At 63.5% G+C, this 112,480-nt stretch carries 110 protein-coding genes, 1 pseudogene and 1 riboswitch (2 of these 112 running past the window's edge); of the genes and pseudogenes, 51 read left to right on the top strand and 60 right to left on the bottom strand.

Features of this window, described 5'->3' with window-relative positions; all coding sequences use genetic code 11:
- From rodA to GEV37_RS14340, 6 genes are all read right to left on the bottom strand, one after another.
- Nucleotides 1–994, bottom strand: the 5' portion of a protein-coding gene (gene rodA / locus GEV37_RS14365; protein ID WP_227390958.1) for a rod shape-determining protein RodA. The gene continues 170 nt to the left of window position 1, outside the view; 994 of the gene's 1,164 nt are visible here — the first part of the coding sequence; it begins with the start codon at nt 992–994; its stop codon lies beyond the left edge, outside the window.
- Nucleotides 994–2,901 (bottom strand): penicillin-binding protein 2, encoded by a 1,908-nt coding sequence (mrdA, locus tag GEV37_RS14360; protein ID WP_227390957.1) that lies wholly within the window; start codon nt 2,899–2,901, stop codon nt 994–996. Before mrdA ends, rodA begins: the two co-directional genes overlap by 1 nt.
- Before the next feature lie 62 nt (nt 2,902–2,963).
- The gene (rlmH, locus tag GEV37_RS14355; protein WP_227390956.1) at nt 2,964–3,431 is read right to left on the bottom strand and encodes a 23S rRNA (pseudouridine(1915)-N(3))-methyltransferase RlmH; all 468 of its coding nucleotides are present in this window, start codon (nt 3,429–3,431) and stop codon (nt 2,964–2,966) included.
- 61 nt (nt 3,432–3,492) lie between these two features.
- Nucleotides 3,493–3,888 (bottom strand): ribosome silencing factor, encoded by a 396-nt coding sequence (gene rsfS / locus GEV37_RS14350; protein WP_227390955.1) that lies wholly within the window; start codon nt 3,886–3,888, stop codon nt 3,493–3,495.
- A gap of 75 nt (nt 3,889–3,963) precedes the next feature.
- A complete protein-coding gene (nadD, locus tag GEV37_RS14345; protein WP_264477819.1) occupies nt 3,964–4,596 on the bottom strand; it encodes a nicotinate-nucleotide adenylyltransferase in 633 nt (210 codons plus the stop codon).
- A 23-nt stretch (nt 4,597–4,619) separates the two neighbouring features.
- Nucleotides 4,620–5,927 (bottom strand): glutamate-5-semialdehyde dehydrogenase, encoded by a 1,308-nt coding sequence (locus tag GEV37_RS14340; protein ID WP_227390953.1) that lies wholly within the window; start codon nt 5,925–5,927, stop codon nt 4,620–4,622.
- Nucleotides 5,928–6,171: 244 nt separating this feature from the next.
- Between GEV37_RS14340 and GEV37_RS14335 the strand changes: the two genes are divergently transcribed.
- From GEV37_RS14335 to GEV37_RS14325, 3 genes are read left to right on the top strand one after another with little or no spacing between them, the layout of a single operon-like run.
- Complete coding sequence (locus tag GEV37_RS14335; RefSeq protein WP_227390952.1) at nt 6,172–7,026, top strand: hypothetical protein; 855 nt, start codon at nt 6,172–6,174, stop codon at nt 7,024–7,026.
- Entirely contained in the window at nt 7,023–7,955 is a 933-nt protein-coding gene (locus tag GEV37_RS14330; RefSeq protein WP_227390951.1) for a diguanylate cyclase domain-containing protein, read from the top strand. Before GEV37_RS14335 ends, GEV37_RS14330 begins: the two co-directional genes overlap by 4 nt.
- Nucleotides 7,956–7,987: 32 nt before the next feature.
- Nucleotides 7,988–9,385 (top strand): bifunctional DedA family/phosphatase PAP2 family protein, encoded by a 1,398-nt coding sequence (locus GEV37_RS14325; RefSeq protein ID WP_227390950.1) that lies wholly within the window; start codon nt 7,988–7,990, stop codon nt 9,383–9,385.
- A 7-nt stretch (nt 9,386–9,392) separates the two neighbouring features.
- On the opposite strand, the gene GEV37_RS14320 is transcribed toward GEV37_RS14325, so the two are convergent.
- From GEV37_RS14320 to GEV37_RS14305, 4 genes are all read right to left on the bottom strand, one after another.
- Nucleotides 9,393–10,016, bottom strand: a complete 624-nt coding sequence (locus GEV37_RS14320; RefSeq protein ID WP_227390949.1) for a LysE family translocator — start codon at nt 10,014–10,016, stop codon at nt 9,393–9,395.
- A gap of 28 nt (nt 10,017–10,044) precedes the next feature.
- On the bottom strand, nt 10,045–10,680 hold the full coding sequence (locus GEV37_RS14315) for a flavin prenyltransferase UbiX (protein ID WP_227390948.1): 636 nt from the start codon (nt 10,678–10,680) through the stop codon (nt 10,045–10,047).
- On the bottom strand, nt 10,681–12,054 hold the full coding sequence (gene mpl / locus GEV37_RS14310; RefSeq protein ID WP_227390947.1) for a UDP-N-acetylmuramate:L-alanyl-gamma-D-glutamyl-meso-diaminopimelate ligase: 1,374 nt from the start codon (nt 12,052–12,054) through the stop codon (nt 10,681–10,683).
- Between the two features lie 65 nt (nt 12,055–12,119).
- Nucleotides 12,120–12,275, bottom strand: coding sequence for a hypothetical protein (locus GEV37_RS14305; protein ID WP_227390946.1), 156 nt, complete (start codon nt 12,273–12,275; stop codon nt 12,120–12,122).
- Between GEV37_RS14305 and GEV37_RS14300 the strand changes: the two genes are divergently transcribed.
- From GEV37_RS14300 to pepQ, 8 genes are all read left to right on the top strand, one after another.
- On the top strand, nt 12,265–12,657 hold the full coding sequence (locus tag GEV37_RS14300; protein ID WP_227390945.1) for a glutaredoxin family protein: 393 nt from the start codon (nt 12,265–12,267) through the stop codon (nt 12,655–12,657). The two genes, GEV37_RS14305 and GEV37_RS14300, sit on opposite strands and share 11 nt — an antisense overlap.
- A gap of 244 nt (nt 12,658–12,901) precedes the next feature.
- Nucleotides 12,902–14,473, top strand: a complete 1,572-nt coding sequence (locus tag GEV37_RS14295; RefSeq protein WP_227390944.1) for an ABC transporter substrate-binding protein — start codon at nt 12,902–12,904, stop codon at nt 14,471–14,473.
- A gap of 130 nt (nt 14,474–14,603) precedes the next feature.
- Nucleotides 14,604–15,653, top strand: coding sequence for an ABC transporter permease (locus GEV37_RS14290; RefSeq protein ID WP_227390943.1), 1,050 nt, complete (start codon nt 14,604–14,606; stop codon nt 15,651–15,653).
- Nucleotides 15,650–16,597, top strand: a complete 948-nt coding sequence (locus GEV37_RS14285) for an ABC transporter permease (protein ID WP_227390942.1) — start codon at nt 15,650–15,652, stop codon at nt 16,595–16,597. Before GEV37_RS14290 ends, GEV37_RS14285 begins: the two co-directional genes overlap by 4 nt.
- Before the next feature lie 7 nt (nt 16,598–16,604).
- On the top strand, nt 16,605–17,621 hold the full coding sequence (locus GEV37_RS14280) for an ABC transporter ATP-binding protein (RefSeq protein WP_227390941.1): 1,017 nt from the start codon (nt 16,605–16,607) through the stop codon (nt 17,619–17,621).
- Nucleotides 17,618–18,673 carry an ABC transporter ATP-binding protein gene (locus tag GEV37_RS14275; RefSeq protein WP_227390940.1) on the top strand — a complete coding sequence of 352 codons (1,056 nt, stop codon included), beginning with the start codon at nt 17,618–17,620 and terminating at the stop codon, nt 18,671–18,673. Before GEV37_RS14280 ends, GEV37_RS14275 begins: the two co-directional genes overlap by 4 nt.
- A 46-nt stretch (nt 18,674–18,719) precedes the next feature.
- Nucleotides 18,720–19,631, top strand: coding sequence for a LysR family transcriptional regulator (locus GEV37_RS14270; RefSeq protein WP_227390939.1), 912 nt, complete (start codon nt 18,720–18,722; stop codon nt 19,629–19,631).
- 9 nt (nt 19,632–19,640) lie between these two features.
- Entirely contained in the window at nt 19,641–20,939 is a 1,299-nt protein-coding gene (gene pepQ, locus GEV37_RS14265) for a Xaa-Pro dipeptidase (protein ID WP_227390938.1), read from the top strand.
- Nucleotides 20,940–20,962: 23 nt separating this feature from the next.
- Here pepQ and GEV37_RS14260 read toward each other — a convergent pair whose 3' ends face one another.
- Nucleotides 20,963–21,739 (bottom strand): TatD family hydrolase, encoded by a 777-nt coding sequence (locus GEV37_RS14260; RefSeq protein ID WP_227390937.1) that lies wholly within the window; start codon nt 21,737–21,739, stop codon nt 20,963–20,965.
- 119 nt (nt 21,740–21,858) lie between these two features.
- Nucleotides 21,859–22,467, bottom strand: coding sequence for an OmpW/AlkL family protein (locus GEV37_RS14255; protein ID WP_227390936.1), 609 nt, complete (start codon nt 22,465–22,467; stop codon nt 21,859–21,861).
- Nucleotides 22,468–23,018: 551 nt separating this feature from the next.
- Here GEV37_RS14255 and GEV37_RS14250 point away from each other — a divergent pair.
- Together GEV37_RS14250 and GEV37_RS14245 are read left to right on the top strand one after the other, a co-directional pair.
- On the top strand, nt 23,019–23,864 hold the full coding sequence (locus GEV37_RS14250) for an AAA family ATPase (protein ID WP_227390935.1): 846 nt from the start codon (nt 23,019–23,021) through the stop codon (nt 23,862–23,864).
- Between the two features lie 3 nt (nt 23,865–23,867).
- Nucleotides 23,868–25,046 (top strand): vWA domain-containing protein, encoded by a 1,179-nt coding sequence (locus tag GEV37_RS14245; RefSeq protein ID WP_227390934.1) that lies wholly within the window; start codon nt 23,868–23,870, stop codon nt 25,044–25,046.
- A gap of 1 nt (nt 25,047) precedes the next feature.
- Here GEV37_RS14245 and GEV37_RS14240 read toward each other — a convergent pair whose 3' ends face one another.
- The gene (locus GEV37_RS14240) at nt 25,048–25,596 is read right to left on the bottom strand and encodes a hypothetical protein (RefSeq protein ID WP_227390933.1); all 549 of its coding nucleotides are present in this window, start codon (nt 25,594–25,596) and stop codon (nt 25,048–25,050) included.
- A 160-nt stretch (nt 25,597–25,756) separates the two neighbouring features.
- On the opposite strand from GEV37_RS14240, the gene GEV37_RS14235 reads away from it, so the two are divergent.
- Nucleotides 25,757–26,197: a RidA family protein gene (locus GEV37_RS14235; RefSeq protein WP_227390932.1), complete on the top strand. Its 441-nt coding sequence runs from the start codon at nt 25,757–25,759 to the stop codon at nt 26,195–26,197.
- Nucleotides 26,198–26,208: 11 nt separating this feature from the next.
- Here the strand turns inward: GEV37_RS14235 and GEV37_RS14230 are convergent, their stop codons facing one another.
- The gene (locus GEV37_RS14230) at nt 26,209–27,663 is read right to left on the bottom strand and encodes a cobyric acid synthase (RefSeq protein WP_227390931.1); all 1,455 of its coding nucleotides are present in this window, start codon (nt 27,661–27,663) and stop codon (nt 26,209–26,211) included.
- 97 nt (nt 27,664–27,760) lie between these two features.
- A complete protein-coding gene (locus GEV37_RS14225) occupies nt 27,761–29,848 on the bottom strand; it encodes a S8 family serine peptidase (RefSeq protein ID WP_227390930.1) in 2,088 nt (695 codons plus the stop codon).
- A 704-nt stretch (nt 29,849–30,552) separates the two neighbouring features.
- Between GEV37_RS14225 and GEV37_RS14220 the strand changes: the two genes are divergently transcribed.
- The 7 genes from GEV37_RS14220 to GEV37_RS14190 all read left to right on the top strand — a co-directional run bounded on the left by GEV37_RS14220 (nt 30,553) and on the right by GEV37_RS14190 (nt 37,238).
- Nucleotides 30,553–31,473: a glutaminase gene (locus GEV37_RS14220; RefSeq protein WP_227390929.1), complete on the top strand. Its 921-nt coding sequence runs from the start codon at nt 30,553–30,555 to the stop codon at nt 31,471–31,473.
- Between the two features lie 120 nt (nt 31,474–31,593).
- Nucleotides 31,594–32,634, top strand: a complete 1,041-nt coding sequence (locus GEV37_RS14215) for a LacI family DNA-binding transcriptional regulator (RefSeq protein ID WP_227390928.1) — start codon at nt 31,594–31,596, stop codon at nt 32,632–32,634.
- Nucleotides 32,627–33,640 carry an ABC transporter substrate-binding protein gene (locus tag GEV37_RS14210; protein ID WP_227390927.1) on the top strand — a complete coding sequence of 338 codons (1,014 nt, stop codon included), beginning with the start codon at nt 32,627–32,629 and terminating at the stop codon, nt 33,638–33,640. Before GEV37_RS14215 ends, GEV37_RS14210 begins: the two co-directional genes overlap by 8 nt.
- Nucleotides 33,641–33,642: 2 nt before the next feature.
- Nucleotides 33,643–34,527, top strand: coding sequence for an ABC transporter permease (locus GEV37_RS14205; RefSeq protein ID WP_227390926.1), 885 nt, complete (start codon nt 33,643–33,645; stop codon nt 34,525–34,527).
- Nucleotides 34,524–35,312, top strand: a complete 789-nt coding sequence (locus tag GEV37_RS14200; protein WP_227390925.1) for an ABC transporter permease — start codon at nt 34,524–34,526, stop codon at nt 35,310–35,312. Before GEV37_RS14205 ends, GEV37_RS14200 begins: the two co-directional genes overlap by 4 nt.
- Nucleotides 35,313–35,350: 38 nt before the next feature.
- Entirely contained in the window at nt 35,351–36,415 is a 1,065-nt protein-coding gene (locus GEV37_RS14195; protein ID WP_227390924.1) for an ABC transporter ATP-binding protein, read from the top strand.
- Nucleotides 36,408–37,238 (top strand): phosphodiesterase, encoded by an 831-nt coding sequence (locus GEV37_RS14190; RefSeq protein ID WP_227390923.1) that lies wholly within the window; start codon nt 36,408–36,410, stop codon nt 37,236–37,238. The genes GEV37_RS14195 and GEV37_RS14190 overlap by 8 nt, the downstream gene beginning before the upstream one ends.
- Here GEV37_RS14190 and GEV37_RS14185 read toward each other — a convergent pair.
- Nucleotides 37,219–37,728, bottom strand: a complete 510-nt coding sequence (locus tag GEV37_RS14185; RefSeq protein WP_227390922.1) for an O-acetyl-ADP-ribose deacetylase — start codon at nt 37,726–37,728, stop codon at nt 37,219–37,221. The genes GEV37_RS14190 and GEV37_RS14185 overlap by 20 nt on opposite strands.
- 22 nt (nt 37,729–37,750) lie before the next feature.
- A complete protein-coding gene (locus GEV37_RS14180) occupies nt 37,751–38,620 on the bottom strand; it encodes a methylated-DNA--[protein]-cysteine S-methyltransferase (protein WP_227390921.1) in 870 nt (289 codons plus the stop codon).
- 304 nt (nt 38,621–38,924) lie between these two features.
- Here GEV37_RS14180 and GEV37_RS14175 point away from each other — a divergent pair, with 304 nt between their 5' ends.
- Nucleotides 38,925–39,731, top strand: coding sequence for a DUF1206 domain-containing protein (locus GEV37_RS14175; protein WP_227390920.1), 807 nt, complete (start codon nt 38,925–38,927; stop codon nt 39,729–39,731).
- A gap of 1 nt (nt 39,732) precedes the next feature.
- Complete coding sequence (locus GEV37_RS14170; RefSeq protein ID WP_227390919.1) at nt 39,733–40,335, top strand: YqaA family protein; 603 nt, start codon at nt 39,733–39,735, stop codon at nt 40,333–40,335.
- A 68-nt stretch (nt 40,336–40,403) separates the two neighbouring features.
- Here GEV37_RS14170 and GEV37_RS14165 read toward each other — a convergent pair whose 3' ends face one another.
- Nucleotides 40,404–40,724, bottom strand: a complete 321-nt coding sequence (locus GEV37_RS14165; RefSeq protein WP_227390918.1) for an antibiotic biosynthesis monooxygenase family protein — start codon at nt 40,722–40,724, stop codon at nt 40,404–40,406.
- A gap of 204 nt (nt 40,725–40,928) precedes the next feature.
- Between GEV37_RS14165 and GEV37_RS14160 the strand changes: the two genes are divergently transcribed.
- The 3 genes and pseudogenes from GEV37_RS14160 (at nt 40,929) to GEV37_RS14150 (ending at nt 42,487) form a co-directional block, all read left to right on the top strand.
- Nucleotides 40,929–41,495: an isochorismatase family protein gene (locus GEV37_RS14160; protein WP_227390917.1), complete on the top strand. Its 567-nt coding sequence runs from the start codon at nt 40,929–40,931 to the stop codon at nt 41,493–41,495.
- Between the two features lie 55 nt (nt 41,496–41,550).
- Nucleotides 41,551–41,976: pseudogene (locus GEV37_RS14155) on the top strand (DJ-1/PfpI family protein); the annotation flags it as partial.
- 205 nt (nt 41,977–42,181) lie between these two features.
- Nucleotides 42,182–42,487 carry a helix-turn-helix domain-containing protein gene (locus GEV37_RS14150; RefSeq protein WP_227390916.1) on the top strand — a complete coding sequence of 102 codons (306 nt, stop codon included), beginning with the start codon at nt 42,182–42,184 and terminating at the stop codon, nt 42,485–42,487.
- On the opposite strand, the gene GEV37_RS14145 is transcribed toward GEV37_RS14150, so the two are convergent.
- Complete coding sequence (locus GEV37_RS14145) at nt 42,484–42,906, bottom strand: MAPEG family protein (RefSeq protein WP_227390915.1); 423 nt, start codon at nt 42,904–42,906, stop codon at nt 42,484–42,486. The two genes, GEV37_RS14150 and GEV37_RS14145, sit on opposite strands and share 4 nt — an antisense overlap.
- Before the next feature lie 152 nt (nt 42,907–43,058).
- On the opposite strand from GEV37_RS14145, the gene GEV37_RS14140 reads away from it, so the two are divergent.
- Nucleotides 43,059–43,802: a class I SAM-dependent DNA methyltransferase gene (locus GEV37_RS14140; RefSeq protein ID WP_227390914.1), complete on the top strand. Its 744-nt coding sequence runs from the start codon at nt 43,059–43,061 to the stop codon at nt 43,800–43,802.
- 24 nt (nt 43,803–43,826) lie between these two features.
- On the opposite strand, the gene GEV37_RS14135 is transcribed toward GEV37_RS14140, so the two are convergent.
- The 5 genes from GEV37_RS14135 to GEV37_RS14115 form a co-directional block, all read right to left on the bottom strand.
- A complete protein-coding gene (locus GEV37_RS14135) occupies nt 43,827–44,231 on the bottom strand; it encodes a DUF4019 domain-containing protein (RefSeq protein WP_227390913.1) in 405 nt (134 codons plus the stop codon).
- Between the two features lie 86 nt (nt 44,232–44,317).
- Nucleotides 44,318–44,785, bottom strand: coding sequence for a YehS family protein (locus GEV37_RS14130; RefSeq protein ID WP_227390912.1), 468 nt, complete (start codon nt 44,783–44,785; stop codon nt 44,318–44,320).
- Nucleotides 44,775–45,215: a tetratricopeptide repeat protein gene (locus GEV37_RS14125; protein WP_227390911.1), complete on the bottom strand. Its 441-nt coding sequence runs from the start codon at nt 45,213–45,215 to the stop codon at nt 44,775–44,777. The genes GEV37_RS14130 and GEV37_RS14125 overlap by 11 nt, the downstream gene beginning before the upstream one ends.
- Before the next feature lie 155 nt (nt 45,216–45,370).
- Nucleotides 45,371–46,102 carry a glucose 1-dehydrogenase gene (locus tag GEV37_RS14120; protein ID WP_227390910.1) on the bottom strand — a complete coding sequence of 244 codons (732 nt, stop codon included), beginning with the start codon at nt 46,100–46,102 and terminating at the stop codon, nt 45,371–45,373.
- A 31-nt stretch (nt 46,103–46,133) separates the two neighbouring features.
- Nucleotides 46,134–46,730, bottom strand: a complete 597-nt coding sequence (locus GEV37_RS14115) for a DNA-3-methyladenine glycosylase I (RefSeq protein WP_227390909.1) — start codon at nt 46,728–46,730, stop codon at nt 46,134–46,136.
- Nucleotides 46,731–47,160: 430 nt separating this feature from the next.
- Between GEV37_RS14115 and GEV37_RS14110 the strand changes: the two genes are divergently transcribed.
- On the top strand, nt 47,161–47,661 hold the full coding sequence (locus GEV37_RS14110) for a type VI secretion system-associated protein TagO (protein WP_227390908.1): 501 nt from the start codon (nt 47,161–47,163) through the stop codon (nt 47,659–47,661).
- A 15-nt stretch (nt 47,662–47,676) separates the two neighbouring features.
- Here GEV37_RS14110 and GEV37_RS14105 read toward each other — a convergent pair whose 3' ends face one another.
- The 3 genes from GEV37_RS14105 to GEV37_RS14095 form a co-directional block, all read right to left on the bottom strand.
- Nucleotides 47,677–47,997: a hypothetical protein gene (locus tag GEV37_RS14105; RefSeq protein ID WP_227390907.1), complete on the bottom strand. Its 321-nt coding sequence runs from the start codon at nt 47,995–47,997 to the stop codon at nt 47,677–47,679.
- A gap of 60 nt (nt 47,998–48,057) precedes the next feature.
- Nucleotides 48,058–48,375, bottom strand: a complete 318-nt coding sequence (gene sugE / locus GEV37_RS14100; protein ID WP_227390906.1) for a quaternary ammonium compound efflux SMR transporter SugE — start codon at nt 48,373–48,375, stop codon at nt 48,058–48,060.
- 274 nt (nt 48,376–48,649) lie between these two features.
- On the bottom strand, nt 48,650–49,288 hold the full coding sequence (locus GEV37_RS14095; protein WP_227390905.1) for a Vat family streptogramin A O-acetyltransferase: 639 nt from the start codon (nt 49,286–49,288) through the stop codon (nt 48,650–48,652).
- Nucleotides 49,289–49,430: 142 nt separating this feature from the next.
- Between GEV37_RS14095 and GEV37_RS14090 the strand changes: the two genes are divergently transcribed.
- Nucleotides 49,431–50,627 (top strand): DEAD/DEAH box helicase, encoded by a 1,197-nt coding sequence (locus GEV37_RS14090; protein WP_227390904.1) that lies wholly within the window; start codon nt 49,431–49,433, stop codon nt 50,625–50,627.
- 69 nt (nt 50,628–50,696) lie between these two features.
- On the opposite strand, the gene rho is transcribed toward GEV37_RS14090, so the two are convergent.
- Complete coding sequence (gene rho, locus GEV37_RS14085) at nt 50,697–51,650, bottom strand: transcription termination factor Rho (RefSeq protein WP_227390903.1); 954 nt, start codon at nt 51,648–51,650, stop codon at nt 50,697–50,699.
- Nucleotides 51,651–51,783: 133 nt separating this feature from the next.
- Here rho and GEV37_RS14080 point away from each other — a divergent pair, with 133 nt between their 5' ends.
- Together GEV37_RS14080 and GEV37_RS14075 are read left to right on the top strand one after the other, a co-directional pair.
- Nucleotides 51,784–52,056 (top strand): type II toxin-antitoxin system Phd/YefM family antitoxin, encoded by a 273-nt coding sequence (locus GEV37_RS14080; RefSeq protein ID WP_227390902.1) that lies wholly within the window; start codon nt 51,784–51,786, stop codon nt 52,054–52,056.
- Entirely contained in the window at nt 52,037–52,309 is a 273-nt protein-coding gene (locus GEV37_RS14075) for a Txe/YoeB family addiction module toxin (RefSeq protein ID WP_227390901.1), read from the top strand. The genes GEV37_RS14080 and GEV37_RS14075 overlap by 20 nt, the downstream gene beginning before the upstream one ends.
- Nucleotides 52,310–52,402: 93 nt before the next feature.
- Here GEV37_RS14075 and GEV37_RS14070 read toward each other — a convergent pair whose 3' ends face one another.
- From GEV37_RS14070 to GEV37_RS13975, 20 genes are all read right to left on the bottom strand, one after another.
- Nucleotides 52,403–53,200 (bottom strand): S1 family peptidase, encoded by a 798-nt coding sequence (locus tag GEV37_RS14070; protein WP_227390900.1) that lies wholly within the window; start codon nt 53,198–53,200, stop codon nt 52,403–52,405.
- 540 nt (nt 53,201–53,740) lie between these two features.
- On the bottom strand, nt 53,741–54,478 hold the full coding sequence (qatD, locus tag GEV37_RS14065; protein WP_227390899.1) for a Qat anti-phage system TatD family nuclease QatD: 738 nt from the start codon (nt 54,476–54,478) through the stop codon (nt 53,741–53,743).
- Nucleotides 54,478–55,809: a Qat anti-phage system QueC-like protein QatC gene (gene qatC / locus GEV37_RS14060; protein WP_227390898.1), complete on the bottom strand. Its 1,332-nt coding sequence runs from the start codon at nt 55,807–55,809 to the stop codon at nt 54,478–54,480. Before qatC ends, qatD begins: the two co-directional genes overlap by 1 nt.
- Nucleotides 55,802–56,686 (bottom strand): hypothetical protein, encoded by an 885-nt coding sequence (locus GEV37_RS14055; RefSeq protein WP_227390897.1) that lies wholly within the window; start codon nt 56,684–56,686, stop codon nt 55,802–55,804. Before GEV37_RS14055 ends, qatC begins: the two co-directional genes overlap by 8 nt.
- Nucleotides 56,686–58,458, bottom strand: a complete 1,773-nt coding sequence (locus GEV37_RS14050; protein WP_227390896.1) for a KAP family P-loop NTPase fold protein — start codon at nt 58,456–58,458, stop codon at nt 56,686–56,688. The genes GEV37_RS14055 and GEV37_RS14050 overlap by 1 nt, the downstream gene beginning before the upstream one ends.
- A gap of 572 nt (nt 58,459–59,030) precedes the next feature.
- Nucleotides 59,031–59,471: a YtoQ family protein gene (locus tag GEV37_RS14045; protein ID WP_227390895.1), complete on the bottom strand. Its 441-nt coding sequence runs from the start codon at nt 59,469–59,471 to the stop codon at nt 59,031–59,033.
- A gap of 157 nt (nt 59,472–59,628) precedes the next feature.
- Nucleotides 59,629–60,669 (bottom strand): cobalamin biosynthesis protein CobW, encoded by a 1,041-nt coding sequence (gene cobW, locus GEV37_RS14040; RefSeq protein ID WP_227390894.1) that lies wholly within the window; start codon nt 60,667–60,669, stop codon nt 59,629–59,631.
- Complete coding sequence (locus GEV37_RS14035) at nt 60,656–62,005, bottom strand: cobyrinic acid a,c-diamide synthase CobB (protein ID WP_227390893.1); 1,350 nt, start codon at nt 62,003–62,005, stop codon at nt 60,656–60,658. The genes cobW and GEV37_RS14035 overlap by 14 nt, the downstream gene beginning before the upstream one ends.
- Nucleotides 62,005–62,598, bottom strand: coding sequence for a cob(I)yrinic acid a,c-diamide adenosyltransferase (gene cobO / locus GEV37_RS14030; RefSeq protein WP_227390892.1), 594 nt, complete (start codon nt 62,596–62,598; stop codon nt 62,005–62,007). The genes GEV37_RS14035 and cobO overlap by 1 nt, the downstream gene beginning before the upstream one ends.
- Nucleotides 62,588–63,409 carry an ABC transporter ATP-binding protein gene (locus GEV37_RS14025; protein ID WP_227390891.1) on the bottom strand — a complete coding sequence of 274 codons (822 nt, stop codon included), beginning with the start codon at nt 63,407–63,409 and terminating at the stop codon, nt 62,588–62,590. The genes cobO and GEV37_RS14025 overlap by 11 nt, the downstream gene beginning before the upstream one ends.
- The gene (locus GEV37_RS14020) at nt 63,406–64,353 is read right to left on the bottom strand and encodes a FecCD family ABC transporter permease (protein WP_227390890.1); all 948 of its coding nucleotides are present in this window, start codon (nt 64,351–64,353) and stop codon (nt 63,406–63,408) included. Before GEV37_RS14020 ends, GEV37_RS14025 begins: the two co-directional genes overlap by 4 nt.
- A 38-nt stretch (nt 64,354–64,391) precedes the next feature.
- On the bottom strand, nt 64,392–65,276 hold the full coding sequence (locus tag GEV37_RS14015; protein WP_227390889.1) for a cobalamin-binding protein: 885 nt from the start codon (nt 65,274–65,276) through the stop codon (nt 64,392–64,394).
- Nucleotides 65,266–67,083, bottom strand: a complete 1,818-nt coding sequence (locus GEV37_RS14010) for a TonB-dependent receptor domain-containing protein (protein WP_227390888.1) — start codon at nt 67,081–67,083, stop codon at nt 65,266–65,268. Before GEV37_RS14010 ends, GEV37_RS14015 begins: the two co-directional genes overlap by 11 nt.
- Nucleotides 67,084–67,226: 143 nt before the next feature.
- Nucleotides 67,227–67,431: riboswitch (cobalamin riboswitch) on the bottom strand.
- 20 nt (nt 67,432–67,451) lie between these two features.
- Nucleotides 67,452–67,889 (bottom strand): bifunctional adenosylcobinamide kinase/adenosylcobinamide-phosphate guanylyltransferase, encoded by a 438-nt coding sequence (locus GEV37_RS14005; RefSeq protein WP_227390887.1) that lies wholly within the window; start codon nt 67,887–67,889, stop codon nt 67,452–67,454.
- Nucleotides 67,841–68,482, bottom strand: a complete 642-nt coding sequence (locus GEV37_RS14000; RefSeq protein ID WP_227390886.1) for a histidine phosphatase family protein — start codon at nt 68,480–68,482, stop codon at nt 67,841–67,843. Before GEV37_RS14000 ends, GEV37_RS14005 begins: the two co-directional genes overlap by 49 nt.
- Complete coding sequence (cobS, locus tag GEV37_RS13995) at nt 68,434–69,195, bottom strand: adenosylcobinamide-GDP ribazoletransferase (RefSeq protein WP_227390885.1); 762 nt, start codon at nt 69,193–69,195, stop codon at nt 68,434–68,436. The genes GEV37_RS14000 and cobS overlap by 49 nt, the downstream gene beginning before the upstream one ends.
- Nucleotides 69,192–69,737, bottom strand: a complete 546-nt coding sequence (locus GEV37_RS13990) for a bifunctional adenosylcobinamide kinase/adenosylcobinamide-phosphate guanylyltransferase (RefSeq protein WP_227390884.1) — start codon at nt 69,735–69,737, stop codon at nt 69,192–69,194. The genes cobS and GEV37_RS13990 overlap by 4 nt, the downstream gene beginning before the upstream one ends.
- Before the next feature lie 55 nt (nt 69,738–69,792).
- Nucleotides 69,793–70,755 (bottom strand): adenosylcobinamide-phosphate synthase CbiB, encoded by a 963-nt coding sequence (gene cbiB, locus GEV37_RS13985; protein WP_227391072.1) that lies wholly within the window; start codon nt 70,753–70,755, stop codon nt 69,793–69,795.
- 5 nt (nt 70,756–70,760) lie between these two features.
- Nucleotides 70,761–71,795 (bottom strand): nicotinate-nucleotide--dimethylbenzimidazole phosphoribosyltransferase, encoded by a 1,035-nt coding sequence (gene cobT / locus GEV37_RS13980; protein ID WP_227390883.1) that lies wholly within the window; start codon nt 71,793–71,795, stop codon nt 70,761–70,763.
- A gap of 107 nt (nt 71,796–71,902) precedes the next feature.
- Nucleotides 71,903–73,360: an efflux transporter outer membrane subunit gene (locus GEV37_RS13975; RefSeq protein WP_227390882.1), complete on the bottom strand. Its 1,458-nt coding sequence runs from the start codon at nt 73,358–73,360 to the stop codon at nt 71,903–71,905.
- A 181-nt stretch (nt 73,361–73,541) separates the two neighbouring features.
- Between GEV37_RS13975 and GEV37_RS13970 the strand changes: the two genes are divergently transcribed.
- The 10 genes from GEV37_RS13970 (at nt 73,542) to GEV37_RS13925 (ending at nt 86,233) form a co-directional block, all read left to right on the top strand.
- Nucleotides 73,542–74,600, top strand: a complete 1,059-nt coding sequence (locus tag GEV37_RS13970; protein ID WP_227390881.1) for an efflux RND transporter periplasmic adaptor subunit — start codon at nt 73,542–73,544, stop codon at nt 74,598–74,600.
- An 8-nt stretch (nt 74,601–74,608) separates the two neighbouring features.
- The gene (locus GEV37_RS13965) at nt 74,609–77,749 is read left to right on the top strand and encodes an efflux RND transporter permease subunit (RefSeq protein ID WP_227390880.1); all 3,141 of its coding nucleotides are present in this window, start codon (nt 74,609–74,611) and stop codon (nt 77,747–77,749) included.
- Nucleotides 77,750–77,910: 161 nt separating this feature from the next.
- On the top strand, nt 77,911–79,800 hold the full coding sequence (edd, locus tag GEV37_RS13960) for a phosphogluconate dehydratase (RefSeq protein WP_227390879.1): 1,890 nt from the start codon (nt 77,911–77,913) through the stop codon (nt 79,798–79,800).
- The gene (gene glk, locus GEV37_RS13955) at nt 79,800–80,765 is read left to right on the top strand and encodes a glucokinase (RefSeq protein ID WP_227390878.1); all 966 of its coding nucleotides are present in this window, start codon (nt 79,800–79,802) and stop codon (nt 80,763–80,765) included. The genes edd and glk overlap by 1 nt, the downstream gene beginning before the upstream one ends.
- A gap of 39 nt (nt 80,766–80,804) precedes the next feature.
- The gene (locus GEV37_RS13950) at nt 80,805–81,770 is read left to right on the top strand and encodes a carbohydrate kinase family protein (RefSeq protein WP_227390877.1); all 966 of its coding nucleotides are present in this window, start codon (nt 80,805–80,807) and stop codon (nt 81,768–81,770) included.
- An 88-nt stretch (nt 81,771–81,858) separates the two neighbouring features.
- Nucleotides 81,859–82,575, top strand: a complete 717-nt coding sequence (locus tag GEV37_RS13945) for a FadR/GntR family transcriptional regulator (protein ID WP_227390876.1) — start codon at nt 81,859–81,861, stop codon at nt 82,573–82,575.
- Nucleotides 82,576–82,606: 31 nt separating this feature from the next.
- A complete protein-coding gene (gene dgoD, locus GEV37_RS13940) occupies nt 82,607–83,755 on the top strand; it encodes a galactonate dehydratase (protein ID WP_227390875.1) in 1,149 nt (382 codons plus the stop codon).
- 10 nt (nt 83,756–83,765) lie between these two features.
- Nucleotides 83,766–84,734: a 2-dehydro-3-deoxygalactonokinase gene (locus GEV37_RS13935; RefSeq protein WP_227390874.1), complete on the top strand. Its 969-nt coding sequence runs from the start codon at nt 83,766–83,768 to the stop codon at nt 84,732–84,734.
- Nucleotides 84,735–84,744: 10 nt separating this feature from the next.
- Nucleotides 84,745–85,359, top strand: a complete 615-nt coding sequence (locus tag GEV37_RS13930; RefSeq protein ID WP_227390873.1) for a 2-dehydro-3-deoxy-6-phosphogalactonate aldolase — start codon at nt 84,745–84,747, stop codon at nt 85,357–85,359.
- A complete protein-coding gene (locus GEV37_RS13925; protein WP_227390872.1) occupies nt 85,352–86,233 on the top strand; it encodes an SMP-30/gluconolactonase/LRE family protein in 882 nt (293 codons plus the stop codon). Before GEV37_RS13930 ends, GEV37_RS13925 begins: the two co-directional genes overlap by 8 nt.
- Before the next feature lie 55 nt (nt 86,234–86,288).
- Here GEV37_RS13925 and GEV37_RS13920 read toward each other — a convergent pair whose 3' ends face one another.
- The 4 genes from GEV37_RS13920 to zwf form a co-directional block, all read right to left on the bottom strand.
- Entirely contained in the window at nt 86,289–87,887 is a 1,599-nt protein-coding gene (locus tag GEV37_RS13920; protein ID WP_227390871.1) for a solute:sodium symporter family transporter, read from the bottom strand.
- Nucleotides 87,888–88,081: 194 nt separating this feature from the next.
- A complete protein-coding gene (locus GEV37_RS13915; protein ID WP_227390870.1) occupies nt 88,082–88,744 on the bottom strand; it encodes a bifunctional 4-hydroxy-2-oxoglutarate aldolase/2-dehydro-3-deoxy-phosphogluconate aldolase in 663 nt (220 codons plus the stop codon).
- A gap of 42 nt (nt 88,745–88,786) precedes the next feature.
- Nucleotides 88,787–89,452: a 6-phosphogluconolactonase gene (gene pgl / locus GEV37_RS13910; RefSeq protein WP_227390869.1), complete on the bottom strand. Its 666-nt coding sequence runs from the start codon at nt 89,450–89,452 to the stop codon at nt 88,787–88,789.
- A gap of 1 nt (nt 89,453) precedes the next feature.
- Nucleotides 89,454–90,947 (bottom strand): glucose-6-phosphate dehydrogenase, encoded by a 1,494-nt coding sequence (zwf, locus tag GEV37_RS13905; protein WP_227390868.1) that lies wholly within the window; start codon nt 90,945–90,947, stop codon nt 89,454–89,456.
- 246 nt (nt 90,948–91,193) lie between these two features.
- On the opposite strand from zwf, the gene GEV37_RS13900 reads away from it, so the two are divergent.
- The 4 genes from GEV37_RS13900 to trkA are packed head-to-tail and all read left to right on the top strand — an operon-like array spanning nt 91,194 to nt 95,876.
- Nucleotides 91,194–92,684: a TrkH family potassium uptake protein gene (locus GEV37_RS13900; RefSeq protein ID WP_227390867.1), complete on the top strand. Its 1,491-nt coding sequence runs from the start codon at nt 91,194–91,196 to the stop codon at nt 92,682–92,684.
- Between the two features lie 14 nt (nt 92,685–92,698).
- Nucleotides 92,699–93,790, top strand: coding sequence for a sensor histidine kinase (locus GEV37_RS13895; protein ID WP_227390866.1), 1,092 nt, complete (start codon nt 92,699–92,701; stop codon nt 93,788–93,790).
- The gene (locus GEV37_RS13890) at nt 93,787–94,506 is read left to right on the top strand and encodes a response regulator transcription factor (RefSeq protein ID WP_227390865.1); all 720 of its coding nucleotides are present in this window, start codon (nt 93,787–93,789) and stop codon (nt 94,504–94,506) included. The genes GEV37_RS13895 and GEV37_RS13890 overlap by 4 nt, the downstream gene beginning before the upstream one ends.
- On the top strand, nt 94,503–95,876 hold the full coding sequence (trkA, locus tag GEV37_RS13885; protein WP_227389686.1) for a Trk system potassium transporter TrkA: 1,374 nt from the start codon (nt 94,503–94,505) through the stop codon (nt 95,874–95,876). Before GEV37_RS13890 ends, trkA begins: the two co-directional genes overlap by 4 nt.
- Nucleotides 95,877–95,886: 10 nt before the next feature.
- Here trkA and GEV37_RS13880 read toward each other — a convergent pair whose 3' ends face one another.
- From GEV37_RS13880 to gap, 4 genes are all read right to left on the bottom strand, one after another.
- The gene (locus tag GEV37_RS13880) at nt 95,887–96,585 is read right to left on the bottom strand and encodes an anti-sigma factor (RefSeq protein ID WP_227390864.1); all 699 of its coding nucleotides are present in this window, start codon (nt 96,583–96,585) and stop codon (nt 95,887–95,889) included.
- Nucleotides 96,582–97,148 carry a sigma-70 family RNA polymerase sigma factor gene (locus tag GEV37_RS13875; protein ID WP_227390863.1) on the bottom strand — a complete coding sequence of 189 codons (567 nt, stop codon included), beginning with the start codon at nt 97,146–97,148 and terminating at the stop codon, nt 96,582–96,584. The genes GEV37_RS13880 and GEV37_RS13875 overlap by 4 nt, the downstream gene beginning before the upstream one ends.
- Before the next feature lie 139 nt (nt 97,149–97,287).
- Entirely contained in the window at nt 97,288–97,809 is a 522-nt protein-coding gene (locus GEV37_RS13870) for a DUF3455 domain-containing protein (RefSeq protein WP_227390862.1), read from the bottom strand.
- A gap of 213 nt (nt 97,810–98,022) precedes the next feature.
- Complete coding sequence (gene gap / locus GEV37_RS13865; protein ID WP_227390861.1) at nt 98,023–99,027, bottom strand: type I glyceraldehyde-3-phosphate dehydrogenase; 1,005 nt, start codon at nt 99,025–99,027, stop codon at nt 98,023–98,025.
- Nucleotides 99,028–99,296: 269 nt separating this feature from the next.
- Between gap and pyk the strand changes: the two genes are divergently transcribed.
- Entirely contained in the window at nt 99,297–100,760 is a 1,464-nt protein-coding gene (pyk, locus tag GEV37_RS13860; protein WP_227390860.1) for a pyruvate kinase, read from the top strand.
- A 35-nt stretch (nt 100,761–100,795) separates the two neighbouring features.
- Nucleotides 100,796–101,275, top strand: a complete 480-nt coding sequence (locus GEV37_RS13855) for a methylglyoxal synthase (protein WP_227390859.1) — start codon at nt 100,796–100,798, stop codon at nt 101,273–101,275.
- Here the strand turns inward: GEV37_RS13855 and cra are convergent.
- Nucleotides 101,272–102,249, bottom strand: a complete 978-nt coding sequence (cra, locus tag GEV37_RS13850; protein ID WP_227390858.1) for a catabolite repressor/activator — start codon at nt 102,247–102,249, stop codon at nt 101,272–101,274. The two genes, GEV37_RS13855 and cra, sit on opposite strands and share 4 nt — an antisense overlap.
- Before the next feature lie 197 nt (nt 102,250–102,446).
- Between cra and ptsP the strand changes: the two genes are divergently transcribed.
- From ptsP to pgi, 4 genes are all read left to right on the top strand, one after another.
- A complete protein-coding gene (gene ptsP / locus GEV37_RS13845; RefSeq protein ID WP_227390857.1) occupies nt 102,447–105,332 on the top strand; it encodes a phosphoenolpyruvate--protein phosphotransferase in 2,886 nt (961 codons plus the stop codon).
- On the top strand, nt 105,332–106,300 hold the full coding sequence (gene pfkB, locus GEV37_RS13840; RefSeq protein ID WP_227390856.1) for a 1-phosphofructokinase: 969 nt from the start codon (nt 105,332–105,334) through the stop codon (nt 106,298–106,300). The genes ptsP and pfkB overlap by 1 nt, the downstream gene beginning before the upstream one ends.
- Nucleotides 106,297–108,036: a PTS fructose-like transporter subunit IIB gene (locus tag GEV37_RS13835; RefSeq protein ID WP_227390855.1), complete on the top strand. Its 1,740-nt coding sequence runs from the start codon at nt 106,297–106,299 to the stop codon at nt 108,034–108,036. The genes pfkB and GEV37_RS13835 overlap by 4 nt, the downstream gene beginning before the upstream one ends.
- Before the next feature lie 171 nt (nt 108,037–108,207).
- Complete coding sequence (pgi, locus tag GEV37_RS13830; RefSeq protein WP_227390854.1) at nt 108,208–109,869, top strand: glucose-6-phosphate isomerase; 1,662 nt, start codon at nt 108,208–108,210, stop codon at nt 109,867–109,869.
- 395 nt (nt 109,870–110,264) lie between these two features.
- On the opposite strand, the gene GEV37_RS13825 is transcribed toward pgi, so the two are convergent.
- The 3 genes from GEV37_RS13825 to GEV37_RS13815 form a co-directional block, all read right to left on the bottom strand.
- Entirely contained in the window at nt 110,265–111,371 is a 1,107-nt protein-coding gene (locus tag GEV37_RS13825) for an LPO_1073/Vpar_1526 family protein (RefSeq protein WP_227390853.1), read from the bottom strand.
- Nucleotides 111,361–111,546 (bottom strand): hypothetical protein, encoded by a 186-nt coding sequence (locus GEV37_RS13820; RefSeq protein WP_227390852.1) that lies wholly within the window; start codon nt 111,544–111,546, stop codon nt 111,361–111,363. The genes GEV37_RS13825 and GEV37_RS13820 overlap by 11 nt, the downstream gene beginning before the upstream one ends.
- Before the next feature lie 521 nt (nt 111,547–112,067).
- Nucleotides 112,068–112,480, bottom strand: partial view of a hypothetical protein gene (locus GEV37_RS13815; RefSeq protein WP_227390851.1) — the 3' portion only. It continues 46 nt past the right edge of the window; only the last 413 of its 459 coding nucleotides appear in the window; the start codon falls outside the window, past its right edge — the gene reads right to left on this strand; it ends in the stop codon at nt 112,068–112,070.

Below are 112,480 nucleotides of genomic sequence, written 5' to 3'. Positions count from 1 at the left end.
TCAGGATGATGCTGCCGGCGAACAGCCGCCCGAAGGTATCCTGGGAGCCGGCCGCAAGCCATAGCCCGCGGCTGACGATCAGGGTATAGAGCACCAGCAGCACGAGCATGCCGACCAGTCCGAACTCCTCGCCCAGCACCGCGATGATGAAGTCGGTATGGCGCTCGGGCAGGAACTCGAGCTGCGACTGAGTACCCTCGAGCCACCCCTTGCCCCACACGCCGCCGCTGCCGATCGCGGTGGTCGACTGGATGATGTTCCAGCCCGAGCCCAGCGGGTCGCTGTCCGGATCGAGGAAGGTCAATACCCGTTGGCGCTGGTAATTGTGCATGTTCATCCACAGGATCGGCATGCCCGCCGCCACCAGCGCGGCGACGAAGGCGATCAAGCGCCAGGAGAGCCCGGCCAGCAGCACCACCAGCGTGGCGGCGGCGGCCATCAAGAGCGACGTGCCCAGATCCGGCTGAATGGCGGTCAACACCACCGGCACGCCGATGATTACCGCGCACACGGCGATGTCACGAAACCTGGGCGGCAGCTGACAGCGGTTGAGATAGGCCGCCACCATCAAGGGCACGCCAAGTTTCATCATTTCCGAGGGCTGAAAACGAATGACGCCAGGAATTTCCAGCCAGCGCTTGGCGCCCATCCCGATATCCCCCGCGATCTCCACCGCCAGCAGCATGGCAAGGCCGACCCCGTAAGCCAATGGTGCCCAACGCAGGAACGTGCTCGGATTCAGCTGGGCGAGCACGAACATACCTGCCAAGGCGATACCGAAACGCGACGCCTGGGCGATGACCGACTCGATACGCTGGCCCGACGCACTGTAGAGCACCAAAAGGCCTCCGGCCATCAATACCAGCAGCATCAGCAAGAGCCACGGGTCGAGATGCAAACGCTCCCAGATGCTCTTGCGCCGGGCGATACCGCTGTCCGGCGGGCGTACCGGGTGGCGACGAAAACTGCGTGGAATACTTTGCCATGGGCTCATCAGTTGCCCTCCACGGTGGCGCTGCCGTTCTCGAGCTCGTTGAGCACTTCGTCGGCCTCGGGGGCATCGTCACGCAGCAGCCAGGCATCGGTCATGGCGCGGGCGAGCTGGGCGGCGTGAGTACTGCCGCCGCCGGCGTTCTCGACGATCACCGACACCGCAATCTGCGGATCGTCGATCGGCGCGAAAGCCATGAACAGGGCGTGATCGCGCAAGCGCTCCTCCAGCTCGTCGGCGTTGTAGCGCTGGTCCTGGCCCAGCGAGAACACCTGGGCGGTACCGGATTTGCCACCCATGCGATATTCAAGCCCCACGCCGGTACGCCGAGCGGTGCCTTCGCTGCCGCTGAGCACCTTCTCCATGCCGCTGAACACGCGATCCCACCAGGCATCGTTGTCGAGACGAATATCATCGAGCGTTCCAGGCAGCACGTCCGGCAACGGTTCGTCGCCAACCATGCGGGCCAGGTGCGGCCGAATCCAGTGACCGCGATTGGCGAGCGTGGCCGTGGCGGCGGCGAGCTGCAGCGGCGTGATTTGCAGGTACCCCTGACCAATGCCCACCGACAGCGTCTCACCCGGGTACCAGGACTGGTTGAAGCGGGCGCGCTTCCACTCCCGGGAGGGCAAAAGACCAGTGCTCTCGCCCTGCACATCAAACGCTACGCGCTGGCCGAAACCGAAGTGGCTCATTTGCTCGTGGATATTGTCGATACCCAGGTCGTGGGCCAACGAGTAGAAGTAGGTATTGTTGGAAACCGCCAGCGCCCGCTCGAGATCCACCCGTCCGTGCCCCCAGCGCAGCCAGTTGCGGTAGCGGCGCGAGTCGTTGGGTAACTGGTAGTAGCCCGGGTCGCTGATCACCGTGTCCGGGGTGATCACCCCCTCCACCAGCCCCGCCAGGGCCATGAACGGCTTGATCGTCGAGCCTGCCGGGTAGTGGCCGCGAATGGCGCGGTTGAACAGCGGCAGGTCGATATCCTCCTGAAGCGCCCGGTAGGAAGCGACATCGATGCCGGTGACGAACTGATTGGTGTCGAACCCTGGTGTCGACACCATTGCCAGGATCTCCCCGGTCTGGGGAACGATCGCCACGATCGAGCCGCGACGCCCGTTCATCAACTCAAAAGCGAGCGACTGCATCGACTTGTCGAGCGTCAGGGTCAGGTTGCGTCCCGGCACCGGGTCGGTGCGTCCGAGCTCGCGCAGCACCCGGCCGCGCGCGTTGGTCTCGACCTTGCGAAACCCCGCCTCGCCGTGCAGCTCCTCCTCGTAGAAACGCTCGACCCCGGTCTTGCCGATGAAGTGCGTGCCCGCATAGCGTCCGGTATCGAGCTCCCGAAGTTCCTCGGCATTGATCCGTCCGACATAGCCCAGCACGTGGGACATGATCTCGGCGTCCGGATAGTAGCGCAGAAGCTGCGCCTCGACCTCGACCCCCGGCAGGCGGTGACGGTTCACGGCCAGCCGAGCGATCTGGTCCTCGCTCAGGTCGGACATCAGAAGTGCCGGCTGAAACGGGCGCTGACGCTGGCGCGAGCGCACGTTGAACGCCTCGATCTCCTCATCGGGAAGCTCCAGCAGGTCGACCAGCAGCGCCAGCGTCTCGTCAAGATCGTCAACGCGCTCGCGCACCAGCGTCAGGTTGTAGGTAGGACGGTTTTCGGCCAGCAGCACGCCGTTACGGTCGAAGATCAACCCGCGATTGGGCGGCAGGGGCTCGACCCGGACCCGGTTCTTCTCGGAGCGGGTGGTGTAGAGCTCGTGCTGGACGATCTGCAGATAGGCCAGGCGACCGGCGAGCACACCGGTCAGAACGAGGACGAAGAGAATCGCGAGCAGCGAGCGTACCCGGAAGATACGCAGTTCCTGCTCGGCGTTTTTAAGCGTGTCACGGCGCTTGCGCATAGCAACAGACGACTCTTGGATCGGGTACGAGCCAGCCCGCCCGGCGAATGCCTAAGGCGGCCCTAGCGATGGTAAGGATGGCCGACGAGCAGGGTCCAGGCGCGATAGAGCTGCTCGGCCAGCACGATGCGCACCAGCGGATGCGGCAGCGTCAGTGCCGACAGCGACCAGCGGCTGTGTGCCAGCGCCGACACCTCGGGCTCGAGCCCGTCCGGCCCGCCCACCAGCAGCACGACATCGCGCCCGTTCATGCGCCACTCCCCGACTTCACGGGAGAGCTGCTCGGTGCTGATGCGCTTGCCATCGACCTCGAGGGCCACCACGAACTCGTCACCGCGCAGCCGCTCGCGAATGCGCTGGCCCTCGAGGGCACGGGCCTTGGCCACGTCCGCGTTCTTGCCACGCTGGCCCAGAGCGATCTCCTCTATCTCGAGGCTGAAGTCGCGCGGCAGGCGCTTGCGATAGGTCTCCACGCCCTCCTCGACCCAGGCGGGCATCTTGGTGCCGACCGCCAGCAGACGTACCTTCATGAGCCCGACCCCGTCATGGCGTGCAGGCCCGTGAATACAAGGCCTGGCTCACGACACTGGTTCACGACATGGTGATCCGCTGGTCGGGCTTTTGCAGCGTCTCGCGAATGGCGCCTTCACCATCGGCGTCGCTGGGCAAATCCGCCCACAGACGCTCGAGATCATAGAGCGCACGCGCCTCGGGCAACATGACATGAACCAGCACGTCGCCCAGGTCGACCAGCACCCAGTCGGCGTTGTCACCGCCTTCGACGCCCTGGGGCTTGAGTCTCGCCGCCTTGGCCTTCTCGACGACGTTCTGCGCCAGCGCCGAGACGTGACGGGTCGACGTGCCGCTGGCGATCAGCATCAGGTCGGTGACCTGAGTGAGCGCAGAAACATCCAGCTGGGTGATGTCGCGGGCCTTGAGTTCTTCCAGCGCGTCGATCGCCAGGGTTTTGAGTGTATCGATGTGCATGACTCCGTGAATTACCTCGTGTGGTGGACGCTCGATAGCCGGCCATTGTAACGGCTTCTTTATCGACTACCAGCGCTATCGGCCAGTTTGATAGAGCCCGCGGGCAAAAAGCCGCGCCTCGACGGCGTCGGGCACCAGATAGCGCACGCTCTTGCCCTCGGCAAGTCGTGCGCGCACATCGGTTGCCGAAATCGCCATGCGCGAGGCGAGTTCCAGCGGGAGAAAGCGCCCACCGGGGCGCGCCATCAATTCGGCCACGCTATCGACTTCGCGATTCGCCACCAGTTCCGCAAGCGCTTTCGATCGCGTATCCCGGTAGCCGGGCCGGGCGATGACCACCAGGTGCGCGAGCGAGAAGATCGCTTCGGGATCGTGCCACTCGGTCAGGCGCAGAAAGGCGTCGTGGCCGAGCACCATGCAAAGGCGCGCCTCTCCCCCCACCTCCCGGCGCAGCTCTGCGAGCGTATCGACGCTGTAGGAGGGCCCTTCGCGCTTGAGCTCGCGGTCGTCGGCAACGAGCCCCGGCGTATCGCCGACACCCGCCTCGAGCAGCGCGAAGCGCTCCTCGGCACAGACCTGCGGTGTGTCACGCAGCGGCGGGCGCGGCGCGGCGACCAGGTGCAGGCGATCGAGCGCCAGCGCTTCACGCACTTCCAACGCACTGCGCAGATGGCCCAGGTGCACAGGATCGAAGGTGCCGCCGAGCATGCCGATCCTCTGCGGTGACGCGCTCACTGGCGCACCTGACCCTCGCCCAGCACGATGTACTTTTGAGTGGTCAGACCCTCGAGCCCGACCGGGCCGCGGGCGTGGAGCTTGTCGGTGGAGATGCCGATCTCGGCGCCCAGCCCGTATTCGAAGCCGTCGGCAAAGCGGGTCGAGGCGTTGACCACCACCGAACTCGAGTCGACTTCTGCCATGAAACGCCGAGCGAGCGTGTAGTCCTCGGTGACGATCGCATCGGTGTGCTGCGAGCTGTAGCGCTCGATATGTGCAATCGCCTCGCTGATACCGTCGACCACCTTCACCGCCAGAACTGGCGCCAGATACTCGGCCGCCCAATCCTCCTCGGTGGCCTCGAGCGCCTGGGGCAACAGCGCCCGGGTGCGCTCGCAGCCGCGCAGCTCCACGTCGTGCTCGGCATAGGCGCGGGCAAGCTCCGGCAATAGCAAGTCGGCGATGGCAGCATCGACGAGCAGCGTCTCCATGGTGTTGCAGGTGCCGTAGCGGTGGGTCTTGGCGTTGACCGCGATGGCCAGCGCCTTGGCCGGGTCGGCGGTGGCGTCGACATAAACATGGCATACGCCGTCGAGGTGCTTGATGACCGGCACCTTGGCCTCGGCTGCGATACGCGCGATCAGCGACTTGCCGCCGCGGGGAATGATCACATCGACGAATTCGGGCAGGGTGATCAGCGCGCCCACCGCCGCCCGGTCGGTCGTGGCCACTACCTGCACTGCACCGGCGGGCAGGCCGGCCACGGCCAGGCCCGCCTGGAGGCAGTCGTTGAGCGCTGCGTTGGAGGCGTGAGCCTCGGAGCCGCCGCGCAGAATGCAGGCGTTGCCGGCCTTGAGGCACAAGCTCGCCGCCTCAATGGTCACGTTGGGGCGCGACTCAAAAATGATACCGATCACCCCCAGCGGCACGCGCATCTTGCCGACCTGGATACCGCTCGGGCGGTAGTTCATGGCGCTGATCTCGCCCACCGGGTCGGCGAGCGCGGCCACCTGGCCAAGCCCTTCGATCATGGCGTCGATGCGCGTATCGTCCAATGCCAGGCGATCGAGCAGCGCCGCGTCGAGGCCGTTCTCCCGCCCCCGCGCCAGATCCTGCTGGTTGGCGCGCAGAAGCGCCGGGCGAGCGCTCTCGAGGGCATCGGCCACTGCCCGCAGCGCGCGATTCTTGGCGCCGGTATCAGCGGCGCGCAGCACTTTCGATGCCTCACGGGCGCGGCGCCCTACCGCGTTCATGTATCCGGGAATATCGCCGGCGGCCAGGGCTTTCAGGGCGTTATCGTGATCGGCGCGTGCAACGCTCATGCTGTCTCCCAGAATCAGGCTCATGGATTAAGTCGAAAACAGGGGCGGCGATTCATCTCATCCAACCGCCCCGGGTAGGATATATCTCGCGTGGCAAACCGTCGCGAGGCACCTAAAAACGTCAGCGCCCCGAAATAAAACGCACTAAACGCTATACTGAAGCCACCCAGATACGGTAGCGCTCGGCGGCGAGGCGTTCATCGGTCCGGGGCCTCTACTCAAAACAGGTCAATAGTAAGCCAGCATGGAAAGCAAATACAAAATACGCCTGCTCAGAGTCAACCTGCTGCTCGCCGCCGTCGTTCTCGTCCTCTGGAGCTTCGGAGCGCCGCCGCTCGCCACCGTGGCGCTGTTAACGGCGGCGCTATGGCTGTTCACCACCGCCATACTGCTGGAGTTCACCTTGCGCCATTCGCGGGATCTTTCCTGGCAGGTCCTGACCAGCGCCCTGCTGCTGTTTCTGATCGTAGCGGCACCGGAGCGCCACAGCATCCTGATCTGGGTATGGGCTGCCCTTTTCATGCTGCCGCAAAATCGCATCATGACGCTGTTCAATATCGGCGGGGCGCTGTCGAGCTGGCTGCTGGTGGCCTTCAACCTGAGCGCTGCCCAGGCAGCGATGCTGCTGGTGGCGATGGTCATCCTCACGCTGCTGGCCATCGCCCAGACGCGCCGGTTGATCGACCTCAACGGCAGCATCCGCCAGCGCCTGCGCTTGATCCCCGGGCTCAACCTGTGGGCCGGCGAGCAGCTCTTGAAGGATCTAAACCGCGAGCAGATTCGCGCCCGCCGCGAAGATATCTACGCCGAGGTGCTGATCGTTCATCAGAAACGCCACCAGCTCTGGGCCAACGCCCACAGGCTCTGCGAGATGACTCACGATTTCGAGAACGTCTATCGCCTCGATGGTTCGACCCTGGCGGTGCTGCTACTGTGCCGCGACGCCGCGACCGGGGCACGGCGGCGCCTGGCACTGTGCGCGGCGCTCCCCAGCGGCGTGGTGCATCAGCACGTGCCTCTTGAAGAACTCGATCCCGCAGGCGTGAGCCTCGAATGCCTGAACCGGCGCCACGACGTCTCGCAAAGGAACGGTGCATGATCAAGAGCCTGCCTCCCCGCGCGTTGATGACGCTGGCCTATGTCATCTGCCTGCTGATCACCACCTGCTACACGTTCTGGCTCTACGCCATGGGCCATTACCGCGAGCTGATGGTGCCGCTGTTCGTGTCGCTCTTGCTGGTGACGGCGCTGCTGCTTCACTACGGCCAGACGTTCACCCCCTACGGGCCGCGCGCGATCTTGCTGATCAGCGCCTATATCAGCGTCTCATCGGCCCTCTACTTCGGTCTCACGAACGCCATGATCTGGCTGGGGCTGCCCATGGCGGCGGCCTTCGTGCTGCTTCCTCACGTGAGTGCCCTGGCTCTCAACCTGCTGTTCATTCCGCTGTGGTGGCTGCTGCCGATGAGCGATCACGCGCTCTACCCGCTACCTTTGGGGTATCTGGCGCTGATCCTGATGTTCGCCCTGCCCCCTTGGGAGATCGCGCGACGACATGCGCTGCTGCGTGCCTCAGACCCTCACGACAGCGAGTGCAACGCCTACCATATCGATACCCTCAAGGAGCGTTTGAACAGCGAGTTCCAGCGAGCCGCGCTGCTCGACAAGCGCCTGGCGGTGCTGGTGCTTCACTTGCCGCAGCTGGACATGGCCGAAGAGCAATTCGGCAGCCGCGCCAAGCGAGCGCTGCTGGAGGCGCTGTGCAGCGAGGTCAATAGCCGCTGCCGCGACCATGACCTGCTCGGGCGCGCTAATGAGGCGAGTTTCTGGCTGGTACTGCCCGATACCAGCGAAAGCGGCGCGCTGCTGGTGCGCGAGCGCCTTTACCGCGCGCTGTCGCGCCGAGTGCTGATCGAGACCGGTCCGCTGGAGGCGCGAATTGGGGTATGCTTGCCGCGCCCGAGCGAGCGGTTCGACCGTTACGTTCAACGCCTGGAAAACCTGTCACGGACGCTCTACCGCGCCTGAGCCCGGCGCTTACACCTTGAAGGGAGTCATTTGTGCATCTCGCCGAGCAGTTGCTGGATCTTTCGCTTTCCCCCCTCACACTGTTGCTGCTGATCTTTCTGATCTCGGCGCTCGAGTCGCTCGCCGTAGTAGGCCTGCTGGTGCCCGGCGTGGTCCTGGTCACCGCCGCCGCCTCGATGGCAGGACACCAAGACGTCGAGGTCGCCTGGCTTCTGATCGCCGCTTTTCTCGGGGCGGTAGTCGGCGACGGGGTGAGTTTCAAGCTCGGCTACGATCATCGTGAACAGGTAACGAAACGCTGGCCGCTGGCCCAGCACCCGGAGTGGCTGGGGCGCGGGGCGCGGTTCTTCGAGCGCTATGGCATCTATTCGGTGTTCATCGGTCGCTTCGTCGGCCCGGTACGCCCGATCATTCCGCTGGTGGCCGGCATGATGCGCATGCCGCCGCGCACCTTCGTGCTGGCCAACATCGCCTCGGCGATCATCTGGGCGCCCGCCTACGTCCTGCCAGGCTACCTGCTGGGCCACACCTGGCAGCGCTACCTGTCGGTGCCGCCCAACATCGAAAACGCCGTGCTGGTGATCGCTGCCATCGTGGTGGTGCTGGCGGTGGTGTTCTCCTGGGGTCGCGCCCAGGTAGTACGCCATGGGCGTCTCTACCTGATGACCGCCCGGGCTGCGCGACGCCTGCCCTTCACCCGTCGGCCGTGGCTTGCCATGAGCCACAGTGGCGAGGTACCGCTGGCGTCGCTACTGCTGTTCGTGATCGCCTTCACGAGCTTCTGCGCCTGGACGCTCTACGTTCTCAAGCACCCCGAGGCGCTCTCCCTGGACTTGCAGGCCCAGCGGCTCTTCGCCTGGCTCGAAACGCCGGCGCTGCATACCGCGAGCCTGGGTTTTGCCAAGCTCGGCGACAAGCTCGGCATCACGATACTGATACTGCCCTGGGCGGCGTGGCTATTGGCCCGCCGACGCATCGACGTGCTGCTGCACTGGGCGGCGGCCCTGGGCGGGGTCGCCCTGCTCAACACCCTCGGCAAGGCGGCCTTCGGGCGCGCCCGGCCGGACACGCCGGAGTACCTCGTCGGCTCGCTCTCCTACCCTAGTGCCCATACCTCGGGCTTCGTGGTGGTGGTCGGGCTCGCGGCGGCGTTCATCGCCGGCGAGTGCGCGCGCAAGTACCGGGTGTGGATCTACTGGGTGGCGATCGCGCTAGTGGTGCCGATGGCACTGTCGCGGCTGATGCTGGGCGTGCACTGGCTGAGCGACCTGATCGGCGGGGCGCTTTTGGGGCTCACGCTCTGCGCGCTGGTGCGACTGAGCTGGCAGAGCCGGCGCCGGCCACCGCTGCCCGCTTGCCCGCTGGCGCTGCTGATGGGGGCGACGCTGGTACTGATGGGGCTGCGCATCGCCTACTTGCCGCCGGTGTGAGCGGTGCTCAACCCAGTGCCAGCCAGAGCCCCACGCCGATCATCAGGGTGCCGGCGATGCGGTTCATCAGTCGCACGTTGCCGCTCTTGCCAAGGGTACGGCGCAAGGTCTTGCCGCCGGTGGCGTAGACCAGAAGACTGGCAAACTCGATGGTCAGAATCACCGCGATCAGCCCGGCAAGCTGCTGGACCAGCCCGCGGGAGCTGTCCAGAAACGGCGGCAGCAGTGCCATGAAGAACGCCCATCCCTTCGGATTGGCGATGGCGGTGACGAACCCCTGGCTTGCCAGCTGGAGCCGTCCGGCGGGCGGGCCGGTCTCGATCTGGGATGGAATCGCCATGCGCCCCCGGGAGCGCCACATCATCACTCCGAGATAGCCAAGATACGCTCCGCCGACCCACTTGAAGAGCGTGAAGAGCGCCGGCTGCTTGAGCATCAGGGCAGCCACCCCGGCGCCGGCGGCGGCGGCGACCAGCCCGACCCCCACCAGCTCGCCAAGCATCATCCAGAGCGTGCGCTTGATGCCCTGAGTCATGCCCAGCACCATGGCCAGTGTCATGCACATGCCCGGCGTGAGCGACACGAACAAGAAAGTGGGTACAAATACGGAAAGCGTCGCCCACGACAGCATAAGTCGGATTCCTCGGGAAGAGTGTCGGTCAGGGTTGGTCGGAGTGCTCGCCCCAGCGCGGTACCAGGGTGTGCTCGATGCCGAGCTGGTTGAGTATACGGGCCACGATGAAGTCGATCAGCGCCTCGATCGAGTCCGGGCGATGGTAGAAGCCTGGGGCGGCGGGCAGGATCACCACCCCGAGCCGACTCAGGGTCAGCATGTGCTCAAGGTGGATCGGCGAGAGCGGGGTCTCGCGCGGCACCATCACCAGCCGGCGGCGCTCCTTGATCGCCACGTCCGCTGCCCGCTCGATCAGATTGTTGCTCGCCCCGGTGGCGACCGCTGACAGGGTGCCGGTGGAGCACGGGCAGATCACCATGTGGGAGGGGGCGCCGGAGCCCGAGGCGACCGGCGCCATCCAGTCCTCGCGCCCGAAGCAGCGAATCTGCCCGGGTCGGGCCTCGAAGCGCGCGGTGAGCGCGTCAACCAGGCGTTCGGGTTTGGCTGGCAGCTCGACGTCGGTTTCGGTGCTGATCACCATGTGCGCGGCCTTGGAGATCATCACCCACACCTCGTGGCCGGCCTCGACGAGCACCTCGATCAGGCGCAGCCCGTACTGGGCACCGGAGGCGCCGGTCAGCGCCACGCTCACGGGTGCCTTGAAAGGAGTATCGTGCTGCATTCAGGTCTCCTTGGCGGCCAGCGCGGCGAGAAGCAGCTCGTGTATCCCGCCGAACCCGCCATTGGACATCACCACGATGCGATCCTGGGGTAGTGCCGTGGCCACGATCGCCGCCACCAGCGCATCGAGATCGTGATGCAGCGAGCCGTGGGCCTGCTCGTCGACCAAAGCGTCCATCGACCAGTCGAGCCCTTCGGGTTCGAACCAGAACACCGCATCCGCCGAAGCCACACAGGCCTTCAGCCGGTCGCGCAGCGCGCCCAGCCGCATGGTGTTGGAGCGCGGCTCGATCACCGCCAGCAGTCGCCCCCTGGGCGTAGCTGCGCGAAGTCCCTCGAGGGTGGCGGCGATCGCGGTCGGGTGGTGGGCGAAGTCGTCGATCACCTGTACGCCGCCGATTTCGCCGCGCACCTCCTGGCGTCTTCTGGGGGTCTGAAAACGCGACAGCGCCGCGCAGGCCCGCGCCAGATCGACGCCCAGATGATGGGCCGAGGCCAGCGCCGCCAGGGCGTTGCGCGCGTTGTGCTCGCCGGTAAGGCTCCACTCCACTACCCCATCCTCGGCCCGCTCGCCATCGACCCTCACCTGGAAGCGGCTAGCGTCCGGGCGCTCGAGCGTGAAGCGCCAAGGGCTCGACGCCTGATCGCCAAAGTACACCACCGGCGACCAGGCCCCCTGGTCGATCACCCGATCGAGCGCGGGCTGCCCATCGGCGACCAGCAGACGACCACGGCCGGGGACGGTGCGCACCAGATGGTGGAACTGGCGCTCGATCGCGGCAAGATCGGGAAAGATATCGGCGTGGTCGAACTCGAGATTGTTGAGCACGGCGATCTCGGGGCGGTAGTGGACGAACTTGGAGCGCTTGTCGAAAAACGCGGTGTCGTACTCGTCCGCCTCGACCACGAAAGGGGCACCCGGGTCACCGAGGCGCGCCGAGACGCCGAAGTTGCGCGGCACGCCGCCGATCAGAAAGCCCGGGGCAAGCCCGGCGCTTTCCAGCAGCCAGGCCAGCAGGCTCGCCGTGGTGGTCTTGCCGTGGGTGCCGGCCACGGCGATCACCCGGCGCCCGGGCAGCACGTGATCCGCCAGCCACTGGGCGCCGGAGGTGTAGCGAAGCCCTGCGTCCAGCAGCGCCTCCACTTCGGGGTTGCCCCGTGACAGCGCGTTACCGACGACCACCAGGTCGATATCGGCGGTGACATTCTCGGCACGATAGCCGCTGACAAGCGCAATGCCTGCCTCTTCGAGCTGGGTGCTCATGGGCGGGTAGACGTTGGTGTCGGAACCGCTCACCTGATGACCGAGTTCGCGGGCCAGAAGCGCGAGGCTACCCATGAAGGTGCCACAGATACCGATGATATGCAGACGCATGGGTGTCACACTCCTCCGCGAGCTTGCCAGACCTTCCAAAAAGCGTAAGAAATCAGTCGCCGAGACTAGCACGGCTTGCCCTCGAGCTCATCTTCGCCGCTCAAATATTCGCCTGGATGTGACAATGCCGGCGCTTTGTTGCAGGATGCGCCCACCTTATCCACATCGACGAGCGCGCGGCCAAAGGCCGCGACGCGACGGGAGTAGACGATGCGCGTCATCATTCGCACCTTTTTCCGCGGCCTTCGCCTGGTGCTGGCTCCGATCCTGCTGGCCCAGGAGAAGCTTTCCACCCCGAAGGGCAAGAGCCGCGCGCCCGAGGCTCAGACTGAGGTGGACGCCGCCTGCCAGGAGCTTGCGCTCTATCAGTTCCAGAGCTGCCCCTTCTGCATCAAGGTGCGCAAGGAGATCGCCAGGCTCAACCTGACCATCGACACCCGCGATGCCAAGAACGACCCGCCCCACCGCGAAGCGCTCGCCGAGGGCGGTGGCCGGGTCAAGGTGCCTTGCCTGCGTATCGAACAAGACGACGGCAAGGCGCTGTGGCTGTACGAATCCAGTGACATCAACCGCTACCTGAACCAGCGCTTCGGCGCCATTTGACGCTCATTCCTTGACCTGCCGGGTGTAGCGATCAAACGTTGGTTTCAATGCCCGACCGGCCCGGGGCGGGGCTTGGCGACGGCTCATTCGGCAGACGAATGGGCCGTGTCATTTTTTCGATTGTGCCTGGCGACACCCACTCATTATGTTAATGGCTCGCCTGCGAGCCGGCCCTGCCCATCTTGCCGGCACGACAACAACACCGGCAATGCCGAACAATAAACAATGACCAACGGGAACGACCATGACGCTTAAAAAGACGATCCTCGCCTCCGTGATCGGCGCCGCCTTCGCGGGTGCCACCCTGATGCCGCTGGCCGCCAGTGCCGAGACCCTGCGCATCGGCTACTCCGCGGATTTCGAGACCCTGGACCTTCACGAGCAGCTTTCCGGCGGCGTACTGCGCTTCTCGCACATGACCTTCGACCCGCTGGTGCGCTGGACCAAGGATTTCGAGTTCGAACCGCGCCTGGCCACCGAGTGGGAGCAGACCGACGACACCCACACCCGCTTCACCCTGCGTGAAGGCGTGACCTTCCACTCCGGCAACGAATTCACCGCCAAGGACGTGGTCTGGACCATCGAGCGCCTGAAGGAGAGCCCCGACTACCGGGCGATCTTCGAGCCGATCGAAAGCGTGGAAGCCGTCGACGACTACACCGTCGAGATCACCACCGCCGAGCCCTACCCGCTTCTGCTGAACCTCGCCACCTACATCTTCCCGATGGACAGCGAGTTCTATACCGGCGAGACCGAGGACGGCAATGCCAAGGACGAGATCGTCAAGGCAGGCAACACCTTCGCCTCGCGCAACGCCTCCGGCACCGGGCCTTTCAAGGTCACCAACCGCCGCCAGGGCGTGCGCGTCGACATGGAGCGCTTCGAGGATTACTGGGACACCGAATCGCCGGGCAACGTCAGCGAGATCGTGCTGACGCCGATCGCCGAGAACGCCTCTCGTGTGGCGGCGCTGCTGTCCGGCAGCGTGGATTTCATCGACGCGGTGCCGCCCAACGACCTGGATCGCGTACGTGACGCCCAGGGTGCGAACCTCGTCGAGGTGCCCGGCACGCGGATCATCGGCTTCCAGCTCAACGAGGAGACCGTCGAAGCGTTCCAGGACGAGCGCGTGCGCCAGGCGGTGGATCTGGCCATCAACCAGGAAGGCATCGCCGATCGCCTGATGCGCGGTTTCGCCACCCCGGCGGCGCAGTTCTCGCCGGAAGGCTACGCCGGTCACAACCCGGAGCTCACGCCCCGTTACGATCTCGAACGCGCCCAGGCCCTGATGGCGGAAGCCGGTTTCGAAGAGGGCTTTAGCGTCGACATGATCGCGCCGAACAACCGCTACGTGAACGACGCCCAGATCGCCCAGGCCGTGGCCAACATGCTGTCGCGCATCAACATCACCGTGAACCTGCGTACCATGCCGCTGGCCCAGTACTGGCCGGAGTACGATGAGCGCGCCTCCGACATCGCCATGATCGGTTGGCACTCGGACACCGAAGACACCGCCAACTTCTTCCAGTACCTGACGTTCTGCATCGACGAGGAGAGCGGTGCCGGCCAGTACAACTACGGCAGCTACTGCAACGAGGAGATCGACGCGCTGGTGACCGAAGCGGACAGCGAGGTCGACCTCGAGCGCCGCGCCGAGATGCTCCAGCAAGCCGAGGCGATGCTCTACGAAGACGCGGGCTTCGTCATGCTGCACTGGCAGAACCTGGCCTATGGCGCCGCCGACGGTATCGACATCGAGCCGGTGGTCAACGCCATCGACTTCCCCTACCTGGGTGACCTGGTCATCGAACGCTAAGATCGACGGCCACACCATCGCAAGGATGCGTCGCTCCCCAGCGCACTGGGGAGCGACGTGCTTTATGTCGCCGACGCGACGCGCCCAGCCCCTGCTTTCTATCCAACCTATGATATAGGTGGCGTACGCCATGATTGCTTTTCTCATCAAGCGGCTAATGCACGCGGTACTGGTGATGTTCGTCATCAGCCTGCTGGCCTTCGCCATTCAAGACAACCTCGGCGATCCCGTGGCCCAGATGGTCGGTCAGTCGGTACCCGAAAGCGAGCGTCAGGCGCTGCGCGAACGTCTCGGGCTCACCGACCCCTTCCTGGTGCAGTACGCCCGCTTTGCCAAGAACGCCGTCCAGGGCGACTTCGGCAACTCCTATTTCTACGGCGAGCCGGCACTCGAGGTGATCGGCCGCCATTTGCCGGCGACACTCGAGCTGGTGTTCGCCGCCACGCTGATCATCGTGCTCTTTTCGGTGCCCATCGGCGTCTACAGCGCGATCAAGCCGCGCTCATTGATCTCGCGCTTTTTCATGAGCGCCTCGATCATCGGCATCTCGATCCCGGTGTTTCTCACCGCGATCGTGCTGATCCAGATATTCTCGATCGGCATCACCGTCTCGATCTTCCCCGACGCCACCGGCTGGGGAAGCTGGCTCAACGGGCTTTTATCGACTTCCGGCAACATGCCCTCCTTCGGGCGCGGCTATGATCTCGTTCATGTGTTCGGCAGTTGGGACACCAACCTGGCCACGCTCAGCGGTCTCCAGCACCTGGTGCTGCCGGCGGTGTCGCTCGCCTCGATCATGCTGCCGCTGTTCGTGCGCCTGATTCGCGCCGAGATGATGGAGGTGATGCAGTCCGAGTACGTCAAGTACGCCCGCGCCAAGGGCATCTCGATGCGCCGGGTCTACTTCGTCCACGCCCTCAAGAACACCATGCTGCCGGTGATCACCGTCGGCGGCGTGCAGATCGGCACCATGGTGGCCTACACCATCCTGACCGAGACCGTCTTCCAGTGGCCGGGCATGGGCCTGATGTTCCTCGATGCCATCAACCGGGCGGACATCCCGCTCATCGTCTCGTACCTGATGATCGTCGGCGTGATCTTCGTCGTCACCAATACCGTGGTGGATCTGATCTACGGTCTCGTGAACCCCACCGTAAAACTGACTGGTAAGCCCGCATGAGCACGCCGACTACGACAACGAGCACGCCCGGTCGCTGGGAGCGCTTTCGCGACTCCTACGTGTGGTACAGCTTCAAGCGCGACCGTACCGCCCAGCTCTGCCTGGCCATTTTTCTCTGCATGGTGGTGGCCGCGTTCGCCTCGCCCTTGATCGCCCCCACCGACCCTTACGATCTGCGCCAGATCGACATTCTCGACTCGGAACTGCCGCCGTTCTGGATCGACGGGGCCGACGACCGCTACATGCTCGGCACCGACGCTCAAGGGCGCGATCTCTGGTCGATCGTGCTTTACGGCACCCGCGTCTCGCTTTTGATCGGCTTCGGCGCGGTAATCCTTCAGGCGCTGATCGGCGTCACCTTTGGTCTGATGGCGGGGTATCTCGGCGGCAAGACCGACGCGATCCTGATGCGCCTGGCCGATATCCAGCTGTCGTTTTCGACACTGATGGTCGCCATCGTGGTCGGCGCGGTGGTCAAGGCGACCTTGGGCAGCGCGTTTTATAGCCAGTACGCGGTGATCATGTTGATCCTGATCATCGGGCTTGCCGAATGGCCGCAGTACGCGCGTACCGTGCGCGCTTCCGTGCTCGCCGAGCGCAGCAAGGAGTACGTCGACGCCGCCCGGGTAATGGGCCTGCGCAGCAAGCGGATCATGTTCCGCCACGTGCTGCCCAACACCCTGTCGCCGATCTTCGTCATCTCGACGGTGCAGATCGCCAACGCCATCATCTCGGAAGCCGCGCTGTCGTTTCTGGGCCTGGGCATGCCAGAAACTCACCCGTCACTGGGTTCGCTGATCAAGGCCGGCTTCGACTACATCCAGTCGGGCTCCTGGTGGATCACGCTGATCCCGGGTGCTGTACTGGTCGTGCTGGTGCTCTCCATCAATCTTCTGGGCGACTGGCTGCGCGACGTCATGAACCCACGACTCTACAAAGGCTGAGGACGGCATGGCACTACTCGAAGTCTCTCAACTCGACGTCCGCTTCGCCCTGCGCCAGGGTGAGGTGCGCGCCCTGCGCGATGTGAGCTTCACCCTCGACCGCGGCGAGCGCTTAGGGATCGTGGGTGAATCCGGCGCGGGCAAGTCGGTGGCGGCGTTCTCGCTTCTGAACCTGATTTCAAGGCCCGGTTTCATCGCCGGCGGACGCATCGTGTTCGATGGCCAGACGCTCAACACGCTGTCGGAGCGCAAGCTTCGCAAGGTGCGCGGCAACCGCATCTCGATGATCTTCCAGGACCCGATGATGACGCTCAACCCGGTGCTCTCCATCGGCGAGCAGATGGTCGAGTGTCTGAAGGCGCACCGGCGCATCTCGAGCAAGGCCGCCCGCGCCATCGCGCTGGACAAGCTCCGCCAGGTCCAGATCCCCTCGCCGGAGAAGCGCCTGGACCAGTATCCCCACGAGCTTTCCGGCGGCATGCGCCAGCGCATCATCATCGCCATCGCGCTGCTGCTCGACCCGGACATCATCATCGCCGACGAGCCGACTACCGCGCTCGACGTCACCATCCAGGCGGAGATCATGGCGCTGCTGCTCGACTTGTGCGAGCAGCACAACGTCGGCCTGATCCTGATCACTCACGACCTCGGCGTGGTCAGTCAGGTGACCCAGCGCATGCTGGTCATGTATGCCGGGCGCGTGATCGAGCAGGGGCCGACCCGCGAGATCATCAACGACCCGCAGCATCCTTACACCCAGGGGCTTCTCAACGCCCTGCCCCAGATGGCCACGCCCGGCGAGAAACTCAACCAGATTCGCGGCAGCATGCCGTCGCTTGCAAAGCTGCCGAGCGGCTGTGCCTTCCACCCGCGCTGCGACTTCATGACTCGCCAAAGCGGCGAGCCGCGCGCGGCCTGTATCGAGCAGGTACCTGGCTTCGTCGGCACCGGCAGTTGCCGCGTGGCCTGCCACATGGTGGCCGAAATGCTCGAAGACCGCCGCCTGAAGGAGGAAACCCCATGAGTGCGCAGGCCGACAACCGCATTCCCGTGCGCGATGCCGACGGCGCCGAGCCGCTTCTGCAGATTCGCGGACTAAAGAAGCGCTTCTCGCTTTCCGGAGATTTTCTCGACCAGCTGCGCTTCAAGAAGGGCCGATTAGTGCGCCATCAGGAGCACGTTCACGCCATCAACGGCGTGAATCTCGACATCGCCCGCGGCGAGGCGCTGTGCGTGGTGGGCGAGTCCGGCTGCGGCAAGTCCACGGTGGCGCGCACCGTGATGGGCCTTCTGAGCCCGAGCGAAGGCGAGATCCACTACGATGGCGCGCGTATCGATCATCTAAGCTCGCGCAAGCTTCTGCCCTACCGCAAGCGCATGCAGATGATCTTCCAGAACCCCTACGCATCGCTCAACCCGCGCATGACCATCCAGCAGACCCTGGAAGAACCGCTGCGCCTTCACCACCCCGAGTGGAGCCGCGCCCAGGTGATCGACAAGGTCACGACGGTGATGCAGTCGGTGGGGATCGACCCGGACTGGGGCAAGCGCTTCGGCCATGAGTTCTCCGGCGGCCAGCGTCAGCGTATCGCCATCGCTCGCGCCTTGGCAGTGGACCCGGAGTTCATCGTCGCCGACGAGCCGATCTCGGCGCTCGACGTCTCGATCCAGGCGCAGGTGCTCAACCTTTTGATGGACGCCCAGCGCGAACGCCATCTAACCTATCTGTTCATCACTCATGATCTGGCGGTGGTCGAGCACTTCGGCACCCGGGTGGCGGTGATGTATCTGGGCACGGTGTGCGAGGTGGCGACCACCGCAACACTCTTCGACAAGCCCCGCCACCCTTACACCCAGGCGCTGCTATCGGCGATACCCAGGCTCAAGGACGACCGACCCCAGCACATTCGCCTGTCCGGCGAGGTGCCCACTCCGGTGAACCTGCCCAGTGGCTGCGTCTTCCATGGCCGCTGCCCGCACGCCAACGCGCGCTGCAAGCAGGAGATCCCGGCGCTCGTTACTCAAACGGACGGCACTCGCGTCGCCTGCCACGGTGTCGAGGAGGGCCGGCTATGAGCCGGCCCTTCACCGGCGGCAACGCCGCATCATCAAGAGGAACGGCATGGAACTTCGCTGGCTAGAAGACTTCATCGCCCTGGCCAGAACGCGGCACTTCTCTCGCGCCGCCGACGAGCAGCACGTCACCCAGCCGACGTTCTCGCGGCGCATCAAGCTCCTGGAAGAAGAGATGGGCGTGACGCTGATCAACCGCCAGACCCTGCCGCTGTCGCTGACGCCGGCGGGCGAGGAGTTTCTGACCCTGTGCGAGCAGATCACCGACCGGGTGCGTCTGACGCGTGACCGGGTACGCGAGATCAATGCCGGCCAGCAGCGGCGCATCATGGTCGCCGCGCCGCAGAGCCTGTTGCCGCACTTTCTGCCGGAGTGGCTGTCGAGCATCGGCTGGCAGGAGCGTATCCAGCCCTATCTTCGCGCCACCGGCTGGGTGGCGAGCGACTACTTCCAGGCGCTGTCGCGCGCCGAGTGCGATCTGGCGATCTGCTACTGGCCCGTGGGGCGCTGCGACCTGGATATCGATACCCGCGCCTGCGTGCACCGGGTCATCGGCTTCGAACGGCTGATTCCGGTCACCGCACCCACCGACCAGGGCGAGCCTACCACCCAGCTTCCCGGTACCTATCAGCAGCCGGTCCGCTGGCTCGCCTATCCCAAACGGGGGCTACTGGGCTCGGCGGTGAAGGCGCACCTGGCGAGGCTGTCGCAAAGCTCCTACCTTAGCCCCCAGAGCGAGAATCTCTACGCTGCGGGCATCAAGGAGCTGGTGCTGCTGGGCTACGGCATGAGCTGGCTGCCCGAGCGCAACGTCGCAAGCGAACTCGCCAGCGGCGCACTGGTGCGTGCCGGCGACAGACGCTGGGACGTGCCGATGGAGCTGCGTTTGTATCGTCACCAGAGCCAGCACCACGCCGAACTCGAGAAGCTCTGGAGCGAGCTTCCATCGCTACGCCTATAAAGGATCGACATGTCCAACCCGTTGTTTGACCTTCAGCACGACCACCTGCAGCACCTGCAGAACGCCTATGCCGAGAAGCTGGCCCGTGAAGGCTTCGACAGCCTGGCGATCTACAGCGGCCACGCCGATGCCTTCTTTGCCGATGATCACGCCCCGGCCTTCCAGAGCTACGGCCACTTCATGCACTGGGTCGGCATGGCGGACATCCAGCGCAGCTGGGTGATCATCACGCCCGGCCAAAAGCCCGCCCTGCTGCTGCATGCGCCGAACGATTTCTGGCATCTCACCACCGTGCTGCCCGACGAGCCCTGGGTGGAGGCTTTCGACATCACGCTCTGCCCCGAGCCGCCCTTACCGCAGATGACCGGCCGCGCGGCGGCGATCGGCGACATCGAGCGACTCAGTGACGAGCAGCGCCAGGCGCTCGGCGCCGAGGCGATGCCCGAAGGGCTGATCAAGGCCCTTGACGAGCTGCGCATGACCAAGACCGACTACGAAGTGGCCTGCCTGCGCGAAGCCAACCGGCTGGCCATGGCGGGCCACCACGCCGCGAAGGCGGCGTTCATCGGCGCCAGCGCCGAGCTCGACATCCAGCTCGCCTACCTCGGCGCCAGCCGCCAGCGCGAGTCGAAGGTGCCCTACCAGAATATCATCGGATTGAACGGCCACGCCGGCGTGCTGCACTACCAGCACTACGACCTGACCTCGCCACCCCAACGCCATAGCCTGCTGGTCGATGCCGGCCACCGCTTTCGCGGCTACTGCTCGGACATCACCCGCACGCACGTGGGGCCGGACGCGCCGGAAACCTTCGCCGCGCTGGTGGTGGCCATGCACGGCCTGAAAGACGAGCTGGTACGTGCCATCGCCCCGGGAGTGGATTATCTGGCGCTGCACGACACCATGCATCGCCGGCTGGCGGATATCCTGGTGAGTTTCGATCTCTATCTCGACAGCGCCGAAAGCGCCGTCGAGCAGGGCGTGACCCGCGCCTTCTGCCCGCACGGGCTCGGCCACTCGCTGGGGCTTCAAGTGCATGACGTGGCCGGGCTCAGAACGCCCGAAGGCGAGCCCAAACCAGCGCCCGCCCAGCACCCGGCACTACGCCTGACGCGCACGTTCGCCCCGGGCATGGTGGTCACCATCGAGCCTGGGCTCTACTTCATTCCCATGCTGCTGGCCCCTCTCAAGGAGCGTGGCGTGGCGATCAACTGGCCGCGGGTGGACGCGCTGATCAACTGTGGGGGCATCCGCATCGAGGATAACGTGCTGGTGACCGAATCAGGCTTCGAGAACCTGACCCCCTGACGCTCACCCATGCCTTGCCACGTCTAGATACCGAACAGCCGCCGGGTGTTGTCGCGCAGAGTCACGGCGATCTCCTCCGGCGGCTCCCGGCGTATCTTGCACAGGCTCTGCCAGATACGCGCGATGCGCTCGGGGCGATTGGGCTCGCCCTGAAAGCCCTGCACCGGCATGTCCGGCGAGTCCGTCTCGAGCAGCAGTGACGACAGCGGAAGAGCAGCCAGGGTGTTGCGCGTCTTGGTGGCGCGTTCATAGGTCATGGTGCCGCCCACGCCGATGAAATAGCCCGCCTCGATGAAAGCGCGCGCCTGCTGCAGGCTGCCGGCAAAACCGTGAACCACGCCGCATCGCGGCACGTCGATGCGTCTCAAGTGCATGGCGAGCTTGTCGTGGGTACGCCGGGAGTGCAGGATCACCGGCAGATCGAAGCGCCGCGCCAAGTCCAGCTGCGCCTTTAACAAGACTTCCTGGCGCTCGAACCGGGGGTTGTCGATGTACAGATCCAGCCCGATCTCACCGATCGCCACGAGCTTGTCGGGGCGCTTGGCAAGCCATGCCTCGAGCTCGTCGAGGTGCTCGTCGCGGTAGTCACCGATCGCCATGGGATGAATGCCGAGCGCTGCATGGATCTCGGGATAGCGCTCGGACAATGCCACCACGCCGGCAAAACGTGCGGCCGTGACGCCCACTGCGATGATCTTTTCCACCCCGGCCTGGCGGGCGAGTGCCAGGCTACGGGATTCGTCACCGTGGAACGGCGGAAAATCGAAATGACAGTGGGTATCGACGAAGGTCGGCGCCATGGGCTTCTCCTCGAATATGCGCGCGACAGGCACGCCGGGAAACAGGTCATTAGAGTACACAAAAACGCCCGGCATTCGCCGGGCGTTTCAGGATGATCGAAGGACTCGATCGTCACATGCTAGAAGCGGAAGGTCACACCACCGCCGACGGTGACGGGCTCCATGTCCACCTTGCCGACGGTCTCGCCGCCCACGCGAATGTCAGAGTCGACATCGGCGTAGCTCACGTAGCTGTTGAGCGAGACGTTTTCGGTGACCGCCAGGTCGACACCGGCCTGGCCGATGGCGCCGTAGCTGCGACGCACGTCGACGTTGCTCGGCTCGCCGGAGAAACGGGTGTAGTTCAAGCCAGCACCGACGTAGGGTTGAACGCGTGAATCCAAGCCGCCCAGCGGGTAGTAGTTGACCAGCAGGTTGACCGGCAGGCGATCAACGCTGCCGATGTCACCGGCGGAAGCGGTATTGATCCGATGATCGAACTTCTCGGAGCTGTTCAGCTCGATGCCCACCTTGTCGGTGAACAGGTAACCGGCACCGAAAGTGAAGCCGCTTTCGTTCTGCACGTTGAGGGAGTCACCGGCGACATTGCCATTGCCGGAGCCGGTATCGGTCTTGGAGTAGCCACCGCGAACGAAGGTATCGCCCGCCTGGAAAGCCAGGGCCGCTTGGCTAGCCATCAAGACGCTTGCGGAAATCACGGCGGCAGACAGGAATTTAACTTTTTTCATGGGGGTCATCCTATTCGATTTGCCAGGGATTGATGCCGGTGCATCCGACGTTCTTATACAATATATACCAATCGAACACTGTTTCCAAATTTTGGATGGAACTTCTTTATAATATTTGCGTCTGGTCGACTGCTTTTTATGCACAAAAAAAGGTCCCCCGAAGGGGACCCAGGTGGAGCACGCCAGCTCACTCGGTGTGTCGCCGAACCTTCCGGCGACCTGGCAGCGAAGGAAGAGTCACTCAAGGCCCACTCTGTTCGTCTGCCGCTTGCCAAATATATAGCGATCAATGTGCCATCTTTTTAAAACATTAATATAATCAACAAAATATAGAATAAAAATGAGATTGGCCGTATTGCCATAAACGTTTTCACTCTCTTCGTGCACCAGCGCCGCGCAGAAAAATGCCGTAGTGCATCATCAGATTGCACTCACATCCTGACGCCTTGGCCGTGAATCGCGATCGCGCTTGTCGCGCCCTGCTTTCGCCTTGCCAGCGGTCGGCGTGGCTACGCATACTAGCCATTACATCACGAGACAGAGGGAGCTTCATGGCGTTCGACTCCACCCCATCCTATATCGCGACCGAGGCCCTCAAGCAGGCGGTGAATGCTGCCGTGACGCTCGAGCGCCCGCTTCTCATCAAGGGCGAGCCGGGCACCGGCAAGACGCTGCTGGCCGAGGAGCTGGCGCGCTCGCTCGACACCGCGCTGATCACCTGGCACATCAAGTCCAGTACCAAGGCCGCCCAGGGGCTCTACGAGTACGATGCGGTGAGTCGTCTGCGCGACTCCCAACTCGGCATCGAGGGCGTCGAGAACGTCGCCAACTACATTCGCCCCGGCAAGCTCTGGCAGGCGTTTCGTGCCGACAAGCGTGTGGTGCTCTTGATCGACGAGATCGACAAGGCGGACATCGAGTTCCCCAACGACCTGCTCCAGGAGCTGGATCGCATGGAGTTCCACGTCTACGAGACCGGCGAGACCGTGCGCGCCGAGCAGCGTCCGATCATCGTCATCACCTCCAACAACGAAAAGGAGCTGCCGGACGCCTTCCTGCGCCGCTGCTTCTTCCACTACATCGACTTTCCCGACCGTGAGACGCTGCAGGCCATCGTCGATGTCCACTTCCCGGGCATCGCCCCCCGCCTGGTCTCCGAGGCGCTCAACGTCTTCTTCGAGCTGCGCGAGGCGCCGGGGCTCAAGAAAAAACCCTCGACGTCGGAGCTGGTCGACTGGCTGAAGCTCTTGATGAGCGACGAGCTCTCGCGCGATGCGCTCTACCACCGCGACCCCGCCAAGACGCTGCCGCCCCTGGCCGGTGCGCTGGTCAAGAACGAGCAGGACACCCATCTGCTGGAGCGCCTCGCCTTCATGATGCGCCGCGCAGGCCGCTGAGCCATGTTCATTGGTCTGTTCGAGACACTAAAACGCGCCGGCGTCCCGGTCTCGCTGCGCGAGCTTCTGGATCTGCACGCGCTGGTCGAGCGCGGCGTGGTGTTCGCCGACATGGAGAGCTTCTACCATCTCGCGCGCACGGTGATGGTCAAGGATGAGCGCTACTTCGACCGGTTCGACCGCGCCTTCGCCGCCTGGTCCGAGGGGCTCGAAAGCCTGGAGGGCGCTATCGAGGCGCTGATTCCCGACGACTGGCTGCGCCGCGAGTTCGTGAACCAGCTAAGCGAAGAGGAGAAGGCCAAAATCGATTCGCTGGGCGGACTGGAGGCGCTGATCGAGACCTTCAAGCAGCGCCTTGCGGAGCAGAAGGAGCGCCACGCCGGCGGCAGCAAGTGGATCGGCACCGGCGGCACCAGCCCCTTCGGCGCCTATGGCTACAATCCCGAGGGCATGCGTATCGGCCAGGAGGGCTCGCGCCATCGCCGCGCCGTGAAGGTGTGGGACGAGCGGCGCTTTCGCGACTACGACGACAGCCTTGAGCTTGGCACGCGCAACCTGAAGATGGCGCTGCGCCGGCTTCGTAAGTTCGCCCGCCAGGGCGCGCGAGCGGAGTTCGACGTCGACGCCACCATTCGCGAGACCGCCCGTGATGCAGGGCTATTGAACGTGCAGATGCGTCCGGAGCGCCACAACGCCGTCAAGGTGCTGCTGTTTCTCGATGTGGGCGGCTCGATGGACGATCACGTGCGTCTGTGCGAGGAGCTCTTCTCGGCGGCGCGCTCGGAGTTCAAGCACCTCGACTACGTCTACTTCCACAACTGCCTGTACGAGAGCGTATGGAAGAGCAACCGCCGCCGCCAGAGCGACCGTCTACCCACCGAGGAGCTGCTGCGCACCTTCGGGCCGGACTACCAGGTGATCGTGGTCGGCGACGCAGCGATGTCTCCTTACGAGATTACCCACCCCGGAGGCAGCGTCGAGCACGTAAACGAGGAACCCGGCGGAGTGTGGCTCGAGCGACTGACCCGGCACTTTCCCAAGCTCGTGTGGCTGAACCCGACCCCCGCACACACCTGGCAATACACCTATTCGACCGGGCTCGTTCGCGAGCTTGTCGGCGAGCGCATGTACCCGTTGAGCGTCGAAGGGCTCGAGCGCGCCATGCGCGAACTCGCCCGATGAGTCAGAGCGTCTCGGGGAGCGTGTCCAGGCCGTCGAGAAACGCCTGCTTGGCGCTTTCGAACGCATTGGGGTCGTGCTTGAAGCGTCGCAGGATACGCGCCGCATCGAAGGAGAGCGTGGGGGTAAGCGTGGCCGGGTGCCGGGCGCTCACGCCGATGCGCTGCCCCTCTTCGCCGTCGAACCAGCGCTGGATGCCGCACTCCTGATAGAAGGCCTCCTCGCTGGGCGTTGCCGCCAGAACGCGCAGCGGCACGTTCAGCACGAGTTCGCGCACCAGGCGCGCCTTGGCACCCTCGACCAGCTCGCAGGCCAGGCGCAGCATCATGCCTTCGCCCTTCTCGTCGAGTACGAGAAGGGCCAGCGCCAGCGGTTCGCCCTGGGCCCCGACGCCGGCCACGAGACGCGCGCTCTCGTTGGCGAACAGCACGTTCAGGGTACCGGTGAACTCCACCAGCGGGGTAAGCCCGGCCCGGTGGCCGTACACCTCGGCACACAGCCTGGCCAGGCACGCGCGGCGCGCATCGGCCTGCTTGATTTGAACAACCTTCATGACGCTCTCTCTTGCCTTCGAGTAACCCCCGCGCCTGCGGGGCAAAGCCCGCAAGCCTAGAGCATTCGGGCAACGCACGCCAGCGCCACGGCTGAACCCTTGTACGCCCTCCTTGTCGCACCCAGTGTATGACGTCTTCACCGGCCGACAAGGAGTGCTCATGCCCCAGTTCATCAACGACCCGACGCTGCCCAAGCCGGATTTCCCCGGCAGCCACATGGTGGTCGACGACCACTACGTGTTCATCTCCGGGCTGACCATCGCCGATATCGCCGACGATATTCCCGCTACGCTCGATACCGCCGAGCAGACTCGCCGGGTGATGCGTGAGCTCGAGCGAATGCTGCGTCAGGAGGAGCTTGGCTGGACTGACGTGGTGCGCGTCGATATCCACCTTAGCGATCTTGCCGAGATCCACAAGCTCGACGGTGTCTACGCCGAGTTCTTCGAGCCTGGTCGCTACCCGGCGCGTACCTGCACCGAATCACCCAAGCTGAGTGGCACCAGCCGTGTGGAGATCACGCTGATGGCAAGCCGCGCAGGTCAAGCGAGGACGCCGCCGGGCACGCCGCGCAGCGACGAGGACACCGGCCCGGAGTAGTCCACCTTGCGTCAAGAGCCCTTGGTGAGCAGGGCGATGATCCGCTCGATATCCAGATGTGCTTCGAGGGTATCCGCCAGGCGCTCGAGTTCACGCTCACGATGGGCGGTATAGTCAACGGGCGCGGGCGCTACCAGGCCCAGACGCGCCAGCAGCGATGCGCAGGCCTCGGGATGATCGAACAGGCCATGCAGGTAGGTGCCCACCACCTGGCCGTCGTCGCTTACTGCGCCATCGAAGCGATCCCCCAGATCGAACAGCGGCCTTGCGAGCGCCGCACCTTCGCTCACCCCGTTGTGAATCTCGTAGCCCGTGACCCGCGCGCTCTCCCCTGCCAGCGTGCCGGTCACGTTGCGCAGCTGCTTGCCGGGCGCCATGCGCGTGGTTAGGGGCAAGAGCCCGAGCCCCGGCACGCGGCCCGCCGGACCTTCGAGCCCATCCATGTCCTCCACCCACTCACCGAGCATCTGAAAACCGCCGCAGATCCCCAGCACCCTGCCGCCATAGCGCAGGTGACGATCGATCGCCTCCGGCCACCCGTGGCGTGAAAGCCAGGCCAGGTCGCTCGCGGTGCTCTTGCTGCCGGGCACGATGATGACGTCCGCCGGCGGAATCGGCTCGCCCTCGCCGACGAAGGTCAGCGCCACCTGCGGGTGCAGCCGCAGGGCGTCGAAATCCGTGTGGTTGCTGATGCGCGGCAGGCGCGGCACGACGACGTTCAAAGTTTGCGCGTGCTTCTCGGCCTGGGTGGCCGCGACCGCATCCTCTGCGTCAAGCAGGTGACCGGCGAGAAACGGCAGCGTGCCGAGCACCGGCTTGCCGGTACGCGCCTCGAGCCACTCGAGCCCCGGGGTGAGCAGGTCGATATCGCCGCGAAAGCGGTTAACGATGAAACCGCGGATGCGGGCGCGCTCACTGGCGTTCAAGAGCTCGAGCGTGCCGACGAGCTGGGCGAACACCCCGCCGCGGTCGATGTCACCCACCAGCAGCACCGGGCAGTCGGCGGCTTCGGCGAAGCCCATGTTGGCGATATCGCCGGCACGCAGGTTGATCTCGGCGGGGCTGCCAGCGCCTTCGGCGATGATGACATCGAAACGCGCGCTCAAATCCTGCCAGGCGGCCAGCATGCTCACCCGGGCGGTCTGCTTGAAGCCATGGTAGCCAAGCGCATCTATATGGCCGTGGACTCGCCCGCGCAGGATGACCTGGGCGCCGCGCTCGCTTTCGGGCTTCAAGAGCACCGGATTCATGTCGCTGTGCGGGGCAACGCCCGCTGCCTGAGCCTGGAGCGCCGTGGAGCGGCCGATCTCGCCGCCATCCTCGGTCACGGCGCTGTTGAGCGCCATGTTCTGCGGCTTGAAGGGAGCAACGCGAACGCCTCGGCGCTTGAGCACGCGGCAAAGCCCGGCGACCACCGTACTCTTGCCCGCATCCGAGGTCGTGCCTTGAATCATCAGCGTGGTCATTCGCCCCTTCTCTTCATGCCTTGAGGAAAGGGCGAACTCTAACGGGCGGCGGCAGGCTCTGCAACGCGCACCTGCCGCCGGGCTCGGAAGGAGACGATCAGAAAGAGTAGGCGTAGTTCACCATGGCCGCGGTATCGCTCGGGGCGCTTGCGTCATGGCCGGGCTCCAAGGCGTGAAGCACATTGAGCTGCCACTGGCTGCGCTCGCCGGTCTTGAAGGCGTAGCCGAGCTCGATGTCGATCTCGCGACCGGAAGGCGCAAGCGAGGCGCTGCGGCTTTCGCGCACCACCGTACCGTCGAGCTGGCGGCCGACCGGCACCTCGAAGCTCGCCTCGGCGCCTTCGATGCGCAGCGGCTGGCGCAGGGTGAACGCGAGGCGCTCGTCGGCGCGGCGCCCGCTGCCCTGCCACTGCAGCCCCATTTCCACCTTGCGCGCGACGATGTCATCGACGCTGGCAAGCAGGCCACGACCCGACGCGCTGCCCTGGCCCTGCTCGAGCTCGGCGAAGCCGCTGATGCCGGCGCTTAGCTTCGCGGTGAGGCCGATACCGGCAAAGGTCATCCGGTTCTCTTCACCCAGGCCCAGGGCGCCCGCGCCGCTGGCACCGAGCAGGCCCTGACGCTCGTCGAGGCTGCCCAGGAAGGTGTCGATGGCAAATGATGGCAGCGGCTGCCAGGACACGCCCACATCCGAGCGCCGTGCCCGATAGTCGCTGGCGCCGGCCGAGTCGTCGAGCGTCGAGGCCCAGTGCGAGGCGGTAAGATCCCAGTGTTCGCCGAGCGCGTAGCGCGACGTCACGCCGTTGACGCTGTCGAAGGCCTGGGTCAACTCCGAGCCGCTCTGGAACGACATCATCGGCATCAGCCCGGATTCGCTGTAGGCGCTCATCGGGTTCACCTCGCCGCCGGCAAAGCTGTAAAGGCTCAACGTCGTCGGGCCGTAGGCCGCATCGAAGCGGCTGCTCAGAAGGCCGCCGCCGTCGCTGCGGGTGGTGAACCGGTAGGTGTCGACATCCACCGACTGGGTAATGGGCGCGCGTGCCGAGGTGAGCGACAACCGCTCCATCTGGCGGCGCATCTGGGTGGCGTGATCGACCCGCGGCTGCACCTGCTGGCCCAGGTTCATACGATAGTCGCGGCCCAAGCCATCGAATACTGCCACATCGCGCAGCGCCTCGGACTGGCGAACCGCGTCGCCGTAGGCGCTGGAAAGCTGCAGGTAGGAGCTGCGCGCCAGATCACCGCCTTCGTCGACGCGCGCTTGCCCTGCCACCACCAGCTCGCCTTGCGGGGCAAGCGCGGCCTCGATGTCTGCCTCGCCCTGGCCCAGGTAGAAACTACCGCAGTTGTCAGTGCCGCTGGCACCGCAGTCGTTGCGATCGAATAGCGCGCTTTCGCGACTGGCGGTATCCAGAAGCCGTTGGCTGGCCTGCCGGGCATCGAGGTGCGGCCAGCGCGACAGGATACCCGCGGCGTACTCGGAGATCCGCGCCGCCGAGATCGACGTGCCCTGGGCGCCCACCTCGCGGTTGACGTAGTCGGTGGCGATGGTGCGCGCCTGCAGGCGCGTATCGTCGCCGGGATAGGCACTCGACGGGTGCAGGTTGCCCTTGCCATCGGTTCCTACGGCGATGAGCGTCATGTCGTAAAGCGCCGGTTCGGCGGCGTAGAGCGGCTGGCCCTGGGTGTCCATCGCCTGGCCGTTGTTGCCGGCGCTGATCACGTAGACCGCGCCCTTGCCGCCGTTGGCGTTGACCACCTGGGCTAGCGACTCGCTCGAGGAAACGCCGTTGAACCCCAGTCGCGGGTCGTTGGCCACGAAACGCTGGGAGAAACTGGCGTTGACGACTTGGGCACCGCGTGCGGCAGCCTGGCCCACGCCGTAGTTGATGGCACTGCTGCGATTCACGCCATCCTGCTCGATCTTGATCAGGTCGAGCTCGGCTACCCCGAGCGCCCCGCCGGAAATGGTCGAGGCCACCACATTGCCGTGCCACTCGTTGCCACCGCGCACGTCGGTGCTCCCGGTATGCACGTTCAGGCTATCCACCACGCGTTGGTTGTTGGCGATGGCCGCGACATCGAAGGAGCTGTCGACAACGCCTACCCGCACGAAAGGGGCGCGCGCCGGAGCGACCGATACGGCGGGCGCAGGCTCCGAAGTGCTCGGCGCAGGCTGCGACATCGGCGTATATACGCCCTGATCAGGTGCGCCTTCGCTTGTCCCTCCCCCGCCGCCGCCCCCACCCGAACTGCATCCTTCCAAGGAGATGGCACTTACCACGAAACCTGCCGACAACAGCAGTCTGTAACGACTATCCATGATGGAATACTCGAGAAAACATAGCGTCCATGTTTAAGCTCATTTAATTAGGGGGGGATTAAAGCAGTGGCATTTAAGGCTAAAAAAATTTGATTAGCAACGGCGGCGCTGAACATTAAAATCAATCACCGCAATAGAGGGCGATTACTATCGGTAGGCCTGATAAGAGATATTGGCAAAACTTATCGAAGAAATAAAAAATAAAATAAATGATTGATAATTAGTACTAAAAATTTAACATGATCAGATACCATTCTCATTTGTCGATACATGCGAGTTTAAAAACACATGATTGAATTAAATTCGCCTCAACAATCGAATTTAACGAACAATGATTTCAAGAAGAAAAGAATATACGGAATATAGGAGTAGCCGATACTTTGAATTGGCTCTATCGATCATCTAGATCATCATGGTTAACGGTACTGATCGTAAACATATAAACCTGCGCCTGAGAAAAAAAGTCGGCGACGGCGCGTCGAAAGCTCCACAGTCGGCGCCTTGCGCAGACAGCTACGCCATTTTCCGTTAGGGTGTGAGGCCTCCTCGACAACCGATCATCCGGCATGCAACAGCTTCTAGAAGAGATCACCCAGCAACTCGCCCTCGAAACCGAGCGCGGCAAGGTCGCCGACTACATCCCGCAGCTCGCCGAGGTGGACCCCCACCAGTTCGGTATCAGCCTGGCCACGGTCGAGGGCGAGCGCTTCTCGGCAGGCGCGGCCGCCACGCCGTTTTCGATTCAGAGCATTTCCAAGGTGTTCACGCTGACCATGGGCCTTGGCAAGCTCGGCGACGGGCTCTGGACCAACGTCGGCCGCGAGCCGTCGGGCGACCCCTTCAACTCGATCGTCCAGCTCGAACACGAGAACGGCAAGCCGCGCAATCCGTTCATCAACGCCGGCGCCATCGCGGTGGTGGATGCGATCATGATGGGTCACGAGCCGCGCGAAACGCTGGCTGAGCTCCTGAGCTTCGTGCGCTACATCACCGACGATCAAAGCCTCTACTTCGACCACCAGGTGGCCGCCTCGGAAATGGCCCACAAGGATCGCAACGCCTCGCTTGCCCACTTCATGAAGGCCTTCGGGCGGCTGCGTCACGACGTCGACAAGGTCCTGGGCACCTACTTCCACCAGTGCGCCCTCGCCATGAGCTGCGACCAGCTCGCCCACGCCGGGCTGTTCCTTGCTTCGGACGGCGTCAACCGGCCAAGCAACCTGCGCGTGGTTTCCCCCCAGCGGGCACGACGTATCAACTCGTTGATGATGATGTGCGGCCACTACGACGCTTCCGGCGAATTCGCCTTTCGCGTCGGGCTTCCAGGCAAGAGCGGCGTAGGCGGCGGGATACTCGCCATCGCCCCCGGACGCGGGTCGCTGGCGGTCTGGTCACCGGGGCTCGACGAGTACGGCAACAGCCTGCTCGGTGCCCGAGCGCTGGAGATGTTCGTCCAGCGTACCGGCTGGTCGGTGTTCGGGCATTAATTAAACCTCACGCCACTTTTTTTCAAACGGACATCCAACCGACACGGCTTTGTCATCAAGCACCGCTAGCCTCTGTGATCACCAATGAGATCGATCTCATTTTTGGACACAGGATCATCAATGGCGGACTTAGCGAGCGTGGCAAAGCGTGCAGGGGTCTCTCGGGCCACCGCGGCACGCGCCTTTTCAAGCCCTGAACTAGTACGCGACCAGACCCGCGAAAAGGTCATGGCCGCCGCTCGGGAACTACGTTTTCGGCCCAACACCGTGGCACGCCAGCTGCGCGCCCAGGCCACCCGAATGATCGGCGTCATGGTACCGAGCCTCGACAACCCGGTGTTCGCCGAACAACTTCAGGCCATGGAGGTAGCCGCTCGCGAGCGCGGCTATTCACTTCTGGTCACCACCAGCGAGTACGACCCGGCCCGTGAGAGCGATATCGTCGAGTCGATGCTGCGCCAGCGTGTCGATGGACTCGTACTGACGGTGGCGGATGCAGAGCAGAGCCCACTGCTTGCTTCACTGCGCCGGGAGTCCACGCCCTGCCTGCTGGTCTACAACCCGGCAGGCACCAGCGGCTTTCCCTCGGTGGGCGTGGACAACCGCGCCGCCAGCGAAGCGGCCACCCGCCACTTGATCGATCTTGGCCATACCCGCATCGGCATGGTGGCCGGGCCGCTTTTGCAGTCCGACCGTGCCCGCCAGCGCTTCGAGGGCTACTGCCAGGCGATGCAGAGCGCGAGACTCACGCCGTGCGCTCTGGTCGAGATGCCGCGCCACACCCGGGCCGAGCTCGCCCCGCTCGAAGGACAGCTTAAGAGTCAACAGCCTCTCACCGCGCTGATCGCCACCAACGATCTGCTTGCCATCAGCCTGATCGGCGAGCTCACCCGCGCCGGGTTCAAGGTACCCGGTGATGTCTCCATCATGGGGTTCGACGGCATCGCCCTTGGCAAATGCCTCTACCCCTCGCTTTGCACCATCGAGCAACCCCGCGCCGAGATCGGCCGCGAGGCCGTTAACGCCCTGCTTGCCCTGCTCGAAGGCGAGCAACACGCGCCACCGCTTCTCGCTTACACCCTACGCGACGGCGAAAGCGTGGCACCGCCTGTCTCAAGCTCTGCCCCCTGTCCGACCCAACGAGGTTCTCACCATGCGTAATACGCCCGCACGTCTTCTGCTCGCCACCGCCCTGGCGGGCGTTTCGAGCCTTGCCTCGGCGCAAGATGCCGGTACCGCGATCTGCTACAACTGCCCGCCAGAGTGGGCGGACTGGGGTACCCAGCTCCAGCTGATCGAGGAGAAAACCGGTATCCAGGTGCCCCAGGACAACAAGAACTCCGGCCAGTCGCTGGCCCAGCTGGTCGCCGAGGCGCAGAGCCCTGTGGCGGACGTGGTCTACTACGGGGTCACCTTTGGTATTCAGGCCATGGAAGCCGATGTGGTCGAGCCCTACCAGCCCGCTCACTGGGACGAGATTCCGGAAGGTCTGAAAGACCCGGAAGGCAACTGGTTCGCCATCCACTCCGGCACGCTCGGCTTCATGGTCAACGTCGACGCGCTGGATGGCGCGCCGGTCCCCCAATCCTGGGACGACCTGCTCGACCCCGCCTACCGCGGCATGGTGGGCTATCTCGACCCGGCCAGCGCCTTCGTGGGCTACGTAGGCGCCACCGCAGTCAACCTGGCCCTCGGCGGTGACCTCGAGGACTTCACCCCGGCGATCGACTACTTCAACGCACTCGTCGACAACGACCCCATCGTGCCCAAGCAGACCAGCTACGCCCGGGTGCTCTCCGGCGAAATTCCGATCCTGCTGGACTACGACTTCAACGCCTACCGCGCCCGCTATAGCGATGGCGCCAACGTCAAGTTCGTGATTCCCGAAGAGGGCAGCATTGTAGTGCCCTACGTGATGAGTCTGGTCAAGAACGGGCCGAACCCGGATAACGCCCGCGCCGTGCTCGATTTCGTGTTGTCTGACGAGGGCCAGGCGGTATGGGCCGAGGCCTACCTGCGCCCGGTACGCGAAGAGGCGATTTCAGACGAAGCGCGTCAGGTGTTTTTGCCCGATAGCGACTACGCCCGCGCCAGCGCAGTGGATTACGCTGCCATGGCCCAGGCGCAGCGCGAGTTCTCCGAGCGGTATCTGTCGGAGGTTCGCTGATCATGTCCGCCACACTCAAGCAGCCCTTCGGGGCTGCTTTTTTCGATCGACACCGGTGCGCCTCCCACCGAGCGAAGCTGACTACGCTGATCGCGCTGGTGCCGGCGCTGACCCTCTTCGCTGCGTTCTGGCTGCTGCCGTTCTCACGGCTTCTGCTGATGGGCGCCGAGGCGGATCGCTCAAGCGGCGTCAGCGCCTACCTGACGCTCTTGACCCACCGCCAGTACCTGATCAGCCTGGCGACCACCGTCACGCTGTCGCTGGCAGTGTCGGTGGCGGCGGTCGCCATTGCCGGCTTCGCCGGTTTCTTTCTGGCGCGCCACCGCTTTGCAGGCCAATCGCTGCTGGTGGCGATCCTCACCTTCCCGCTCGCCTTTCCCGGCGTGGTGGTCGGTTTTCTGGTCATCATGCTCGGCGGGCGCCAGGGGGCGCTGGCGCAGACCAGCCTGTGGCTTTTCGGTGAGCGCTGGGTGTTTGCCTACTCGCTGTTTGGCCTATTCATCGGCTATCTCTACTTCTCGATCCCGCGGGTGATCACCACCGTGATGGCGGCCTGCGACAACCTCGACCAGAGCCTGGAAGAAGCCGCGCGCTCGCTCGGCGCCAGCCACTGGCGGGTGATGCGCGACGTGATCATTCCCGGCATCGCCCCGGCACTGCTCTCAACCGGCGCGATCTGCTTCGCCACCAGCATGGGCGCCTTCGGCACCGCCTTCACTTTGGGCACGCGGCTGCCCATTCTGCCGCTGAACATCTACGGCGAATTCACCAACTACGCCAACTTCGCCATGGCGGCGGCGCTTTCGGTGGTGCTCGGGCTGATCACCTGGGCGGCGCTGGCGTTGGCGAGGAAGCTTGCGAGCAACGCTCTGGGAGCCTCGGTATGAGTCAGCGCCTGCGTTTTTCACTGCAGCTGGGGTTCACCCTGCTGGTGTGTCTTTTCATGATCGTGCCCATCGCCATGTCGGTCATGGCGGGGCTGACCGAGAACTACTTTCAGGGCTTGCAAAGCGGGCTGACGCTGCGTTGGGTGAGCGAGGTCTGGGCGCTCTACTCGGACACCATCTGGCTGTCGATCAAGCTGGCGATGGCGTGTCTGGTCATCACCACGCTGATTGGCGTGCCGGCAGCCTACGGACTTCTGCGCAGTCGCCACCGCATCGCCCACGCCATCGAAGAGCTTTTGCTGCTGCCGGTGGCGGTACCGGGGCTGGCCACGGCGCTGGCGCTTTTGCTGGTCTACGGCAGCTACCGTGAATTTCGCGCCAGCTGGCTGTTCATTCTGATTGGCCATGTGCTGTTCACACTGCCCTTCATGGTACGCGCGGTGCACTCGGTGATGCACACCGCCCGCCTGCCGCTTCTGGAAGAAGCCGCATCGAGCCTCGGGGCTAGCCCTTGGCAGCGCTTTTTCGGAGTGGTGGTACCCAACTGCGCCAGCGGCATTCTAGCCGGCGCCTTGATGGTGGTGACGCTTTCGATCGGCGAGTTCAACATCACCTGGATGCTCCACACCCCGCTCACCAAGACCCTGCCGGTCGGGCTTGCCGACAGCTACGCCTCGATGCGCCTGGAAGTGGGCTCCGCCTACACGCTGGTGTTTCTGCTCATGATCGTGCCGCTTCTGGTGATGATCCAGTGGGCCGGAAAGCTGACCGGGCCGCGCCGCTAACCCGATTCCTACATTTGACGCCGTTGCAGAGAGCAATCATGTCCCAATCCTCGAGTATTACGCTAACCCAGTGCAGCCGCACCTTCGCCGGCGGGCACGTTGCCCTGAAGCCGCTCGATCTTCATGTCGAGGCGGGCGAGACCCTGGTGCTGCTGGGCCCCTCGGGCTGCGGCAAGACCACCACGCTCAGAATCATCAGCGGGCTGGAGCGTCCGGACCCGGGCGGCCGGGTGCATTTCGGCGAGCGTGATGTCACCGCCCTGCCCATCGAGAAGCGCGATGTCGGCATGGTGTTTCAGAACTACGCGCTGTTTCCCAACATGAACGTGGCCGACAACATCACCTACGGGCTTCGCATTCAAAAACTCTCCCGCGCCGAGATCGACCGCCGCCTGGCTGAAGTGCTGGAGATGGTGGATTTGAAGGGCTACGCCGAGCGCTCGATCGCAGCACTTTCCGGCGGGCAGAAGCAGCGCGTGGCGCTGGCGCGGGCGATTGCCGTACGCCCCCGTGTACTGCTGTTTGACGAACCGCTGGCCGCCCTCGACGCCAAGCTTCGCGACCGGCTGCGCCTGGAGATCGGTGCGCTTTTGCGCGAGCTCGGTATCACTGCGGTGTACGTGACCCACGACCAGGACGAAGCCATGGCGCTCGGTGATCGCATCGCGGTGATGCAGGCCGGGCGTATTGCCCAGCTCGGTACCCCGCGCGAGATCTACCACCAGCCTGCCAACGCGTTCGTGGCGGACTTCATCGGTGCGGTCAACCGCCTCGAGGTACAAACGCAAGCGGCCGATGGCACGTTTTGCGTGCCCGGCGGCACACTGCGCGCCCCGCATTTGGCCAAGGCCGCCACCCTTTACTGCCGCCCCGAGGACATCCAGGTAGTGCCCATCGAGAAAGCTCAGCTCAAGGGCCGCATCATCGAGAGCGTCTTTCTGGGCCAGGCGCAGCAGCTGGCGGTGGATACCGGTAATGACACGACGCTATCGGTGCGCGTTTCGTCACGCCGGGAGTGGCCGGCGGGCAGCGAAATCGGCCTGATGATCCCCGAGCAGGCGCTGTTTCAGCCCACGGCCCCGGGAGCACGCGCGCATGGATAAGCCCTTTCTGATTGCCCAGATCACCGACCCGCATATCAAGGCCGGTGGCAAGCTCTCGTACCGCCAGGTGGATACGGCGCGTGCCCTGACCCAAGCAATCGACACACTCAACGCGTTGACACCGCGCCCGGATCTGGTACTCATCAGCGGCGATCTGGTCGATTTTGGCCATCCCGAGGAGTACGCCACGTTCATGCGCCTGATGGCGGCGTTGACGCTGCCCTTCTACGTCATCCCCGGCAACCACGATCACCGCGACAACCTGCGCGCGGCGCTTGAGAGCCATCGCTACCTGTTCCAGCACCCCGAGTATCTGCACTGGGTGGTCGACGACTACCCGATCCGCCTGATCGGCCTGGACACGCTGGTAACCGGCAAGCCCCACGGCGAGCTCGATGCCGCAAGCCTTGCGTGGCTGGAGGCAACCCTCATCAGGCGCCCGGACACCCCGACGCTGGTCATGCTGCACCACCATCCGTTTGTCAGCGGTATCGACCATATGGATCGTCAGCCACTGCTCGATGCCGGGGCGTTCGAAGCGGTGATCGCGCGCCATCCGCAGGTCGAGCGCGTACTGTGCGGGCACCTGCATCGCAGTCTGCAAGCGCGGTTTGGCGGCACTCTTGCACTCAGCTGCCCAGGGGTGTCGCACCAGGTGAGTCTGGACCTAAGCATGGATGGACCGGCGCACTTTCAGCTGGAGCCGCCGGGCTATCTGCTGCACGCCTACACTCCGCAAAGTGGGCTGATCACCCACCAAGGGTTCATCGAATGCTATCCAGGCCCCTATCCTTTCTTCGACGCTAACGGGCTGATCGATTGAGCAGCGCCTCGTATACCGCCAAATCGCGCTCGGAAAAACAGCAGAACGTGACCCTCTCGACGCTCGTGCCCGGCAGTGTCTCTTTGACGGTCTGGATCGCGATCTCGGCGGCGCGCTCGATGGGAAACCGGTAGATACCGGTGCTGATGCTGGGGAAAGCGATGGAGCGGGCGTCGACGGAGTCGGCCAGTTCCAGCGCTCGGCGGTAGCAGCTGGCGAGCTTTAGCGCCTCGTCGCGCTTGCCGCCGCTCCATACCGGGCCCACGGCGTGGATCACGTAGCGCGCCGGCAGCTTGAAGCCTTCGGTGAGCTTGGCGTCGCCGGTCTCGCAGCCGTCGAGCGCGCGGCATGCCTCCTTGAGTTCTTTGCCGGCAGCGCGATGAATGGCGCCATCGACACCGCCGCCGCCCATCAGCGACTGGTTCGCGGCGTTGACGATGGCGTCGACTTCGAGCGTGGTGATATCGGCCTGCAGCGCATCGATCTTCATGGCACTCTCCATTGCAAAGCTGTCAGGGTAACGATAGCCGACCCGGTTCGCTTTCGCTCTCCTTCGCCGCGTGCCGGCCGCTCTCCCAGGCCTGAACCATCTGCTTGCGGGCCACGCCCCAGCGATAGCCGCCCAGCGCCCCGCTCTGCTGGATCACCCGATGGCACGGTATCCACAGCGCCACCGGGTTGGCGCCGATGGCGCTGCCCACCGCGCGGGATGCGCCGGGCTTGCCGAGCACCTGGGCGATCTGGCCGTAGCTTGCCAGCGCCCCTTCGGGAATCGCCAGCAGCGCCCGCCATACGGCAATCTGGAAATTGGTGCCCGCCACGTGCAGCGAGAGCGTACTCGAAACACTCGCCCCGCCGCCGAACAGCGCCTCGACCGGCGCCTGAGTCGCCTCGGCGTCGAGCACCAGGCGACTTCGCGGCCACTGGCTTTCAAGCAGCGCCAGCTGTTCGTCGATACCCGCGGCGCCGATGAACGCCATGCGGCAGATACCGCGAGGCGTGGTCGCGACCAGCACCGCGCCGAACGGGCTCGGGTGAATACCGTAGGTCAAAGTGACCCCTTCGCCGCGCTTCTTGAACTCCCCGGGCGATACCGCCTCGAGGGTGACGAAGTGATCGAACAGCCGCGAGCCGCCGCTCAGTCCCACCCCTTCGGCGGCTTCCTGAAGCGAGGCGCTGGAGGCGATGAGACACTTGGCGCGCTCGAGCGTCAGCGCCTGCAGAAAGCGCTTGGGCGAGACGCCGACGTGGCGGCGAAAGAGGCGCTGAAAATGGTACATGCTCAAATGAACCTGCGCGGCGACGCAGGCCAGATCCGGCTGGCGCGCGGCATTCTCCACCATGTAGGCCATCGCCTTCTCGATACGCCCGTAGTCGTCCATCACTTGCTCCGTGGGTTGATGATGCCAAGCATAAGCGAAGAGCGCGAAACGTTTGACCCGGATCTTGCGCAGTTGCGATGAATCGCGTTGTTTCAATACGCCATCAGTTGGAAAAGCTCGAAGCATGAGTGGCGTGTTTCCAATGGCGAGCGCCTCGAGACAGGTGGCGGGTGGGCGTCGGCGTCAAACGCACTGGGGTTTCGCCCGCGCTTGCCTGGCCTATACTACACCAGCACCCGGGCCCATCTCGGGTCATCCGCTTCACAAGGGAGTGAAGCCCGCCATTTCACGTCAGGAGGACATCGTGGCTACCGGTACCCCCGATCACAAGGATGCCATTCGACTCTACGCCCGCCTGGGATACGCCTCCCGCGGTATCGTCTATCTACTGGTCGGCGGCCTGGCGGCGCTGGCCGTCTTCGGCCAGGGCGGCCAGACCGAAGGCAGCCGCGGCGCGCTAGAGCGCCTGCTCGCTGCACCCTTTGGCAAGGTACTGCTCGGGCTGATCGCGCTGGGGCTTCTGGGCTACGCCATGTGGCGCTCGATCCAGGCGATCAAGGATACCGACGGCCACGGCACCGACGCCAAGGGCGTCGCCATTCGTACCGGGCTCTCGATCAGCGCGATCACCCATACGCTGTTGGCGTTCTACGCTGCAAGCCTGATCTTTCGCCTGGGCGCTTCCAGCGACTCGGGCGGCTCTCAGGGCACGGTGAGCTGGCTCTTCGAGCAGCCCTTTGGTCGCTATCTGGTGGCGGCCGTGGGTGCGTGCATCATCGGCGCTGGCGTCGCGCACTGCATCAAGGGCGCCAAGGCCAAGTTCGACAAGCACTTCGCCATGCCCAACGCCACGAAACGCTGGGCGTACCCGGTGTGTCGCTTCGGGTTGATCATTCGCGGCGTCGTGTTCCTGATCGTGGGCGGCTTCTTCATGATCGCGGCCTATCACGTCAACGCCAACGAAGCCGGTGGGACCGAAGAGGTCTTCAGCTTCTTGCGCGATCAGGCCTTCGGCCAGTGGCTTTTGGCCTTCGTCGCCCTGGGGCTTTTCGCCTTCGGCGCCTATAGTGTGCTGGCGGCGGTCTATCGCCGCATCAACCCGGACCTATGAAATGGCGCTATTCTCGCAAGGCCAGAAAGAGTGGCTCGCGCGTCTCAATCGTTCACGGCGCATGCTCTGGCTGCTCGGGGCACTATCGTTTCTCGAGACGCTCATCCTGCCGGTACCGCTCGAGCTGATCATCATCCCGTTGATGGCCTCGAACCGCGCCCGCATCTGGTCGATCGCGGCGGTCGTCACCGCCGGATGTCTGCTTGGGTCGCTGGCGGGCTACGGGATCGGCATGGCGCTTTTCCAGTCGCTCGGCACCTGGCTGATTGGCGTCATGGGGATCGAGCAGAGCTACCAGAGTTTTCAGACGTTCTTCAGCCAGTACGGGTTCGCGGCGATCATTGCGATCGGCATTCTCCCGATTCCGTACCAGGTGGCGCTGATCACCGCCGGGCTCTCGGGCTATCCCATCCTGCTGTTCCTGCTCGCCGCCCTGCTTTCACGCGGTATTCGCTACTTCGGGATCGCCTGGCTCGTGTATCGCTTTGGCCACCAGGTCGAGCGCATGTGGAAACGCCACGCGCTGATGACGAGCCTGCTGGGCGGCGTGCTGATTCTGGTGCTGCTTTTGGGAATGCAGCTAATCGCCAGCCGTTTGGTGTAATGAATCATGAATTACGTGCCGGATCGATGCTCGGCCCTTGGCCGGCTGCCAGCCTGAGTGATGCTCGTCTAGGCTTTTGAGTAATCCCGCTCGACCCGGGCGATCCGGGTGGTGAAGTGTGTGTACCATTTATCACGACCAAGGCGCTGAGCCACCAAATGCTCGGCGTTCGCTTTCCAAACGCGGATCGCTTCTAGATCCGCCCAGTAGGAGACCGTTACGCCCAGGCCCTCCCGAGCAGACTCCACTCCCAGAAACCCCGGCTGCTCGGCAGCCAGCGCCACCATGCGCTCGGCCATCTCTGCGTAGCCTCGGGTATTCTCGCCCAATTCTGATGTGAAGATGACGGCGTAGTAAGGCGGCTCGGGGGTCTGGGCGATCGAGGTCATGAGAACAGCAGGCTCCGGGAAGGTGAAAGGGGTAACGCGGAAGACGGCCATTCTAGCCGCTGCCTCATGAGGGTGGTATCCGCCCTTCGCCGTTTGACCGAAAGTGTCCGCTTGTTGGCCGCTCGGTGCATCGCGGCGATGAGCACGCGCTCGTAAGCTTGGCTCTCACCTCATGAAGATCACAATGCAAAGAGAGCCATGCCCATGACCGTTTCATCCACCGCGCTTTTATTAATCGACGTACAGGCTTCGTTTCCCGCCAAGGAGTACTGGGTCGAGTCGCTCGCCGACCAGTGGCGGCCCCGCCAGCGTGCCCTGCTCGAGGCCGCCAAAGCCCAGGGTATTCCCCTGGTAAGAATCTTTCACGAGGCGCCGGGAAGCGACACGCCCTTCGACCCGGCGCAGGGGCTGATTCGTCCGCTCGAAGGGTTTGCGGACAGCGCCGATGTCACTTTTAATAAGCGCGTTCACAACGCCTTCAGCGACACCGGCCTGCAAGCATGGCTCGACGCCCGCGGCATCACCCGGCTGACCATTAGCGGCATTCGCACAGAGCAGTGCTGCGAGACCACCGCCCGGGTCGGCTCGGACCTGGGCTACCAAGTCGATTTCGTAAGCGACGCGACCCTGACCTTTCCCATGACCCGGCACGGCGTGACCTGGTCCGCCGATCAGATCAAGGCGCGTACCGAACTGGTTCTCGAAGGGCGTTTTGCGCGTATCATCGACACCCATACCCTGATCAACGATTGGCAGACCCCGCGTGAATAACGCATTGACCTTTACCTCCTCTTCGGCCAACCGTCCGCTACGGGTCGCGGTACTCATGATGCCGGGCCAGGTTCCGTTGGACCTGATCGGCCCGCTCCAGGTACTCTCTAGCGCAGCCCGGCTCTCGCTTGCCATCGACATTCGCTACCTTGGCCCACAGGCGGCAATGGCCTGGCTCGGGCCCTTGAGTCTCGCCGGCATCGAACCGCTGCCAAAGACGTTGCCACACCAGGATCTGCTGCTGATTCCCGGCCAGTACCGCGACGGTTACGAGCCCGACGCCCAGCGCGAGAGCCTCACTTGGCTGACGGCCAACGCCGAACACGCGGATACATTAATGACCGTCTGCTCCGGCACGCTACTGCTGGCGCAGGCGGGTCTACTGGCCGGCAAGCGCTGCACCACCCATCACTCGCTCATACCGCAGCTATGTGAGCACGCCCCCGAGGCCAAAGTGCAGCGCGACTGCATATTCACCGAGGATGGCCGATTTCTCACCAGTGCGGGCATCTCGACGGGCATCGACACCATGCTGCACTGGCTTACCCGAGTGGCCGGGCACGCCCTTACTCTGGCGGTGGCGCGGGAGATGGTGCTCTACCTGCGCAGAAGCGGTCAGGAGCCGCAGCTGGGTGCCTGGTTGGAGGGGCGTAACCACGTGAACGAGCGCATCCATCGAGTGCAGGATGCCCTATGCGCGGCCCCCGCACGGCCCGCGGGTCGAGACGCTCGCCCGTCAGGCGGCGATGAGCGAGCGCCACTTTCGCCGCCGGTTCAAGCTTCTTACTCAGATGTCGATTCTCGACTACATCGCCGGCATCCGGCTACAGCGCGCCAAGGCGCTAATGATCGAAACCGCCTGGCCGCTTGCCCGGATCGCCGCTGAAACCGGCTTTGGCGACGAGCGCCAGCTACGCCGCAGCTGGGCCCGAGTGGAGAAGGTCACTCCAAGCGCTTGGCGACGCGCCGAAACAATGACCTCTCAGAATTAAAAGATCGCCACACAGATCAAGGCGCACATCGCGATCATGCAGAGAACCCCTACCCCGTAGGCAAGAGTGCGCCAGGGCTGAAGCCGGACCAGGTAAGCAAGCGTGTGTGCGTAGCGCGCGGCGGTGAACAGCATGAACAGCCACCCGGCGAACGCTGGCGAAGCCCCGACCATCACGTAGGCCACGCCCAGCCCCAGGAAGATAGGAATGTTCTCGAGATCGTTCGACCACGCCTTGGCTGCCTGCTGCACCTGGGGCAGCTCCTCGCTGGCCGGCTCCTTACCCGCCATGCGCGCGTCTTCCGGCGTCTTGAAAGTCATTTTGGTGATGCGGTGATACCCCTGGTAGAGCGAGGTCGCCCACATCTTCACAAACAGCAGCACGGCGGCCACGGCATACCAGTATACGGCGTCGTCCATGATGGCTTTTCTCCTCGTGTCTCGGTATCGATGAGTGACGCGAAAGCGTCGCCCCAGCAGTATAGCCAATGGCCGGACGCCCACTTGCACGCCGCTTTTCAAACGTCGGGCGCGCGTTTACCATGCGCCCCCCATTCAGCGCGAGCCGAGCCATGTCCGCCAACGCCCTCTATACCGATCTTTCCGTCTACTACGACCTGATGTGCGAGGAGATCGACTACCCCACCCAGAGCCGTGGTGTGATGCGCTTGAACCAGCTGTTCGGCAACGGCGGGCGCCGGCATCTCGACCTGGCCTGCGGCACAGGCCCCCACGTGCGCCATTTTCTGGATGCCGGGTTCACCAGCGGCGGGCTCGACATCAACCCGCCGATGCTCGAGCGCGCGGCCAAGCGCTGCCCCGAGGCGCACTTCAGCGTGCAAGACATGGGCGATTTTGACGTGGCCGTTCCCCAGGATCTGATCACCTGCTTTCTCTACTCGATCCACTACAGCGCGGATATCGAGCGGCTGAAGGCCTGCATCGCGCGTGCGCATGAGGCGCTCTCGCCCGGCGGCGTGTTCTGTTTCAACGCGGTGGACAAGGACAAGATCGACAACGCTTTGGCGGTCAAGCACCGCGTGTCACGTGGCGAGGAAACCTTCACCTTCCAGTCCGGCTGGCACTACCCGGGCCAGGGCGAGCGCCAGGCACTGCGGCTGAGCATCGAGAAAAGACGCGTTGACGACGTGCAGCGCTGGAGCGACGAACACGCCATGGTGGCGTTGGGCTTCGAGGCGTTGGTCAAGCTTCTGGAAGAGTACTTCAGCGTGCACGTCTTCGCCCACGACTACGCCACCATCGCGCCCTGGGACGGCGAAGCGGGCAACGCGCTTTTCGTCTGCATCAAGGCGTGACGCGCACGTTCACTGCACGTACGCTTACTGCACGTAGTAGCCGCTCACCCGCCAGACGCCCTCCTCCAGGTGCGGGGTGATGGTCTCGGTGATCGAGGCGCGGTTCGCGAAGCGGGTCTGGTAGGTGAAAATCTTGTAGTCGTCGCGCGGGGCGCCAGGCATCGACCTATCGCTGGTCACTCGCACTCTGCGGCGAGCTTCAAGCGGGCCGAAGTCCTGGCGGGCAAGCTCGATGGTACGTTCCAGCATGCGCGGCGACAGCGGGCGCTGCAGAAGCGGCGAGGCCTCATTCCAGGCTTTTTCGAAGTCGCCTTGGTCGATGCTCTCGAGCCAGGCCAGTACCGCCGCCTCGGCGGCCTCCGTCTGGGCGTGGGCGGGCAGTGCAAACAAGAAAAGCGACAGGATCGAGGCGCGCAGCGTCATCGGCATGAAAGGCTCGTGGCGGAAAAGGAGTGTTCCTCTTTATATCGGGCGAAACCGCCACACCTTTAATCGCCCCTGCCTTGCCATGCCCGTCAAGCCTCGCCAGGTCGGTACTGATTCTGCAGCCCCATCAGGAAGTTGCGCAGAATCTGATCCTTGCACTCGCGGTAGTTCTTGTGGCCGGGCTTGCGGAAAAAGGCGCTCAGCTCGTGGTGGCTCAGCGGCAGCCCCTCGCGCTCGAAAATGGCCACAATGTCGTCGGCCTGCAGGTTCAGCGCGATGCGCAGCTTCTGGAACACCTGGTTGTTGTTGAGCTTGGTTTCCGGCGTGAGCGCCGGGCCTTCGCGCTTGCCGCGCTTGAAGCTGATGAAGCCGTTCAGGAAGGTGGCGAGATCCCGGTCGCGCATCGAGGCGTAGCCCTCGTCGTCATCCTTTTTCAGCCAGGCGGTGACCTTGGGCTGCTCCACCTCGGCCTCGGCCAGCTTGAAGATGGCGACGATGGTGGTGTCCTTGAGATCGAAGATGTAGCGCACGCGGCGCAAGATGTCGTTATTGGTCACGCGGGCTCTCCGGATGGGTCAATGAGTGCAGAAGCTCGTCGATTTCACGCTTGAGATCGTTGTCCTCGATGGTACCGGCGCTGGCCTTTGCCTTGCGCAGCGCCACAAGAGCCGCTTCTTCGTCCTCGAGCTCCACCCAAAGGCTCGCCATGGAGTAACCAATGGAGGCGATGTAGTCATCCAGCGACTTGGCCACGGCCTTGTCCAGCGCCTTCTGGTAGAGTGCCAGCGCTTCGGCGTGCTCCTCGGTGAAATCCGCCAGGGTCTCCCACTGCTCCGGGTGATCTTTCTCGGTGTACTCGTTGTCGATGCAGATCGCCTCGAGCTCGCCGTAAAGCGCCTCGAAGCCCTCGCGATCGTCCTTGTGAGCCGCGCGCATCAGCTTCTCGGCAAGCTCATAGACGGCCTTGTGAATCTTGGTGTTGATCATTACGCGAAAACGTCTCTTGAATGAAGATAGGTGCTCGCGGCGGATATCGACCGTCGCGCAACCTGTTCGATGCGCCAGTTTAAAGGCAAACGCGCCCGTTGTAAGGTTTGATTCGTATACCCAAGAAGCGGCCGGCGGGGTGACTCAGCGGATGTTCACTTGCCGCCGGCCATGTCGATGAAGGCACCGGTCACGTAGGAAGCCTGCTCGGAAAGAAGCCAGGCAATGCCTTGGGCGATCTCTTCCGGCGTGCCACCCCGCTGGAGCGGAATCTGCGGGGCGAGCCGCTCGACCCGGCCAGGCTCCCCGCCATCGGCGTGCATTTCGGTATGAATGAAGCCCGGGCGCACGCCGTTGACGCGAAGGCCGCGCGCGGCAAGCTCGAGCGCAAGCCCCCGCGTCATCGAATCCATCGCTCCCTTCGAGGCGGCGTAATCCACGTATTCGAAGGGTGAGCCGCTCTTCGCCGCCCCGGAGGAGACATTCACGATCGCCCCCGGCCCTTGGGCCTGGCGAATGAAGGCCTTGGCGCACAGAAACGCGCCCGTCACGTTGACGTCCAGCACTTGGCGAAAGCGCTCGACGCTGATCTCTTCGAGCCGGGATTGGGTCAACAGGATGCCCGCATTGTTCACCAGGTGCGTGACACGCCCAAGTTGCGCCTGGGTCGTCTCGAAGAGTGTGGCCACCTCGGCCTCGCTCGAGACATCCGCCTGGGCCGTGATGGCGCGCCCGCCCGCCTGTTCGATGGCCCTGGCCACGGTCTCGGCGGCCTCGCGGTTCTTCCGGTAGTTGATGCATACCGCGTAGCCCTGACCTGCCAGCAGCTTCGCCGTGGCAGCCCCGATCCCGCGCGCGGCGCCGGTCACGATCACGACCTTGTTCATGAAATTCTCCCTATCTGGGTAAGCGTCATGGTCAACGGGGCCGAGAAAACGCCCGACGTGCCTCTTCGACGCGGCCCCTCACGAAGCAGCCCTCGGCGTGATCGTTGATCAGCCCCATGGCCTGCATGAAAGCGAACACCGTGGTCGGCCCGACGAACTTCCAACCGCGCTTCTTGAGATCTTTCGAGAGCGCGATGGAGGTCGGTGAGGTGGTCAGGCTTTGAGGCACGCCGACTTCATGCTCCGGCGGCTCGAACCCCCAGAAGTACGCCGCCAGCGACCCTTCGCGCTCGACCATCTCGACCGCACGCCGGGCGTTGTTGATCACCGCCTCGATCTTGCCGCGATGGCGCACGATGCCGGCGTCACCGAGCAGTCGCTCGACGTCACGCTCATCGAAAGCCGCTACCTCGTAGAAATCGAACCCGGCAAACGCCGCGCGAAAATGCTCGCGCTTGGCCAGGATAGTGCGCCAGCTCAGCCCCGCCTGAAACCCTTCCAGGCTGATCTTCTCGAACAGGCGTTGATCATCTGTGACGGGAAAGCCCCACTCGCGATCGTGATAGGGCTCGAGCTCACCGGGCGCCACCGCGCACCAGGCGCAACGGGTGTGTCCATCCTGGCTCATGAGGGTCTTGTCCATAGGGTCGGTATCCGATCGAGCGAATCAAGTTCCCATCTTAACAGCCGATGACTCGGCCCGTATGGTGCTGGCACGCACTATGTCGAGTGGGCATTGGCGTCGGCGAACGACAATGAAGTAACGGAGACAGTCGCACGGCAGTGCCACCACAACCAAAGCACCGCTGCGCGGCGCCTTTCGCGGGTGCGCCCTTGCTTACCCGCGCTACAAGGTGCGTATCACCTCATACTCGTAGCGCGGCGTAACGAGCGACAGCGAGGCACCCGCGTGGCGGCGACAGCCGCCCGGCGCGTCGGCAAGATCGCCAAACGGTGCAGCATCAACGCGAGCGCCCTCGCCGTGCTGGTCGTGCTATCGTCTGGAGCGAGCGCGCAAGGTAGACTCCAACGCGACAACGACCTTCAAGGGATAGCCCATGAACCTCGACAAGACCCTGCTGCTGGCCATGATCTCGCTCCTGCCCGCCGTGGCACTCGCCCAGGACGCTCCCGCCGGCTCACAATGGCAAACCGAAGAGCATCACGACGACGAGCTGGATCTTCACTTCGTCGTGCTCAAGACCCCGGCCATCGGCCTGGCCCAGCCCACCCTCGTGTTTCGCTGCTTCGAAGACACCACCGTTGCCTACTTCAACCTCTTCGACCAGGAGGAAACCGGCACTTTCGAGTTCGATGCCCCCACGCTACGGCTCGACGACCAGGAAGCCGAAACGTTTGAGATGCAGGCGATCGACGACGGTCATGCTCTGGGCTTCTGGGAAGGCGCCGATGCCATTCCCTTTATCGAGGGCCTGTTTGGCGCGAACAGACTGGAGCTCGACATCACGCCCAGCGAGGGTGATGTCATCGAAGCGACGTTCAATATCGAGGGGCTGGAGGAAAGGATCGAGCCAATTCGCCAGGCGTGCGGCTGGTAATCCGCCAGGCAGGCCTCAGGCGATAGCGGCAAGTACCGTATCGATCTCGCCGAGCGGATGCCTGACGCCTGCGACGATGGCCATGCCCTGGCGAGGATCCACTTCGACGATATGCTCCCGGTCGCCTTCCGGGTAGCGCGCCAGGGTCAGGACGATTCGCCCATCGTCTTCGCCGAGACGGCGTAGATCCCACGGGCCGTGCGACAGATCGAGCACCCTCTTCTGCGTGGCCCGCTCCAGAATGATCGGCGCGTAGATCCAGAGCGACATGCGCATCTCGTGGGGAGCCGTCTTCACCTCGTACTGGCCACCCAGAACGTAATGCGATGTTTCCATTCAAGCTCCCCACTTCGTTCGCCGTATCGCGATGCCGCCCGAGATAGTGTCGATGCCGTGTCAGGCAGAGGTCAGCTTCAGCCCCACCAGCCCGGCCACGATCAGCAGCAGGCTTATCACCTTGAGAAGCCCCGTCGGCTCATCGAACAGCACGATGCCCAACAGCGCCGTGCCCACCGTACCGATCCCGACCCAGATCGCGTAAGCCGTGCCCACCGGCAGGTTCTTCAGCGCCAGTCCCAGCAGCAGAAAGCTCGCCGCCAGGGCGCACACCGTCCAGACGCTGGGCCAGAGACGAGTGAAGCCCGCCGAGTATTTCAAGCCGATGGCCCAACCGATCTCCAGAAGGCCCGCCAAGAATAGAATGATCCAGCTCATTGATATATCCAGATGAGATTGGGGCCGTCCCCTCGTGAAGAGCGAGCGGTGAGGTCGTCCTCACGTCGGTATGGCTGACCAGGATAAGCTTGGATTGGACGATCAACGCCGCTCGTTTCCTGGCTGCCATGGCCCACCGAAGAATACAGCGAGGCAGGAAAAATACAACGAGACGATCAATATCTACCGTCGCAAGCGAAAGAGACATGTCATGGCGCCATAATTCTGCCTGACTGACGCCATACTTGTATGGGCCTGACCGTTAGTGGCTTTATCAAGCGTCACTTGCTCTACGAAGCGCTCCCAGATCACACCCCACGATGGCCTCGAGTTGAGCCGTGATTTTCTCGGCACTCCAATTCCACCAAGCGATCTCCAGAAGCTCGCTGATCGTATTTTCATCGAACCGATACTTGATGACCTTGGCTGGATTACCACCCACCACGCTGTACGCCGGCACGTCGGCCACCACCACGGACTTGCTCGCGATGATGGCACCATGGCCCACCTTCACGCCCGGCATGAGCGTTGCCTCCAGGCCGATCCAGACATCGTGACCTATCTCGGTATCGCCCTTGTAAGGCAGCTCGCCCGCCTCCGGCATTACCTTTTCCCAACCCTGGCCGAATATCTGGAAGGGGTAGGTCGAAAAGCCTGACGTCTTGTGATTCGCGCCGTTCATGATGAAGGTGACGTCCTTGGCGATGGCGCAGAATTTCCCGATGATGAGTTTGTCGCCAATGAACGGGAAGTGATAAAGCACGTTGGCTTCGAAACGCTCCGGGCCTTGCGGGTCATCGTAGTAGGTGTAGTCACCCACGATGATGTTTTCTGACGTGATGTTGTTCTTCAAATAGCCCACTTGTGGAAAGCCCTTCATGGGCGCTTTATCGTCAGGGTTTGGGCCTTTCACACTGCCTCCGATCCATGGTTCACGACAAAAAGAACAGAAAGAGCGTACACCAGCGGCGATCACGCCTGAAGAGCGGCTTTTGCGCTATACTGCGCCCCTTTTGATTTTCGACTCAACCCAAGACGATTCGTCAGAGCCTCCCATGCCCTTTGCAAAACTTGGCTTATCCAGCCCTTTGGTTCAAGCGCTCACCGAGCTTGGTTACCAAACGCCCACACCGATCCAGCAACAAGCGATTCCTGTCGTTCTCGCGGGCAAGGATCTGGTCGCCACTGCGCAAACCGGCACGGGTAAAACCGGCGCCTTCGTTCTGCCACTGCTCGAGCGCTTCAGCAAGCAAGGCGAACTGCGCGGCAAGCGTATCCGCGCACTGATTCTCGTGCCAACTCGCGAGCTCGCGATTCAGGTCGAGGCAAGTGTGGCCGAGTACGCCAAACACCTGCCCCTGACCTCCCTGGCCGTGTACGGCGGCGTGGATACCCAGCCCCAGAAGGAGCGGCTGATCGAAGGGATCGATATTCTGGTCGCCACACCGGGTCGGCTGCTGGACCTGGCGCATCAGCGGGCGGTGCACTTCGATGAACTCGAGGCGCTGGTGCTGGACGAAGCGGACCGCATGGTCGACATGGGCTTCGTCGACGACATTCACAAGATCATGGTGCGCCTGCCGGAACACCGCCAGAACCTGCTGTTCTCCGCCACCATGAGTCACGAGGTGCGCGCGCTGGCTCACGGTTTTTCTGACAGCAAGAAGACCGACACAGCGGTGGAGATCTCCATTACGCCCAGCGTTCGCGCCGCCGCCACGATCGAGCAGTGGCTGATCACGGTGGACAAGGACAACAAGTCCGCCCTCTTGAGCCACCTGATCAACGAGCAGCAGTGGGATCAGGCGCTGATTTTCGTCGAGAAGAAGCACAGCGCGGCGAAGCTGGTGGCGCAGTTGGAAAAACGTGGCATCAAAGCGGATTCCATCCACGGCGGCAGAAGCCAGGCCATGCGCGAAACCGTGCTGGGCCAGTTCAAATCCGGTGAGCTCAAGTACCTGGTCGCCACCGGCGTGGCCGCCCGGGGTCTGGATATCGACGAGCTGAGCCGCGTGGTGAACTACGACCTGCCCTTCCCGCCGGAAGAGTACATCCACCGCATCGGTCGAACCGGCCGCGCGAGCGCTTCGGGCGAGGCCATCTCGCTGGTGGACATCAGCGACTTCAAGAACCTGTGCGCCATCGAAAAGCGTTTGAACAGCGTCATCGAACGCCGGGAGATCGAAGGCTTCCCGGTGCGCAAGGAGGTTCCCGTGTCGAAGCTGAACCACGTCAAGAAAGGCAAGCGTTAAGGTTCAAGTGGAAGCTCGCTGCTTGAAGGTGTCATCGAGCAGGCGTCTCACGGCGACATTTTCTCACCGTCAGGCGGGTGCAAAGGCGGCCAGCAGCTCGGCATTGGTGGGGTACTTCTCCAGCAGTTCGAATAGCCTCTTCGCACCTTCCATCGGCTTGAGCTGCGTCAGCGCTCGGCGCAGTGTCCGCACCTTTTCGATGTCGCTGGCGTCGATCAGCAGCTCTTCCCGGCGGGTGCCGCTTTTGGCGATATCGATCGCCGGAAAAATCCGCTGGCTCGCTATCTCTCGCGACAGCACGATCTCCATATTGCCCGTGCCCTTGAACTCCTCGAAGATCATCTGATCCATTCGGCTGCCCGTGTCCACCAGCACGGTGGCCAGAATGGTGAGCGACCCGCCGTTTTCGATCTTGCGCGCCGCCCCGAACAGATTTCGCGGTATTTCCATGGCCCGCGCATCCAGCCCGCCGGACATCGTGCGGCCACTGCCCCGCTGCTCGGCGTTGTGCACGCGAGAAAGCCGCGTGAGCGAGTTGATCACGATCATCACGTCATGCCCCTCGCCGGCCTGCTGGCGGGCGCTGGCCAAAAGCCGGTCGGCCAACTTCACGTGATGAGCGTAGCTTTCGTCACTCGAGGAAGCGTGCACCTCGGCCGATACGCTGCGCTTGAAATCCGTCACCTCTTCCGGGCGCTCGTCGATCAGCAGCGCGTACAGCTTGATCCCCGGGCACGCCTCGGCCACGGCCTGGCAGATGTGTTTGAGCAGCGTCGTTTTTCCGGAGCCCGGCGGCGCGACGACTAACCCCCGTTGGCCCATGCCGATGGGCGTGATCAAATCCATGGCGCGCATGCTGTGCTGGGCGGAACCCGCTTCCAGATGAATGCGGGGGGAAGGATGGATCGCGACGCCATTGAGAAAACGCTTTTCGGGGGTATCCAAAACGGGATCGTCTACTTTATCAGCGGGCCTGGTGTCTACCGGACGTTTTACCTTCAAACTGAGTGTTTTGCGCGTCATGGGATCGATGGGTCGCCTTGGGTCAAATGTTCATACAGAGTAAAGCCGTAATGTGGTAGACGCAGCCATCACTGGTCTTGTCAGGGCTACTGCGCTACAGTTGTACGGAGTTTCCGTACGTAAGGGTGGGATGATGGATATCATCAGTGTAAACAAATTCAGGGACAACCTGAAAAGCCTTGTAGAACAGGTTGTTAACAACCATGAACCCCTCAAGGTGACACGTCGCGCCGGAGAGGCGTTCGTAGTCATGAGTGCTGAAGACTGGGAAAGAGAACAGGAAACCCTGCATGTGCTCCAGAACCGAGACCTGATGCAGCAAATTGCGACATCTCTCGATACTCACAACCGTGGCCGAGGATACACACCCAATGATGAGCAGATGAATGAGATCACTGGTATTTGAGGGCAGCACTTGGGAAGCCTATGAAAAGATGCGAGAGAAAGACAAGAAGCTGCACAAAGCGCTCTGCAAATTGCTGAAAGAAATGCTCCGCTCCGACGACCCAACCACTAGAATAGGCAAACCTGAACCGTTGAAACACAATCTATCAGGCCTATGGTCACGGCGTATCTCACAGAAAGACAGGCTTATATACCGATTTGACAACACGTCCCTATACGTTTTTGCTATTGGAGGGCATTACGATCAGGCCTAACGCATGAGTTCACCGGCGTTTGAGGCGATGGCCGTTTTTGCGGAAGCAAAATGGGCAGCGAGTCAAACGTCCGGCGCAAGGATTTGTTGGCTCTCATTTTTTTGCAAGCTCCGCCAGCTCTAAGACTCGAGCTGCAGACGCTGCATATCCAAGATGCATCATGGCATCCACTGCAGCAACCTGCTTCTTGGTAGGTATAGCCGTAGTCACTACATTACCGGTATTGGTGAATGTCGGCCCGGAATGCAAGACACCTAGAAACTTTGATGCGCTTGCGAAATAACTACGATCATCAAACATGATTGGCGAACCGGAAGAGCCAGGGAAACAAGCAATATCAACTACCACGTTGGATTCCCCCTCGAAAGGCACCGCCGCGTGAGAAGCGGTGACGCCATGCCGAATGATAGGAAGACCATGGTGAGAATCCCAGAGCCCAGTCGGAAACCCTACCATGGCGATGCCCATTGATGAAGGAAGCCGTTCTAGTTCTTCGGCAGTTAGGATTGAAGCCGAGGAAATCACCTGATAGAAGAATCCTTTTTCCTTAAAATTTTCAGCCCTCGGCGCAACTGGCAAACAACAGAGATCAACCTCTGGGTCTGGATGGTGAAGCCACTCCGAGTACCTTGTTGCAATGAACTCGTGGCGACCAAGCTCTACGCGACCATCTGTGTCGATCTTTGTACGGTGCATTGGAAACCGAACCACATCTGCGCCTTCGATGACATGTTTGTTCGTTACAAGTACATCTGACGTGTCGTCTCCGTGAACCTGGAAGAAGAACCCAGTGCCAATTGCCTCCTCTCCCTCATTATCAACGGCCTCCAACCGAACAACCGTAAACATCAAACTGGTCGATAAATGTGATGGCGCGATTTTGAGTTTCATGTGGGCACCATGAGAGCTAACGCCGAGCTGAGCGACGGGCTTGCAGCGGAGCGGAAAGCCCGTCCGGCGAAGGCCCAGCCAGGGCCGGAGCGAACTCAAGCGACTTGTTAGAAGAGCAACAGCGCGGCATCACTGTTTCGCACCCTCCAAATAGTCGTGCGAATTCAACTGGCTAATCTCATCAATGGATAGATTCAGCCCCGATCTCTCACACTCTCGTTGAATTTGCGAAATGCCGAGCGAGCGTACTTCCTCGACAAGCTCTTGCTAAGTTCTTTCCTCCCTCGCTGGCACGCTTACTCGATAATGCCAATCGGCTAGTGTCTTATTACCGCCCAGCTCAAGAAATCGCTCCTTACCCTTTTCCTTAAGCCGGACAGACCACTCCTGCACAGCGGTTAAATATTCGTCTGATGAGCCCATAATTTTCACTCCTTCTAACGCTTGGCTTTGCGGCGTGCCGAAGCGCAGCGTAGACGCATCCGCCAACAGCCACTTGTTATACGCATTTAAATCGTGCGTAATGATCACTCTTGGACTTTATAACTTCTTCGATGAGATTAAATATTTCAAATTTAATTTGAGATCGTCCTGTATTTGGTTAATTGGCCTTTCCCACAACTCCGAAAGATACCTAATCACTAGAACAACATCTGATGGCAAAGTTGGTCTTCCATCCGTCTTAGCAAATGGCCCATCGCTCTCTAATAAGACCTTGTTTCGCGGCAGCCATGAAATTACTTTTTTTGCTCTAGCTGAATTAATCATTGCTGGACCAACTGAAAAGTAGCATCCAAGTTCAATCGCATTGGCGACTTGTTTTTTTTTTGCCAAAAACCAATGTAGAATTGGAACTCCAGAGCTTGGATACTTCTTCAATAACTTCAGAACTTCATCAACCGCATTAAGACTGTGAATGGTGAGAATTTTATCTTCAAACTCACAGCATTTTTTCAGAATGTGCTCAAATACCAAAAGTTGATCTTCAATATGCTCAGCATAACCTTTAGAGCCATCCAGCCCAATTTCACCAATGTACCGTGTCTCGTTACACAGAGAATCAAATAATGGGAGCTCATTATGCCTTTGATGCGCTAATTGTGGGTGCAACCCTAAAGCTGTTCTGCAATTGGTGAGGTTTTCGGCGAGAGCGACGGTACCTCTGAAAGCAGAAGGTACTGTCGTTACAGATAGAACGTAATAGCCAGAGTTTTCGATATCTCGTAGAATTTCTCCGTGATCAGGGTAGAGGTCAACGTGACAGTGTAGATCCATCATTATACTTTTTCCGCCTTAAGAAAGGTCTCTACTTCCTTCAATCCACGCTTGATTGTAGATTCAAGTTTCTCTCTAGTATCTTTATCTTCAGGCAGTGAACCACTTTGCCGAACCCAGCCTTTGTAATCATTGGTTTGCCCAAGCCTAATAATCGCAGCCTGCACTGCGTGTAGGTCATCTCTGGTCTCCTGTTCCTTATGGACAAATTTTAAGTTCTGGCTGACGTATGATGCATCGTTAGAGAAACCTGCATGGTGAATCGAAGAACGTCTTATTAAACAAGGAACGCAGTGGCCACATTGCTTATGCCTTCTATGCCAATGACTGCAGGATACACTTAATGGTATTGCTTCAGCTATCGCTGCTTGGTCAACACACTCGGCTAACATTTCCCCCTTGGTTTTGAATTGGTATGGATTAACAAACTTTACGTTTAAGCCTGCGTCTTTTAGGAGTTCTTCAAGACGGTTTAAAAAATACGGGTGCGTAGTCCGTGTGCTATGACTGCCTATTCTCCGTCTTGTGAGTGGCGGATTGATAGAAATGTACCCATTCTCCGGCACAACAATTGTTGAAATACTATCATCCATATTGGCGTTTCTAAGAGCCGATAAACCTAAAACAGCCATAGCGATAAAATTGAAACTTCTTCCTCGCATCGAGACATCAGTTTTACCATTTCGCCTAGATATCAGGCTAGGTGAAATACTATAAGAAAGCTCACCATACTGGGATTTTAGAAGCTTTTTAATATCTTCTTGTTTAACACCATCGCCACGGTACGCATGACTTAGCAACAGCGGTTTATATTGAGACTTCCCATTTAGGATGTCTATTGCCCCAACTGCGCTATCTAACCCACCAGAGAATAGACAGACGGAGTTTAACCCTATAAGGCTACTCAGCTTCGCTTTTGATTTTTTGCTGACTATAGGTTTTGGCATTTGAAGCGATGTTTTAGTGAACGTAAATTTCCACTGATCGCCTGTCAAGAAGTTCAAAATAAAACTTAAACGATCCGATAACATATTCCATAAATCATCACCGAATACCGGGATATAAAGGTGCATTACTCTTGACCATGCGTCAGCTGCATCGCCTCTACGCTCAAATGTCTCAGCAGCAGTAACAGCACTAGCTATCGTTATCAAATCTATAGCTTTCTCATCGACATTAATGCCGAGCTCACGCACTCGCTGTAGTAAACTACCAGAAGATCTACTATGCTTAGAGCTGTCATACGGGTGCGTATTAAAGAGCTGAACTGGGTGACAAGTATCTGAATACTCAGGGAGTTGAGACGGATCATTGTTGAAATAGAAGTTAACCATCGAAATTCTCCCACTCATCTACAGTCTGTGATATCACGTCGATTTGTATCTTAGTGATATTTTCTTTCGATATACCCCCTCCATTGTCATTCGTCACTTTTTCCACATTGGATTGAGTTATCACTTTTATTAGATCCCTTAATTCTTCTTCCATTCGGTGGTGTTTACTTGGGTGTTCAGCATGAAACCAAGCCTTTCCCATTCCATTTACTACATCTTGAAAAATAAGATCCGTTAAGTAACAGGAAATAGCTTCTTGAACGACTTCATCCGTAAACATAGACTCATCAAATATGTCTTCCTCAGCTAGCACTTCCGCTAATGCGAAATCAAGTGCTAAACGCACTGAGTCAGCATCACCATTTTCAGGCGTTAGATGCTCGCTGATACGATCTATAGCTTGGTCGGTAGATAGTCCATTAAGGTCCGATAGAGAGAGGGTTCTATCATTAACTCTAACACTATCACCTTGCATCATTCCTAATAAGCCGGAACCCGCAGTGATCCCGCTTGCTAATCGGCGGCTTATTCCTGAGCCTCCGCCAGAGCTTCTTGAATACTTCTTAAGGGAACCTCTTAGATTAGAGCTATTGCCACTTGATTTTGCGTAATCCCCGAAAGCTCTTCTTGCACCTGCCAGACGATTTGGTGATGGGATATTTGGAACTGGTCCCGGAATCTGTTCTTGCACCTTTCCATTATCGACTTCCTGGGATGGCTCATTGCCATCGGCGTCATGTGGTGTTTGTTGATCATCGTCTCCATCGTGCACATTTCCCTCACCAGCTCCAACTTCCACAGAATCGCCTTGCTCTGCCCATGGAGGAATAAGTGGGCTCTTATTATTTGGTCCTGTATTTGATGCCGAAGTCCCCATTAATTATCTCCACCCAACTCATTTATTATTGATGAAAGCCATCGCTTCTTCGGCGCTTTCTTTGCTGCTGCCAGGAAAATATCTTTGCACCGCTGATCATATTTGGCTAATTTCCAAGCACCGTATACGCCGGGAGTTTTTGGCTCCCAATCTTCAATTTGGCGTAAGTGATCTACTAAACCATCCATTACGGATACATATTCTTCACTGGATGTTTTTTCCAAAAGCAGATCACTAGCCTGACTGGCTTTGGTTTTCTGCCTTATCAAACCTTCGAGTAGTGCTTGGGCTGCTCCAGACATGACAGAGTTAATTGAACCCATTGGGATATTCTGTCTACTTAAATAGGCAGCCGCCGTCAGATCTATGCCGGTAAATTGAGGTCTTAATCTTGACCACTTATTTATAAATGGCACATCATGCTTCCATTCTTCAGGAAGTGCATTAATGTCAATTTCACTCTCTGAATCTTCGAGATCAGAAATTAAAGAGGGCTGTCCTTTTTCATTATCAATTAATTCATACAGCTTCTTTGTTGCTTGAACCCCCATGCAACGCTCGAATATAACTAGCTTTGTGATAGTTCTTTCATCTAACTGCATTCCTCGACGATGAGCTGTTTTTTTCCTCATCCTGACTTGATTTAGCAGACGCTTAACAATTCTTGGATTTCCATTAATATTGGTGGATTCAGCCATGATTTTGGCGAGTTGTTCTGCCACCTTAAACTCTTCGCGGAGCTCTGCCTTATTGGGCAAGTCACATTTTCCCAATAAATCATCTACCGATATTTGTTCCTGTTTCCATGCAAACTTGAGTGATTCCTCTAAGCCCTCTCGTATCTGATCGAATGATTCCTGAGGTATTTTTCTGTCTTGGGTAATCAACATAATCAAATAAGCCCTGATTTCAGCAACACCAGGCTTTGGAACGTGTACAGGAATTTGTATAAGTTTATCTAAATAGTCAGTTTGATGACGTACTGACGCACCTTTATGGAAATGCGGAATTGCCAAGCGAATCATATCAGGATCAGCCGCAACAACAAATGCGGTGTTAGGCATGAACAGGAACAGTCTAATTGCTTCTAGCGTAGAAATAGTGTTTTCTGGCAAACACCTATCGAGGTTATCAACATAGACAATAACAGGTTTATCAAAGGCCTTCAATAAAGATATATACGACTTTCTAAATTCTCTGATTTCTTTTGGGGGAGAAAACTTCTTCTTGGGCTTGATAACCCCCTTAGTTTTTTTGCCTACCTTTCCAAGCTCCTTTACGTCATTCTGAAGGTCTTTAAGATCTATATTGTCATCGTCTTCATCATCAGTGGCATCACTAGCCCATCCGAAAAAGTCTTGAATCGCGCCAAATGTCGGCATTCCAGATACTGCGGCAGCACCTTCAGCGATTAAGCCCATGAACCTTACTTTGTCGATTCGTTTGGCAAAATCGAGTGCCTTTTCAAGTAGTTCTTTATCATTTCCAGCAGCCTCGACAAGCTGCGCAGCTATAGTTTCTAATAATGCAGCTTTTGCATCGTCATATCCCTGAAATGTCCACGCATCGAAATGGATTTGGATATAGTCTTGCTCTTCCTTTTCTAACGCTTTAGCTGTCAACTCTAAAACTGTTGACTTTCCAGCTCCCCAATCCCCAAATACACCAATAGATATTGGCATTAACTCTTTTTCGGTTATTAGGTCTTTTATTGATTCTGCAATCTCATTAAAGTTGAGAAAGTCGATTTTCGATTCTTTATCTGGCCACATTGGAGTTTATTGATCCTTAAACTAGTTGCCTAACGAAAGGAGTAATGCCGCTTTGGGTCGAAGTCCCGTTACTGCGGTGCCATATAACAGTGATTATCTATCCTGCTGTATAACATCAATAAACGCATCGGCGCGTTCATAGATGTTATGCAGCTCGCGTATGAACCATAAAGTATTGATTCAAATGTCATTGACTAATTGTCAGGCAGCATATTAATTATTCGCATGCTCGCTCGTTTCGCTCATGCCAATCATACTCTACCCACGAATTTTCCTTCGGTCACGTAGTAATTTCATGATAGCGGTCCACAATAGGTCGTAGATCCATGCAGAACTAATGAGAGCGACTTTTCAGGAGTGAATTAAACGGGGTTGGCTCCAGCTAGTTACTGCACCAGTTCTGGGCGCTGTGACGGCATCGGGGCAGTTAGCGCTGCCCTTCGCGGGTGCCTCATTGGCTCGTGCCTCGCCAAATCGTTACCCCGCGCTACGGGGTTGTTGACTGCGGTGGGGAAAGTAGAGGATTAGAGGCTGCAGGCCGTGAAGGCCTGCAGGGTATTTCTGGGTCTGGCTTACGCTTTAAGAACGTACTTCAGCGTCTCAACGACCTGCTCAGTAGTCGTACACCAGGCCTGCGCCCCCGCATCCACTTCCTTGAGCGGATGAACGATATCTTCGCTATGCAGCGTGATATACGGCTTGGCCAGCGCCGAGCAGTAACCCGCATCAAACGCCGCGTTCCACTGCTTGTACTTGTCGCCGAAGCGCACCACGACCAGATCCGCCTGCTCGATCAGCGTGCGGGTGCGGATAGCGTTGACCTTGGAGGACTGATGGTCGCGCCAGAAGCCGTTTTCCGGCTTGCCCAGGTGGTCGCCGGCGGCGTCACTGGCGTCGTGGTCGGTGACCGGAGCGGTGAAGACGATGTCGAGCCCCGCCGCTTCGGCGCCGCGCTGGATCTCGTCGCGCCAGTCGGTGTGAATCTCGCCGGAGAGGTAGACGTAAAAGCTCATGGGGTGCTCCTTGCGCTAAAGGTGTCATTAGGTAGAGCGTATTTTATGGAAAAAGATTCCGATTTTATAGCATTACTCCAGAAGGCGACGCGCGGCCCAATAGGTCACTCGCATGATGTAGCCGCGCCGTTCGCAAGCGCAGTGGCGAAGTAAAGTCTCAGGCTTGCGGGACTTCCGCGCAGGCCAAGGCTGCGTGCAGCGCGTCGCGATCCAGATGGCGGCCGATGATCACCAGCTGCGTCTGGCGGGGCTCGCCGGAGACCCAGAGGCGGTCGAAGTAGCCTTCCAGGCGCTCGCCCACCGCTTGCACCACCCGCCGCAGGGGCTTGCCGGGCACCGCGGCGAAGCCCTTGGCGCGGTAGATGTCGTGCGTACTCAGAATGCCCTGCAGCGCCCGCTCGAATGCCTTGAGGTCGACTTCGCCCAGGGTCATCACGCAGGCGTCGATGTGGTGCTGAGCGTGATGTTGCGGGTTGGCCATCGCATCGATCCACTCTTCGCTCGCCGCGCCAATGCCTAGCAGCGCCTCGAGCCGGGCCACATCGGCGGCCAGCGACGCATCGACGAACAGCGTCTTCCCCCAGGCGGGCGCCTTCGCAGCCACGAAGGCCTCCACGCGCCGGCGCTCCTCTTCATCGAGAAGGTCGGTCTTGCTCACCAGCACCAGGTCCGCCGCACTCAGTTGGTCATCCATCAGCGCTTGCAGGGTCGGGTCGTGGTCGGCGCTTGCCTTCAACAGGCACTGGGCGGCCACCGCCGGGCCATCGATGACGGTGATGATCGCATCCACCGTGCAGTGCTGGCTCACCTCCGGCCCCTTGAACGCCTGCACCAGGGGTTTGGGCAAAGCCAAGGCGCTGGTCTCGATCAGAATATGGTCGATGCGCTCGCCCCGGGCGATGAGCTTCTGGATCACCGGCAGAAACCTCTCTTCCACGGTGCAGCAGATGCAGCCGTTGGCAAACTCGAACATATCGTGCCCACCGCTTGTCTCCCCGTTTGGGGCATTCTCCAGCGCGCAGCTTCGAAGAAGGCTCGCGTCGATGTCCTGCTCGCCCAGTTCGTTGACGATCACGGCCACCCGCTTGCCGGTCATCTGGCGCAATATGCCGGCCAGCAGCGTGGTCTTGCCGCTACCCAGAAAGCCGGTGACCACCGTGGCGGGAATCTTGCTGAGCTGTTCGCTACCGAGCCGCATGGTCGAGGGTCTCGCTGGAAGGTGTATCACAAACCGGGTGGCGCGCGAACAGCGCCGCCACGGCATCGGGGTTGTCGGGGAAGAAAAGATGCAGGTAGGTGGCCGTCAGGCGCCGTTCGCGGTAGATCGCCTCACCGGGAGCCGGGTGTCGCTGGCGGCGGCCAACGCTGATAGGCGTCGGGGTGCCGTTGGTCCTCGAACGGTGATGGGCGTGGCCGCGAATCTCGCCCTCGGGCAGAGGCGCCGTTTGCATGCCCTGGCAGCCGCGCAGGGCGCCCGCGCCGGGTAGAAGTCCGAGCATGGCGTGAGGGCGATCCTCGACATCGGTCAAGGTTTCCAGGCTGTAGAGCAGCCCGCCGCACTCGGCGAGCATCGGCTTGCCCGCGTCGAAAAAGGTGCGTATCGCGGATTTCATCGCGTGATTGATTGACAGCGCCTCGGCGTGAAGCTCCGGGTAGCCGCCGGGCAGCCACAGCGCATCGCACGCGGGAAGCCGCGTGTCGGCGAGCGGCGAGAAGAACACAAGCGACGCGCCCAGCGCCTCGAGCAGGTCGAGATTCGCCTGATAGATGAAGCTGAAGGCGGCATCGCGAGCGATGGCCACGGTGTGACCGGCAAGGGTGGCCGCCGGTATGGGCAGGGCGTTCTGCGGCGCCGCGAAAGTCACCTCGAGCGCGTCCAGTGCCGTCAGGAACCCGGCGGCTTGAAGCGCATCGGCGCCGGCCTCGAAACGCGCCTCCAACTCGCTTTCGATCTCGTTGGCCTGTACCAGCCCCAGGTGGCGCTCGGGAAGTGCAAGCGCCGGGTCGCGGGGCAGGGTCGCCAGAAGGGGAAACTGCGCGGGAAGCGCGGAGGCGATCAGCTCGCGGTGGCGGGCGGTGGCGCAGCCGTTGGCGATCAACCCGGCGAAGCGAACGTCGCGTCGAAAAGCGGCGAGCCCCGCCATCACGGCGCCTGCGGTCTGGGCCATGCCCTTCACGTCCATCACCACCGCCAGTGGAATATCGAACCGCGCGGCGAGATCTGCACTCGACGGCTCGCCGTCGTGAAGGCCCATCGCCCCCTCGACGAGGATCAGGTCGGCCTCACGAGCGGCCTCATGCAAGCGCTGGCGGCAGTAGCTTTCTCCTGCCATCCAGAGATCCAGCGGCGCCACCGGCGCCCCGCTTGCCTGGGCAAGAATCTGCGGGTCCAAATAGTCCGGGCCGGTCTTGAACACGCGTACTCGTTTGCCTTGGCGTTTGAAGAGCCGGGCAAGCGCGGCAGTCACGGTGGTCTTGCCCTGACCGGAGGCCGGAGCGGCGATGAACAGCGCAGGGCAACGGGCAGGCGGCATCAGTACTCGATCCCTTTTTGCGCCTTCACCCCGGCGCGAAAGGCGTGGCGCTCGTCCTGCACCACGCTGATGGTATCGGCAATCTCCTGCAGGGGCGTGGCTATGGTGCGCCCGGTGATGATCACGTTCTGGTGCGCCGGGCGGTTTTTCAGCGCCTCCACCACCGGCGCGACGTCCAGATAGTCGTACTTGAACATGTAGCTCATCTCGTCCAGCACGACGATATCGAGACTCGGGTTCTCGAGCAGCCCCTTCGCCGTCACCCAGGCAGCTTGCGCAGCCTCTACATCGCGCGTGCGGTCTTGGGTTTCCCAGGTAAAGCCCTGGCCCATGATGTGCCACTCAAGACGCGGGTGGTCGCGAAAGAACAGGTACTCGCCGGTCTCGAACCGCCCCTTGATGAACTGCACCACCGCGCCACGCTGGCCGTGGCCAAGCGAACGGGCGAGCGTGCCCAGCGCCGAGCTGCTCTTGCCCTTGCCGTTGCCCTTGAGAAGGATCAGCACGCCGCGCGTTTGGGTGGCCTGGCGGATGCGCTCGTCGACGACCGCTTTCTTGCGCTGCATGCGCTGCTGGTGACGCTCATCGCTCATGGGAGCTCCTTGAAGGGTCAGGGGGGTCGCAGGTATCGGGGGCTCCTGCGCGGCGCGGCATGAACACCGGCGCGCCGTCGATCTCGGCGGCGCTCAAGGGCTGGCGGTAGAGCCGTTCCAGCGAGGCGAGCTCGAGCACCTCATCGACCGGGCCGGCCTCGGCCTCGCCGCCCGGGTGCAGCAGCAGCGCGTGGCTGCACCAGCGCGCGGCCAGGTTCACGTCGTGCAGGCACATCATCACCGTGCGCCCACGGCGGGCCTGTTCACTCAGCAGTGCCATGGCAGCGCTCTGGTGATGCAGATCGAGATGGTTGGTCGGCTCGTCGAGTAGCCACACCGCCGGGTCTTGGGCGTGGAGCGTGGCCAGCGCCACCCGCTGGCGCTCGCCGCCGGAGAGCGAACTCACCAGACGTTGCTCGAACCCGGCGAGATCGAAGGCGGAAAGTGCGGCTTCAACGCGCTCGCCATCTTCTGCGTTTTCGCGCTGGAAAAGCGAAAGGTACGGGTGGCGGCCCATCATCACGGCCTCACTCACCGTGGCGGGGAAGCCGTCCATGCGCTCCTGGAACACCAGCCCCAGCCGCCGGGCGACCTCGCGCCGGCCGAGTGCGCCGAGCGGCTCGCCATCGAGAAAGACGCCGCCGGCGCGCGGGGCGTGGAGCCCGGCCAGAGTGTGCAACAGCGTGGTCTTGCCCGCGCCGTTGGGGCCGAGCACGCCCCACACCTGGCCCGGGGTGATCTCGAGTTCGAGCGGGCGCGTCGCGCGACCGGGAATCGCGAGCGCAAGCCCCCGGGCAGCGAGCCGACTCACGGTTGGCTCCGGTACAACAGCAGCAGAAAGGTGGGTACGCCGAGCAGCGCGGTGATCACGCCGACCGGCAGCTGCTCCGGGGCGATCAGCGTGCGCGCCAACGTATCGGCGAGCAGCACCAGCGTACCGCCGGCCAGCGCGCAGGCGGGCAAAAGGCGGCGCTGGTCGTTACCCAGCACCAGCCGCAGCATGTGCGGCACGACCAGCCCTACGAAGCCGATGCTGCCGGCGGTGGTCACCGCCATGGCAGTCAGAAGGCTCGCCAACAGGTAGATGCCCCACTCCAGCCCACGCACGTTGACCCCGAGTGCTGCGGCCTGAAGCGGCCCGCGGGCCAGCACGTTGAGGCTGCGCCCCAGCGGCCACAGCAGCACGCAGGTCAACGCCAGCACCATCAGCGGCGGCCAGGGCGTGCGCGCGTAGGCGAGATCGCCCATCAGCCAGTAGAGCATGCCCGGCAGGCGCTCGGCGGGGCTCATGGCCAGCACCAGGGTGATGAGCGCCCCCCAGCCCGAGGCCACCACCACGCCGGTGAGCAGCAATCTCGCTGGCGTCCAGCCGCCGCGCCCCTGGGCCAGGCCAAACACCAAAAGCGTGGAAAGTAGCGCCCCGGCGAACGCCGAGCCGGTGACCAGCAGGCCACCCAGACCCGCCAGCATGGCGCCCAGCGCCCCGATGCTCGCCCCGCCGGAAAGCCCGAGCACGTAGGGGTCGGCGAGCGGGTTTCGAAGCAGCACCTGCATCAGCGCCCCCGCCACGGCCAGAAGCCCGCCCACGGCGAAGGCGGCAAGCGCTCTTGGCAGGCGAAGATCGAACACCAGGGTGTTGGCGAGCGCGCCGCCGTTTCCAGCCAGCGCCTGCGCAAGCTCCCCCAGCGACAGCGTCGCGCTGCCGGAGACGAGCGCCAAGGCGAGGGCGGCCAGGGCCAGGGCGATCAGCGCCACGGGCCAGGCACCAGGACGACGGTCATTCGAGGGCGGCCTCACGGCGTACCCGCAGCGCGGGCGCGCTCGATGTGCTCGCAAAGAAGCCGCGCACCCTCGGCCAGCCGGGGCGTGGGCCGCTGAATGAGCGAAGGCGGTACGAAGTGGAGCTGGTCGTTCTTCACCGCACGCAGATGCGGGTACTGCGCCCAGTGATCGAGCCAGTGGCGGTTCTCCTCGCCCATGCCGCCGGCGACGATCACCGCCGGGTCGGCGGCGAGCACCGCTTCATCGTCCAGGCGCGGCACCAGCCGGTCGAGTCCGCCGAACACGTTGCGCCCGCCGCACAGACTGATCACCTGGCCGATCAGGTGCGCATCGTTGACGCTCATCAGCGGGGAATCCCAAACCTGGTAGAAGGTATCCACCGGCGCCCTGCCCGCGTACCGGGCTGACAGCTCGTCCATGGCGTTTGTGAAATCGTCGGCCACACGCCGGCCTTCGGCGTCGGTGCCGGCAAGTTCCGCCAACCGCTCGATGGCGCTGGCCACGCCCTCGACGCTGCGCGGCTCGATATAGAACACCGCCATGTCGAGCGCTTCCAGCGTTTCGAGCTGCTCGGCGGGGTTGCCGGTCACCCAGCCAATGGCGAGATCCGGCGCCAGTGCCACCAGCGCCTCGAGATCGAGCCGGGTATGGCTGCCGACGGAGGTGATCTCCCGGGCTTTTGGGGGGTAGTCGCTGAACGACACCACGGCGACGACCTTCTCGCCGGCACCGGCGGCGAAGACGAGCTCGGTGGCGCCGGGTGACAGCGCGGCGATGCGCTGGGCAGGCGCCTCCAGGCATACGTCGCGGCCAAGATCGTCCACCGCACACACCTCGGCGCTGGCGCCCGTCGTGACGAGCGCCAGCGCGAGGCCGGCAAGCGCCCTACTGACCAAAGTTGACGCTCAGAAACGCCGCGCGGCCGGCGTTGATGTAGTCGGCGCCATCGAAGGAGCGCGTGGTGACGTAGTCCTGATCCAGCGCGTTCTCGAGCGTGACCCGCGCGCTCCAGAGCGGCGCGAACTGCCAGCCGGCGCGCAGGTTGACCAGCCCGTAGCCGGCCAGGCGATCCTCGTTGGCCGCATCACGGTAGCGGTGGTTCTGGGCGATCCAGGAGCCGCCGACGGCGTAGTCGCCAAGCTCGCGATCAACGTCCATGCGCAGGCTCTGGGTAGCCCGGTTGGTAAGCCGGTTGCCGGTAGCGCGGTTTTCCGGGTCGGTGTAGGTGAGCGCGGCGGCGACCGTCCAGCCGCCCTGCTCCACGCCACCGGAGAGCTCGGCGCCGCGAACGCGCGAGGTGGGCACGTTGAACTGCGCGCCCTGGCCCGCGATCAGGTTGTCGATGTCGGTCTGGTAGAGCGCGGCGTCCCAGAAAAAACGCGCGTACTGCCCACGGGCGCCGACCTCCACGGTCTCGGAAGTTTCCGACTCGAGATCCGGGTTGCCGAAGCCGGGGTAGTAGAGCTGGTTGTAGGTCGGCGCGTTAAAGGCGGTGCCATAGCTTGCCCGCAAGGTGTGGTGGGCGTCGAGGTCGAAGCCGAGTGCTACACTTCCGGTCACTTCGTCGCCGTAGCTTTCGTTGTGATCGAAGCGGGCGCTGGTCTGCAGCGTGAACGGGGCGAAATCGAACAGCGCCTGGGTGAAGGCGGCGGTGTTGTCGCGGCTCGTCTCGTCATAGGCAATGCTGCTGTCGACACGGTCTTCGCTCTGTTCGACGCCAGCGATGAACTCGTGCACCCCAATACCGAAGGTGTTCTGCCAGCGTGCGGTGCGGATGGTCGTGTCGAAGGTGGAGTCGCCGAACTCGTCAACGTTGTCGCTTTCGTCGCGCGCCTCGGAAAGCGTCAAGCGCGAGCGCCAGCCCTCGACCACCGGGGTATCGACGTAGACGCCGGCGACCTGCTGGACGAAGTCGTTCTCGCCGCCGTCGTACTCGTTGTTGCCGCGAGCGCGCAGTGCCAGCACGCCGGCCTCGACGCCGCTGTCAAACGTGTGGGACACCCGGGCGAGTGCGGTGGTGTTATCAAACCCCTTGTCATCGCCACCGCGACGCACCGGTTGGCCGTCGGTGTTGAAATGGCTCGCGGCGAAGCTGTAGCGGGTGCCGCCCTCGACGCCGCTCAGGCTCGCGCTTGCCCGCGCGGTGTTGAAGGCGCCGCCGCCGAACGAAAGCCTTGGCTGCGGGCCATTCGCCTCGTCGGGCTCGTGGGTGAAGAGCTGCACCACGCCGCCGATGGCGTCCGCCCCGTAGAGGCTGCCTTTTGGTCCGCGCACGATCTCGGCGCGCTCGAACAGGCGCGGGTCGAGACTTCCCCAGGCCGCCCCGCCGCTGGTGGCAGAGCGCAGGCGAATGCCATCGATCAACAGCACGTTTTGAGCGCTTCCCGTGCCGCGAAGATAGACGCTTGCGTTCTTGCCGAAGCTGCCGTTGCTGGAAACGTCGACGCCGGGCTGGCCGCGCAGAAGATCGGTGACGCTCGTCGGGTCCTGGCGGCGAAAGGCGGCCTCGTCGATCACGGTGACCGAGGCAAGGCTCTGGTTGGCGGTGCGCGGGGCGAGCGTGGCGGTGACCACGACCGGGTCTAGCGTGGCGCTATCCGGCTGGGTAGAGGCTGAGAGGTTCGCCTGAGCATGAACCGCCAATGGAAGAGCGGCCAGCGCAAACGTGGCAAGCCGGGCAGGTAACGGACGTGCGTATGACATGGGATTCCCTTGCTGGCCGTGCTCACCCGCACAGCCTTATTTTCAGGTCCGGGCGAGAAAGGGGCAACAAGGGGGAACGGCGCCCGCGAAGAGAGCGCCTATCGGCCCTCGGGACGCCCTCCGCGTACCGGCAGGTATGGTTTGAAAACCGTTCTTCCTGGGCCGGTCTCCGGGCTGACGAGCGAAAAGGCAAGCTTTTCCAAACGGCGGCCTTCCCATGTCCTGGCGACACAGTGGCATGATGGCCGTTCTTGACTCGATTACCGTTGCGGGGGCAGCGCTGGAATGCACACCAGCTTCCCGTTTAACTGGCGGCGTTGCGCCAGCACCTAGGAGTGGGCGTAAACTAGCAAGTTGGTGTTGTCAGGTCAATCGCACTCGGCGAGGGTGCGGGCCAGGCCATGACGCACGTACCAGACCCGCTCGGCGCGCTTGGCGGCGTCCTGGCTGAACCAGCCGTTGAGATCGCGCAGGCGGCGGTCTTCCCGGGCCATGGGCACGAGCCCCCGGCCCACCTCGTTCATGATCAGCACCAGGGTGGCGTTGCACGCCCTGGCAGCCTGGCAGAGGCTGTCGATGTCCTCGCGCCACTGGGCGCGCAGGCGGGTATCGTCCGTCTCGCGGGCGCCGTGGCGGGCCATCCAGTTGAGCACGCCGTTGATGACCAAGGGCGTATCGGGCATAAGGATGGAGTGGCAGTCGGCCAGACGCTGCCCCGGGGCAAGAGTCCACCAGGCGGCGTGCTGGAAACGCGCTTTCACAGCGTCTTTCTTGCCGGCGCGGGCACCGCCGATGAAAAGTTGCATTGCCACTCTCCTCTTTCAGTGCAATAGGTCAGCGCCCACCGTCGGCCGGTGGCCTGGGCCACCGTGGCCTCCCAGAAGGGGGCGTCTTCGAATCTTCGGCGCAGCTCGCGTATCACGCCGCCGTGGGTCACGACCAGCACCTTTTCATGCCTCTGCTCGCGGGCATTGATGGCTACCTCCGCGAGCCAGGCGTTCAGGCGTGCGCGCAGCTCCCCCGCCGATTCTCCGCCGGGGATTTTAAGCTCTCCGGCGCTATCAATCCAGGCCCTGTAGTGCGCTAACGCCTTGAGTTCGTCGTAGACCTTGCCTTCGAACTCGCCGAAATCGAGCTCTCTGAGCCGGGGTTCGATATAGACGCGCGCAGCCCCCGGGGGCTTGACCCATTCGAGGGTCTGGCGGCAGCGGGTGAGGTCGCTTACGTAGATCGCATCGACGCGTTCACCTTCGAGCGCCGCCTTCAGCGCGACGAGCCCGGGCTCGGCCTCGGGGAACAGCAGCTCGATGTCGCGCTGGCCCTGGTAGCGCCGTTCCAGGTTCCAGGACGTTATGCCGTGGCGAACCACCAGAAGCTCCACATCGTGAGCAGTAGCCAAAGTTCTCCTCCTTCTATCAAGGCGCCCACCATGTCGCCGTTGATGCCCTTAAAGGCGCGCAGCACGGCGACTCGGTAGAGCGCGGTGAACAGCGCCGCGACCAGTAGCCACAGCGCCAGAGCGGGTGTGAACAGCGCCGCCGCGAGAACCGGCACAAGCGACAGCGCCACATCACGGTTACCGACCGAGCGCCGCGCGCTGTAGGCCATCCCCGCCGGGCGCAGGCAGGGGCCGAGCACCAAAAACGCCCCGCCCATGCAGCGGGCGATGGCGGGCAGCGCGAAAAGCCACACAAGTGGAACGTGATACTCCACGAAGGCCCATAGCAGCGCTCCCTTCCAGGCCAGCAGAAAGACCAGCGCCAAGAGGCCGAAGCTGCCCACCTGGGGGTCCTTCATGATCTCGAGGCGCCGCTCGAGGGGCTGATTGCTGCCCAAGGCATCGGCCAGGTCCATCACGCCGTCCAGGTGCAGCCCGCCAGACAGCGCGACCCACAGGCTCAAGAGCGCAAGGGCCACCAGCGGCGTCGGCAGCGCCAGCTGTCCGAGCCCCCAGGCAGCGAGCGCCAGCAGCGCGCCGATACCAAGCCCGACCAGCGGGTAGGCTCTGAGCGCCCAGCGCCGGGTCGCCGCGTTCCACGGGCATTCAAGGGGGAGTGGCAGGCGGGTCAGAAACTGGAAGGCCAGCACGAGGCCGTATAGCGCACTCTTCACGGGGCCTCCTGTTTGGACGCGCCGCGTGGTTTCCACTCGATGCCGTGGCCAGCCACCACTTCGATCACCGAATCCGCCTCGCGGGCGAGCACCCGGTGCAGGCGCTGCAGGAACGCGACGAACCGCCAGACCACCGGGTCGTCCGGCAGCAGCGCCTCGTTGAGGTCGTTGGAGACGACGACCAGGCTTAGGCCACGCCGGCGCGCCTCACGCAAAAGCTTTTCGAGCCGCGCCACGCCCTCGTCTTCCGAAAGCTCGGCGGCGAACAGAAGCTGGCTCGCCCAGAGCGTCAGGCAGTCCAGCAGCACGGCCTTGTTGCGAGGAATCGTCGCCAGCGCCTCCTCGAAGTCCAGCGGCGCCTCGAGGGTGACCCAGCGCTCGTCGCGGCGAGCCTGGTGGCGCTCGATGCGCTCTCTCATCTCGTCGTCGCTGTGGCTCGCCGTGGCCATGTAGTAGCAGCGCCCGGGCGCGGCCTCGAGGGTGAGCGACTCCGCCAGGCGCGACTTGCCCGAGCGCGCGCCGCCGCCGACGAAGACGATCATGGATGCACCTTGTGCTCAGTCGCGCCTCGGTGCGCACCGCACTTTTTTGCAGCATTCACAGCGCCCCTCCCGCCGCGCCCAGCGCGAGCATCATGGTCAGAAAAAGCCCCCAGGCGAGATGCACCAGCAAGAGGGTAGCCTCGATATGGGCCGCCTCCAACGCCACCCGACCGGGGCCGAGGGTGGCGCGCAGCGACGCCACGCCCTGGTAGGTGTTGCACCCGCCCAGGCGCACCTGCAGCAGCCAGGCGACGATCGCCTCCGGCCAGCCGGCGTTGGGGCTCGGGTGGCGCGGCGCCTCGCGCCGGGTGTGGGTGAAGGCGCCGGCCACTGCCAGCCGCGCCGGGGTGAAAGCGTTGACCAGCGCCCCCGCCGCCCAGAGGCAAACGGCGGTCAGCCGCGCCGGGAGCCAGTTGGCGAGATCGTCGAGCTTCGCCGAGGCGAAGCCGAAATCCGCAAAGCGCGCGTTCCTGTAGCCGACCATGGAGTCCAGGGTATTCACCGCCTTGTAGGCCAGCGCCAGCGGCGCGCCGCCGATCAAGGCGTAGAAAAGCGGCGAGGTGATGCCGTCGACGCTGTTCTCGGCGACGGTCTCGACCGCGCCGCGAGTGATCTCGCCTTCATCGAGGTGCTGGGTGTCGCGCCCGACGATCATCGCAAGCGCGGCGCGGGCAGTCTCGAGATCACCCCGCGCCAGCGGCGCCGCCACCGCCCGCCCGGCCTCGGCCAGGCCCTTGATCGCCAGAGTGGTCGAGAGCAGCCAGAGCTCCGCGACCAGACGAAGCCAGGGGTGGATCATGGCCAGCAGCCAGAGCGTCAGTGTCGCAATCCCGAACACTCCGCCAACCACCAGGAGGGTGGTAAGCGCGCCGGTCAGCCGCCGGGCAAGAGCCGTGCCTCGATTGAGCCGCGCTTCTAGAAAGGTGATCCCTCTGCCCATGCCCACCACCGGGTGCGGCAGCCGGCGCGGGTCGCCGATCATCAGGTCGATCGCGACCGCGCCGAGCACGAGCCCCACTGGCACTAGCGCGCGACCCCGGCGGCGTCGAAGGTGGCCATGTCGCGCAGCATCGCGCAGGCGGCCCTCAGCAGCGGAAACGCCAGCGCCGCCCCGCTGCCCTCGCCCAGGCGCATGTCGAGCGCCAGCAGTGGTATCGCCTCCAGCGCCTCGAGGGCGTGCGCGTGGCCGGGCTCCGCCGAGCGGTGGCCGAACACCAGGTACGCTCGCGCCGCCGGGCATAGCCGCACGGCGACCAGCGCCGCAACGCTCGCGATGAAGCCATCGACCACGGCAGGCAGCCGATGAGCCGCCGCCGCCAGAAAGCCGCCGACCATGGCGGCAAGCTCCAGCCCGCCCAGCGCCGCCAGCACCCGCGCGGGCTCGCGCCCGCAGCCGCGCGCCGCGAGCGCCCGTTCGATCACCGCGATCTTGTGGGCCAGCCGCTCCCGGGCAATGCCGGTGCCCGCACCGACCAGCGCCGCCACCGGATGATTCAGCAGCGCCGCCAGCACGGCGCTGCTGGCGGTGGTGTTGGCGATACCCATCTCACCGAGGATCACGCTGTGGCAACCTGCGGCCCGCGCGCGCTCGACGGCCAGGGCGCCGGCGCGCATCGCCTGGAGCGCTTCGGCCTCGGTCATGGCGTCTTCGTGCAGGAAGTTGCGTGTGCCGGCGCGCACCTTGGCATCGATCACCCCGGGGACGCGAACCACGCCTGCCACGCCCACGTCGACCACTTCCATGCGCGCGCCCACCTGGCGGGCGAAGGCGTTGATCGCTGCGCCGCCGCGGGCGAAGTTGGCCACCATCTGCGCGGTCACTTCCTGGGGAAAGGCGGAGACGCCCTCCTCGGCCACGCCGTGGTCTGCGGCGAAGACGATCACGCCAGGCGGGTCGACCCGGGGCGCCAGGGTATCGCCGATCTGGCACAGCGAGACGGCCAGCGCCTCGAGGCGGCCAAGGCTGCCCGGGGGTTTGGTGAGGGTATCGAGGTAGGCTTGCGCCCGCTGACCCATCCGGAAATCGACGGGTTCGATGCGAGCGATGACGTCGTGCATGGCGGCTCCGGCGGACAGCGGGAAAACAAGCGGTTAAGTAGCTCTGGATAGTAACAGAGCTTTACCGGCTTGGCTCTCGGCTGCGCGATTTCACCGCCTTGCGGCCGCTAGCGCGCCGCCACGGCGCGCTCCTCCCAGCCGCCACCCAGCGCCTTGAACAAAGTCGCCAGCGCCGTCAGCCGCTCGTTTTGAACCGCGGCTCGGTCGAGGCGGGCGGAGAGCAGCGAGCGCTCGGCGTCCAGGCGCTCGAGCATGCTGCTCTGGCCCTGGTCGTAGGTCAGCACGGCCAGGTCGCGCGCCCGCTCGATCGCCGCGAGCTGCGCTTCCACGGCCTCGATGCGCTGTTCGCTCAGGGTGTAGTTGTTGAGCGCATCGCGCACTTCGTTGAAGGCGGTGAGCACCGTCAGCCGGTACTGGGCCTCGGCCTGCTCCACCTGGGCCTGGGCGCTTTCGACGTTGGCGCGGGTGCGGCCGAAGTCCAGCAGCGGGCCGACGATCGAGGCGCCCAGCCCCCAGGCGCGGGCGTTGTCGGTGAACAGGTCGCTCGAGTTTGCGGCGACACTGGCGATCGAGGCGTTCAAGTTGAGCGACGGCAGCCGCGCTGCCTCGGCCACGCCCACCTGGGCGTTGGCGGCGATCAGCGTCGCCTCGGCGGCGCGAATGTCCGGGCGGCGCTGCAAGAGCTCCGAGGGTAGAAGGCCCGGCAGGCGCTGGGGCTCGGCGATCTCGGTGAGGGCGGTATCGCCGTAGTCGAGGGTCGTCATCAGCTCGCGCGGGGTCATGCCGACCAATATTGCCAGCGCTCCCTTGAGGGTTTCCACCTGGCGGGTGACCTGGGGCAGCTCGCTTTTCACCCCGGCCCACTCGGCTTCGGCCTGGCGAAAGGCGAGCTCGCTGATGTCGCCGACGTCGAAACGCAGCTTCTGCAGGCGGAAGGTTTCCTGGTAGGTGGTTTCGGTCTGCTCGAGGATGCGCTGCTGGGCCTCGGCGCTCTTGAGATCGAAATAGGTGGTGACCACGTCGGCGATCACGCCGATCTCGGCGGCGTCCCGGGCGAACACGCTTTCGTTGAAGGTGGCCAGCGCCGCCTCGCGCTGGCGAGCGAGCCGCCCCCACAGGTCCAACTCGTACTCGAGACTGCCCGCCAGCGAGAACTGATCGTTGGTCGAGGTGATCAGGTCCTGCACCGGGTCGATATCGATGGGAATCGACGCGCCCGGGGTGCGCTCACGGTTGGCCTCGAGCTGGTAGCCAATGCTCGGGTAGCGTTCGGCGTCGGCAAAACCGAGCTGAGCACGCGCCTGGCGAATGCGACCGAGCTGCACGGCGAGCTCCAGGTTGTCGTCGGTGGCGCGCTCGACCAGGGCATCGAGATGCGGATCCTGGAACTGGCGCCACCAGTGACGCCACGCCTGACGCTCGGCGCCGCTGAGCGTGACCTGAGCGGGCAAGGTATCCGGCAGCGCGAGCGCCGGGCGCTGGTAATCCGGCCCCACGGCGCAGCCGCTCAGAAAAACCGCGCAGGCCAGGCCGAGAAGGCGGCGTGGGTTACGTCCCTTGTACATCGATGCTCCTTGTCTGCCCGTTTGTCTTCCCGGGCGAGGCCTCGGCGCGCGGCGGTTGCGAGGCGGCCCCGGGCGATTTTAAACGACTGTTCGTCACACTCCCGGCTACCTACTATAGTAGGTAGCTTCTATAACGACACGCTTTACTAAACAGTGTCGATTCACAAGCAGGGAGGCTTGGATGAGGCCGGTTTTCGCATGGATATTCGCCTGGATGGTGCCGCTGGTGCTCGCTGGCTGCGGGGATGACGAAGAACCCCAGGACCCGCCCGCCCAGGTGGTCAAGCTGGTCGAGGCGACCCAGCCGTCGGTCTACCCCGGGCGCCGCTTCGTCGGCCGGGTGGAGGCGCGCAGCACCGTCGACTACGCCTTTCAGGTCGGTGGGCGCATCGACGAGTTTCCCGCGATCCAGGGTGCTGTCATCGGCGAAGGCGAGCTGATCGCCCGGCTCGACCAGACCGACTACCGGCTCCAGGTGCGCGCCGCCGAGGCGGATCACGAGCAGGCGCGGCGCAACCTGGATCGCCAGCGCACCCTGCGCGCCCAGGGCGCGGCGTCCCAGGCCGCGCTGGACGCCGCCGTGGCGGAGTTCAACCGCGCTGACACCCAGCTCGACAGCGCCCGCCAGGAGCTCGCCTACACCACCCTCGTCGCCCCCTTCGACGCACTAATCGCAAGACGCCTGGTGGAGAACTACACCACGGTGCCGCCCAACACCGAAGTGGTGCGTATCCAGGATATCTCGGAGCTGCGCATCCGCTTCAACGTGCCCCAGGCGTTGATGCAGCATCTCGACGGCGGGCGGCGCTTTCGCGCCGAGGCCGAGATCGCCACGCTCCCCGGCGAGCGCATACCGCTTGCGTACCGCGAGCACGCCACCGAACCCGACGAGGTGGCCCAGACCTACGAGGTCGAGTTCGCGCCGGCGAGCGAGGCTGCGCTGATCGCCCTGCCCGGCACCACGGCCACGGTCCATCTCGAGCTCGAGGAGACCGTCGACACCCCGCTGATCACCCTGCCGGCCAGCGCCCTGGACAACGACGAGGCGGGCGATTTCCGGGTCTGGGTGTTCGACCCGGAGGACGGCGTGGTCACCCCGCGCACGGTGAGCGTGGGCGAAACGCTGGAAGATCGCGTCATGATCACCGCCGGTATCGAGGCCGGCGCCCAGGTGGTGGCTGCCGGCGCTCATAGGCTGCGTGACGGCATGCGCGTCAAGCCGCTCGACGCTGCGCTGTAGGGGGCTTTATGGATATCGCCAAACGCTCGATCAAGAAGCCGATCAATACCTGGCTGATCGTGGTGATCTGCCTGCTCGGCGGCCTCTGGGGGTTCAACACCGTCGGCAAGCTCGAGGACCCCTCGTTCACCATTCCCTACGCCATCGTCAATACGCCCTACCCCGGCGCCACCGCCGAGGAGGTCGAGGAGGAGGTCACCGAGCGCCTGGAGCGGGCGATCCAGGAAATGCCCCAGATCGACGTGCTGGATTCCAAGTCGCTGCCCGGGCGCTCGGAGATCCAGGTCGAGATCGCGGATACCTACGGCAGCGACGAGCTGCCCCAGATCTGGGACGAGCTGCGCCGCAAGGTCAACGACGCCCAGGCGGACCTGCCCCAGGGAGTGGCTGGCTCCCAGGTCAACGACGACTTCGGCGAGGTGTACGGGCTCTTCTACGCGGTGACCGCCGAGGGTTTCACCACCCGCGAGATCCGCGACATCTCGACCTTCCTGCAGCGCGAGCTGCTGGCGGTGCCCGGGGTGGCGCGGGTCACCTCCGCCGGCGAGCGCGAGGAGAGCATCTACATCGATATCTCCAACGAGCGCCTGACGACGCTGGGCATCCCCATCGATCAGGTGATCAACACCATCCAGACCGAGAACGCGGTGGAGGACGCCGGGGCCCTGCGGGTGGGCGACCGCCAGGTACGCATCGTGGCGCGCGCCAGCATCGACAGCACGTCGCTGCTGGAGTCGATCCGCATCGGCCGCCCCGGCACCACCGAGCAGGTGGCGCTTGCGGACATCGCCACCGTCTATCGCGCCCCCACCGAGATCCCCGACCACGCGGTGCTCTACAACGGCGAATCTGCCTTCACGCTGGGCATCGCCGGGGTCGCCACTGCCAATATCATCGAGATCGGCGAGGCGGTCGAGGCACGGATGGACGAGCTTCAAAGCCGCATTCCGCTCGGCGTCGAGCTGCACCCGCTTTACGAGCAGCACGACGTGGTGAACGACGCGATCAACGACTTCCTGATCAACCTGGCGATGTCGGTAGCCATCGTGATCGGCGTGCTGTGCCTGATCATGGGCTGGAAGATCGGCGTGGTGGTGGGCAGCACCCTGCTGCTCACGGTGCTCGGCACGCTGTTCGTGATGGGGCTTTTCAACATCGAGATGGAGCGCATTTCGCTTGGCGCGCTGATCATCGCCATGGGCATGCTGGTCGACAACTCCATCGTGGTCGCCGAGGGCATGGTGACCAACATTCGAGACGGCCAGAAGGCCAAGCGCGCGGCGAGCGCGGCGGCCAAGCGCGCCCAGATGCCACTGTTCGGCGCCACGCTGATCGGCATCATGGCGTTTGCCGGCATCGGGCTTTCCGATGACGTGACCGGCGAGTTCATGTTCTCGCTGTTTGTGGTGATCCTGGTTTCTTTGATGCTGAGCTGGCTGCTGGCGCTGACCGTCACGCCGCTGTTCGGCTACTACCTTCTGCGCAAGAAAGGCGAGGAGGACGAACAGGAGAGCGAACCAGAGAGCCAACGCGAGAGCGAAAACGCCGAGCGCGACGACGGCGATCAAAAGGAGGATGGCTACGGCGGGCTCGTCTACCGGATCTACCGCAAGCTGCTGCTCGGGGCGCTGCGCATCCGCATGCTCACCGTGGCGGCCTTGGTGGTGATCACCGGGGTCTGCATGTGGGCCTTCACGCTGGTGCCGCAGTCGTTCTTTCCGGATTCGAGCACGCCGATCTTCTTCGTCAACTACGAGCTTCCCCAAGGTACGGACATTCGTGCCACCCTGCGCGATGTCGAGGAGATCGATGCGTACCTGCGCGAGCACGACGGCGTGGTGTCGGTGGCAAGCTTCGTCGGCCGGGGCGCGACGCGCTTCATGCTCACCTACTCGCCGGAGCAACCCAACAGCGCCTACGCGCAGTTCATCATTCGCACCGATGAGCTCGACGCCATTCCGGCGCTCGACCGCACCTTCTACCAGGAACTCAGCGAGCGCTATCCGAATGCCCAGGTGCGTACCCAACGGCTGCAGTTCGGCCCCGGCGATGGCGCCGACATCGAGGCGCGCTTCCAGGGGCCGTCGCCTGCGGTGCTGCGCGAGCTCGCCGCCGAGGCCCAGCGGCGCATGGCCGCCAACCCCTTCCTGATCGACGAGCGCCTCGACTGGCGCCAACGCGAACTCGTCGTCGCGCCGGTCATCAACGAGCAGCGCGCGCGCATCGCCGGCGTCACCCGCGAGGATATCGCCCAGACGCTGGCCTTCGCCTCCTCCGGCGTGCGCGCGGGCACCTATCGCGAAGGCGAGCACCTGATTCCCATCACCGCCCGCGCTCCCGACGCCGAGCGCGACGACGTGACGCGCCTGAGCGATCGCCAGATCTACAGCGAGTCGCAGCAGCGCTTCGTGCCCATCAGCCAGGTGGTGGAGGCCTTCGAGACGCAAAGCGAAGAGGCGCTGATAAAGCGGCGCAACCGAGTGCGCACCCTGACCGTGGGCGCCGAGCCCGGCGAGGGCTACACCGCCGCCCAGGCCTTCGATGAGATCCGCGCCGAGATCGAGGCGATCGAGCTTCCGCCGGGCTACCGGCTCGAGTGGGGCGGCGAGCACGAGGATTCGGGAGATGCCCAGGCCTCGCTGGGCCAGCAGCTGCCGATGAGCTTTCTGATCATGGTGCTGACCTCGATTCTGCTGTTCGGCAAGCTCCGCCAGCCCTTGATCGTCTGGTTAGTGGTGCCGATGTCGGTGTGCGGGGTGGTGATCGGGCTTCTGCTCACGGGCCTGCCCTTCTCGTTCACCGCGCTTCTGGGCATGCTGAGCCTTTCGGGCATGCTGATGAAGAACGCCATCGTGCTGGTCGACGAGATCGACGCCCAGATCGACGAAGGCACGCCGCGCTTCACCGCGCTCGTCCAGGCAAGCGTGAGCCGCCTGCGCCCGGTGTTCCTGGCCGCCGGGACCACCATTCTGGGAATGATTCCGCTGCTCTGGGACGCCTTCTTCAACAGCATGGCGATCACCATCATGGGCGGCCTGGCCTTCGCCTCGCTCCTCACGCTGATCGCCGTGCCGGTGTTCTACGCGCTGTTCTTTTCCATCAAGCGCGACGAGGTGGACGAGCAGGAAGATAACCGGGCGAACGGCTAGCCCGTGGCCCATACTGGAAGGCGCTCGCCGGGCTCGCGCCCGGCGAGATTGAGTAATAAACAAAACAAAAAGGTTTCAAGCGGCGTATGTCGCCCCTAAACTTGCCCCCAGGAATGTAAAATAACCACATATTCGCACCGATACAGCTAGCCGAGGTTCCCATGTCGAGCTTGAACGCCACGCCCTTGAACGCCACCGTTGCCAAGGTGACCACGCGCATCGCCGAGCGCTCGAAAGAGCGCCGGGCGCTCTACGAGCAGCGCATGACTGATCAGCACCGGCGCGGTGTGCATCGCGCCGAGCTCGCCTGCGGCAACCTCGCCCACGGCTTTGCCGCCTGCAGCCCGGCGGAGAAGGACACGCTGAAGCTGATGAACAGCGCCAACCTGGGGATCATTTCGGCCTACAACGACATGCTCTCGGCGCACCAGCCCTTCGAGACCTTCCCGACCACCATTCGCGAGGCGGCCCGGGCCATGGGCTCCACCGCCCAGTTCGCCGGCGGCGTGCCGGCGATGTGCGACGGTGTGACCCAAGGCCAGCCGGGCATGGAGCTGTCGCTGTTCTCCCGCGACGTGATCGCCATGGCGACCGCCGTGGGGCTTTCTCACAACATGTTCGACGCCGCGCTTTACCTGGGCGTGTGCGACAAGATCGTGCCGGGGCTGTTCATCGGTGCTGCTCGTTTCGGCCACCTGCCGGCGATGTTCGTGCCGGCGGGCCCGATGCCGTCGGGCTTGCCCAACAAGGAGAAGGCGCGGGTGCGCCAGCTCTTCGCCGAGGGCAAGGTGGGCCGCGCAGAGCTTCTCGAGGCGGAGTCCGAGTCCTACCACAGCCCGGGCACCTGCACCTTCTACGGCACCGCCAACTCCAACCAGCTGATGATGGAAGTGATGGGCCTGCACCTGCCGGGCACCTCCTTCGTCAACCCGGGCACCGAGATGCGCGAGGCGTTGACGCGCTTCGCCACCGAGCAGGCGATCCGCAATACACAGGCTGGCGGCGAGTACCGCCCGTTCTACAAGCAGATCGACGAGCGCGCCATCGTCAACGCCGTGGTCGGGCTTCTCGCCTCCGGCGGTTCCACCAACCACACCCTGCACCTGATCGCCATGGCCGCCGCTGCCGGCATCACGCTGACCTGGGACGACTTCACCGAGCTCTCGACCGTCACGCCGAGCGTGATGAAGGTCTACCCCAACGGCCAGGCGGACATCAACCACTTCCAGGCTGCTGGCGGCATGAGCTATCTGTTCCGCGAGCTGCTCGGCGCGGGGCTCTTGCACGGCGACATTCCCACCGTGTTCGGCACTGATCTGACCGCCTACACCCAGGAGCCGTTTCTGGAAGACGGCAAGCTCGTGTGGCGCGAAGGTCCGGAAAAAAGCCTCGATGAAGAGGTGCTGCGCCCAGTCGCCACGCCCTTCGCCCCGACCGGCGGCCTGACCGTGATGAACGGCAACCTGGGGCGCGGGGTGATCAAGATCTCGGCGGTGAGTGATGAGCACCGCGTACTGGAAGCGCCGGTGCGCATCTTCGACGACCAGAACCAGATGAAAGGTGCGTTCGAAGCCGGCGAGCTCGACCGCGACGTGATCGTCGTGGTGCGCTTCCAAGGGCCCAAGGCCAACGGCATGCCGGAGCTTCACAAGCTCACGCCGTATCTCGGCGTGCTGCAGGACCGTGGTTTCAAGGTGGCGCTGGTGACCGATGGGCGCATGTCCGGCGCCTCGGGCAAGGTGCCGGCGGCGATCCATATCAGCCCCGAGGCGCTCGATGGCGGCCCACTTGCCAAGCTTCGCGACGGCGACGTGGTGGCGCTCGATGCCAACACCGGCGTGCTCGAGGCGAAGGTCGACCCGGCCACCTGGGCCGAGCGCCGCCTCGCCCATGCGGATCTGGATCACTACCACGTGGGCATGGGCCGCGAGCTGTTCGGCGGGTTCCGCCACCTGGCCATGCGCGGCGAGGAAGGCGCCGGCGTGTTCGGCGGCTTCGAGGCCGACGATATCGCCCTGCAGGACAACCAGATTCGCCAGGAAGACGCCTGATGCGACCGGCGCTGATCGGCGATATCGGTGGCACCAACGCCCGCTTCGCGCTGGTCATTCCCGGTGATACGGCGCCTTATGACATGCAGAATCTAGCCTGCGCCGACTACCCGGGCCCGGTCGAGGCCGCCCGGGAGTACCTGACCCGGGTCGGCGCCATCGACGAGTTGGCCCCTCGCGAGGCGTGCCTGGCTTTCGCCTGCCCGGTGCACAACGAGCGGGTCAAGATGACCAACAACCCCTGGGACTTTCGCAAGAGCGAGGTGAAGGCGGCCCTGGGCCTTTCGCTCTTCAAGGTGATCAACGATTTCACCGCCCAGGCGCTCGGCGTGCCCCACGTCGATCAGGCGCATCTTTTCGAGGTGCAGGCCGGGGTCGCCCAGCCGCACGCGGCGCGGCTGATCATCGGCCCGGGCACGGGGCTGGGCGTGGCCGGAGTGTTTCCCGGCCGCCACGCCTGGATTCCGCTGCCCACCGAAGGCGGGCACACAAGCTTCGCCCCCACCGATGAGATCGAGCAGGCGCTTCTGGCCTTCTTCCAGGCGCGCCATGGGCGGGTCAGCGTCGAGCGCGTGCTGTGCGGCCAGGGGCTTCTGGAGCTCTACCAGGCCCTGTGCGAGTTCGACACTGCAGTACCGAGCTTTCATACTCCGGCGGAGATCACCGCCGGCGCCGATGCCGGCGACGAGCGCGCCCGCCGGGCGCTGATGCGCTTTCTCAAGATACTCGGCAACGTGTGTGGCGACGCGACCCTGACGATGGGCGCCCGCGGCGGGGTGTATCTCTGCGGTGGCATCCTTCCAAGGCTTCTGGACTGGCTGCCTGAAAGCATGCTGGCCGAGAGCTTCAACGACAAGGGCCGAATGCGCGCCTATAACGCCGATATTCCCGTTCATGTGGTCACCCACCCCTGGACGGGCCTTCTGGGCGCGGCAGAAGCGCTGCACAACGAAGAAGTTGTCTGACCCAAGAACATTTTCGCCCCGCGAATACAAGGAGCGCCCATGCTGCCCATCGTTGCCTTCGGAGAAGCCCTGGTCGACATGCTGTCCAGCCGCCTGGGCGAGCAGGCCGGGACAGAAACCTTCACACCCTACGCCGGCGGCGCCCCGGCCAACGTGGCGGTGGCCTGCGCGCGCCTCGGCGTCCCGAGCCGCTTTCTGGGCATGCTGGGCGACGACGGCTTCGGGCGCTTCATCGAGGCGGAGCTTGCCCGTCACGGCGTGGATACTCGTGGCGTGGTTTTCACCCGCCAGGCGCGCACCGCGCTCGCCTTCGTGTCACGGGACGCGACCGGCGAGCGCACCTTCGACTTCTACCGTCCTCCAGCGGCGGATCTTCTCTACCGGGAGGAGCACTTGCCGGTCGATGCTTTCGAGCGCCCGGTGATCCTGCACCTGTGCAGCAACAGCCTCACCGAAGCCGACATCTTCGCGACCACGCTTGCGATCGCCCGCCGTGGCGCCGATGCCGGCGCCTTGATCAGCGTGGATGCCAATCTGCGCCACAACCTGTGGGCGCAAGGCGAGGCGAGTATCGAACGGGTGACGGCGCTGCTGGATACCGCCACCATGATCAAGGTCTCCCGCGAGGAGCTCGACTACCTGCGCGGGCCACTGAACCCCCAGGCGTGGATGGCAAAGCGCCTGGCGGCCGGCGCGCGGGTGATACTGGTGACCGACGGGCCCAGCGAGGTAAGGCTCAAGACCGCCACCCTCGACCAGGGCATCACCCCGCCCCGGGTGCGCGCCGTGGACACCACCGCCGGCGGCGACGCCTTCATGGGCGGCTTTCTGGCCTCCATCAGCCGTCGCTGCGCCGCGTACGAGCGCCCGCTCGAAGCGCTGGATGGCTCCGAGGCGCTGATTGAGGCCGTCGATATCGCCTGCCGCTGCGGCGCCTTCGCCGTCACTCGCCCGGGTGCTTACGCCGCCCTGCCCACCCGCCAGGACATCGACGCCCTCGCCTGACGTGATAGACGTTGGTCGCGTTGTGATAATGTCAGACATTTACTAGACTCCTTGCATCTGCCGCCTGCGGCTTTGTTCAGGAGCCTGCATGTCCCTCGATGCCCTGCCCGCCCATACCGGCAACGCCGACGAACTCGCCCGCCTGCTCGCCCGGGCGCTATTGAGCGGGCGCTGGCGCCCCGGCGAGACGTTTCCCAAGGAGCTGGACCTGGCCCGGCACTTCGCCGTCAGCCGCAACCAGGTCCGCAATGCCCTGGCTCGCCTGACCGCCGCCGGACTTCTGGAGCGCACCGCCGGGCGCGGCACCGTGGTGCGCGCGCTCAGCGAATGGCACCTGCTCGACCCGACCATCAGCGAGTGGATGACGGGACTGACCCGGCTCGACCCCGCATTGATTCGCGCCATCTACGCCTTTCGCCTGTCTGCCGAGCCTGCCGTGGCAGCGCTCGCCGCGCGCACGGCGCGCCCCGAGGATCTCGAGTGCCTGCGCCAAGCCTACGACGGCATGGCCGAAAGCGCCGAGCAGGACCGCCAGCGCCACGCCGAGTTCGACGTGCGCTTTCACGATGCCATCTACCAGGCGAGCGACAACCTGGTGTGGCGCCAGGTCGGCCACCTGCTGCGCCCGTGCATCATGGCCCTGGTGCAGGACTCACAGAGCCGGCTCGACACCCTGGCCGACAGCCTCACGCGCCATCGCCGCCTGATGGACGCAATCATTCAGGGCGACGAACAGGCGGCCTCCCACGCCGCCCGCGAGGTGCTGCTGCGCACCGCCCGGGATCTCGAGATCGCTTTCGAATGACGCCCATCTTCCCACGACCACAGGAGTTTCTATGAAGATCACGCGCCTCAAGACCTGGCAAGTGCCGCCACGCTGGCTGTTTCTCAAGATCGAAACCGACGAAGGCTGCTACGGCTGGGGCGAGCCTGTGATAGAAGGCCGCGCCGCAACGGTCGAGGCCGCCGTGCACGAGCTTGCCGACTACCTGATCGGCCAGGACCCGCACCGCATCGAGCACCTGTGGAACACCCTCTACCGCGCCGGCTTCTACCGCGGCGGGCCGATTCTGATGAGCGCGATCGCCGGCATCGACCAGGCGCTGTGGGATCTGAAGGGGCGCGATTTGGGCGTGCCGGTGCACCAGCTTCTGGGCGGCGCGGTGCGCGACAAGATGCGCATGTACGCCTGGACCGGCGGCGACCGCCCCAGTGACGTTGGTGCCGGGGCCAAGGCGCTGGTCGACAAGGGCTTTACCGCTTTCAAGATGAACGGCACCCCGGAGATGCAGATCGTCGACTCACACCGAAAGATCGATGAAGCCGTGGCGCGGGTGCGCGAGGCGCGGGAAGCGGTGGGCCCGGACGTCGGCATCGGTATCGACTTTCACGGCCGCGTGCACCGGCCGATGGCCAAGGCGCTTTTGCGCGAGCTGGAACCTTATCACCCGATGTTCGTCGAGGAGCCGGTGGCGCCGGAGCACCTGCCGTGCTTGAAGGAGATCGCCGGCGGGCTTGGCTATCCGCTCGCCACCGGCGAGCGCCTGCATACCCGCTTCGAGTTTCGCGATCTTTTGCAGGACGGCATGATCGATATCGTCCAGCCGGATCTCTCCCACTGCGGCGGCATCAGCGAAGGACTCAAGATCGCCGCGCTCGCCTCGGCCTATGATGTAGCACTGGCGCCCCACTGCCCGCTAGGCCCACTGACGCTGGCCGCGTCGCTCCAGCTCGACGCGGTGAGCCACAACGCCTTCATCCAGGAGCAGAGCATGGGCATCCACTACAACCAGGGCAACGATGTGCTTGACTATCTGGTGGATAAAACGGCGCTTTCGATCGAGGACGGCTTCTGCGCCATTCCAAAGGGCCCCGGGCTCGGGGTGGAGATCGACGAGGCGTTCGTCGAAGAGCGCGCCAAGACCGGCCACCGCTGGCGCAACCCGGTGTGGAGCCACGAGGATGGCTCGATCGCCGAATGGTGAGGAAAGCGACATGACCGACAAAAGCGACAACGTGGGCAAGCGCCTGGCCTGGATCGCCGCGGACTGGGGCTCCTCCAACCTGCGAGTGTGGGCGATGGATGGCGACGACCGGGTGATCGATCGCGCCCGCAGCGAGAAAGGCATGCTGGCCCTCTCCCCCGCCGAGTACGAAGCGGAGCTTCTGCGCCTGGTGAACGATTGGCTGCCCGAGCGAACGGTGCGCGTGGTGGTCTGCGGCATGGCCGGCGCCCGCCAGGGCTGGCAGGAGGCAGCCTACCTGGCGCTTCCCGCCGCGCTTGACCGGCTGAGCCAGGCGGCGGTTCGCCCCCGGATGCAGGACCAGCGGCTCGAGGTCGTGATCCTGCCCGGCGCGAGCCAGCGTGCCCTCGACGGTTCCGGATTCGATGTGATGCGCGGCGAGGAGACCCAGCTCGCCGGGCTGCTCGCCACCGCCCCCGGTTTCACCGGCCTTGCCTGCCTGCCCGGCACCCACTCGAAATGGGCGCGCCTTGACGATGGTGCCCTTACCCGCTTCGCCACGTACCTCACCGGCGAGCTTTATGAGCTGCTGGCCGGCCATTCGGTGCTACGCCATTCGGTCACGCCGGACCTGGACGACGAGGCCTGCCGCGACGCCTTTCGTCAGGCGGTACGTGAAAGCGTCGACCAGCCGGAGCGCTTCACCAACGCGCTGTTCACCCTGCGCGCCCGGGACCTGCTCGACACCACGCTGCCCGGCGGCGAGCGGCGCGGGCAGCTACTCGGCGCACGGCTCTCGGGGCTCGTCATCGGCCAGGAGCTGGCCGATGCCACGCGAAACCTGCCCCGGGACGAGCCTGTGACGCTGATCGGCGGCGCAGTGCTGACCCGGCGCTACACGCAGGCCTTGGAAGCACTCGAGCGCCCCTGCACGATCCTGGACGGCGACGCCGCCGTGCTCGCCGGGTTGACCCTCGCCCACCGCACGCTCACCGACTGAAGGAGGTTCCATGACGCTTCCCCTGATAGGCATTCTGCGCGGCGTGACGCCGAGCGAGGCGGTCGACATCGCCCACGCACTGCTCGAGGCGGGCATCACCCGCATCGAGGTCCCGCTCAACTCACCTTCGCCGCTCGAGAGTATCGCGCTGCTCGCCGAGCGTTTCGGCGACCGGGCATTGATTGGCGCCGGCACGGTGCTCACCCCCGCCCAGGTGAAGAAAGTGCATGCCGCCGGCGGACGCCTGATCGTTTCGCCCAACGCTCGCACGGCAGTGATCGAGGCCGCCCGAGCGCTCGACATGCAGAGCTTTCCCGGCATCGTCACTCCCTCCGAGGCGTTCGACGCGCTCGATGCCGGCGCCACCGGGCTCAAGCTCTTTCCGGCGGTGCAGGTCGGTATCGAGGGTATGAAGGCAGTGCGCGCGGTACTGCCACCAGGCACCCTGCTCTACGCGGTCGGCGGCATCGGCGAGAACAACTTCGCCGAGTGGCGAGCCGCCGGCGTGGACGGCGCGGGGCTCGGAAGCGCGCTCTACAAGCCCGGCCAGAGCGCCGGGCAAGTGGGTCACCAGGCTAAAGCACTGGTGCGCGCCTGGCAGGCAGCGGGAGGCGACAATGAATGACACGCTGCAAGCAGCGCTCGGGGTGGATTGCCGCTGCGAGCTCGGCGAAGGCCCCCAGTGGCAGGGGCAAAGCGTCCGACTCTACTGGTGCGACATAATCCAAAAGCAGCTCCACTGGCTGGAGCCTACGACCCAGGCGCACGCAAGCATCCAGCTCGAGCGCATGGTCTCCTGCGCCGCCCCGGTCGATGATGGCCGACTGCTGCTGGTGGGCGAAAACCAGCTGACGCTGTTCGACCCGAAAAGCCGGACGCAAACCCCGCTGATGGCGTTCGAGGCGGACAACCCGGTCACCCGCAGCAACGATGCCCGGGTCGACCGGCACGGCAGCCTCTGGCTCTCCACCATGGGCAAGAACGCCGAACCCGGCGCGGGCAGCCTTTACCGCCTTCACCGGGGCAAGCTTCATACTCTGCGCTCGGGGCTGACCATTCCCAACGCGATCTGCTTCTCGCCTACGGGCGACACCGCCTACTTCACCGATACGCCGACCGGCAGGGTGCTGCGCTGGGCGCTGGACGCCGAGGGCTTTCCCACCGGCGAGCCGACCCTCTTCGCAGACTTTTCCGAGCGCGAAGGCAATCCGGACGGCGCGGTGATCGATGAGCAAGGCTTGATGTGGCTGGCCCTGTGGGGCGCGGGCAAGGTGGTGCGCCTGAACGAGCGCGGCCAGATTACCCGCGAGATCACGCTCCCGGTCAGCCAGCCCTCCTGCCCGGCTTTCGGCGGCCCGGCCCTCGACACGCTCTATATCACCACGGCGCGCGAGGGGCTGAGCGAGAAGGCGCTGGCCGAGGCACCGTTGTCAGGCTCGCTCTTTCAGGCAAGCCCCGGCGTCAAAGGGCTCGCCGAGCCGCCCCTTCGCCTGAATTGAAGCGCCTTGAATGCAAGGAGCCCCGCCGAAGCGGGGCTCCTTGCGTTTGGATGGGTCACACCCCGGCGAAACTGATATACATCACGATTACCAGCACCACTAGCACGATACCCACGGGCACGGCACCTTTCCAAGGGGTGAGGTCGACGTCACCGGTGTCCTGCTGGACCCAATCGGTCTCGCGCGGGCGCAGCTTGCCGATGACCAGCATGATGACAACCAGCAGCGCGAACACCAGGGCCACGAAGTGGAACTCGTGCATCACTTCAGGGAGCAATGTGAACGGCGGTACGAAGTAGCCGGCGGCGATCATCAGGCAGCCCCCGACCAGCGCGATCTTGGCGGCCATGGGGGGGACGCGCTTGGTCAGAAGCCCGACGATCACCACGGCGAGGATCGGGATGAAGTAGATCGCGTTCATCTTCTGCAGGTAGCCGAACAGGCTCTCCTGGCCCGCCAGCAGCGGCGCGATGATCATGGTGACGACCGCCATGATCCAGCCGAACACCTTGCCGGACTTGACTACCTGGACCTCGGTGGCCTCCGGGTTGAGCACGCCCTTGTAGATGCCTAGGCTGAAGATGGTGGTGGTGCTGTTGAGCGCCGAGTTGAACGAGGAGAGGATCGCGCCGACCATGACTGCGGCGAAGAAGCCGGTCAGGTACGGCGGCAGCACGTTGAACACGAGATAGCCGTAGGCTTCGTCGGCACGCACGCCCTCGTCGAAGTAGAGGTGGTAGGCGATGATGCCTGGCAGCACCAGATAGAGCGGGCCGAGCAGCTTGAAGAAACCGGTCAGCAGTACGCCCTTTTGACCTTCGGCGAGATTTTTCGCGGCGAAGGTACGCTGAATGATCTGCTGATTGGTACTCCAGTAGAACAGATTGATCAAGAATACCCCGGTAAACAGGGTGAAGAACGGCACCTGCTGCTCGGATCCGCCGATGGAGTTCAACTGCTCCGGGTTGGTCTCTTTGAGGATGCTCCAGCCTTCCATGACCCCCGCCCCGTCGCTGACCGCCTGCAGGCCGAAGTAGCCGATCACGAAACCGCCGACCAGAAGGCCCGCCCCGTTCAGAGTGTCGGAGACCGCGACGGTGCGAAGCCCGCCGAACAGCGCGTAGACGGCGCCGATGATGCCGACGATCCAGACCGTCAGCCATAAGAGCGTGGTGGTCGACTCGATGCCGGTGAGCCCGGGCAGATCGAGCATGCCCTGAAGGCCGATGGCGCCGGAGTAGAGGATGATCGGCAAGAGGATGACCGCGTAGGCGATCAGGAAGATCACGTTGGTGATCAGCTGGGTGGTCTTGTCGAAGCGAATCTCGAGCAGCTGCGGGAGCGTGGCGATGCCGCTTTTCAGAAAGCGCGGCAGGAAAAAGAGCGCCAGCGCTACCAGGGCGATCACCGCCACCACTTCCCAGGCCATCACGCTCAGGCCGTCGGCAAACGCCGCGCCATTGAGCCCCACCATCTGCTCGGTGGAGAGGTTGGTCATCAGAAGCGACCCGGCGATCAGCGGGAAGGTCAGGCTGCGCCCGGCCAGGAAATAGCCGCTGGTACTGGAGTGGTCGTCACGGCGCGTGATACGCCAGGTCACGAAGGCGACGAGCCCCGTGAAGAAGAGAAAGGATGCCAGGGTCAACAGATGCATGTTCGCTCACCTCCATGTAGTCCACACGGCACGGCCGTGCCTATATGTCAGACAATATGAAGGTATCTTAGGCTAATCGATTCAGCCGGGTTATCCCTCTTTGGTCGTAACGCTGCTAACGACATCGGCGCCGATCAATTGCATAAAAAAAACCCAGGCGGCTGGCCTGGGTCGTTTGGTTTGGCGATAAGCGGTCAGTGATGAAAGCGTTCGGCGGCCTCCCGGGCGAGCTTCTTGATGCCGGCCCAATCCTCGGCCTCGACCAGCGACTTGGGCGTCAGCCAGGAGCCACCGACGCACATCACGTTGGGAAGTTTCAAATACTCCTCGGCGTTGTCGAGTGTGATGCCGCCGGTCGGGCAGAAACGCGCCTCGCCGATCGGCCCGCCGATCGCCTTGATCGCCTTGGCGCCGCCGCTCGATTCCGCGGGAAAGAACTTGAAGCGCCGGTAGCCGTACTGCCAGCCGGCCATAAGCTCGGACACCGTGGAAACGCCGGGCAGCATCGGCACCGGACTTTCCACGCCGTAGCGGTAGAGCGCCTCGGTGGTGCCGGGCGTGACGATGAAGTCCGCGCCGACCTCTTCGGCCTGACGGTACTGGGCGGGGGTCAGCACGGTGCCCACGCCGATGCTGGCGCCGGTCAGCTCCTTCTTCATGCGCTTGATGGCTGCCAGCGCGCAGTCGGTGCGCAGCGTCACTTCCAGCACGGTGATGCCGCCCTCTACCAGCGCGCGCCCCATCGGCACGGCGTCCTCGAGGCGGTCGATGGTGATGACCGGGATAACCTCGGCCTTGAGGCAGATGCTGTCGAGCTCTGCGGTGCGCGTGGAAGGCAGCTGTTTGTCGATACTCATGTCGGTCTCCAGGTCAAAATCGAACGCTTGCGGGGCGCAGAGTCAAGGCGCCCAGTAGATGGCCAGCGGGCAGCTCAGAAAGGCACGGACGGGGAGCACGCGAACATCGTCCCCCGCCAGGGCAGTGCCGAGCACGGCGCGCTTGTCATCGCCGGTGATGTGGAGAAAATGTCTGCGCGCCTGGTGCAGGCGATCGGCGCTCAAGGTAATACGCGGCTGGGGCTGGCTCGGCGTGCGCACCGCCACCAGCGCCTCGTCGGTGGTCATGGCAAGGCCGAGCTCGGGGCTATCCGGGAACAGCGACGCCGTGTGGCCATCGCCGCCCATGCCGAGGATGACCACACTGGCCGGCCAGGCGAGCGGCTCGATGCGCCGGGTGACCTCTTCCACACCCTGCTCCGGCGTTTCGGCTTCGCTGGTCAAGGGGATGAAGTCGGCGCTTGCCGCCTCCCCCACCAATAGATGCTCGCGTACCAACCGCGCGTTGCTGTCCTGGCTTTGTGCCTCGACCCAGCGCTCGTCGGCCAGCGTCACCTGAACCCGCGCCCAGGGCAGCGGCCTGGCGGCCAGCGCCTGGAAGAACAATATCGGGGTGGAGCCACCGGAGACGACCAGCAGCACGTTTTGCTGGCGCTCCAGATCCTCCACCAGGGCCTGGTGAACTGCTTCAGCCAACTGTTCGGCCAGCGCCTTGCGTAGCTCGCTCATGTCAGTAGTCCTCGTACCAGCTGCGTCCGTCCTGGGTGATCATGGCGATCGACGCCACCGGCCCCCAGGAGCCGGCAGGGTAACGCCGCGGCGGCGTTTCGCGAGTTTTCCAACCCTCGATGAGCTGGTCGCACCAGCGCCAGGCGAACTCGACCTCGTCGCGACGCACGAAGAGATACTGCTGCCCTTTCATCACTTCCAGAAGCAGCCGCTCGTAGGCGTCCGGGATGCGCGACTTGGGAAAGGCGCTGTTGAAATCCAGATGCAAGGGCCCCGGTCGCAGGCGCATGCCCTTGTCCAGGCCGCTGTCCTTGGTGAGTACCTGCAGTGCAATGCCCTCTTCGGGCTGCAGGCGAATGATCAGCTTGTTGGAAGCGATATCGCGCTGGTCCGGGTCGAAGATGTAGTGCGGCTGCTGGCGAAAGTGGATGACGATCTGGGAAAGCTTCTCGGGCATGCGCTTGCCGGTGCGCAGGTAGAACGGCACGCCGGCCCAGCGCCAGTTGGCCACCTCGGTCTTCATCGCCACGAACGTCTCGGTGCGACTTTCGGTATTGGCGTCCTCTTCTTCGAGATAACCCGGCACCGCCTGACCGTCGCTGGTACCGGCAATGTACTGGCCGCGCACCACGTCGCGCCCCAGCGCCTCGCCGGTGAAGGGCTTGAGCGCCTTGAGCACCTTGACCTTCTCGTCGCGAATGGCATCGGCGTCGAGATTCGAGGGTGGGTCCATGGCGATCAGGCAAAGAAGCTGCAGGAGGTGATTCTGCACCATGTCTCTAAGCTGGCCGGCGTCGTCGAAGTAACCCCACCGCCCTTCGATGCCGACTTTCTCAGCCACAGTGATCTCGACGTGGGAAATGTGGTTCTGGTTCCACTGGGTGCCGAACAGCGGATTGGCAAAGCGCAGCGCGATCAGGTTCTGCACCGTCTCCTTGCCGAGATAATGGTCGATGCGGTAGACGCGCTCCTCCGGAAACACCGCGCCGATGGCATCGTTGATCGCCTGAGAGGACTCGAGGTCGTAGCCGATCGGCTTCTCGACCACCACGCGGCTGTCGTCATCGAGGCTGCCGCTTTCACCCAGGTGATGGCAGATGTCACCGTAGATGCGCGCGGCCACCGACAGGTACACCACCATGGGGCGTTTGGCGCCTTCACGCCACTGCTTGATGCCGGCGTAGCCGTCGAGGCTCTTGAAGTCGAGTTTCAGGTACTCTAGCCGGTTCAGAAACCGCTCCTGGCAGATAGCGTCCTGCTCATCAGGCTTCAGGCGCTTTTCGAGCGCGGCGCCGACCAGCCGGCGAAAGCCTTCGGTGTCATGCTCCTGGCGGGCGAGGCCGAGAATGCGGGTCTGTTCGGGCATCAGCCCTTCCCGGTCGAGGTGATAAAGCGCAACGAAGAGCTTGCGCAGGGCAAGGTCTCCTAAGGCACCGAACAGCACCAGATCGATCGCGTGCTGGGGATCACCCAACAAAGATGGGGACTGACTCATCGTGACTCCTTGAATCCTGGCGCCGCAAGACGTCGTTTAATTACCTAAAATTTATCCGATAGCGGCGGTCATGCGCAATGAATGGATGTAATTTTACTACTAAACGCTAACCCAACGGCTAGCGGGCCGATAGTCGACGATACTGCACAACGCGGGCGCCCGGCGTCGAGCGCCTCGACACTTTTTACAGACTTTTTATGTCGTCGCATGCTCAGATGACAACGTTGCGTCGATCGAGGCCCCGTCATGTCCTTTTCCCACCCGAGTGTCGCCTATTCGCGTGAGGCCATTCGCCACTGGGCGCCGATCCTGCGGATCGTCGCAGTGCTGTGGATGGTCCTGGCACTGTTCATGCTGCTGCCGCTGATCGTTTTGATTCTGGAGCGCGATCCGGATGCCTACGCCTTTCTCGAGGCGATAGCGATCGTGCTGGGGCTTTCCGGCGCCGCTCTCGCCGTGACCCACCGCGTGCCTATGGAGCTGAAACCTTGGCAGATGTTCGTGCTGACCGCCGCCAGCTGGGCAAGCGTGAGCCTTTTGGCGAGCCTGCCGTTGATTCTCGGAGCGCCGGCCCTCAGCCTCACCAACGCGGTGTTCGAGTCGGTCTCGGCGATCACTACCACCGGCTCCACGGTGATGGTGGGCATCGAGCACCTTTCCGATGGCCTCAAGCTGTGGCGAGGCCTGATGCAGTGGCTCGGCGGAATCGGCATCATCGTGATGGGGATCGCCATCCTGCCCTTTCTCAAGGTAGGCGGCATGCGCCTTTTTCACACCGAATCCTCGGACTGGTCGGAGAAGGTGCTGCCGCGCACCGGCGGCATCGCCAAGGCCACACTGGGCATTTACGTCGGCCTCTCGCTGTTGGCCATGGCGAGCTACTGGTTGGGCGGCATGCAGCCGCTGGATGCCATCGTGCACGGCATGACGTCGCTGGCCACCGGCGGCTTCGCCAACTCCGACACCTCTTTCGGCGCTTACGCCGACAAGCCCTTGCTATTGTGGATGGGCAGTTTTTTCATGCTATGCGGCGCGTTACCCTTTGTGCTTTACATCCGTTTTCTACGCACCTCTCGCGCCGCGCTCTGGCAAGACCAGCAGGTACGCGGGCTGCTGAAACTGCTGTTGGCAGCGATCATGGTGCTAAGTGTTTGGCGCGTGCTTCAGGGCGACCCCTGGTTCGCCTCGCTGACCCACGTCACCTTCAACGTGATTTCGGTGGTCACCACCACCGGCTACGCCTCGGACGACTATACGCTTTGGGGGGCGCTGCCCGTGGCGGCGTTCTTCTACCTCACCTTCGTTGGCGGCTGCAGCGGTTCGACCAGTGGAGGCATGAAGATGTTTCGCTTCCAGATCGCGCTGTTTATGCTGCGCAACCAGCTGCGCTACCTGATTCATGCCAACGGAGTATTTACCACGCGCTACAACGGCCAGCCGGTGACCAGCGACATCTCCCGGGGCGTGGTCGCTTTTTCGTTCTTCTTCTTCATCACCATCGCGGTGCTGGCGCTTTCGCTCTCCGCGCTCGGGCTCGACCTGGTCACCGCAGTGACGGGCGCGGCCACGGCGGTGGCCAACGTCGGCCCGGGCCTTGGCGATGTCATCGGCCCGGCGGGCAACTTCTATACCCTGCCGGCGGCAGCCAAGTGGCTTCTGTGCCTGGGCATGCTGATGGGCCGGCTCGAGATTCTCACCGTTGTAGTGCTGATGACGCCGATGTTCTGGCGGCGCTGACCCAAGGAGGTCCCTTGCCATCCTGGTATCGTCTTCCCCGCCGTCGCGAGCTTGGCTGCGTGCTGATGGCCAACCTGCTGGCGCTGATCGCAAGCTGGGGGCTGAATGCCTGGCTGGCGCTGGCCGACCTGTCGCTGGTGTTCCTGAGCGCCGTGCTGGCCTGCGCGGTGCTTGCAAGCGGCCATGCCGCGGTACTGAGCGCACTGGTCGGGTTCGTCACCTTCAATTTCTTCTTTACCGAGCCGCGCTACTCGCTGTTGGTGTCCGAACGCGAGCAGCTGCTGACACTCTGCTTCTTCCTGCTGGTCGCGCTGGTGGTAGGCCGGGTCGCCGGTGAAAGCCGCCGTCGCATGCAGGCACTCGGTGCCGCGCGCCTGGCCGAGGAGCGCGAGCGGCTGCGCTCGGCGCTGCTGGCTTCCGTCTCCCACGACCTGCGCACGCCACTTGCCTCGATCATCGGTGCGGCCAGCTCGCTGCGCGCCCTGGATGCGCAGTTGAGTCCCGCCGACCGGCGCGAGCTGCTCGATAGCGTGCTCGGCGAGAGCCAGCGCCTGGACCGCTACATTCAGAACCTGCTGGACATGACGCGCCTGGGCCACGGCGAGCTCAAGATCGAGCGCGACTGGGTATCGCTCGACGACATGGTCGGCTCGGCCCGCCGCCGCCTGGCCTCGGCGCTGGAGGGAGTGGCGCTCCTCCAGCGCTGGCCGGCGGGCAGCCTGCCCCTGCTGTACGTTCATCCGGCGCTGATCGAGCAGGTCCTGGTCAACGTGCTGGAAAACGCCGCGCGCTTCTCGCCGCCGGGCGGCACGCTCGAGATGAGCGCCGCCACCGACGAGACGGCGAGTCACATGATCATCGCCTTGACCGACCAGGGCCCTGGTATCGACCCGACCATGCGCGAGAAGGTATTCGAGATGTTCTACACCGGCGACGGCAGCCCTCACGGCAGCGGCCTGGGCCTTGCGATCTGCAAGGGAATGGTGAGCGCCCATGGTGGCGAGATAGCCGCTGAGGCCGGTCCCGAAGGGCGTGGCACGACCATGGTGATTCGTCTGCCGCTTCGCCCTTACACGGCGCCGTCCGGCGCGGGATACGACGCATGAACGAGACTTTCCGCGTGCTGGTCGTGGACGACGAGCGCGCCATTCGCCAGTTTTTGCGCATCAGTCTGAGCTCCCAAGGCTTCGCGGTGAGCGAAGCTGCGACCGGCGCACAAGCCATCGAGACCGTGCTGGCATCATCAGGCGAGCCGATCGATCTTGTGCTGCTGGACCTGGGGCTTCCCGACATGGAGGGCCAAGCGGTGCTCGCCGCGATACGCCGCGCAAGCAACGTGCCGGTCATCATCGTCTCGGTGCGCGGCCACGAAGCCGAGAAGGTGCAGGCGCTCGACGCAGGCGCCAACGATTACGTCACCAAGCCTTTCGGTATCGAGGAGCTTCTGGCCCGCGTACGCGCCTTGCTGCGCCGACCCGCCCTTGTCGGTCACGCCCGGCCCTACTGCTACGGCGAACTGCGCATCGAGCCGGCCGCGCGGCGCGTGACACTGGCCGGGCGCCCGGTGCGCCTGACGCCCAAGGAGTTCGCCGTGCTGACGCTCCTGGCCCACCAGGCGGGCCGCGTGGTAACCCAGACCCAGCTGCTTCGCCAGGTGTGGGGCGCCAGCCATCGAAACGATACCCACTACCTGCGCATCGTCGTCAGCCGACTGCGTCAGAAGCTCGGCGACGACCCGCACACCCCTCATCTGCTGCAAACCGAACCCGGCATCGGCTACCGGCTCCACGGCGAGCCCGAGTCTCAGGAGACGCTTCCATGAAAATCATCATTCTCGGCGCCGGCCAGGTCGGCGGGACCCTGGCCGAACACCTCGCGCGCGAAGAGAACGACATCACCGTGGTCGACACCGACGCGGCCAAGCTGCGTGAGTTGCATACCAAGCTCGACATTCGCACCGTCACCGGCGCTGGCTCCTACCCCATCGTGCTGCGCCAGGCCGGCTGTGAGGACGCCGACATGCTGATCGCCGTCACCAACTCCGACGAAGTCAACATGATCGCCTGCCAGGTCGCCCACACGCTGTTTCGCACCCCCACCAAGATCGCCCGCGTGCGCGCCACGCCCTATCTCACCCGCAAGGGCCTGTTCGCCCACGAGGCGATTCCCATCGACGTGCTGATCAGCCCCGAGCAGGTGGTCACCGACCACGTGCGCCGGCTGATCGAACACCCGGGCGCGCTTCAGGTGCTCGAGTTCGCCGGCGGGCTCGTTCAGCTCGTCGCGGTCAAGGCGTTCTACGGCGGCCCGCTGGTGGGCCAGGATCTTGCCTTTCTGGGCCGTCACATGCCCAATGTCGACACCCGGGTGGCGGCGATCTACCGCCGCAACCGGCCGATCATCCCGCGCGGCGATACCGTCATCGAGGCCGACGACGAGGTGTTCTTTCTCGCCGCAAGGCGTGACATCCGCGCGGTGATGAGCGAGCTAAGGCGAGTCGAGCGCGGCTTTCGCCGGGTGGTGATCGCCGGCGGCGGCAACATCGGCGAGCGCCTGGCAGAGCATCTCGAGCACAGCCACCAGGTCAAGATCATCGAGCACAGCCTCGAGCGCTGCACCACGCTCTCCGAGCGTCTCGACCGTACCGTGGTGCTGCACGGAAGCGCCACCAGCAAGCGGTTGCTGGAAGAGGAGAACATCGAGGATTGCGACATCTTCTGCGCGCTGACCAACGACGACGAGGTCAACATCATGTCGTCGCTTCTGGCCAAGCGGCTGGGAGCCAAGAAGGTGCTGACGCTGATCAACAATGCCGCCTACGTGGATCTCGTCCAGGGCGGCGAGATCGACATCGCGATCTCGCCCCAGCAGGCGACCATCGGCAGTCTTTTGACCCACGTGCGCCGGGGCGACATCGTCAACGTGCACTCGCTCAGACGCGGGGCCGCCGAGGCGATCGAGGCGATCGCCCACGGCGACAGGAACTCCTCCAAAGTGGTGGGCCGGGCGGTGCGCGACATCGAGCTGCCCGAAGGCACCACCATCGGGGCGATGGTACGCGGCAAGGAGGTGATCATCGCCCATGGTGACGCGGTGGTGGAGAGTGGCGATCACGTGATCCTGTTCGTGATCGACAAGCGCCGGATTCGCGACGTCGAGCGGCTCTTCCAGGTCGGGCTGACGTTCTTTTGAGCGCCGCCCGCTAGATCTCCACCGCGCGACCGATGTACTCGATCGGCCCGGTGGGCAGTCCTGTGGGGGAACCTGTCGCATCTTCCATGGTGAGCTCGAAGAGCTGGTTGTCCTCGAGCGGTGGCAGATCATCCAAGTCCAGGCGAATGGGCTGGCCGGGCTCGACCAGTCCCAGTGACACAGGCTGCTGCCAGTCGTCGGCCTTGGTCCAGAACTCCAGCGCCTTGCCCTCGGGCACCTCGAAGGTACCAAGCGGAATCAGCTCGATCTGGCGGCGGTTGGCGGCCTGCACCACCCAGCCGGCGGACTGGTTCTGCGGCGCGAGCAGCACCACCATGTATTCGGGGGTCGCCGGGGCCGCCGGGCGAAGGAACAGCAACGCGGCCATGACAACGCTTGCGGCAAGTCCCAGCCCTGCCGCCGCGCGCCAGACCCCGAGGCGCTGCCAGACGCCCGGGCGAGCCACGCGAGGGCGCGACTGGCCAAGGCTTCGCTCGATGCGCGGCCACAGAAAATCACTCGGGGGGAGCGGTTCGGTCAGCGCGTTGTAGGGAAAGAAGCGCTCTTCCCAGGCGCGGACCGCGCGGGCGAGTTCGGGGTCGCGCTCCAGGCGCGCAGTGAGCGCCTGACGCTCCGCAAAGGACAGCGTGCCCAGCACGTACTCGCCGGCCAGGGCATGCTTGTCGTCGTGTTCGTTGACATCGTTCATGCCAGACACTCCCGTAAACGCACCAGGCTTCGCTTGATCCAGGCTTTCACCGTGCCCAGCGGCGCGCCGGTATGCTCGGCGATCTCGGCGTGACTCAAACCGTTGACATAGGCCTGGAGTACGCAGCTTCGCCGCTCGGCTTCGAGCTCTTTCAGACAGTCATCCATCCGCTGGCCGGTCTGCCAATCGAACGCCTCAAACGCCTGGCCTTCCGGGCGCGAAGTATCTTCCTGCTCGAGCTCATCCGGATCGAAGGCTGAATCGGGCATCCGGTCGCGGCGGCGAATCGCGTTCAGCGCCAGGTGACGCGCGATGCTGAAAATCCAGGTGCGAGCATTGCCACGCTCGGCATCGAAGGTCGCGGCGCGCTGCCAGATATTAAGAAAGGCGTCGTGGACGATATCCTCGGCCATCCCTCGGTCCTTGACGATGCGCTGTACCACGCCGAGCATCCGCGCGCCTTCCAGGCGGTAGAGCGCGTGCAGGGCATCGTGCTCGCCCCGGGCACAGCGTGCCAGCGTATCGTCGTAGTCGAATTCGGTGCTGAGATTGGACACCCGCATGCTCCCTCGTGGCGCGCCGGTGATGGTTGACGCTAAGGTAGCATAACGAGGAAGGGCCCGCTTAACGAGCCCTTCATTCAACTGTGACGAGGAGAACCGCTCCCCGTCCATGGCGCTTTTGCCTCGCAAGGCGACGGCGTCATTCAGCCATGTAGAAGTTGTAGTCCGCCTGATAGGTGACGATGGCGGTAGCGCCCTCGTGGTCGGCGTCACAGCCCATGCTCGGGGCCACGCCACCTTCGGTGTTCATGCGTTGAATGTAGCTCACGCCGGTCATCGCACCTTCACCTTCCGCAGGGTTGGCTTCGACCAGCTGAAGGGGAATGTTGCCTTCGCCGTTATCCGCGGTGGCAAGCTGGGTACCGGTGACCTTGGAGCCGTCCATCGCTTCCCAGGTAGCGGGCGGGCCGTAGTAGCTGCCGACCTGGTTGCCGTCGCTATCGTTGAGTGCCGCGCTCGGGCCCTTGAACACCCACTCGACGTCGCCGGAATCGTTGGTTTCACACATGTACTTGATGGTGCCCACGCCCACGGTTTCGAGGGCGACGGCGTGGCCATCCGGTACTTGAACGTCGTCTGACGATTGCGCCAGCGCCGCATGACTGAAGGTGGCCATCAAAGCTGTTGCCAGGGTCGCACGCGTTAGATGTTGAATACTCATTTCAGTCTCCTTAAACGGGTTGTGATCAACCGCTTCTTCCTCGGCGGCTGTAATAGGGATACACCCGGGCCCGCGCTTTGGATGCACTTTCTTGGATTTTTTTTGAATTTTTTTCAGAGGGCCTTTTAAGCCTCTTCTATCGGCAGGTCGCCTGCCGTGCGGACAAAAAAAGCCGTGGCCCGGGGCCACGGCTGATCGACGCCTTCGCGGGTTCTACTGCGCCGTCTTGTGCATGGCAAGCGCGGTATCCAGCATGCGGTTGGAGAAGCCCCACTCGTTGTCGTACCAGGCCATGATCTTCACCAGGCGACCGTTGACGCGGGTATGGTTGGCATCGAAGGTCGAAGAGTGCGCGTCATGGTTGAAGTCGATCGATACCAGCGGCTGGGTATTGACCGCCAGCACCTTGGAATTCGCCGCGGCCTTCTCGACGATGGCGTTGATCTCATCTTTCGAGGTATCCCGCGAGGCGGTGAAGGTCAGATCGACCAAAGATACGTTGATCACCGGCACGCGCACTGCCAGGCCATCGAGCTTGCCATCAAGTTCCGGGAGTACCAGGCCTACCGCGGCGGCGGCGCCGGTCTTGGTCGGAATCATCGAGTGGGTGGCGCTGCGCGCGCGGTATGGGTCGGAGTGGTAGACATCCGACAGGTTCTGGTCGTTGGTATAGGCGTGAACGGTGGTCATCAGCCCATTCTCGATGCCCACGGCATCGTTGAGCGCCTTGGCCACCGGCGCCAGACAGTTGGTGGTGCAGGAGGCGTTGGAGACCACCTTGTGCTCGGCGCGCAGGATGTCGTCGTTGACGCCGAACACGACGGTAGCGTCCGCATCCGGGCTAGGAGCGGAAATCAGCACGCGCGCCGCACCTGCCTCGAGATGCTTGGCGGCGGCTTCGCGCTTGGAGAAGAGTCCGGTGCACTCCATGACCAGATCCACGCCCAGCGCTTTCCAGGGGAGCTTGGCAGGATCGCGCTCGGAGGAGATCGCGATGCGATCGCCGTCCACGGTAATGCTTTCTTCATCGTGCTCGACGCTGAACGGGAAGTGACCGTGCACGGTATCGTGGCGCAGCAGATGGGCATTGAGCGATGCCTCGCCCAGGTCGTTGATCGCCACGACCTGGACTCGGTCGCGATAGCCGTTCTCGTAGAGCGCGCGCAACACGTTACGCCCGATCCGGCCAAAACCGTTGATTGCAATCTTAATGCTCATGGGGCACCTCGCCTGGATGATGGGGAAAACTGTAAACCAGATCTATTACAAACCATAGAAATTCGGTAAATAAATTACAAAAAGGTAGTCATTTAAAGCCATCGACAGCCACTTGCGGCCCTTTCCATATCACGAGCGACAGACCCAGACCGAATATGTAGTAAAATTACTATAAAAAAGCTATCGTAGTCCAACAGTTAATTGTCGCCTTCACCCCCGACTGACATCATGCATTCGCGCGCGTTCGCGTCGACCAAGGAGTCGCTTTCATGAGCACTACCGCCCCCTATACTCCCCTGCGCCGTACCAAGATCGTGGCCACCCTGGGACCGGCCAGCGATCGCCCCGGCGTGCTCGAGAAAATGATCCAGGCCGGCGTCGACGTGGTGCGACTCAACTTCTCCCACGGCAGCGCCGAGGATCACCGCCGCCGGCTCGAGCAGGTACGCGAGATCGCCGCGCGCCTCAACAAGAGCGTAGCGGCTCTGGGCGACCTGCAGGGCCCGAAAATCCGCATTGCGCGGTTCAAGGAAGGCGCCGTCCATCTCGACGTGGGCGATGCTTTCGTGCTGGACATGGCTCTCGATGGCCAAGCCGGCAGCGCCGAGCGCGTGGGCTGTGACTACAAGGCGCTGATCGATGACGTCGCCCCTGGCGACCGGCTGTTGCTCGACGACGGCCGCGTGGTACTCGATGTGACCACCATCGAAGGGCAGCAAGTGCATACCCGCGTGCACGTGGGCGGCAAGCTCTCCAACAACAAGGGCATCAACAAGCAGGGGGGCGGGCTTTCGGCGCCGGCGCTGACCGACAAGGACAAGGAGGATCTGAAGACCGCCGTGGCGATCGGTGTCGACTACCTGGCGGTGTCGTTTCCGCGCAGCGCCGAGGACATGATCGAGGCCCGCGCGCTGCTCGGCGAAGAGGGCCGCGAGATCGGCCTGGTTGCCAAGCTCGAGCGCGCCGAGGCGGTAGCCGATGACGCTACACTCGACGGCATCATCGTCGCCAGTGAGGCGGTGATGGTGGCCCGCGGCGACCTGGGGGTGGAGATCGGCGACGAAGCGCTGATCGGCACCCAGAAGCGCATCATCAAGCACGCCCGCACCCTCAACCGCGCCGTGATTACCGCCACGCAAATGATGGAGTCGATGATCGAGTCGCCCCTGCCCACCCGGGCTGAGGTATTCGACGTGGCCAACGCCGTGCTCGACGCCACCGATGCCGTGATGCTCTCCGCCGAGACCGCAGCGGGCGACTACCCGGTCGAAACCATCCAGGCGATGGACCGGGTGTGCCTGGGCGCCGAACGCGAGCGCGTTGCCCAGTCCTCCGGGCACCGCATCCACGAAGGCTTCGAGCGCATCGACGAGACCATCGCGCTCTCGGCGATGTACGCCGCCAACCACCTGGCCGGCGTGCGCGCCATCGCCTGCATGACCTCGACCGGCTACACGCCCTTGATCGCCTCACGCATCCGCTCGGCGCTGCCCATCGTGGGGCTTGCCCACAGCCCCGTCGCCCAGCGGCGCATGGCGCTCTACCGTGGCGTGGTGTCGATTCCCTTCGACACCAGCGAGATGGCCCCCACCGAGGTGAACGACCAGGCCATTGCGCTGCTCAAGGCGCACGGATTGGCGCGCCCGGGCGAGCATGTCATTCTTACCCGCGGCGATCACATGAACGCCCACGGCGGCACCAACACCCTGAAAGTGCTGGCGGTAGACGCCTGATCCCACCCCCGTTAACGATGCCAGGAGAGCACACCATGAACGATGCGCGCCCACCTCGCCAGGCCACGCGCCGGCTCGCTGCCACCAAGCGCATCGCGCTGATCGCCCACGACGGCAAGAAGAGCGAATTGATGGAGTGGGCGACGCGCTGGCAGAAGACCCTGAGCGGCCACACCCTGCTGGGCACCGGCACCACCGCCGGACGGCTGACCCGGGAGCTCGGTCTCGAGGTGGAGGGCCTGATGAGCGGCCCGCTTGGCGGCGACCAGCAGATCGGCGCCCGCATCGCCGAGCAGCGTCTGGATCTTCTGATCTTCTTCTGGGACCCCTTCGCCCCGCAGCCCCACGACCCGGATGTCAAGGCGCTGCTGCGCCTGGCGGCCCTGTGGAACGTGCCGGTGGCCTGCAACGCGGCCAGCGCCGACTTTTTGCTCTCCTCGCCCCTGCTTGACGAGGAGTACCTTCTGACGATGCCCGATGCCGAGGCCTGGGCCGAGGCGCGTCGCCCGGCCTAGCGCGTTCGCAGTGTCCGGGCGATCACGTGTCGCCCCGGCTGCGCGGCGCCTTCGATCGCCTCGAAAGCGCACTCAAGCGTACGCCGGGCCATCTGCTCGACATCCTGCGCCACGGTATTGACCGGTCGGGGCAGCAAATCCAGCAGCCGATGATCGCCGAAGGTGGCGAGCCCGACGTTGTCGGGTAGCCCGCCTCGGGCCAGAAAATAATCGAAGACCCCTTCCAGCAGCGTATACGAGGCGGTGATGATGGCCTCCACCGCCTCCCCTTCCGCGAACAATACCTCCATCAACCCTGCGGCCTCGACACGCTCGTAGCGCGCGGCGCTGAGCGGGCGTGCCGTGATGCCGCGACCTTCAAGCGCTGCCTTGAAGCCGGCGCGCCGCTCGCGACTGATGGAAAGCGCGGGCATCGCGTCGAGCCACGCGACCCGGCGGGTGCGGGCGCCGAGTATCGAGTGCGTCAGGCGTCGCGCGGCCTCGAAATCGTCGCTCACCACGCTTGCAAAGCGCGTATCGCAAAGCCCGCGATCGACCCCGACGATGCGCAGCCCCTCATCGGCAAGCTCGGGGTAGAACGCATCCTCCCGGTCCAGGCAGCTGGCGGTGATCAGCACCTCGCAGCGCTGGGCGCGAAGCGCAGCGGCCAGCGAGCGTTCGCGCTCGGCGCAGTCGTCGGAGCTCGCCACCAGAAGCTGGTAGCCGCGCTCGCGCGCGCCACGCTCCAGGCGCTTGGCAAGCCGGGCGTAGCTTGCGTTCTCGAGATCCGGCACGATCAGCCCGATCAGCCGGCTCGCCCCGCGCCTGAGCGCCGCCGCCTGAGGGTCGATGTGATAGCGGTGGGCGGCGACCACCGCCCTCACCTTCTCGATGGTGGCGGCGCTGATGCGGCGCTGCTCGGCCTGGCCGTTGATCACGTAGCTGGCCGTGGTTCGCGAGACGCCGGCAAGCCGGGCGATGTCGGCAAGTGTCATATCGAGTCCTCGTATTCAGGCCTTGAGTGTACCAGCGCCTTGACTAAGCCCCTACCAACGTCTAAAAACCCACCCCTTGTACCCGAAGGTGAATCGTTTCAGCATAGCGTCATTCGCCCGGGTTAGCCGAGGAGGCCGCCCTCAAAGTGGTGAGCCCCCCGCCAAGCCGTCGCCGGACGCTACTCAAGGAGAACCGCATGCTGACACTCGGCCCTGAAGACATCCTGCTGGACTGCCGTGCAAAGAGCTGGCAGACCGCCCTGGACGCCGCCGCCACGGCACTGACCGAGGGCGGGCTGACCGCGCCGGAGTACCGTGAGGGGCTTCACGCACGCGAAGCGCAGTCGTCCACCTATCTCGGCAACGCCATCGCCATCCCCCATGGCACCCCGGAGAGCCGTCGTCACGTGCGTCACACCGGCGTGCGGGTGCTGCAATTTCCCGAGGGCGTCGCGTGGCACGACGGCCAGCGCGTTCACGTGCTGGTCGCCATCGCCGCCCAGAACGACGAACACCTGGATATTCTGCGCGCGCTCACCCACGTGCTCGACCGCGACGGCGTCGCCCAGGCACTGGCCTCGGCCGAATCGCGCAAGGAAGTGGCGAAGCTACTGTCCCGGCAAGCTCCCGCCCCGCGCCTGGACAAGCAGACGCTGTGCCTGAAGTTTCCCGCTCAAAGCGCGAAGGAGCTGACGCTGGCTGGCGCCGCGCGCCTCTATCAGGGCGGCTGCGTGAACACCGCTTTCATGAGCGCCATCGCCGAACGCGCGCCGGTCTATCTCGGCGGCGGCTACTGGCTGTCGAGCCACGCAGGCCCGGAGCTCGCCCCAGCGCTGGCCCTGGCGACCCCGGCCGATACTCGGCTCGAGGAGCAGGGGCACCCGGTACAGGCGGTGTTCTGCCTGGCGGGCCAGGCGGACTACCACCTGCCGCTGCTGGAGCGGATCGCCGCGCTGGTCGAGAGCGTTCCCGGCGAGACCCTGGCCAACGCCGATACCACGCGCGTGCTGTCGCTGCTGGCCGGTGAAACCGCCGCCACCGCCACGCGCCGGGTGCGAGTGCTCAACCCCCACGGGCTGCACGCCCGCCCGGCCAAGCAGCTCGTCCAGATCGCGCGCGAGCAGCCGGTGGCCATCAACGTGCGCCTGGAAGAAGGCAGCCCCTCGAGCGTTTCGGCGGCGAGCCTGACCAAGGTGATCGGTCTCGGCGCGCGACGCGGGCAGTGGCTGGTGCTCTCCGCCGCCGGCGCGGGTGCCGAGGCGGCCCTCGACGCGCTCGCCGGCGCCATCGAAGGCGGGCTCGGGGAGAAGGTATCGCCCTTCGAGAGCGGTTTCAAACCCGCTGCCCCCGTACCAGCCGATATCAAGGCGTACCCGCCGCTGGCCGAGAACGAGGCTCACTCAGGGATTGCCGCCTCGCCCGGCCTTGCGATCGCCCCCATTTTCGTGATGCGAGCGCCGCGCTTCGACTACCCGGAAGACGCGGCGGACAGCGAGCAGGAGCTTGGCCGCCTGCAAGACGCCATCACCCAGGGCCAAGCGCAACTCGCCGCGCTGGTGCGCGGGGCCGGCGGCGAAGTGGCGGACATTCTCTCGATGCACGAGGAAATGCTCGACGACCCGGAGCTCTACCGCGCCGCCGAGGAGGCGATTCGCGAGGGCCGCTCGGCAGAAGCCGGCTGGTGGGAGGCGATCGACACCGCCGCCCACGCCCAGGAGATGCTCGCCGACCGGCTGCTGGCCGAGCGCGCGGCGGACCTGCGCGACGTCGGCCGCCGGGTGCTGAGCGTGCTGTGCAATATCGAGTTGCCCGAACCGCCAGCGCATCCCTACATCCTGGTCACCGAGGACATCGGCCCGTCGGATGTCGCGCGGCTCGACACCGCCAAGGTGAAGGGGCTGCTCACCGAGCGCGGTGGCGCCACCGCCCACAGCGCGATCCTGGCCCGCGCGCTCGGCATCCCGGCGGTGGTCGGCGCCGGTCGTGCGGTGATGGCGCTCGACATTGAAAGCACGCTGATTCTCGACGGCGAGCGCGGTCGGATCATTCCGTCGCCGAGCGAAGAGCGCCTGGCGCGGGCAAGGCAGACCCTGCGCGCGCTCGAGGAGCGCGAGGCCAACGCCTGGTCGCGGCGCTTCGAGCGCGCCGAGACCCGCGACGGCCACCCGGTCGAGGTGGCGGCCAACCTGGGCAATACCCTGCACGCGGCGGATGCCGTCGAGCGCGGCGCCGAAGGTGTGGGCCTGCTGCGCACCGAATTCCTGTTCATGGCACACTCGAGCGCCCCGAATCTCGCCACGCAGACCAATGAATATCGCCAGGCGCTCGAGGCGCTGGCCGGGCGCCCGTTGGTGGCGCGCACCCTGGATGTCGGCGGCGACAAGCCGCTGCCCTACTGGCCGGTGCCGCAGGAGGACAACCCGTTTCTGGGCCTGCGCGGCATTCGCCTGGCGCTGACCGAGCCCGGCGTGCTCGAGACCCAGCTGCGCGCGCTGCTGCTGGCCGGCGCCCCGCGCGAGGATGGCCTAGCGTGCCCGCTGCGCATCATGCTGCCGATGGTCAAGGACGTGGCGGAGTTTCGCGCCGTGAAGGCGATCTTCGACCGGCTCATGGTCGAGATCCCCGCCGATGAGCGCGCCACCGACGTGCAGCTCGGGGTGATGATCGAAATTCCCTCCAGCGCCCTGCTCGCCCCCAGTCTGGCCGCCGAAGTCGACTTCTTCTCCATCGGCACCAACGACTTGACCCAATATACGCTGGCCATCGACCGCGGCCATCCGGTGCTCTCCGCCCAGGCCGATGGCCTGCATCCGGCGGTACTGCGCCTGATCCAGATGACCGTCGAGGCCGCTCACGCTCAAGGCAAGTGGATCGGGGTGTGCGGCGAGCTCGCCTCGGACGCCGTCGCCATCCCGGTACTGGTGGGCCTGGGCGTCGACGAGCTCTCGGTCAGCGCCCGCCAGGTGCCGCTGGTCAAGGCGCGGCTGCGCGAGTTCGACCTTGCCGATGCCCGCGAGAGCGCACGGCGGGCGCTGGCTCAGTCGACCGGTGACGCTGTGCGCGACGCGCTGGAGGCGAACTGATGGCCCGCGTGATGACCGTGACGCTCAACCCGGCCCTCGACCTGGCCTTCGCTCTCGACGAGCTGGCCCCCGGCGCGGTCAACCGCTCGCATCACGCCGAGCTCCAGGCCGCCGGCAAAGGCGTCAACGTGGCCCGGGTACTGGCCGGGCTCGGCCACGAGGTGATCGTCGGCGGCTTTCTCGGCGCCGACAACGACGCCCCGTTCAAGCGCGCCTTCGCTCAAATGGGCGTGACGGACGCCTTTCTTCGCCTGCCCGGCGATACCCGCATCAACGCCAAGCTGGCCGAACGCAGCGGCCGGGTGACAGACATCAACGGCCCCGGCATCGCGGTGGAGGCCGCCGCCATGCAGGCGCTGATCGAGATCGTCGAGGCGACCCTGGCGACTCACGAAGTGGCGGCGCTGCTGGTCGCGGGGAGTCTGCCGCCGGGACTCGATGTCGAAGGCTTCGGCGAGTTTCTGGCCCGCCTAAAGGCCACCGGCGTGCCGCTATGGGTGGATACCAGCGGCGCGGCGCTGACTCGCGCCATTGCCGTTGCGCCCCAGGCGGTCAAACCCAACGAGCTGGAGCTTGCCGACTGGGCGGGCAACGCGCTCGAAAATCTCGAGGCGCGCCTGGCGGCCACGGCGCGCCTGCACGCGGCAGGCATCGAGCAGTCGCTGCTCTCCGCCGGCGCCGATGGGGTGCTCTGGGTCAACGCCCGGGGCGCCTGGCAGGCGCGGCCACCCAGGCTGCAGGCGGCCAATACCGTGGGCGCCGGCGACACCTTCGTAGCCGGCATGCTGCACGGCCTGTTGAGCGGCCACGACGACGAACGCACGCTGCGTTTCGCGACCGCCCTGTCCGCCGAATCGGTGCGCCATGTCGGCGTGGGCGATCACCAGGCGAGCGACTTTTCCACCCTTTTGCAGCAGACGCAGGTGGCGCGCCTGTACGTCGAAAGCCCCGACGGAGCTCTTTCATGAACATCATTCTGATCACGGCCTGCCCCAGCGGCATGGCCACCACCTTTCTCGCCGCCCGGCGCCTGGAGCAGGCCGCCCAGCGCCTGGGCTGGCAGGTTCACGTCGAAATGCACGGCGAGCTCGCGCCGCTCAAAGCCGCAAGCCGGGAGCAGATCGGCCATGCCGATCTGATCGTGGTGGCCGCCGAGCAGGTGCCTGACCCGGCCCGCTTTGCCGGCAAGCGCCTGTATCAGGGCGCCATCAGTGACGCCCTGCCCGACCCGGAGGCGTTCCTTGCCACCGCCAAGCGCGAGGCGCCGCTGTTCACCCCGGCCACTGAACCCGCCGTCGACGAGAACACCGCCGCGCCTGATCAGGCCGGCAAGCGCATCGTCGCCGTGACCGCCTGCCCTACCGGCGTTGCCCATACCTTCATGGCCGCCGAGGCCCTCAAGGAAGCCGGACGCTCGCTCGGTCACGCCCTGCGCGTGGAGACCCAGGGCTCCGTTGGCGCTCAGGACAAGCTCACGGCTGACGAGATCGCCCAGGCGGACGTGGTGCTATTGGCCTGCGATATCGAGGTCGACCCCACGCGCTTTGCCGGCAAGCGGATCTACCGCACCTCCACCGGCACGGCGCTGAAGAAGCCTCGCCAGACCCTGGAGGCTGCCCTCGCCGAGGCGCGCATCGAGGATGGTGCGAGCGCATCCGCCGCCAGCGGCCCCAAGAGCCTCAAGGAGAAAGGCGTCTACAAGCACCTGCTCACCGGGGTGTCGTTCATGCTGCCGATGGTGGTGGCCGGCGGGCTGATCATCGCGCTGTCGTTTGTGTTCGGCATCGAAGCGTTCGAGGAGCCGGGGACGCTTCCCGCCGCCTTGATGCAGATCGGCGGCAGCGCCATGGGGCTGATCGTGCCGGTGCTGGCGGGCTATATCGCCTACTCCATCGCCGACCGGCCGGGCATCGCGCCGGGGCTGATCGGTGGCATGCTCGCCGCCGATATCGGCTCCGGCTTCATCGGCGGCATCCTGGCCGGCTTTCTGGCCGGGTACGTGGCGCTGGGCGTGACCCGCGGCGTCAAGCTCCCGTCGAGCGTGGAGTCGCTCAAGCCGATTCTGATCATTCCCTTCGTGGCGAGCCTCGTCACCGGCTTGATCATGGTCTACGTCGTCGGCGAGCCCGTGGCGGCGCTGCTGGGCGCACTCGAAAACTACCTCGCCTCGCTCGACTCGACCAACGCGGTGATTCTGGGGCTTCTGCTGGGTACGATGATGTGCGTGGACCTCGGCGGGCCGATCAACAAGGCCGCCTACACCTTCGGCGTGGGCCTGATCGCCTCCGGCACCTATGGGCCAATGGCGGCGGTGATGGCGGCGGGCATGGTGCCGCCGATCGGCATGGGCATCGCCAGCTTCCTGGCGCGCTACAAGTACGCCGCCGCCGAGCGCGAGGCGGGCAAGGCCTCCTTTGTGCTGGGGCTTTGCTTCATCAGCGAAGGCGCGATCCCCTTCGCCGCCAAGGATCCGCTGCGGGTGATTCCCTGCTGCATCGTCGGCGGGGCGGTGACCGGCGCACTCTCGATGCTGATCGGCGCCAAGCTGATGGCGCCCCACGGCGGCATCTTCGTGCTGCTGATTCCCGGCGCGATCAGCCCGGCGCTGCTCTACCTGGGCGCCATCGTGGTGGGCGCGCTGATCACCGGCGTGAGCTACGCCTTCTTGAAGCGCGGCGCTGCACAGGTGGCCGTGGCCGGCTGAACGGCGCGCCATCGTGACCTCGAAAAAGCGCCTTCGGCGACGCGACAACGCGTCGAAGGCGTTTTTTTATGCCCGACAGTTGCCCCTGTCAGCACGTGATGTAGTATTTTTACACAACAATCAAGGTACAGGCGCCACGCTCCAACTGCCTCATCGACAAGGAAATTCCCCATGTTCCAGCTCACCCGCAGCGTCACCTGGCAGGCCCTCGAACGCCTGCGCGACAAGACCCACGACGATCGCATCCGTGACTACTTCGCACGTGATCCCCAGCGCTTCGACAAGATGAGCCTGCGCGTGGGCGGGCTGTTTCTGGACTACTCCAAGCATCATGTCTCCGATGAGGTGCTGGCCAAGCTTTTAGAGCTGGCCGACCACTCGGCGCTGGTGCAGCGCCGAGCGCAGATGTTCTCCGGCGACATCATCAACGTGACCGAGAACCGCCCGGTGCTGCACACTGCGCTCCGAAATCTCGGTGACGAGCCGGTGTTCGTCGACGGCGAAGACGTGATGCCGGAGATCACCCGCACCCGCGAGCAGATCAAGACGTTTTCCGAAGCGGTGAGAAGCGGCGAGTGGAAGGGCTACAGCGGCCAGCCGATCAGGGACGTGGTCAACATCGGCATCGGCGGCTCGGATCTCGGCCCCAACATGGCGGTACGCGCGCTGTTGAAGTACCGCCATCCGGAGCTTCACTTCCACTTCGTCTCCAACGTCGACGGCACCCATATCCAGAAGGTGCTCTCGCGCCTCGACCCGGCGACGACCCTGTTCATCGTCTCGACCAAGACCTTCTCCACCCAGGAGACGCTCTTGAACGCCAAGACCGCGCGGCGCTGGTTTCTGGAAAACGCGGGCGAAGATGCCGACGTAGGCGCGCACTTCATCGCCGCCTCCACCAACCGCAAGGCGGCAATGGAATTCGGCATTCGCGAGGAGAACGTGTTCGAGTTCTGGGCCTGGGTGGGCGGGCGCTACTCGATGTGGTCGTCGATCGGGCTGCCGATCGCGCTCTCCATCGGCTTCGACGGCTTCATCGAGCTGCTGGAAGGCGCCCACGAGATGGACCGTCACTTCATCGAGGCGCCCTTCTCGCAGAACATGCCGGTACTGATGGCCTTGATCGGCATCTGGTACATCAACTTCATCGGCGCCGAGACCCAGGCGATCGTGCCCTACGACCAGGCGCTCAATCAGCTGCCGTCGTTTCTGCAGCAGCTCGACATGGAGTCCAACGGCAAGTCGGTGGACATCTTCGGCCACCCGGTCAACTACAAGACCGGCCCGATCGTCTGGGGCCAGACCGGCTCCAACGGCCAGCACGCTTTCTTCCAGCTGCTGCACCAGGGCACGCGCTACGTGCCGATCGACTTTATCGCCTCACTCAAGCCCGAACCCGGCATGGAGGAGCACCACTTCGCGCTTTTGACCAACATGCTCGCCCAGGCCAACGCCTTCATGGAAGGCAGCCAGGGCGACAGCAAGGAACTCAGCCAGCACGCCCCCTACAGCTGCCCCGGCAACCGCCCCTCCAGCACCCTGCTGCTCGACGAACTCACGCCTAAAAACCTCGGCGCGCTGATCGCGCTCTACGAGCACAAGGTGTTCGTCCAGGGCGTGATCTGGAACATTAACTCGTTTGATCAGTGGGGGGTGCAGCTCGGCAAGCGTATTGCCGGGGAAATCAGTGAGCGTATTGATACCAATGCGGCGGATTTTGATGCCTCGACCCAAGGGCTTCTGGAGCTGGTGCGGGCGCATTTTCCGGGTGGTAGTGCTGAAGAGAATGGCCAAGCTGAAAGAGGTAAGAAGACGGTCAAGAAGAAAGGCTAGAAAGCTTTAGGCTTCGCAACAAACAGGTGGTTAGCACAAGCCTTGGCTTAACAGCCGAGGCTTTTTTGAATGAGCAGAGCGGATGCTATAAAGGCTATAAGCGCCGGTTAAACCGCTTCCATCCAGTACTGGGTAGATGTTTCACCGCACCTTGTAAAACTCAGCCGCTCGTATAACGCGGTGGCATGACTCTGCTTCAAAACACGAAGCCGTAAAGGCATACCTGCCGCTCGTGCCTTTTTTCAATTCCTCACGCGCAACGAGCGTTCCAATGCTCTGCGCTTAATGTTTGAACTCAGGATTTAACGTCGCCAGCAGGGGCCGAAAACCAGAGCGAAGCGGCGGTTTTTTGGTCCCTCTGACTGGCTTGGTTATACATTATAAACTTAAAGCGCCTAATCCATCGGTGGTAATCTTTCATCACACCTTTGGGCGTTAGAGTGGGCCAGAACTTTTCCTGCTGCTGTAATCGTTAAAATAATTGGAATAGTATTCCACCAATCTTTAAGAACCTTAAGATTTGGTCTTTTATCCCATTCTTCCATGAATGAATTAATGTTGTTCTGCTTTAACCCGCCATCTTTAGAATATAGGTTGTAGACATCGTTTATCGCTGTTTTTTGTGCCTCTGTTAACCTTACGGGCACAATGACCAAAGCTCCATCTTGCAACATCTGTTGCTGTAATGAAATTGAATCAATCTGTGCTTTACTAGGAATAGGTATTCTTACGTAGTCAGTATTTAGAGTATGCTCAATTAGCAGCCCTCTAGGCAAATTAATACCGTCTAGTATTTCTAAGGCTTTAGTATAATTTTCAGAAGCTTTCTCTATGCCAGCGTCTATATAACCAGGAAGGATCTCGGGATAATACTGTTGTACTTTTTTTAAATCACCAAACGAACTTAGGCGAACTGCATTCAAAATATCTAAGTGATCTAGCCACTCATGGCCTGAAGGTAAATCTCCGTAGATAATCTTTCCAAATAGATCATTTAAAACATTTAGGCCTTGATTAATATCACCTGTAACGGGTAGAAAGCTATTAACAGCATGTGCGACTGTTAACCCTAATAAAGCCTCATCAGAAACCTTATCAACAATGTCTACCGCGAGGCTAATGCCTGCTCTTGCAATGCGATTATCACCCTTCTTAAATCGGTGAATAAGCAGTTCGGATAACAAATCATAGTCTGCTGGTCTTTCTGTAGATGCAGCTGCTTTTTGTGCATCAACCAGCAACAATTGAAAGCTTGGGTCTCCAAAAGCCTCTAGGGCACCGTCAACCCTCTCCATTTTTGGCATCAGGCTATTCTCAAACTCGGAAACCCTGGCGTTTGCGATTTCAAGTGCCTCCTGGGTATACTCTCGCCTTAACTGAAGGTTCATTTCTTGAAATACCTCACGTGCACGTTTTTCATCAATACCTACGTGCACTACCATTTGATCCGCCTGTAAATTTGTAGACTGATCGCCACTTTTTTGACTTTGCTTATTCATCATCCTTGCTACTGCCTATTTTAAAATTGCCACCAACCTGTATGTTCGTGGAATTATCTCCGCCCTTTTGGGTTTGTCTATTTTTTCTAGAAGAAATAAACCAGCCTACAATCGCAAGAGGGAGCGCAATGGCAACACCACTAAAAAGCCAATCTTTATTCTCTTCTAACCATTCCATATCTATATTACCTGGCTGTATGTATAATAGTGATTATATACCCGGCTGCATAACCTCAATGAACGTGCTGGCGCGTTCATTGAGGTTATCTAGCCGCTCGCATCAAATCTATCTCATTGATCCTATTACTAGCAAAGAGAATTTTGGCTGCCTATCTAAAATTCGCGTCCCTTCTCGCTTTGGCTATAGCAAATGTGATTGGGGCTGCGATCATCGTCCTATCTCCATGTGTGTGCATTAGAGCCAGAGCGCTGTTGATTAGCTGCGGGACCGGCTTAACAAATCGGTAAGATGCGCGCGCACTTCTGGCCACTCTCCCCTGCGCAGACTATACATCACCGTGTCACGAATGGTGCCATCGCGACGCAGCTTGTGCCCTCGTATCACACCCTCTTTTTTCGCGCCTAAACGCTCAATGGCACGTTGGCTTGCGTAGTTGACGTTGTCGGTACGCCAGCCCACCACGTTACAATCCAACGTATCGAACGCGTGTGTTAACGGCTCAGGACAATATCCAAGTCTCAACGATCGCGAATCGGAATCGGGCCGATGGGCGCGACGTTGGGCATGAAGAGGGTGACTTCGTTGACATCGTGCAGCGGCGCGACGAAGTCGGCTTTCCAGCTACCGACGCGCGGGTTGCGCTCCGGGTCGTAGTTGAAGCCCAGGCGCAGGCTTTTCGGGGCGACGACGTCGCCCTGCTTGCGTAGCAGCGAGAAGGATTGGTCGCCGAACTCAGCGTAGATCAGCCCGTCGATGCGCTCGAGCGGGATATTTTCGTAGATCAATTCACCGGAGTAGCCGGGGTAGTCGGTCAGGAAACGCACTTCGATATGCAGTACGCCCTCCTTGCGAACGGCGCGATAGGGCTCGGCGTAGGCGTGGCCACTGGCGGTCGGCGCGCGCTGGGTATCGAGAGCGAAGGCAGGCGTGG

This window comes from Vreelandella malpeensis (assembly GCF_020622355.1).
In the GTDB taxonomy this organism is placed as follows: Bacteria; Pseudomonadota; Gammaproteobacteria; order Pseudomonadales; family Halomonadaceae; genus Vreelandella; species Vreelandella malpeensis.
The sequence above is the reverse complement of the archived record's forward strand: the minus strand, read 5'-3'. Positions and strand labels throughout refer to the sequence as shown.

Coding starts and splice junctions, on each gene's coding strand:
- sugE (WP_227390906.1), bottom strand. CDS start 48,375: ATGAGCTGGATCATTCTATTCTTGGCGGGCCTTCTGGAGATCGGTTGG.
- nadD (WP_264477819.1), bottom strand. CDS start 4,596: ATGCTCGGCGGCACCTTCGATCCTGTGCACCTGGGCCATCTGCGCAGT.
- GEV37_RS14080 (WP_227390902.1), top strand. CDS start 51,784: ATGGATATCATCAGTGTAAACAAATTCAGGGACAACCTGAAAAGCCTT.
- GEV37_RS13880 (WP_227390864.1), bottom strand. CDS start 96,585: ATGAACGATGTCAACGAACACGACGACAAGCATGCCCTGGCCGGCGAG.
- GEV37_RS13930 (WP_227390873.1), top strand. CDS start 84,745: ATGACGCTTCCCCTGATAGGCATTCTGCGCGGCGTGACGCCGAGCGAG.
- cra (WP_227390858.1), bottom strand. CDS start 102,249: ATGACACTTGCCGACATCGCCCGGCTTGCCGGCGTCTCGCGAACCACG.
- pgi (WP_227390854.1), top strand. CDS start 108,208: ATGTTCCAGCTCACCCGCAGCGTCACCTGGCAGGCCCTCGAACGCCTG.
- GEV37_RS14125 (WP_227390911.1), bottom strand. CDS start 45,215: ATGATCAACACCAAGATTCACAAGGCCGTCTATGAGCTTGCCGAGAAG.
- GEV37_RS14210 (WP_227390927.1), top strand. CDS start 32,627: ATGCGTAATACGCCCGCACGTCTTCTGCTCGCCACCGCCCTGGCGGGC.
- GEV37_RS14245 (WP_227390934.1), top strand. CDS start 23,868: ATGTTCATTGGTCTGTTCGAGACACTAAAACGCGCCGGCGTCCCGGTC.
- GEV37_RS14160 (WP_227390917.1), top strand. CDS start 40,929: ATGACCGTTTCATCCACCGCGCTTTTATTAATCGACGTACAGGCTTCG.
- GEV37_RS13970 (WP_227390881.1), top strand. CDS start 73,542: ATGAGGCCGGTTTTCGCATGGATATTCGCCTGGATGGTGCCGCTGGTG.
- GEV37_RS13900 (WP_227390867.1), top strand. CDS start 91,194: ATGTCCTTTTCCCACCCGAGTGTCGCCTATTCGCGTGAGGCCATTCGC.
- GEV37_RS14340 (WP_227390953.1), bottom strand. CDS start 5,927: ATGAGCGTTGCACGCGCCGATCACGATAACGCCCTGAAAGCCCTGGCC.
- GEV37_RS14300 (WP_227390945.1), top strand. CDS start 12,265: ATGCGCGTCATCATTCGCACCTTTTTCCGCGGCCTTCGCCTGGTGCTG.
- ptsP (WP_227390857.1), top strand. CDS start 102,447: ATGCTGACACTCGGCCCTGAAGACATCCTGCTGGACTGCCGTGCAAAG.
- GEV37_RS13965 (WP_227390880.1), top strand. CDS start 74,609: ATGGATATCGCCAAACGCTCGATCAAGAAGCCGATCAATACCTGGCTG.
- GEV37_RS14090 (WP_227390904.1), top strand. CDS start 49,431: ATGCCCTTTGCAAAACTTGGCTTATCCAGCCCTTTGGTTCAAGCGCTC.
- GEV37_RS14315 (WP_227390948.1), bottom strand. CDS start 10,680: ATGCAGCACGATACTCCTTTCAAGGCACCCGTGAGCGTGGCGCTGACC.
- GEV37_RS14105 (WP_227390907.1), bottom strand. CDS start 47,997: ATGGAAACATCGCATTACGTTCTGGGTGGCCAGTACGAGGTGAAGACG.
- GEV37_RS14240 (WP_227390933.1), bottom strand. CDS start 25,596: ATGAAGGTTGTTCAAATCAAGCAGGCCGATGCGCGCCGCGCGTGCCTG.
- glk (WP_227390878.1), top strand. CDS start 79,800: ATGCGACCGGCGCTGATCGGCGATATCGGTGGCACCAACGCCCGCTTC.
- GEV37_RS14260 (WP_227390937.1), bottom strand. CDS start 21,739: ATGGCGCCGACCTTCGTCGATACCCACTGTCATTTCGATTTTCCGCCG.
- edd (WP_227390879.1), top strand. CDS start 77,911: ATGTCGAGCTTGAACGCCACGCCCTTGAACGCCACCGTTGCCAAGGTG.
- rho (WP_227390903.1), bottom strand. CDS start 51,650: ATGACGCGCAAAACACTCAGTTTGAAGGTAAAACGTCCGGTAGACACC.
- cobO (WP_227390892.1), bottom strand. CDS start 62,598: ATGAGCGATGAGCGTCACCAGCAGCGCATGCAGCGCAAGAAAGCGGTC.
- GEV37_RS13920 (WP_227390871.1), bottom strand. CDS start 87,887: ATGCATCTGTTGACCCTGGCATCCTTTCTCTTCTTCACGGGGCTCGTC.
- GEV37_RS14170 (WP_227390919.1), top strand. CDS start 39,733: ATGGCGCTATTCTCGCAAGGCCAGAAAGAGTGGCTCGCGCGTCTCAAT.
- GEV37_RS14185 (WP_227390922.1), bottom strand. CDS start 37,728: ATGAAGATCGATGCGCTGCAGGCCGATATCACCACGCTCGAAGTCGAC.
- GEV37_RS13915 (WP_227390870.1), bottom strand. CDS start 88,744: ATGAGTATCGACAAACAGCTGCCTTCCACGCGCACCGCAGAGCTCGAC.
- GEV37_RS14180 (WP_227390921.1), bottom strand. CDS start 38,620: ATGGACGACTACGGGCGTATCGAGAAGGCGATGGCCTACATGGTGGAG.
- GEV37_RS14115 (WP_227390909.1), bottom strand. CDS start 46,730: ATGAGCCAGGATGGACACACCCGTTGCGCCTGGTGCGCGGTGGCGCCC.
- GEV37_RS14010 (WP_227390888.1), bottom strand. CDS start 67,083: ATGTCATACGCACGTCCGTTACCTGCCCGGCTTGCCACGTTTGCGCTG.
- GEV37_RS13870 (WP_227390862.1), bottom strand. CDS start 97,809: ATGAGTATTCAACATCTAACGCGTGCGACCCTGGCAACAGCTTTGATG.
- GEV37_RS14330 (WP_227390951.1), top strand. CDS start 7,023: ATGATCAAGAGCCTGCCTCCCCGCGCGTTGATGACGCTGGCCTATGTC.
- GEV37_RS13890 (WP_227390865.1), top strand. CDS start 93,787: ATGAACGAGACTTTCCGCGTGCTGGTCGTGGACGACGAGCGCGCCATT.
- GEV37_RS14275 (WP_227390940.1), top strand. CDS start 17,618: ATGAGTGCGCAGGCCGACAACCGCATTCCCGTGCGCGATGCCGACGGC.
- GEV37_RS13925 (WP_227390872.1), top strand. CDS start 85,352: ATGAATGACACGCTGCAAGCAGCGCTCGGGGTGGATTGCCGCTGCGAG.
- GEV37_RS13835 (WP_227390855.1), top strand. CDS start 106,297: ATGAACATCATTCTGATCACGGCCTGCCCCAGCGGCATGGCCACCACC.
- GEV37_RS14110 (WP_227390908.1), top strand. CDS start 47,161: ATGAACCTCGACAAGACCCTGCTGCTGGCCATGATCTCGCTCCTGCCC.
- GEV37_RS14305 (WP_227390946.1), bottom strand. CDS start 12,275: ATGACGCGCATCGTCTACTCCCGTCGCGTCGCGGCCTTTGGCCGCGCG.
- GEV37_RS13855 (WP_227390859.1), top strand. CDS start 100,796: ATGAACGATGCGCGCCCACCTCGCCAGGCCACGCGCCGGCTCGCTGCC.
- GEV37_RS13820 (WP_227390852.1), bottom strand. CDS start 111,546: ATGGAATGGTTAGAAGAGAATAAAGATTGGCTTTTTAGTGGTGTTGCC.
- pyk (WP_227390860.1), top strand. CDS start 99,297: ATGAGCACTACCGCCCCCTATACTCCCCTGCGCCGTACCAAGATCGTG.
- GEV37_RS13935 (WP_227390874.1), top strand. CDS start 83,766: ATGACCGACAAAAGCGACAACGTGGGCAAGCGCCTGGCCTGGATCGCC.
- GEV37_RS14165 (WP_227390918.1), bottom strand. CDS start 40,724: ATGACCTCGATCGCCCAGACCCCCGAGCCGCCTTACTACGCCGTCATC.
- GEV37_RS14145 (WP_227390915.1), bottom strand. CDS start 42,906: ATGGACGACGCCGTATACTGGTATGCCGTGGCCGCCGTGCTGCTGTTT.
- GEV37_RS14225 (WP_227390930.1), bottom strand. CDS start 29,848: ATGTCGCAGCCTGCGCCGAGCACTTCGGAGCCTGCGCCCGCCGTATCG.
- GEV37_RS14045 (WP_227390895.1), bottom strand. CDS start 59,471: ATGAGCTTTTACGTCTACCTCTCCGGCGAGATTCACACCGACTGGCGC.
- GEV37_RS14140 (WP_227390914.1), top strand. CDS start 43,059: ATGTCCGCCAACGCCCTCTATACCGATCTTTCCGTCTACTACGACCTG.
- GEV37_RS14295 (WP_227390944.1), top strand. CDS start 12,902: ATGACGCTTAAAAAGACGATCCTCGCCTCCGTGATCGGCGCCGCCTTC.
- GEV37_RS13945 (WP_227390876.1), top strand. CDS start 81,859: ATGTCCCTCGATGCCCTGCCCGCCCATACCGGCAACGCCGACGAACTC.
- GEV37_RS14285 (WP_227390942.1), top strand. CDS start 15,650: ATGAGCACGCCGACTACGACAACGAGCACGCCCGGTCGCTGGGAGCGC.
- gap (WP_227390861.1), bottom strand. CDS start 99,027: ATGAGCATTAAGATTGCAATCAACGGTTTTGGCCGGATCGGGCGTAAC.
- rsfS (WP_227390955.1), bottom strand. CDS start 3,888: ATGCACATCGATACACTCAAAACCCTGGCGATCGACGCGCTGGAAGAA.
- cobW (WP_227390894.1), bottom strand. CDS start 60,669: ATGCGGCTCGGTAGCGAACAGCTCAGCAAGATTCCCGCCACGGTGGTC.
- GEV37_RS14075 (WP_227390901.1), top strand. CDS start 52,037: ATGAGATCACTGGTATTTGAGGGCAGCACTTGGGAAGCCTATGAAAAG.
- GEV37_RS14235 (WP_227390932.1), top strand. CDS start 25,757: ATGCCCCAGTTCATCAACGACCCGACGCTGCCCAAGCCGGATTTCCCC.
- qatD (WP_227390899.1), bottom strand. CDS start 54,478: ATGATGGATCTACACTGTCACGTTGACCTCTACCCTGATCACGGAGAA.
- GEV37_RS14250 (WP_227390935.1), top strand. CDS start 23,019: ATGGCGTTCGACTCCACCCCATCCTATATCGCGACCGAGGCCCTCAAG.
- GEV37_RS14280 (WP_227390941.1), top strand. CDS start 16,605: ATGGCACTACTCGAAGTCTCTCAACTCGACGTCCGCTTCGCCCTGCGC.
- GEV37_RS14320 (WP_227390949.1), bottom strand. CDS start 10,016: ATGCTGTCGTGGGCGACGCTTTCCGTATTTGTACCCACTTTCTTGTTC.
- GEV37_RS14335 (WP_227390952.1), top strand. CDS start 6,172: ATGGAAAGCAAATACAAAATACGCCTGCTCAGAGTCAACCTGCTGCTC.
- GEV37_RS14200 (WP_227390925.1), top strand. CDS start 34,524: ATGAGTCAGCGCCTGCGTTTTTCACTGCAGCTGGGGTTCACCCTGCTG.
- trkA (WP_227389686.1), top strand. CDS start 94,503: ATGAAAATCATCATTCTCGGCGCCGGCCAGGTCGGCGGGACCCTGGCC.
- GEV37_RS14120 (WP_227390910.1), bottom strand. CDS start 46,102: ATGAACAAGGTCGTGATCGTGACCGGCGCCGCGCGCGGGATCGGGGCT.
- pgl (WP_227390869.1), bottom strand. CDS start 89,452: ATGAGCGAGCTACGCAAGGCGCTGGCCGAACAGTTGGCTGAAGCAGTT.
- GEV37_RS14005 (WP_227390887.1), bottom strand. CDS start 67,889: ATGCAACTTTTCATCGGCGGTGCCCGCGCCGGCAAGAAAGACGCTGTG.
- dgoD (WP_227390875.1), top strand. CDS start 82,607: ATGAAGATCACGCGCCTCAAGACCTGGCAAGTGCCGCCACGCTGGCTG.
- pfkB (WP_227390856.1), top strand. CDS start 105,332: ATGGCCCGCGTGATGACCGTGACGCTCAACCCGGCCCTCGACCTGGCC.
- GEV37_RS14150 (WP_227390916.1), top strand. CDS start 42,182: ATGCCCTATGCGCGGCCCCCGCACGGCCCGCGGGTCGAGACGCTCGCC.
- GEV37_RS14050 (WP_227390896.1), bottom strand. CDS start 58,458: ATGTGGCCAGATAAAGAATCGAAAATCGACTTTCTCAACTTTAATGAG.
- GEV37_RS13990 (WP_227390884.1), bottom strand. CDS start 69,737: ATGATCGTCTTCGTCGGCGGCGGCGCGCGCTCGGGCAAGTCGCGCCTG.
- GEV37_RS14205 (WP_227390926.1), top strand. CDS start 33,643: ATGTCCGCCACACTCAAGCAGCCCTTCGGGGCTGCTTTTTTCGATCGA.
- GEV37_RS14270 (WP_227390939.1), top strand. CDS start 18,720: ATGGAACTTCGCTGGCTAGAAGACTTCATCGCCCTGGCCAGAACGCGG.
- GEV37_RS14190 (WP_227390923.1), top strand. CDS start 36,408: ATGGATAAGCCCTTTCTGATTGCCCAGATCACCGACCCGCATATCAAG.
- qatC (WP_227390898.1), bottom strand. CDS start 55,809: ATGGTTAACTTCTATTTCAACAATGATCCGTCTCAACTCCCTGAGTAT.
- zwf (WP_227390868.1), bottom strand. CDS start 90,947: ATGAGTCAGTCCCCATCTTTGTTGGGTGATCCCCAGCACGCGATCGAT.
- GEV37_RS13825 (WP_227390853.1), bottom strand. CDS start 111,371: ATGATGAATAAGCAAAGTCAAAAAAGTGGCGATCAGTCTACAAATTTA.
- pepQ (WP_227390938.1), top strand. CDS start 19,641: ATGTCCAACCCGTTGTTTGACCTTCAGCACGACCACCTGCAGCACCTG.
- GEV37_RS13950 (WP_227390877.1), top strand. CDS start 80,805: ATGCTGCCCATCGTTGCCTTCGGAGAAGCCCTGGTCGACATGCTGTCC.
- GEV37_RS13975 (WP_227390882.1), bottom strand. CDS start 73,360: ATGTACAAGGGACGTAACCCACGCCGCCTTCTCGGCCTGGCCTGCGCG.
- GEV37_RS13875 (WP_227390863.1), bottom strand. CDS start 97,148: ATGCGGGTGTCCAATCTCAGCACCGAATTCGACTACGACGATACGCTG.
- mrdA (WP_227390957.1), bottom strand. CDS start 2,901: ATGCGCAAGCGCCGTGACACGCTTAAAAACGCCGAGCAGGAACTGCGT.
- rlmH (WP_227390956.1), bottom strand. CDS start 3,431: ATGAAGGTACGTCTGCTGGCGGTCGGCACCAAGATGCCCGCCTGGGTC.
- GEV37_RS14290 (WP_227390943.1), top strand. CDS start 14,604: ATGATTGCTTTTCTCATCAAGCGGCTAATGCACGCGGTACTGGTGATG.
- cobT (WP_227390883.1), bottom strand. CDS start 71,795: ATGCACGACGTCATCGCTCGCATCGAACCCGTCGATTTCCGGATGGGT.
- GEV37_RS14220 (WP_227390929.1), top strand. CDS start 30,553: ATGCAACAGCTTCTAGAAGAGATCACCCAGCAACTCGCCCTCGAAACC.
- GEV37_RS14230 (WP_227390931.1), bottom strand. CDS start 27,663: ATGACCACGCTGATGATTCAAGGCACGACCTCGGATGCGGGCAAGAGT.
- GEV37_RS14070 (WP_227390900.1), bottom strand. CDS start 53,200: ATGAAACTCAAAATCGCGCCATCACATTTATCGACCAGTTTGATGTTT.
- GEV37_RS14215 (WP_227390928.1), top strand. CDS start 31,594: ATGGCGGACTTAGCGAGCGTGGCAAAGCGTGCAGGGGTCTCTCGGGCC.
- GEV37_RS14195 (WP_227390924.1), top strand. CDS start 35,351: ATGTCCCAATCCTCGAGTATTACGCTAACCCAGTGCAGCCGCACCTTC.
- mpl (WP_227390947.1), bottom strand. CDS start 12,054: ATGCGTCTGCATATCATCGGTATCTGTGGCACCTTCATGGGTAGCCTC.
- GEV37_RS14255 (WP_227390936.1), bottom strand. CDS start 22,467: ATGAAAAAAGTTAAATTCCTGTCTGCCGCCGTGATTTCCGCAAGCGTC.
- GEV37_RS14035 (WP_227390893.1), bottom strand. CDS start 62,005: ATGCCGCCTGCCCGTTGCCCTGCGCTGTTCATCGCCGCTCCGGCCTCC.
- GEV37_RS14055 (WP_227390897.1), bottom strand. CDS start 56,686: ATGGGGACTTCGGCATCAAATACAGGACCAAATAATAAGAGCCCACTT.
- GEV37_RS14135 (WP_227390913.1), bottom strand. CDS start 44,231: ATGCCGATGACGCTGCGCGCCTCGATCCTGTCGCTTTTCTTGTTTGCA.